At 54.7% G+C, this 115,343-nt stretch carries 90 protein-coding genes, 3 pseudogenes and 1 riboswitch (1 of these 94 only partly in view); of the genes and pseudogenes, 76 read left to right on the forward strand and 17 right to left on the reverse strand.

What is annotated here, in order from left to right; all coding sequences use genetic code 11:
* Nucleotides 1-274: 274 nt before the first annotated feature.
* The 5 genes from NNL35_RS06285 (at nucleotide 275) to NNL35_RS06305 (ending at nucleotide 5,931) form a co-directional block, all read left to right on the forward strand.
* On the forward strand, nucleotides 275-1,486 hold the full coding sequence (locus NNL35_RS06285) for an acyl-CoA dehydrogenase family protein (RefSeq protein WP_006675081.1): 1,212 nt from the start codon (nucleotides 275-277) through the stop codon (nucleotides 1,484-1,486).
* A 57-nt stretch (nucleotides 1,487-1,543) separates the two neighbouring features.
* Nucleotides 1,544-2,320 carry an SDR family oxidoreductase gene (locus NNL35_RS06290; RefSeq protein WP_006675080.1) on the forward strand — a complete coding sequence of 259 codons (777 nt, stop codon included), beginning with the start codon at nucleotides 1,544-1,546 and terminating at the stop codon, nucleotides 2,318-2,320.
* Nucleotides 2,321-2,460: 140 nt separating this feature from the next.
* Entirely contained in the window at nucleotides 2,461-3,546 is a 1,086-nt protein-coding gene (locus NNL35_RS06295; protein WP_040729889.1) for a phosphotransferase family protein, read from the forward strand.
* 68 nt (nucleotides 3,547-3,614) lie between these two features.
* Nucleotides 3,615-5,303, forward strand: a complete 1,689-nt coding sequence (locus NNL35_RS06300) for a long-chain fatty acid--CoA ligase (protein ID WP_006675078.1) — start codon at nucleotides 3,615-3,617, stop codon at nucleotides 5,301-5,303.
* A 52-nt stretch (nucleotides 5,304-5,355) separates the two neighbouring features.
* The gene (locus NNL35_RS06305) at nucleotides 5,356-5,931 is read left to right on the forward strand and encodes a TetR/AcrR family transcriptional regulator (RefSeq protein WP_040729928.1); all 576 of its coding nucleotides are present in this window, start codon (nucleotides 5,356-5,358) and stop codon (nucleotides 5,929-5,931) included.
* Between the two features lie 90 nt (nucleotides 5,932-6,021).
* On the opposite strand, the gene NNL35_RS06310 is transcribed toward NNL35_RS06305, so the two are convergent.
* Nucleotides 6,022-6,663 carry a TetR/AcrR family transcriptional regulator gene (locus NNL35_RS06310; RefSeq protein WP_006675076.1) on the reverse strand — a complete coding sequence of 214 codons (642 nt, stop codon included), beginning with the start codon at nucleotides 6,661-6,663 and terminating at the stop codon, nucleotides 6,022-6,024.
* A 214-nt stretch (nucleotides 6,664-6,877) separates the two neighbouring features.
* Between NNL35_RS06310 and NNL35_RS06315 the strand changes: the two genes are divergently transcribed.
* From NNL35_RS06315 to NNL35_RS06325, 3 genes are all read left to right on the forward strand, one after another.
* Nucleotides 6,878-9,532, forward strand: a complete 2,655-nt coding sequence (locus NNL35_RS06315) for a phosphoenolpyruvate synthase (RefSeq protein ID WP_006675075.1) — start codon at nucleotides 6,878-6,880, stop codon at nucleotides 9,530-9,532.
* Nucleotides 9,533-9,644: 112 nt separating this feature from the next.
* Nucleotides 9,645-11,102 (forward strand): aminotransferase-like domain-containing protein, encoded by a 1,458-nt coding sequence (locus NNL35_RS06320; RefSeq protein WP_006675074.1) that lies wholly within the window; start codon nucleotides 9,645-9,647, stop codon nucleotides 11,100-11,102.
* Nucleotides 11,099-12,037: a D-alanine--D-alanine ligase gene (locus NNL35_RS06325; RefSeq protein ID WP_006675073.1), complete on the forward strand. Its 939-nt coding sequence runs from the start codon at nucleotides 11,099-11,101 to the stop codon at nucleotides 12,035-12,037. Before NNL35_RS06320 ends, NNL35_RS06325 begins: the two co-directional genes overlap by 4 nt.
* 48 nt (nucleotides 12,038-12,085) lie before the next feature.
* Here the strand turns inward: NNL35_RS06325 and NNL35_RS06330 are convergent, their stop codons facing one another.
* A complete protein-coding gene (locus NNL35_RS06330; RefSeq protein ID WP_006675072.1) occupies nucleotides 12,086-13,939 on the reverse strand; it encodes a glycoside hydrolase family 30 protein in 1,854 nt (617 codons plus the stop codon).
* A gap of 256 nt (nucleotides 13,940-14,195) precedes the next feature.
* Here NNL35_RS06330 and NNL35_RS06335 point away from each other — a divergent pair, with 256 nt between their 5' ends.
* Complete coding sequence (locus NNL35_RS06335; RefSeq protein WP_006675071.1) at nucleotides 14,196-15,014, forward strand: WcbI family polysaccharide biosynthesis putative acetyltransferase; 819 nt, start codon at nucleotides 14,196-14,198, stop codon at nucleotides 15,012-15,014.
* Nucleotides 15,015-15,150: 136 nt separating this feature from the next.
* On the opposite strand, the gene NNL35_RS06340 is transcribed toward NNL35_RS06335, so the two are convergent.
* From NNL35_RS06340 to NNL35_RS06355, 4 genes are all read right to left on the reverse strand, one after another.
* Entirely contained in the window at nucleotides 15,151-16,167 is a 1,017-nt protein-coding gene (locus tag NNL35_RS06340) for an ETX/MTX2 family pore-forming toxin (RefSeq protein ID WP_006675070.1), read from the reverse strand.
* Between the two features lie 228 nt (nucleotides 16,168-16,395).
* Nucleotides 16,396-17,367 (reverse strand): beta-channel forming cytolysin, encoded by a 972-nt coding sequence (locus NNL35_RS06345; protein ID WP_006675069.1) that lies wholly within the window; start codon nucleotides 17,365-17,367, stop codon nucleotides 16,396-16,398.
* Nucleotides 17,368-17,737: 370 nt separating this feature from the next.
* A complete protein-coding gene (locus tag NNL35_RS06350; protein WP_006675068.1) occupies nucleotides 17,738-19,054 on the reverse strand; it encodes a glutamate-1-semialdehyde 2,1-aminomutase in 1,317 nt (438 codons plus the stop codon).
* Entirely contained in the window at nucleotides 19,051-20,061 is a 1,011-nt protein-coding gene (locus tag NNL35_RS06355; protein ID WP_006675067.1) for an LCP family protein, read from the reverse strand. Before NNL35_RS06355 ends, NNL35_RS06350 begins: the two co-directional genes overlap by 4 nt.
* Nucleotides 20,062-20,307: 246 nt before the next feature.
* Here NNL35_RS06355 and NNL35_RS06360 point away from each other — a divergent pair, with 246 nt between their 5' ends.
* The 7 genes from NNL35_RS06360 to bcp all read left to right on the forward strand — a co-directional run bounded on the left by NNL35_RS06360 (nucleotide 20,308) and on the right by bcp (nucleotide 24,947).
* Nucleotides 20,308-21,399 (forward strand): ABC transporter ATP-binding protein, encoded by a 1,092-nt coding sequence (locus tag NNL35_RS06360; protein WP_040729922.1) that lies wholly within the window; start codon nucleotides 20,308-20,310, stop codon nucleotides 21,397-21,399.
* Nucleotides 21,392-22,186 (forward strand): ABC transporter permease, encoded by a 795-nt coding sequence (locus NNL35_RS06365; protein ID WP_006675065.1) that lies wholly within the window; start codon nucleotides 21,392-21,394, stop codon nucleotides 22,184-22,186. Before NNL35_RS06360 ends, NNL35_RS06365 begins: the two co-directional genes overlap by 8 nt.
* 5 nt (nucleotides 22,187-22,191) lie before the next feature.
* The gene (locus NNL35_RS06370; RefSeq protein ID WP_006675064.1) at nucleotides 22,192-22,977 is read left to right on the forward strand and encodes an ABC transporter permease; all 786 of its coding nucleotides are present in this window, start codon (nucleotides 22,192-22,194) and stop codon (nucleotides 22,975-22,977) included.
* 189 nt (nucleotides 22,978-23,166) lie between these two features.
* A complete protein-coding gene (locus tag NNL35_RS06375) occupies nucleotides 23,167-23,523 on the forward strand; it encodes a DUF3139 domain-containing protein (RefSeq protein ID WP_006675063.1) in 357 nt (118 codons plus the stop codon).
* A gap of 36 nt (nucleotides 23,524-23,559) precedes the next feature.
* Nucleotides 23,560-24,006, forward strand: coding sequence for a hypothetical protein (locus NNL35_RS06380; protein WP_006675062.1), 447 nt, complete (start codon nucleotides 23,560-23,562; stop codon nucleotides 24,004-24,006).
* Nucleotides 24,007-24,057: 51 nt separating this feature from the next.
* Nucleotides 24,058-24,345: a hypothetical protein gene (locus tag NNL35_RS06385; protein WP_006675061.1), complete on the forward strand. Its 288-nt coding sequence runs from the start codon at nucleotides 24,058-24,060 to the stop codon at nucleotides 24,343-24,345.
* A gap of 122 nt (nucleotides 24,346-24,467) precedes the next feature.
* A complete protein-coding gene (gene bcp, locus NNL35_RS06390; RefSeq protein WP_006675060.1) occupies nucleotides 24,468-24,947 on the forward strand; it encodes a thioredoxin-dependent thiol peroxidase in 480 nt (159 codons plus the stop codon).
* A gap of 75 nt (nucleotides 24,948-25,022) precedes the next feature.
* Here the strand turns inward: bcp and NNL35_RS06395 are convergent, their stop codons facing one another.
* The 5 genes from NNL35_RS06395 to NNL35_RS06415 all read right to left on the reverse strand — a co-directional run bounded on the left by NNL35_RS06395 (nucleotide 25,023) and on the right by NNL35_RS06415 (nucleotide 29,744).
* The gene (locus NNL35_RS06395; protein WP_006675059.1) at nucleotides 25,023-25,730 is read right to left on the reverse strand and encodes an ABC transporter ATP-binding protein; all 708 of its coding nucleotides are present in this window, start codon (nucleotides 25,728-25,730) and stop codon (nucleotides 25,023-25,025) included.
* 15 nt (nucleotides 25,731-25,745) lie between these two features.
* On the reverse strand, nucleotides 25,746-26,954 hold the full coding sequence (locus NNL35_RS06400) for a hypothetical protein (RefSeq protein ID WP_040729885.1): 1,209 nt from the start codon (nucleotides 26,952-26,954) through the stop codon (nucleotides 25,746-25,748).
* 211 nt (nucleotides 26,955-27,165) lie between these two features.
* The gene (locus tag NNL35_RS06405; RefSeq protein WP_006675057.1) at nucleotides 27,166-28,134 is read right to left on the reverse strand and encodes an ABC transporter ATP-binding protein; all 969 of its coding nucleotides are present in this window, start codon (nucleotides 28,132-28,134) and stop codon (nucleotides 27,166-27,168) included.
* Between the two features lie 45 nt (nucleotides 28,135-28,179).
* A complete protein-coding gene (locus NNL35_RS06410) occupies nucleotides 28,180-28,971 on the reverse strand; it encodes an ABC transporter permease (RefSeq protein WP_254553031.1) in 792 nt (263 codons plus the stop codon).
* Nucleotides 28,968-29,744 carry an ABC transporter permease gene (locus NNL35_RS06415; protein WP_040729881.1) on the reverse strand — a complete coding sequence of 259 codons (777 nt, stop codon included), beginning with the start codon at nucleotides 29,742-29,744 and terminating at the stop codon, nucleotides 28,968-28,970. Before NNL35_RS06415 ends, NNL35_RS06410 begins: the two co-directional genes overlap by 4 nt.
* 371 nt (nucleotides 29,745-30,115) lie before the next feature.
* Here NNL35_RS06415 and NNL35_RS06420 point away from each other — a divergent pair.
* The 11 genes and pseudogenes from NNL35_RS06420 to NNL35_RS06470 all read left to right on the forward strand — a co-directional run.
* Nucleotides 30,116-30,259, forward strand: a pseudogene (locus NNL35_RS06420) (SDR family NAD(P)-dependent oxidoreductase); the annotation flags it as partial.
* Between the two features lie 502 nt (nucleotides 30,260-30,761).
* Complete coding sequence (locus tag NNL35_RS06425; protein ID WP_006675053.1) at nucleotides 30,762-31,970, forward strand: S-layer homology domain-containing protein; 1,209 nt, start codon at nucleotides 30,762-30,764, stop codon at nucleotides 31,968-31,970.
* A 538-nt stretch (nucleotides 31,971-32,508) separates the two neighbouring features.
* A complete protein-coding gene (locus tag NNL35_RS06430; protein ID WP_006675052.1) occupies nucleotides 32,509-35,322 on the forward strand; it encodes a DUF5704 domain-containing protein in 2,814 nt (937 codons plus the stop codon).
* Between the two features lie 645 nt (nucleotides 35,323-35,967).
* Nucleotides 35,968-36,300 (forward strand): PadR family transcriptional regulator, encoded by a 333-nt coding sequence (locus NNL35_RS06435; protein ID WP_006675051.1) that lies wholly within the window; start codon nucleotides 35,968-35,970, stop codon nucleotides 36,298-36,300.
* A 4-nt stretch (nucleotides 36,301-36,304) separates the two neighbouring features.
* Nucleotides 36,305-37,645, forward strand: coding sequence for an FtsW/RodA/SpoVE family cell cycle protein (locus tag NNL35_RS06440; protein WP_006675050.1), 1,341 nt, complete (start codon nucleotides 36,305-36,307; stop codon nucleotides 37,643-37,645).
* Nucleotides 37,646-38,073: 428 nt separating this feature from the next.
* Complete coding sequence (locus tag NNL35_RS06445; protein WP_006675049.1) at nucleotides 38,074-39,507, forward strand: polysaccharide deacetylase family protein; 1,434 nt, start codon at nucleotides 38,074-38,076, stop codon at nucleotides 39,505-39,507.
* A 197-nt stretch (nucleotides 39,508-39,704) separates the two neighbouring features.
* Nucleotides 39,705-40,859, forward strand: a complete 1,155-nt coding sequence (locus NNL35_RS06450) for an AAA family ATPase (RefSeq protein ID WP_006675048.1) — start codon at nucleotides 39,705-39,707, stop codon at nucleotides 40,857-40,859.
* Entirely contained in the window at nucleotides 40,847-42,190 is a 1,344-nt protein-coding gene (locus tag NNL35_RS06455; RefSeq protein WP_254553033.1) for a DUF58 domain-containing protein, read from the forward strand. The genes NNL35_RS06450 and NNL35_RS06455 overlap by 13 nt, the downstream gene beginning before the upstream one ends.
* Complete coding sequence (locus NNL35_RS06460) at nucleotides 42,153-44,780, forward strand: transglutaminase-like domain-containing protein (protein WP_006675046.1); 2,628 nt, start codon at nucleotides 42,153-42,155, stop codon at nucleotides 44,778-44,780. Before NNL35_RS06455 ends, NNL35_RS06460 begins: the two co-directional genes overlap by 38 nt.
* 243 nt (nucleotides 44,781-45,023) lie before the next feature.
* Entirely contained in the window at nucleotides 45,024-46,082 is a 1,059-nt protein-coding gene (locus tag NNL35_RS06465; protein ID WP_006675045.1) for a LacI family DNA-binding transcriptional regulator, read from the forward strand.
* A gap of 394 nt (nucleotides 46,083-46,476) precedes the next feature.
* Nucleotides 46,477-46,644, forward strand: a complete 168-nt coding sequence (locus NNL35_RS06470) for a hypothetical protein (RefSeq protein ID WP_254553035.1) — start codon at nucleotides 46,477-46,479, stop codon at nucleotides 46,642-46,644.
* Nucleotides 46,645-47,744: 1,100 nt separating this feature from the next.
* Here the strand turns inward: NNL35_RS06470 and NNL35_RS06475 are convergent.
* Nucleotides 47,745-48,311 (reverse strand): helix-turn-helix domain-containing protein, encoded by a 567-nt coding sequence (locus NNL35_RS06475; protein WP_006677826.1) that lies wholly within the window; start codon nucleotides 48,309-48,311, stop codon nucleotides 47,745-47,747.
* A 163-nt stretch (nucleotides 48,312-48,474) separates the two neighbouring features.
* On the opposite strand from NNL35_RS06475, the gene tdh reads away from it, so the two are divergent.
* The 10 genes from tdh (at nucleotide 48,475) to NNL35_RS06525 (ending at nucleotide 59,968) form a co-directional block, all read left to right on the forward strand.
* Nucleotides 48,475-49,518: an L-threonine 3-dehydrogenase gene (gene tdh / locus NNL35_RS06480; RefSeq protein WP_006677825.1), complete on the forward strand. Its 1,044-nt coding sequence runs from the start codon at nucleotides 48,475-48,477 to the stop codon at nucleotides 49,516-49,518.
* 30 nt (nucleotides 49,519-49,548) lie between these two features.
* A complete protein-coding gene (locus NNL35_RS06485) occupies nucleotides 49,549-50,727 on the forward strand; it encodes a glycine C-acetyltransferase (RefSeq protein WP_006677824.1) in 1,179 nt (392 codons plus the stop codon).
* Between the two features lie 202 nt (nucleotides 50,728-50,929).
* Nucleotides 50,930-51,709, forward strand: a complete 780-nt coding sequence (locus NNL35_RS06490; RefSeq protein WP_006677823.1) for a DeoR/GlpR family DNA-binding transcription regulator — start codon at nucleotides 50,930-50,932, stop codon at nucleotides 51,707-51,709.
* Complete coding sequence (locus NNL35_RS06495) at nucleotides 51,699-52,904, forward strand: MFS transporter (protein ID WP_006677822.1); 1,206 nt, start codon at nucleotides 51,699-51,701, stop codon at nucleotides 52,902-52,904. Before NNL35_RS06490 ends, NNL35_RS06495 begins: the two co-directional genes overlap by 11 nt.
* 374 nt (nucleotides 52,905-53,278) lie before the next feature.
* On the forward strand, nucleotides 53,279-53,890 hold the full coding sequence (locus tag NNL35_RS06500) for a helix-turn-helix domain-containing protein (RefSeq protein WP_006677821.1): 612 nt from the start codon (nucleotides 53,279-53,281) through the stop codon (nucleotides 53,888-53,890).
* Nucleotides 53,868-54,422, forward strand: coding sequence for a cysteine hydrolase family protein (locus NNL35_RS06505; RefSeq protein ID WP_040732006.1), 555 nt, complete (start codon nucleotides 53,868-53,870; stop codon nucleotides 54,420-54,422). The genes NNL35_RS06500 and NNL35_RS06505 overlap by 23 nt, the downstream gene beginning before the upstream one ends.
* 669 nt (nucleotides 54,423-55,091) lie before the next feature.
* Nucleotides 55,092-56,258, forward strand: a complete 1,167-nt coding sequence (locus NNL35_RS06510; protein WP_006677819.1) for a Gfo/Idh/MocA family protein — start codon at nucleotides 55,092-55,094, stop codon at nucleotides 56,256-56,258.
* 162 nt (nucleotides 56,259-56,420) lie between these two features.
* Nucleotides 56,421-57,410, forward strand: a complete 990-nt coding sequence (locus NNL35_RS06515; RefSeq protein WP_006677818.1) for an ABC transporter permease — start codon at nucleotides 56,421-56,423, stop codon at nucleotides 57,408-57,410.
* Between the two features lie 13 nt (nucleotides 57,411-57,423).
* The gene (locus tag NNL35_RS06520; protein WP_006677817.1) at nucleotides 57,424-58,308 is read left to right on the forward strand and encodes a carbohydrate ABC transporter permease; all 885 of its coding nucleotides are present in this window, start codon (nucleotides 57,424-57,426) and stop codon (nucleotides 58,306-58,308) included.
* Nucleotides 58,309-58,336: 28 nt separating this feature from the next.
* Nucleotides 58,337-59,968 carry an extracellular solute-binding protein gene (locus NNL35_RS06525; protein WP_006677816.1) on the forward strand — a complete coding sequence of 544 codons (1,632 nt, stop codon included), beginning with the start codon at nucleotides 58,337-58,339 and terminating at the stop codon, nucleotides 59,966-59,968.
* A gap of 57 nt (nucleotides 59,969-60,025) precedes the next feature.
* Here the strand turns inward: NNL35_RS06525 and NNL35_RS06530 are convergent, their stop codons facing one another.
* Nucleotides 60,026-60,937 (reverse strand): serine hydrolase domain-containing protein, encoded by a 912-nt coding sequence (locus NNL35_RS06530; RefSeq protein WP_006677815.1) that lies wholly within the window; start codon nucleotides 60,935-60,937, stop codon nucleotides 60,026-60,028.
* A gap of 450 nt (nucleotides 60,938-61,387) precedes the next feature.
* On the opposite strand from NNL35_RS06530, the gene NNL35_RS06535 reads away from it, so the two are divergent.
* The 8 genes from NNL35_RS06535 (at nucleotide 61,388) to NNL35_RS06570 (ending at nucleotide 73,172) form a co-directional block, all read left to right on the forward strand.
* Nucleotides 61,388-62,170, forward strand: a complete 783-nt coding sequence (locus NNL35_RS06535) for an alpha/beta hydrolase (protein ID WP_006677814.1) — start codon at nucleotides 61,388-61,390, stop codon at nucleotides 62,168-62,170.
* Nucleotides 62,167-63,126, forward strand: a complete 960-nt coding sequence (locus tag NNL35_RS06540) for an ABC transporter permease (RefSeq protein ID WP_006677813.1) — start codon at nucleotides 62,167-62,169, stop codon at nucleotides 63,124-63,126. The genes NNL35_RS06535 and NNL35_RS06540 overlap by 4 nt, the downstream gene beginning before the upstream one ends.
* A gap of 16 nt (nucleotides 63,127-63,142) precedes the next feature.
* Nucleotides 63,143-64,048, forward strand: a complete 906-nt coding sequence (locus tag NNL35_RS06545; protein WP_006677812.1) for a carbohydrate ABC transporter permease — start codon at nucleotides 63,143-63,145, stop codon at nucleotides 64,046-64,048.
* A gap of 116 nt (nucleotides 64,049-64,164) precedes the next feature.
* The gene (locus NNL35_RS06550; RefSeq protein ID WP_006677811.1) at nucleotides 64,165-65,757 is read left to right on the forward strand and encodes a type 2 periplasmic-binding domain-containing protein; all 1,593 of its coding nucleotides are present in this window, start codon (nucleotides 64,165-64,167) and stop codon (nucleotides 65,755-65,757) included.
* Between the two features lie 337 nt (nucleotides 65,758-66,094).
* Entirely contained in the window at nucleotides 66,095-68,266 is a 2,172-nt protein-coding gene (locus NNL35_RS06555) for a glycoside hydrolase family 3 N-terminal domain-containing protein (RefSeq protein ID WP_006677810.1), read from the forward strand.
* Between the two features lie 104 nt (nucleotides 68,267-68,370).
* Nucleotides 68,371-71,730, forward strand: coding sequence for a GH36-type glycosyl hydrolase domain-containing protein (locus tag NNL35_RS06560; RefSeq protein ID WP_006677809.1), 3,360 nt, complete (start codon nucleotides 68,371-68,373; stop codon nucleotides 71,728-71,730).
* 90 nt (nucleotides 71,731-71,820) lie between these two features.
* Nucleotides 71,821-72,786, forward strand: coding sequence for a LacI family DNA-binding transcriptional regulator (locus tag NNL35_RS06565; protein WP_006677808.1), 966 nt, complete (start codon nucleotides 71,821-71,823; stop codon nucleotides 72,784-72,786).
* Nucleotides 72,787-73,034: 248 nt separating this feature from the next.
* Nucleotides 73,035-73,172, forward strand: a complete 138-nt coding sequence (locus NNL35_RS06570) for a hypothetical protein (protein ID WP_158000458.1) — start codon at nucleotides 73,035-73,037, stop codon at nucleotides 73,170-73,172.
* Between the two features lie 159 nt (nucleotides 73,173-73,331).
* Here the strand turns inward: NNL35_RS06570 and NNL35_RS06575 are convergent, their stop codons facing one another.
* Nucleotides 73,332-73,763 carry a DUF2935 domain-containing protein gene (locus NNL35_RS06575; protein WP_006677807.1) on the reverse strand — a complete coding sequence of 144 codons (432 nt, stop codon included), beginning with the start codon at nucleotides 73,761-73,763 and terminating at the stop codon, nucleotides 73,332-73,334.
* A 254-nt stretch (nucleotides 73,764-74,017) separates the two neighbouring features.
* On the opposite strand from NNL35_RS06575, the gene NNL35_RS06580 reads away from it, so the two are divergent.
* The 21 genes and pseudogenes from NNL35_RS06580 to NNL35_RS06675 all read left to right on the forward strand — a co-directional run bounded on the left by NNL35_RS06580 (nucleotide 74,018) and on the right by NNL35_RS06675 (nucleotide 99,820).
* The gene (locus NNL35_RS06580; protein WP_006677806.1) at nucleotides 74,018-74,290 is read left to right on the forward strand and encodes a hypothetical protein; all 273 of its coding nucleotides are present in this window, start codon (nucleotides 74,018-74,020) and stop codon (nucleotides 74,288-74,290) included.
* Between the two features lie 193 nt (nucleotides 74,291-74,483).
* Entirely contained in the window at nucleotides 74,484-75,470 is a 987-nt protein-coding gene (locus NNL35_RS06585) for an ABC transporter permease (protein ID WP_006677805.1), read from the forward strand.
* A 35-nt stretch (nucleotides 75,471-75,505) separates the two neighbouring features.
* The gene (locus NNL35_RS06590) at nucleotides 75,506-76,396 is read left to right on the forward strand and encodes a carbohydrate ABC transporter permease (RefSeq protein ID WP_006677804.1); all 891 of its coding nucleotides are present in this window, start codon (nucleotides 75,506-75,508) and stop codon (nucleotides 76,394-76,396) included.
* A gap of 76 nt (nucleotides 76,397-76,472) precedes the next feature.
* A complete protein-coding gene (locus NNL35_RS06595; protein WP_006677802.1) occupies nucleotides 76,473-78,146 on the forward strand; it encodes an extracellular solute-binding protein in 1,674 nt (557 codons plus the stop codon).
* 68 nt (nucleotides 78,147-78,214) lie between these two features.
* On the forward strand, nucleotides 78,215-80,095 hold the full coding sequence (locus tag NNL35_RS06600) for a cache domain-containing sensor histidine kinase (RefSeq protein WP_006677801.1): 1,881 nt from the start codon (nucleotides 78,215-78,217) through the stop codon (nucleotides 80,093-80,095).
* A gap of 3 nt (nucleotides 80,096-80,098) precedes the next feature.
* Nucleotides 80,099-81,679: a response regulator gene (locus NNL35_RS06605; protein WP_006677800.1), complete on the forward strand. Its 1,581-nt coding sequence runs from the start codon at nucleotides 80,099-80,101 to the stop codon at nucleotides 81,677-81,679.
* A gap of 56 nt (nucleotides 81,680-81,735) precedes the next feature.
* On the forward strand, nucleotides 81,736-83,274 hold the full coding sequence (gene guaA / locus NNL35_RS06610) for a glutamine-hydrolyzing GMP synthase (protein WP_111155976.1): 1,539 nt from the start codon (nucleotides 81,736-81,738) through the stop codon (nucleotides 83,272-83,274).
* Between the two features lie 459 nt (nucleotides 83,275-83,733).
* Entirely contained in the window at nucleotides 83,734-84,228 is a 495-nt protein-coding gene (locus NNL35_RS06615) for a tyrosine-type recombinase/integrase (RefSeq protein WP_006679583.1), read from the forward strand.
* Between the two features lie 156 nt (nucleotides 84,229-84,384).
* Nucleotides 84,385-84,567 (forward strand): hypothetical protein, encoded by a 183-nt coding sequence (locus tag NNL35_RS06620; protein WP_006679582.1) that lies wholly within the window; start codon nucleotides 84,385-84,387, stop codon nucleotides 84,565-84,567.
* Between the two features lie 405 nt (nucleotides 84,568-84,972).
* Nucleotides 84,973-85,110 (forward strand): annotated as a pseudogene (locus NNL35_RS30615) (sigma-70 family RNA polymerase sigma factor); the annotation flags it as partial.
* Between the two features lie 690 nt (nucleotides 85,111-85,800).
* On the forward strand, nucleotides 85,801-87,009 hold the full coding sequence (locus tag NNL35_RS06625) for a hypothetical protein (RefSeq protein WP_006679580.1): 1,209 nt from the start codon (nucleotides 85,801-85,803) through the stop codon (nucleotides 87,007-87,009).
* A gap of 658 nt (nucleotides 87,010-87,667) precedes the next feature.
* The gene (locus tag NNL35_RS06630) at nucleotides 87,668-88,855 is read left to right on the forward strand and encodes a hypothetical protein (RefSeq protein WP_006679579.1); all 1,188 of its coding nucleotides are present in this window, start codon (nucleotides 87,668-87,670) and stop codon (nucleotides 88,853-88,855) included.
* Between the two features lie 127 nt (nucleotides 88,856-88,982).
* A pseudogene (locus tag NNL35_RS06635) lies at nucleotides 88,983-89,168 on the forward strand (GMP synthase (glutamine-hydrolyzing)); the annotation flags it as partial.
* A 276-nt stretch (nucleotides 89,169-89,444) separates the two neighbouring features.
* Nucleotides 89,445-90,125, forward strand: a complete 681-nt coding sequence (locus tag NNL35_RS06640; RefSeq protein WP_006679108.1) for a stalk domain-containing protein — start codon at nucleotides 89,445-89,447, stop codon at nucleotides 90,123-90,125.
* Nucleotides 90,126-90,327: 202 nt separating this feature from the next.
* A riboswitch (purine riboswitch) is annotated at nucleotides 90,328-90,428 on the forward strand.
* A gap of 248 nt (nucleotides 90,429-90,676) precedes the next feature.
* Nucleotides 90,677-92,074, forward strand: a complete 1,398-nt coding sequence (locus tag NNL35_RS06645; protein WP_006679109.1) for an NCS2 family permease — start codon at nucleotides 90,677-90,679, stop codon at nucleotides 92,072-92,074.
* Nucleotides 92,075-92,182: 108 nt separating this feature from the next.
* Nucleotides 92,183-93,235: an ABC transporter substrate-binding protein gene (locus tag NNL35_RS06650; RefSeq protein WP_006679110.1), complete on the forward strand. Its 1,053-nt coding sequence runs from the start codon at nucleotides 92,183-92,185 to the stop codon at nucleotides 93,233-93,235.
* A 101-nt stretch (nucleotides 93,236-93,336) separates the two neighbouring features.
* Nucleotides 93,337-94,158: an ABC transporter permease gene (locus tag NNL35_RS06655; protein WP_006679111.1), complete on the forward strand. Its 822-nt coding sequence runs from the start codon at nucleotides 93,337-93,339 to the stop codon at nucleotides 94,156-94,158.
* A gap of 5 nt (nucleotides 94,159-94,163) precedes the next feature.
* Entirely contained in the window at nucleotides 94,164-94,955 is a 792-nt protein-coding gene (locus NNL35_RS06660; protein ID WP_006679112.1) for an ABC transporter permease, read from the forward strand.
* Nucleotides 94,956-94,977: 22 nt separating this feature from the next.
* A complete protein-coding gene (locus NNL35_RS06665; protein ID WP_006679113.1) occupies nucleotides 94,978-96,141 on the forward strand; it encodes an ABC transporter ATP-binding protein in 1,164 nt (387 codons plus the stop codon).
* 88 nt (nucleotides 96,142-96,229) lie between these two features.
* Entirely contained in the window at nucleotides 96,230-97,945 is a 1,716-nt protein-coding gene (locus tag NNL35_RS06670; RefSeq protein ID WP_006679114.1) for an adenine deaminase, read from the forward strand.
* A 957-nt stretch (nucleotides 97,946-98,902) separates the two neighbouring features.
* Nucleotides 98,903-99,820, forward strand: a complete 918-nt coding sequence (locus NNL35_RS06675; protein WP_006679115.1) for a transposase — start codon at nucleotides 98,903-98,905, stop codon at nucleotides 99,818-99,820.
* Nucleotides 99,821-100,602: 782 nt separating this feature from the next.
* Here NNL35_RS06675 and NNL35_RS06680 read toward each other — a convergent pair.
* The 3 genes from NNL35_RS06680 to iolG all read right to left on the reverse strand — a co-directional run bounded on the left by NNL35_RS06680 (nucleotide 100,603) and on the right by iolG (nucleotide 103,752).
* Entirely contained in the window at nucleotides 100,603-101,607 is a 1,005-nt protein-coding gene (locus NNL35_RS06680) for a LacI family DNA-binding transcriptional regulator (protein ID WP_006679117.1), read from the reverse strand.
* Nucleotides 101,608-101,814: 207 nt separating this feature from the next.
* Nucleotides 101,815-102,618, reverse strand: a complete 804-nt coding sequence (gene iolB, locus NNL35_RS06685) for a 5-deoxy-glucuronate isomerase (protein WP_006679118.1) — start codon at nucleotides 102,616-102,618, stop codon at nucleotides 101,815-101,817.
* 111 nt (nucleotides 102,619-102,729) lie between these two features.
* Nucleotides 102,730-103,752, reverse strand: a complete 1,023-nt coding sequence (gene iolG, locus NNL35_RS06690; protein ID WP_006679119.1) for an inositol 2-dehydrogenase — start codon at nucleotides 103,750-103,752, stop codon at nucleotides 102,730-102,732.
* 361 nt (nucleotides 103,753-104,113) lie between these two features.
* On the opposite strand from iolG, the gene iolC reads away from it, so the two are divergent.
* The 10 genes from iolC to NNL35_RS06740 all read left to right on the forward strand — a co-directional run.
* The gene (iolC, locus tag NNL35_RS06695; protein ID WP_006679120.1) at nucleotides 104,114-105,106 is read left to right on the forward strand and encodes a 5-dehydro-2-deoxygluconokinase; all 993 of its coding nucleotides are present in this window, start codon (nucleotides 104,114-104,116) and stop codon (nucleotides 105,104-105,106) included.
* 17 nt (nucleotides 105,107-105,123) lie between these two features.
* On the forward strand, nucleotides 105,124-106,575 hold the full coding sequence (locus NNL35_RS06700; protein WP_006679121.1) for a CoA-acylating methylmalonate-semialdehyde dehydrogenase: 1,452 nt from the start codon (nucleotides 105,124-105,126) through the stop codon (nucleotides 106,573-106,575).
* A 14-nt stretch (nucleotides 106,576-106,589) separates the two neighbouring features.
* Nucleotides 106,590-108,524: a 3D-(3,5/4)-trihydroxycyclohexane-1,2-dione acylhydrolase (decyclizing) gene (gene iolD / locus NNL35_RS06705; protein WP_006679122.1), complete on the forward strand. Its 1,935-nt coding sequence runs from the start codon at nucleotides 106,590-106,592 to the stop codon at nucleotides 108,522-108,524.
* 104 nt (nucleotides 108,525-108,628) lie between these two features.
* Nucleotides 108,629-109,525 (forward strand): myo-inosose-2 dehydratase, encoded by an 897-nt coding sequence (gene iolE, locus NNL35_RS06710; protein WP_006679123.1) that lies wholly within the window; start codon nucleotides 108,629-108,631, stop codon nucleotides 109,523-109,525.
* 38 nt (nucleotides 109,526-109,563) lie between these two features.
* A complete protein-coding gene (locus tag NNL35_RS06715) occupies nucleotides 109,564-110,631 on the forward strand; it encodes a Gfo/Idh/MocA family oxidoreductase (RefSeq protein WP_006679124.1) in 1,068 nt (355 codons plus the stop codon).
* Between the two features lie 39 nt (nucleotides 110,632-110,670).
* Nucleotides 110,671-112,260, forward strand: a complete 1,590-nt coding sequence (locus NNL35_RS06720; protein ID WP_006679125.1) for a solute:sodium symporter family transporter — start codon at nucleotides 110,671-110,673, stop codon at nucleotides 112,258-112,260.
* 220 nt (nucleotides 112,261-112,480) lie between these two features.
* Nucleotides 112,481-113,353 carry a sugar phosphate isomerase/epimerase family protein gene (locus NNL35_RS06725; protein ID WP_006679126.1) on the forward strand — a complete coding sequence of 291 codons (873 nt, stop codon included), beginning with the start codon at nucleotides 112,481-112,483 and terminating at the stop codon, nucleotides 113,351-113,353.
* A 298-nt stretch (nucleotides 113,354-113,651) separates the two neighbouring features.
* On the forward strand, nucleotides 113,652-114,224 hold the full coding sequence (locus NNL35_RS06730) for an RNA polymerase sigma factor (protein ID WP_254553037.1): 573 nt from the start codon (nucleotides 113,652-113,654) through the stop codon (nucleotides 114,222-114,224).
* Entirely contained in the window at nucleotides 114,217-114,531 is a 315-nt protein-coding gene (locus tag NNL35_RS06735; RefSeq protein ID WP_006679128.1) for a hypothetical protein, read from the forward strand. The genes NNL35_RS06730 and NNL35_RS06735 overlap by 8 nt, the downstream gene beginning before the upstream one ends.
* A protein-coding gene (locus NNL35_RS06740) for a hypothetical protein (protein ID WP_006679129.1) crosses the window boundary here: on the forward strand, nucleotides 114,528-115,343 show its 5' portion. Its footprint extends 711 nt past the window's final position; 816 of the gene's 1,527 nt are visible here — the first part of the coding sequence; its start codon is at nucleotides 114,528-114,530; its stop codon lies beyond the right edge, outside the window. The genes NNL35_RS06735 and NNL35_RS06740 overlap by 4 nt, the downstream gene beginning before the upstream one ends.

Below are 115,343 nucleotides of genomic sequence, written 5' to 3' on the forward strand. Positions count from 1 at the left end.
GAAAGACCTAACCAGCCTCAAAAGCACATGCTCTTACCCTCAGCGTCTCCCTCCAGGAGGCGCTTTTCTCTATTTCCCCTACCATCCCCATCTCCTTTCCATAAGCCTCTTTTCCTGATTCGCCCCGACACCCCCAAATAAGTCCAAAACTCCACCTAGCAACGCCCATCACTAAAAAACAAAAATATTGAATATTTTGAGGTTTGTTTATGTAAGTATGTACCATGTCAGCATACTATCCGGTCAGTATGTTTCGGGTGAAGGGGGAAGGTCCGTGCATTTTGATTATTCCGAGAAGGTCAAGTCGCTGCAGCGTACGCTGCTGGAGTTCATGGACGAGGTCGTGTATCCGAACGAGAAGACGTATGAGGAGCAGCTTCAGCAGGCCGGCAGCAGGTGGACGGTTCCGTCGGTAATGGAGGAGATGAAGGAGCAGGCCAGACGGGCCGGGCTGTGGAATCTGTTTTTGCCGGACGAAGAGTATGGAGCGGGCCTGACGAATCTCGAGTATGCGCCGCTGTGCGAGATAATGGGCCGCTCGCTTATCGCGCCGGAGGTGTTCAATTGCTCGGCGCCGGATACGGGCAATATGGAGGTGCTCGTCCGCTACGGCACGCGGGAGCAGAAGGACAAATGGCTCCTGCCCCTGCTCGACGGGAAAATCCGCTCGTGCTTCTCGATGACGGAGCCGGATGTGGCGTCCTCGGATGCGACGAATATCGAGGCGACGATCGAGCGTGAGGGGGAAGAGTACGTCGTGACCGGGCGCAAATGGTGGTCTTCCGGGGCGGGCGATCCACGCTGCAAGGTGGCGATCGTGATGGGGAAGACCGATCCGGGCGCGCCACGCCATGAGCAGCAGTCGATGATTCTGGTGCCGATGGATGCGCCCGGCGTTCGGGTCCGCCGCATGCTTCCCGTGTTCGGCTATGATCATGCGCCGCACGGGCATGCCGAGATCGAATATGATCGCGTTCGCGTGCCGGCGGACTCGATGCTGTGGGAAGCGGGCAAAGGATTCGCGATCGCGCAGGGGCGGCTCGGCCCCGGACGCATCCATCATTGCATGCGGCTCATCGGGGCGGCAGAACGGGCGCTCGAACAGTTGTGCAAGCGCGTGCGGCGGCGCACGGCCTTCGGCAAGACGCTCGCTCGGCAGGGCGTCGTTCAGGAGTGGATTGCCGCCTCGCGAATCGAGATCGAGCAGGCGCGCCTGCTGACGCTGAAGGCGGCCTATATGATGGACACGGTCGGCAACAAGGCCGCCAAGGCGGAGATTGCGATGATCAAGGTCGTCGCGCCCAATATGGCGCTGCGGGTGCTGGACCGGGCCATTCAGGCGCTGGGCGCCGCGGGGGTCAGCGAGGACTTCCCGCTCGCCTCGCATTGGGCCAATGCGAGAACGCTGCGTCTGGCGGACGGCCCGGATGAAGTGCATCAAGCGGCTATCGCCAAGCTGGAGCTTCGCAAATACGACGATAAATGAAAACGGTCGCGAGGTAAGTGCCAATGAATTTCTGCTATCCAGAAGGGGGAGACAGGAATGAATGTCAGGCAGTTATTCGACTTGACGGGCAAGACGGCGATCATCACCGGCGGCGGCCGCGGGCTTGGGGCACAGATTGCGCAAGGGCTGGCGGAAGCCGGGGCCAATCTGGTCCTGTGCTCCCGGAAGGAGGAAGCGTGCCGGGAGACGGCTGTTCGCATCGAGCGGGATACGGGCGTGAGATGCCATGCGATGGCATGCGACGTCAGACGCCCGGACGAGGTGCGGCGGGTGGCGGAGCGAACGGCGGAGATCTATGGCCGCATCGACATTTTGGTCAACAACAGCGGGGCCTCCTGGGGTGCGCCCGCTGTTGAGATGCCGCTCGAAGCGTGGAACAAGGTGATGGATATTAACGTGACGGGGACATTCCTCATGTCGCAGGCGGTCGGCCGGATGATGATCGGGCAGGGCGGAGGCACAATCATCAACATCGCTTCCGTAGCCGGCCTGAGCGGAACCGATCCGCAGTGGCTCGATGCCGTCGGCTACAGCGCGAGCAAAGGAGCGGTCATCGCGTTGACGAGGGATCTGGCGGTCAAATGGGGCAAGCATCAGATTCGCGTCAATGCAATTGCGCCCGGATTTTTCCCGACCAAGATGACTCGGGAGGTGCTCCATCATGGAAGCGAGCAGATCCTCCGTCTTACTCCGCTCGGGCGGCTCGGCTCGGACAGCGATCTCAAGGGGAGCGCCGTATTTCTGGCGTCTGACGCTTCCAATTACATGACCGGAGCGGTGCTGGCCGTGGATGGGGGCATGTCGGCCATGTAGCGCCGAGGTCGCGCTGATTGTTAGCATGGCCTTGGGGCATGGCAGCCTTGCAGCGCCGCGGCAGTGCTGGCGAAGGAAGCAGTCATGCCCGGGAGCAGGATTGAATAGGAATGGTACGGAAAAGGGGGCTTATCAAAACGATGTCCAAGCAAAAGGCAGTGCCGAAGGACACGATTCCCGTGCGCCGGGGCGAAGAGCTGGACGTGGCCGCGCTTGACGCGTATATACGGGAGCATCTCGACCTTCCGGACGGGGGCTCGATCGAGGTCGAGCAGTTCGGGGCGGGGCATTCGAACTTGACTTATCTGATTCGCGCCGGAGATTGGGAGGCGGTCGTGCGCCGGCCTCCGCTCGGCCCGGTGGCGCCGCGGGCGCATAATATGGAGCGCGAGTTCACGCTTCTGAAGCGGCTCCATCCTTTGTTCCCGCTTGCTCCCCGTCCGTATCTGTACTGCGGGAATTCTTCGGTGATCGGCAGTCCGTTTTTTGTGATGGAGAGACGGCATGGAATCATTCTGGATCGGGAATTTCCCCCGCATGTGGAATATACGCCCGCTCTGGGCAGGGAGATCTCCGCAACGATGGTATCGACACTCGAGCAGCTCCATGAAGTGCCTTATGAAGAGGCGAATCTGCGGGCGATTAGCCAACCGGAAGGCTTTATGCGCCGTCAGGTTCAGGGCTGGGTGGAACGCTATGAACGCGCCAAGACGGAGGAGATTCGGGAGGCGGAGCGGCTTCAGAAGTGGCTGATCGATATGCTGCCCGCTTCGCAGGCGCCGGCCGTCATCCATTATGATTACAAGCTGAACAATGTGATGTTCTCCCGCAGCCATCCGAGCGAGATGACCGGCGTGTTCGACTGGGAGATGGCGACGGTCGGCGATCCGATGGCCGATGTCGGCGCGGCGCTCAGCTATTGGTTCGAGCGGGACGATCCGCCGGAGCTGCTGCGCGGGCTGGGGCATCCGCCGTTGACGGTGCAGCCGGGCTTCATGACGCGGGATGAATTCCTCGAAGCCTATGCGGCCAGGAGCGGACGGGATATGTCCGGCATTTCGTATTATTTGACGTTTGCGTATTTTAAGCTGGCCGTCATTTGTCAGCAGATCTATTACCGCTGGAAAAAAGGACAGACGAACGATGAGCGGTTTGCGCGCTTCGATGACACTGTCCGAGCGCTAATAGCACATGCTTGGCGGCAGACGGAACGAATGCAGCTTTAAGCTCATAAGCTCTGACTTTATTCGTTCCGAGAGACTGACCATTCGTATGCATGAGGAGGAGATTTTAGGTGACACGTCCCCATTTTGCGTATTGGCCTGCACGCATGCCGCTTACGCTCGCGGTCCCGGACACGACGCTGAGCGACAATCTGGAAGTGACCGCCCGCCGCTACCCGGACCGGACGGCGATCATCTATTATGATCAGGTTATCACCTACCGAACGTTGAGAGACGAAGTCAACCGCATGGCCGCTTATTTAATGCATCTGGGCGTCGATCAAGGCGACCGCGTGCTGATCTACATGCAGAACAGTCCCCAATTCATTATTTCCTACTATGCGATTATGCAGTGCGGCGGCATCGTCGTGCCGATCAATCCGATGAATCTGACGGAGGAGCTCTCCTTCTATATCACAGACGGCAGCGTAAAGGTCGGCCTGGTCAGCCAGGAGCTGTATCCGCGCATCGAGCCGCTGCTGGGGACGACCTGTCTGGAACGCATCATTCTCGCCGCTTATTCCGACTACTGTCCAAATCCGTGCGCGGATGCCCCGGATTTCGTCAAGGCTCCCCGGCTGGAACCAACCTCCCTTCGAGTCATCCCGTGGGCGGAAGCGATGGGAGCCGCTATCGAATCGCAGCCTGTCCCGGAGACGGCAGGGAGCGATCTGGCGGTCTTGCCGTACACGTCCGGGACGACCGGCCAGCCGAAAGGCTGCATGCATACCCATAAGTCGGTGCAGGCGAACGTGATTGCGACGGCTTTCTGGGGAGCGCTGACGCCGGAATCGATCGTGCTCTCCACGCTTCCCTTATTTCATGTGACCGGTATGGTGCACGGTATGCACACGCCTATCTATATGGGGGCCGCCATCGTCATGATGACGCGGTGGGAGCGCAATACGGCCGCGCGGCTCATAGAAGCTCGCAAGTGCACGCATTGGACGGGAATCAGCACGATGATTATTGATTTTCTGGCCAATCCTCAGCTTCCGCAATATGATCTGAGTTCGCTTATCGCCATTACTGGAGGCGGGGCGGGGCTGCCGGAGGCGGTCGGCGAGAAGCTGCATCAGGCCACCGGCATCCGGTTCGTGGAAGGCTACGGCTTATCGGAGACGATGGCGCAGACGCATTTCAATCCGCTCGATCGCCCGAAGCTGCAATGTCTCGGCATTCCGTCCTTTGACGTGGACGCGCGCATTATTGACCCGGTCACGCTGGAGGAGAAGGCGCCCCGCGAAGAAGGGGAAATCATCCTGAACGGCCCGCAATTATTTCAAGGCTATTGGAACAACCCGACGGAAACGAAAAACGCCTTCGTCGAGATAGAAGGCCAACCGTTTCTCCGCTCGGGGGATATCGGCTACTGCGACGAGGAAGGCTACTTCTTCATCGTCGACCGGGTGAAGCGCATGATTAACGCTTCCGGCTTCAAAGTGTGGCCGACCGAAGTAGAGTCGATTCTGTATAAGCATCCGGCGATTAAGGAAGCCTGTGTCATCGGGGTGCCGGACAAGAGAAAGGGCGAAGAGATCAAGGCATACGTCGTCCTGCAGGAAGACAAGCGCGGCACGATAACAGAGGACGATATCATTAGCTGGGCGCAGCAGCATATGGCTGCCTATAAATATCCGCGCCTGGTCGAATTCGTCGCTACGCTTCCGGTGACCGGCAGCGGCAAAATATTATGGCGCAAGCTCCAGGAGGAGGCCTGGGACAAAGCGAAGCAGCAGGCAAATGCAGGCCCCCAATAGAAGCAGGCGCCGCCATACACGCGATGAGGGGAGATCATACTTGGAGCCGTCCATGAAAGAGAAGATTATGAAGCATAGCATTGCGCTTTTTGAAGCGAAAGGGTTCAGCGAAGCCTCGATCCAGGACATTGTCGATACGCTGGGCGTGACCAAGGGGACCTTCTATTATTACTTCGCGAGCAAGGAGCAACTGCTGACGCAGATTCATCTGCAGTATATTGATTATATGCTGGAGGAGCAGCGGCGCATCATCGAGCAGCCGGATCGAACCTGGAAGGAGAAGCTGTCCGGGATCATCCTCATGATGATTCGGGCCATCGAAAGCCAAGGGAGCAGCGCACGCATCTTTTTCCGTGAACTCCTTCATATTACGGGCGATAATCTTAGCGAAATCAAACAGAAGCGGGATCGGTTCCGGTTAAATGTACAGTCTGTCATCGAGCGGGGAATGGAGAGCGGCGAGTTCCGGAATGATCTGCCGGCAGACATGATGGCGTTCAGCATCCTCGGCGCCTGCAACTGGTGCTATACGTGGTTCAAGCCCGACGGCCCGTTGTCCGACGCCGAGGTGGCGGGTGTCTATGCCGAGATGTTCTTGAACGGGATGAGCAAGTTAGAGAGCAAGTAAGCAGCTAGATGAACAGAGCCGCAGGGAGGCACGGACTCCTTGCGGCTCTTTTTTGCACCTTTATTGGCGGACATCGTTCATTTATATAGTCTATCTGTCCTCCAAAAGATGCTGATGGGCGCTCCCCGCTTGCTCTTCCTTCGCTCGCCCGGATGGATAAGCGTAATGGTAGATCGCTTCCAATTGCTTCGCCATATATTCGGGTGAATAAGGCGTGTCTTGCCCCAGCCAGTTCACCAAGACTCCCAGATGAGCGAACAGAACGTAGTGGCTTACAATCTCTTTGTTCAAGCCGTTCACGGCGCGCGGCGTCAGCTTCAACGCTTCAAAGGCCTGGCTGAACTGCTGGTATAACATTTCCGTGAAGCGATTGTTAAAATAGGTTCTCGCGTTGTCTCCGAACATGGTTTTGTAAAAATCGCGATGCAGACGGAAATGGGAGAACAAGCGGATAACTTGCTTTTCCGGGTACTTATGAGGCATGCTCCGCTTTTCATCTTCGGTGGGTCCGACCGCTTTGGCGAGCTCCTCCAGCATATCGTCCACGCTTCGTTCGAACAGATCGTATTTGTCTTGATAATGCAAATAGAATGTCCCTCGATTAATGTCCGCCCGCTCGGCAATATCCTGCACCGTGATCGCCCCGAACTCCTTTTCGTTCATCAATTCGATTAATGCGCACCGGATTCTTTTTTTCGTTCTTTTGACTCGCCGATCCGTCGTGTTGGACATCAAGCTTCACCTTCTTATTTACAAATTATTTACACATAAATCAACAATCTGGCTGCATGTGTACGGTAATGAACAGATGATAGCGAACTGCGCATTGAAGAAATAACAACACTTGGTAAAATTATAAACATCCAATTGGATGTTTTTCAACAATACGTTCATTTACTAGTACTAGTGGCTAATTTAACCTGTTCTGAAGGAGTTGAAGCCATTGATGAACTGTGTCAATTTGGACCGCGTGAATCGGACCCATTTGCCGCTCGCAGGCGGCAAGGGAGCCAATCTGGGGGAATTGCGGCAAGCCGGATTTCCCGTTCCCCCGGGATTCTGCGTTACGACTTCCGTCTATGACGCGGTAGTGGGACAATCGGATCGGATGGACTCTTTCTATGAAGAGCTCGGCCTCTTGAACGTTCAGGCTAACGAGGAGATCCGGCGCCTAAGCCAGCGGATGCAGCGGCATATCAGCAGCTTGCCAATTCCGGATGAGATGATCGAAGATATTCTTGGCGCATGGAGAGAGATGGGCGATAATCCTGTCGCCGCCGTTCGTTCCAGCGCGACGGCGGAGGATTTGCCCACAGCTTCCTTCGCCGGGCAGCAGGACACGCTCTTGAATGTCAAAGGGGAGCGGCAGCTCTTCGAGGCCATTCGGCAGTGTTGGTCTTCACTCTTTTCCGAACGAGCCATTGCCTACCGGATGAAAAACGGGTTCGATCATCGTTCCGTCCGGCTGGCCGTCATCGTCCAGCGCCTGATCGTGCCTGATGTATCAGGGGTGATGTTCACCGCCGATCCGATTACGGGGAACCGAAGCATCATCTCGATTGATGCCAGCTTCGGGCTGGGGGAAGCGCTCGTGTCGGGGCTCGTCAACCCTGATCTGTACCAGGTCAGGCAGGGCGAGATCGTGAAGAAGCAGATCTCATGCAAGAAGTCGGCTGTCTGTACGCTCGCCGAGGGAGGCACGGCAGTCGAAGAACTTCCTGAACCGAAGCAGAAGGAGCAGGCGCTGTCCGATGAGCAGATAGTGACTCTGGCCCGGATGGGAGAGCGAATTCAAGCGCATTACGGGGCGGAGCAAGATATTGAATGGTGCCTGTCCGGCGGACAGTTTTACATTGTTCAGGCCCGACCGATCACTTCCATTTTTCCACTACCGCAAGCGCCCGACGATGGGCTGCATGTTTATTTCTCGTTCGGCCATATGCAGATGATGACCGATGCGATGTCGCCCGCCGGAATTTCGGTCTGGCAAATGACAAGAGATTTCGCCGCCGCCGGGGAGGAACGCGCGGCAGCGCTGGTAGAAGCCGGCGGCAGACTGTTCATGGATGCCACGCGTTCGCTGCAGGCCGGCTTGGCCCGGAAGGTGACGCTGCAGATGATCGGCAAGATGGACGCCCTCATAGCCAGCGCGGCCAGACAAATTCTTGACCGTTTTCCGCTCAAAGAAAAATCCTCTTCCGGTTGGGAGGGGCTGGAAGAGATGCTCCCCCGGCTTGCGACGCAGGTGCTCAAGGATATGCTGGAGGGGGAGGGCCAAGCGGCCTACACGGAGGTCGAGGACGGAGCGGATCACCTTGTGGACAAATGCCGGCAGCGGTTGGACGAATGCGACGGAGCCGATAAAATTACGTATATTCATCAAAACTACGAGTCATTGGCGCGCTATTTGATGGGCGAGAGCTTTCACTACATGGTCACAGCCATGGTGGCGCAGCATCTGCTCGAGCTGCTGGCGAAATGGTGGAACTTCGATGGCGGCGAGCTGATCACGCTGAACAAGTCCCTGCCTTTCAATGTCACGAGCGAGATGGGACTGGAGCTGGGGGATGTGGCGGATACCGCCCGGCCTTATCCGGAACTGACGGCGTATTTGCGGAACGCGGCCGAGGATGGATTTATGGAGGGGCTGGACGCCATTGCCGGTGGCCCGGAATTCAAGGCGGCCTTCGCGCGGTGGCTGGAACGATACGGCGTCCGCTGCCCCGGCGAGATTGACATCATGAGAACGCGCTGGGGGGAGCGGCCTTATATGCTGATCCCATCGATTGTGGGCCATCTGGACAGCCTCCAGCACGGAGAGCACCGCGAACGCTTCCGCCAAGGGGAGCAGGAAGCCGAGAGGGCCGCCGGACGTATTCTGTCCCAAGTCCGCGGCCTGGAAGACGGAGCATTCAAGGAACGGATCGTGTCCCGGCTGATTACCGTCTACCGGAGCTTCATGGGCTTGCGGGAGCATCACAAATTCGTGCTGGTCCGTCATTTGGCGCTCTACCGGAAAGCGGTGCTGGAGCTGGGCGATGATCTAGCGGCACAGGGCGTCCTGAGCGAGCGGAACGAGATGTTCTTCCTGGCCTTGCCTGAAATGAAGGAGATTATAACCGGCACCTTCGCAGAAGACGTTCCGTCGCTGATCGCGGCCCGGAAGGAGAGCTTCAAGCACTATCAGCGCCTGCAGCCGCCGCGCGTCTTCACGAGCGAAGGGGAGATTATCGAGGGCAGACTGGACGGCGGCGATGCGCCGGAAGGCGCCTTGATTGGACTGCCGGTCTCGCCCGGCGTCGTTGAAGGCCGAGCGAGAATCGTGCTTGATCCGAGCACGGCGTCGCTGAAGGAAGGCGAGATTCTGGTGGCGCCGTTCACCGATCCGGGCTGGACGCCGCTGTTCCAGCAAGCGAGGGGGCTCATCACCGAGATTGGAGGCATGATGACGCACGGCTCGGTCGTCGCCCGCGAGTATGGCATTCCCGCCATCGTCGGGGTCGAGCGTGCGACGAAGCTCATCCGTGACGGCGAGCTGCTTCGCTTGGACGGCACTACAGGACATGTAATCGTGCTGGAAGAAGCGCATAGTTTGGCTTGATACCTTCATCTATATAAGCAGGTAAGGAACCGCGTTTTGCCGGAAAAAGGCAGAGCGCGGTTCTTTGTTTCTCCGCGGAAATATGCCAATATAGTCCTAAGGGGATGAGTGAATGTTCAACGATTTCAAGCTCGTAGATGGACGTCCCGCTTCCGTTCAAGTGAAGGACTATATCAAAGAGTTGATATATAAAGGAATTTTGCGCGCCGATCAGAAGCTCCCTTCGACCCGCGAGTTCGCCTCCTTATGGCAATTGAGCCGCAACACGGTCATGACGGCGTACCGGGAGCTGGAGGACGAAGGACTGATTCATTCCGTGGCGGGCAAAGGAAGCTACGTAACGCAAGAGGTCGTGCCGGCCGTGGACGGCGCGCGGCTGGAATGGAAGGAAAGGATTGGAGCGTGCGCCCGCACGGCCGAGGAGCTTGATCTGATGAAGCATGGCGTTCGCTGGGAGAAGGGGATGATTTCGTTCACCAGCATTGCCCCGGACGAGAAGCTGTTCGATCTGGACAATGTGAAGCGGGCCTTTCTCGATCGGATGTCGCTCGAAGGCGAGATTTTGCTGAACTATGGCTATGCGAAAGGCTACAAGCCGTTAATCGACTGCCTGCTGCGGTATATGGAGACGAAGGGTGTGGATTTAACCGGCAAAGATCTGCTCGTGACGAACGGCTTTACCGAAGGGCTCGACCTTGTCCTGTCGGCCCTGCGCAAGCCGCACGGGCGCGTGCTGTGCGAGAATCCGACCCATCATACAGCGATCAAGCTGTTCAAGATGCACGGCCTGGAGATCACCGGAATCGCCATGCAGGAGGACGGACTCCAACTGGAGGAGCTGGAGCGGGCATTGGCCCAACAGTCCTTCGACCTGGCTTACCTCATTCCGTCCTATCATAATCCGACCGGCATCGTCATGTCCCCGGAGAAGCGGATGGAGGCCTTGCGCCTGTTCGGCGATTACCGCATCCCGGTCATCGAGGACGGCTTCAACGAGGAGCTGCGCTATTCCGGATCGCACGTCGCCCCGATGATTGCCTGCGGCGGCAGCGGGAACAACGTAGTCTACATCGGCAGCTATTCGAAGGTGCTGTTCCCGGGGATTCGCGTAGGCTGGGTGCTGGCGGATCGGGAGCTTGTCGATTATTTGGAGAGCATGAAGCGGGCGCGGAGCATACATACGTCTACGCTCGATCAAGCGATTTTATATCAATATTTGCATAACGGAAATTTCGAAAAGTATATCAAGCGGGCCCGAAATGCTTACAAGCGCAAATATGAGCTGGCCGTGCAATGGTGCCGGGAGCATATTCCGTTCGCCAGGCTGAGCGGCGACGGCGGACTGCACTTATTCATTGAATTGCACGAATCATTGGCCGCGCGCGATGTGCTCAGCGCGTGCGTGCGGCAAGGCGTTGTCTTTACGCCGGGCGATATTTTTCATACCGATGGCTCCGGCGCCAATACGTTCCGGCTCGGCTTCTCGCGCGTCTCGGAAGGGGAGTTGGAGGCAGGCATCGCGACGATAGGCCAGATGGTCAGACAGCTCATGGGGGAGGTAACGGGATGAAGGCGACCAAAGTCGGCGTGATTATGGGAGGCGTCTCCTCTGAGCGCCAAGTGTCGCTCATGACGGGGAAGGAAATGATGGCGAATCTGGATGACAAATATGAAGCGGTACCCATTGAACTGAATTCCACGGAGGAGCTTATCGGCAAGGTCAAAGGGATCGATATCGCCCTGTTGGCTTTGCATGGCAAATACGGCGAGGACGGGACAGTGCAGGGCACGCTGGAGACGCTCGGCATCCCCTATACAGGATCAGGCGTCTTATCCAGCAGCCTGTGTATGGATAAAGAGCTGACGAAGAAAATCATCCGCTTCGAGGGATTGGCGACCCCGGACTGGATGCTGATTGCTTCGCTCGATGAGCTGGACACGGCGGAAGCCGGCCGCCGGCTTGGCTATCCCGTCGTCGTGAAGCCGAATACGGGCGGCTCCAGCATCGGCGTGCAGATCGCGGACGGCCCGGACCGTCTGCGTCAAGCCGTGGCGGACGCGCTGGCGTGGGACCGTGAGGTGCTGCTGGAGCAATATGTCGCCGGCGACGAAATTACGTGCGCGGTGCTGAATGGAACGCTGCTGCCTACCGTATCGATTAAGGCCAAGGCTCATTTCTTCGATTATTCGTCCAAATATTGCGACGGCGGGGCGGAGGAGGAAGTCATCGAATTGCCGGAGCCGTGCGGCACGGCGGTTCGCGAGGCGGCACTCCGAATCTATCAGGCCATGAAGTGCAGCGTGTATGCCCGCATCGACATGATGCTTGCCGATGGGATTCCCTATGTACTCGAAGTGAACACGCTTCCGGGGTTGACCAAGAACAGCTTGCTCCCGAAAAGCGCCAAAGCGGCGGGCCTTTCTTACAGCCGGCTGCTGGATGAAATCATAACGCATTCCTTGCGGGCAAGAAAGACAGAAGAAGCAGGTCTCCCTGGGCGGTAACGCCTGGAGATCTGCTTCTTTGTTGACGAAGGTTTTTCATGAACAAGCCTATGGAGCATAATGAATGACCATCTCAGACACTTGCTTTTCCCAGGAGTCGCTGCCGGACAGCTCGACCTTCAAATAGTTGGTGCCGGCGGGCAGCTCGGTTTGCGGCGTGTACACTTTTCTGTACCATTTGCTTCCCTTGTATACTCCCGGGGTGCTGACATGGACGACGGGCGTCCAGCTCTGGTTGTCGGTTGAGGTATAGAAGGCGATGCCGTCCCATACGCTGAATTGATAGAGGCTGGCGATGAAGGAGGTAATGTTCGGCAGCTCATAGATGAAGCTCTCGGTCGTGCCGCTGGTCCGCTTTACCCGTGACCTGTCTCCGTCAAAATAGGAGGGGTTGGAGGAATCGAGCGTCAATCCGTCTGTATGGGAAAAGGTGTTGGACCAGTCATCCAGGTCGTCGGTCAAGACCTGCTCTTCCGGATCGGGCGCCGAACCGTTCTGCCCGACGAAGGTGACGACGCTCTTCGGCGCGACGATCGCCTGGAACTTGCCGTTGATGAGAGGGACGTTGTGCCCCTGCGCAAGGCTCAAGCTGTTGTTCGTCACATAGGGCGTCAGTCGGCCCGCCGTGAATCCGTTCGGCACGACGTTCAGCTCGGCCGTCGCATCGCTGTCGTTCACCGCGACGATCGTGAAGCTGCCGGTGGCCGGATCTTTGTATGCCGATACATGAACGCCCGGCTTCGGATTCGCGGTCGCGCCGATGCGCACGTACCCCGGCTTGATATATTTGCTGTAGTTGCCGAACGTGTAGTAGCGCTTCGTCAATTGATACGTATTCGTATCCTTGTATACGTTGATCAGCCCCTCGTCATTGCTCCCCGGAATGGCCCCGGTCCAGTACATCCACGCATTGACCTGGGCCTTGGTCATGAAGTCATGAATCTGGCGGGCGAACTTCAGACCGGAGGTCATGCCCGGATCGTAGGAATCGACCTTGGACACCTCGGTCATCCAGACTCGCTTCCCCTTCGCTTGGGCGGTGGTGAACGGCGCGGTCGGCAGCTCGACGCCGATGACCGGCACGGGGTAGTTATGGCCGGCGACGATGTCGATCCGATCCGCGGAAGCCGGGTCGTTCAGCGCATCCTTCATCAGATCCTCCGACCACCAGGAAGGCTCGCCGACGATCACCTTCGTGTCCTGCACGCCATGGTTGATCATTTCCTGCTTCAAATAATCCTTCAAAAACACTTGAATCTGCGTCGAATTCCATTCGGCCGAGTCCCAAGGGAGGAAGGTCATCGAGTTCGGCTCGTTGGCGATGGAGATGCCATACAGATCAAGGCCGAACTGCTGCTCATATTCCTTGATGAACGTGGAGAGCAGAACCGCGAAATCGCCGTAGTTCTCTTTTTTAAGATATCCGCCGTTGGTCGTGGAGTTATTAGACTTCATCCAGGCCGGCGGGCTCCAGGTGCTGGCGATAAGCTTATGCACGCCTCTCGCCTGCGCTTGCTGCATCACCCATACCTGGTCGGGACGGGCCTGGAAGTCATATTGACCGGGAGCCGGATTGAAGGCGGGGAAGACCGCGCCCCGGAAAATCGACACGCCGATACCGGTAACTTGATCGAACAGACGATCCATCACTTCGCTGCGCACCGGCTCCGGCAAATCATAGATGGCGTCCGACCAGCCGGCCTGGGACACCCCGAACCCGTCGATCTCCTGCTTCACGTCATTCCAACCGATATAGACATCCGAAGCCGCGGCGGCCTCCGCCATGTCGGATGATTCCGCCGGGTCCGCCCATACCGTGAACGGCAGTGCCCAGACCATGGTGACCAGCATCGTTAGCGCCGTGCCGGCGCTCAACAGGGAGTGGAGGAGCTTGCTTCTCATGAACAACCACCTTTCCGTGTGCCGATATGTGATTCATTGCATGTATATCATTTTTTGCAGAGACTATTCGCGCTTTTGCAAAACTTATTGAACTCGGCCGTGAGCGCACGCCGGCAGGGAGCCTATTATGGCGATTGGGTAAGCGGAAAGGACGGAATGTCCCTGACAGATGGCATTGGAGATGCATTATATGTAAAAACCGAAAGAAGGGGCTTTGACTAATGCGCCCGTACAAGGGCTAGGGGAGTGGTGCGTGATGAAGAAATGCATTGTGTTCGCCAACTGCCATGGCATTCCGATTCGCCAATATTTGGCTTCGTCGGCGACGTTCCGCCAATTCTACGAGTTGGTAGAGGTGCCGATGATCCAGGTATGCAATCAGGCCACCGGCATCGGCGATCACCTGTTGAACCAATGCGATCTGTTCATCTATATGAGAACGAGCGATGCCTTCGGGCCTTATCTGTCCACCGACTATATATTGACCAGACTGCCGGACCGCTGCATCCGCATCAGCATCGGCAATGCTTTTTTCATGTCCTATTATCCTCAATTCATCCCGGACAATAAGGAGCCGTTGTTCGCCTATGCGGATCAGAATGTCATCCGCCTGCTGCAAGCGGGAGTAAGCAAGGAGATGATTATCGCCCTCTTGTCGGACGAGAATTTATACTCCGCTCCGTTCTTGCATCAATATCATGATGATTTCATGCTCAATTTGCGGAGCCGGGAAGCGGGAATCGATATCCCTCTGGCCGATTTCATCGAACAGAACTACCGGCACAATCATTTATTCGCCACGATATGCCATCCGCGGTTCCAGATCATACGGTACTTGGCGATGAACATTTTGGAACGGATTCATATTTCAGGTCAGGAGATTGCGCATGTCGTTCACGACACGGCCTTCCTCGAGCTGATTCACCCGATCTACCCAAGCGTCATCAAGCATCTGGGACTGAGCTTCGTGCGGCCGGAAGACCGGGTGTACACCTTGGGCGGTGAAATTCTGACCTTCCCGGAATATATTTCGCGGTATGTCGATTATCATGCGCAGGCGATGAGGGGGAGCTAGAACCGTGCCGTGCTGTAGACTGGCGAGATTCCAGCGGCTTGATCCGGGACTAGATTTTTTCCAGTCGAAAAGAGTGATAATAATAGCCGTTTCTTCCTGGACAGAAAGAAACGGCTGGAGAGCCTAGGAGAAATGATCAATCAAGGTCAATGGGAACTGTACGTTGATTTACAAGCCGGGCATTCTTCGCATCCGTCACATCATAGGTTGTGACGATTAGCTCGGCGCCAATTACGCCGGAAAAAGAACCTTTCCCGGTTACTTCAACAGAAGAATAGGCATTAGCCGCAGCTCCGTATCCGCTTGTCGTAATCTGAACTCCGGCATTTTTGATTTCTTGCTGCTGACTGGCTGTCAGGCCGGCATAATGTCTCCCCAGAAAATTGTCGTAGGTGAATTTCTTGCTATCTTGCATGCCCATCCAACCCGTATATATGCCGGTCGCGTTGATGATGCTGCGATTTGCCATCGTGCTTCCCGTCCGGCCTGTAAATACGACATCTCCGCGATACGTCCTTTGACTGAACTCCACTATCGTTTTATATGTTTTATGCGGGGGAACCTTCACGGGCTGCGACGGGACTTCCAACGTGTAGGATTCACTTGTTGTATGGGTTTCCGTACTGCCTGTGTTGTACTCCAGGTTGAGTTTGCCTGCGCCCTCCAAAATTAACGGAAGAATGAATTTATTGCCGAGATCCCCGGCTCCGCCAACCTTGAATCCGCTGGACATACTGGTTGAATTGGATTCTGTATACGTCTTGGAGTATTTCAGGGTGTTGAAGGTTTGCTCCTCATCCAAAGTATTTGGAAATGTGTTTTCTCCGATAAATACAGGCATCGTTGAATCATAGTGTATATTTTCCGTTCTCGCCTCAATCGACAGGTCGATTACAGGCGTAACGCTATCCGGATTCGCTCGAAGCGTGTATCTAAAACCGTTACTTTCCGGGTTGGCAACCGTATTTGCCAGATGATTTTTATAATAATACGTGCCTACCTTTTTAAGCACTTCATTGACATCTACGATCCCGATGCTTTTTTCCTGGGCAATCGATGCTTCGGCATAAGCCTGGGGCGGCACGGAAGCGCTTCCAAGCATAAGCGCAGAAAGCCCGATAACAAGACCATTTCTCAGAACATGTTTTCTCATTGTGTATCCCCTCCATTGAGTATGCTGCTGATTTCGCTCCCTAAGCCTCCTTTCCTTCGGGTTAAGGTTATCGTAGCACGGCTGCCGTTTCCTCATCACATAAGGATTGTTATATATTGTTTCAATCATGTTAATAGCCCGGGATAAGCAGAGAACGAGCGCCCCCTGCACAGTTCAGGGGGCGCTCGCCGCACGTTCATCCTATTAGATTGATGGTGACCATCCTCATTAGTTTTTCTCTACCAATTTATGATTTTTCCAATCTAGTATATATGTTGTAGTAAAGGTTGAATAGGAGGTGTCTTTTTCATTGCTTCCTGCCCAATAACCAAGACCAAATAGTTCACTATGCCATTGCAGCTTATAACTGTCTTGCGTTCTGCCTAAATGTACAGTTAATTCAGATAAGGAATCCGTTTTATCGGCAATGACAACGGCGACAACGGCAGGAGAAAAGCTGTAAGCCGCTAAAGCAGGCATCTGATCGCTGGAAAGAAAATTATCTTTTGCCCAGACTTGGCCGTTACGAGATTTACTAAAAAGCTCATTGCCATAAGTAACCGTAAATGAATCCCTATTATACGGTCCCCATCCTTGGTTCATCGCGGAAACAAAAGGAACTGTCCATTCCACCTTTTTATTGGTATCGGTTTTTAAAATCGTTTTGTAGTCTGCTTGTTCATAAGAAACGGAGGTTGACCAATTGTTACTGCTATTGGGGATGCTGCCTATTGTACCGCCAATGGTATATCCAATGGTAGATGATACCGTTTTTTTATCGATGGTATTCGTAGGAGCTACCTTGAAAAAATCCCCGCTTCCGTTTAATTCCATGGCTACCCGATAAGAAGATGCCCAATGCATTGTCGCTCTATAATACCCTGGATACGAATCCTGTTCAGGAAAAGAGATTTTTCTGTCCGCATCAATGTTGCTTCCTTCTGTAGTGATGACCGCAATTTGTTTATTACTGTGGGGATCGTCAATAAAGGCAGCAGAAAGAGAGGTTTTTATTTTTTCATTGCCAAACCTTGTAGACAAGTTATTGTATACCTTTGCGCCTTGTCCGATATCGATGGGAGAATTTTTCGCTACTTGCGCAGAGATGGATGCTCCATTTAAGGTTAGAGAACCTAGTAAAATGGCAACTGCAGTTATACTTTTAATAAATAGGGGTGATCTTTTTTTCTTTTTTAGCATATGCTCCACTCCATTCTTTTTCTTCGGGTTAAGATTTACTGTAGCATAGCTGCTGTCGCCTCACCGCATAAGGATTGTTATATTTTGTAGCAATCATGTTAAAACAAAAACGAGCGCCCCCTGCACAGTTCAGGGGGCGCTCGCCGTTGTATGATCAACCTAGGGGATTGATTGAGACAGTTTTTTTCAAAACAATAGACCGCCCCGGTCAAGGCTCGGTCTATTTCAACTTCCGATAGCCACCGCCTTTGAAGCGGCTGCCATGCAAGGGAAGCAGCTGCAACTGCTTCCCTTTTTAGTGTATTCCCTAATATCTAATTCCATTCTACTTGAAAAAACGTTACCTTTTTCAAGTCTTCATGCCTATGAATCAGAGCTTCATGCGGCGGAACGATTCATGCGCCGCTTCGATCGTCCGGTCGATGTCCTCGCCGGTATGCGCGGTCGTCAGGAACCAGGCCTCATACTTCGAAGGCGCGAGGCAGATGCCCTGGTCGAGCATATGGCGGAAGAAGGCGGCGAAGGCCTCGCTGTCTGTGTCCTGCGCTTCCTCGTAGTTCGTCACCGGATGATCGCAGAAATGCGTCGAGAACGATCCGCGAATCCGGTTGATCGTGAGCGGAATGCCGTAACGGTCGGCTCCTTCCTGAATGCCTTCCGTCAGGCGGATGGTCAGTTCCTCCATGCGCTCGTAGATTCCGGGCTCGGAGAGCACCTCCAGGCAAGCGATGCCTGCCGAGATCGAGGCAGGGTTGCCAGCCATCGTGCCTGCCTGATAGGCAGGGCCGAGCGGCGCGACCTGCTCCATGACCTGCTTCCGTCCGCCGTAGGCGCCGATCGGCAGCCCGCCGCCGATAATCTTGCCCATCGCGGTCAGATCCGGCTCGATGGCCGCATGTTCCGGGAAGGCGGCGTACGTCTGCGCCGAGCCGTAATGGAAGCGGAACGCGCTGATGACCTCGTCGTAGATGACGAGGGAGCCATTGGCGCGCGCGAGCCGGCAGAGCCCTTCCAGGAAGCCGGGCTTCGGCATGACCATGCCGAAGTTGCCCACGATGGGCTCGACCATGACGGCGGCCACATCGTCGCCCCAGCGCTCAAGCGCTACCTGCAGGGCCTCCAGGTCATTGAACGGCACGGTAATGACCTCTTGGGCGATGCTGGCCGGAATGCCGGCGCTGTCCGGCACGCCCAGCGTGGACGGGCCCGAGCCGGCCGCCACGAGCACGAGGTCGGAGTGGCCGTGATAGCAGCCGGCGAACTTGATGACCTTCTCGCGCTTCGTGTAGGCGCGGGCGACCCGGATCGTCGTCATGACGGCTTCGGTGCCGGAGTTGACGAAGCGGACCTTGTCCATGGAAGGGACCGCTTCCTTCAGCATGCGGGCCAGCTTGATCTCCAGCTCGGTCGGCGTACCGTAGAGCGTGCCGTTCCGGGCGGCACGCACGATCGCTTCCGTCACGTGAGGATGGGCATGCCCCGTAATAATCGGGCCGTAAGCGGCCAAATAATCGATGTACCGGTTCCCGTCCACATCCCAGAAATGAGCGCCCTGCGCGCGCTCCATGAAGACGGGAGCGCCGCCGCCGACCGCCTTGAAGGAGCGGGACGGGCTGTTCACGCCTCCGACGATATGCTGCAGCGCTTCTTCATACAATTGGGCGGAACGTTGTCGGTTCGTAGTCATGGGGATGTATCTCCTTTATTGTCGTTGTTTTCTCCCGATGCGGAGTCCTCGATCTTGTCGTTCAGAGCATCTTGAATGTACTGCTTCAGCCGGTCTTTGTCCAGGACTTGGAGCACGGCGGACTGATTGACCATCAGGTCCGCCACATTGTCCATCGGCGGAAGCTGATGGCTCGGACCGATCGTACTGTCATATCCGAGCGCGGCGAGCTTAATGAGATCATCGGCGGTCAGATTGGTCTCCACATAAGGGGAGACTTTATTGATGAGCGTCGGAAGCTGGATGATCGACCAGGCGGACTTGAGCTTGGTGGCCACCGCCGTCAGCAGCTCGCGCTGCCGCTTCGTGCGCGCGAAGTCGGACATGGCGTCATACCGGAACCGGACGTACATAAGCGCGGTCTCTCCGTTCAAGATCTGTTTTCCTTTTTTCAGATTAATATCGAATTCGTGGTTGTCCGCCTTGCTCGTATACTTCATATCCTTCTCGACATCGAATTCCACCCCGCCAATCGCATCGATCAGCTGGATGAAGCCTTGAAAATCGGTATACACGTAATACTGGACATCCAATCCGGTCAGATTGCCGACCGTCTTCATGGCGAGCTCCGGTCCGCCGTAAGCGAGAGCCGCATTGATGCGATCCTGGCCGAACCCGGGAATATCGACGTACGTATCCCGCAGAATGGAGAACAGATGCGCTTTGTTCGTGGCGGGATCGAATGAAGCGAGCAGCAGCGAATCGGAGCGAGGCACCTCATCCGGCTTCATCCCCCGCGAGTCGCCGCCCAGCAGCAAAATATTGACGCGCTCCGAGCCTTCCCACTTCGGAGGCTCGACCTCCTTCGGTTTGGGGAGCTTGTTCACGACAGGCGCGAAGCGGGACTGATCCGGCGGCTTCTGAAGGCTGTTCAGACTATTGTACATCGCCCAGATGTAGTAACCGACGCTGCCAATGAGCAGTACGAGCAATACAACGAGTGAGTGCTTCCAATACTTTTTGATCATCGATAGGTCCTTTCCGCATCCGGCGGAGCAGTAAAATGATGGAGTCGTCTCCGGTGCATTCATTCAAGTCGATATACATGCTATATTAATAGGTATGGATGTTAGCCCCGCATCTTGTCTATTCATTATAAAATCTTTACGTCGCCAAAATCAATTCGCACGCCGGGCTTGCCCGGGCGACGTGAGCATATACGCATGGTCCGCACCGTGGCGGACAACCAATCGGAAAGGGTGAGGCTGACAACGATGAATGCGATTGAAGTGCGGGATCTGCGCAAGACCTTCCGCGTGCAGAAAAATCGGGAAGGACTGAGCGGCGCCTTACTCGACTTGTTCAAGCGCGAATATAATGAAGTCATGGCCGTGAAGGACATCTCCTTCACGATACCGCAGGGGGAAATATGCGGCTATATCGGCGAGAACGGCGCAGGCAAATCGACCACCATCAAAATGCTGACCGGCATCCTCGTGCCGACGGCCGGCGACATTCGGGTGAGCGGCTTCATCCCGCATGCGGAGCGGGAGCGGTTCGTCCAGGGCATCGGCGTCGTGTTCGGACAGCGGAGCCAGCTCTGGTGGGATATCGGAGTCATTGAATCATTCCGCCTGCTGCGCAAGGTATACCGGGTGCCGGAGGCGGACTTCAAGCGGCGGCTGGACGAGCTGGTCGAGCGCCTTCAGCTTCAGGATCTGCTGAACCGGCCGGTAAGGAAGCTGAGCCTGGGCCAGCGCATGCGCTGCGAGCTGGTTGCATCTCTGCTGCACCAGCCGTCGGTCCTGTTCCTCGACGAGCCGACCATCGGACTCGATATCGTCGTGAAGACGGAGATTCGCGATTTCCTCCTGACGCTGAACCGCGAGCATGGCACGACGATTCTGCTGACGACGCATGACCTGCAGGATATTGAAGCGCTCTGCACCCGCGTCATTATGCTTGATGACGGACGCATTATCTATGACGGAAGCCTGGACATGCTGAAATCCACCTGGGGCAAAGGACGAGAGGTCCGCTTCCAGTTCGCCAAGCCGATGCGCGCGGGCGATGCCGAGGCGCTTACCTCCGGGCTCGAAGGAACCTGGACGGTGCACTCGCCATTTGAAGCGAGCATTCATGTGCCGCTGGAGACGAATATTTCCGATGTCATCGGGCGCGTTGTCGGGGGAGCTTCCATCTCCGACCTGAAGATTGTAGAGACGAACACGGATGACATCGTCCGCGAGATCTACAAGACCGGCAGCGCGGAGCTGCCGGAGGGCGCAGGCGAGGCGGCGCAGGAGGGCACGGCCGGAACTGATGCGGACGCCGAACGGGAGAAGGATGCGGTGCTTCATGGCTAGCGCATATCTCGATTTAATCCGGATCCGGTTTTTGACGATGCTGGCTTACCGGGTCAACTATTATTCCGGCATTCTCATTTATACGCTCAGCATCGGCGTCTATTATTTCACTTGGCAGGCGATCTATGGGGGCCAAGGCTCGCTGGCGGGCTTCACCGCCGGGCAGATGACGACCTACATCGCGGTCTCGTGGATGGCGCGCGCCTTCTATTTCAACAATATGGACCGCGAGATTGCGAATGAGATCCGGGATGGCAGCGTCGCGATCCAGTTCATCCGTCCTTATAATTATTTGATTGTTAAAATGATGCAAGCCTTCGGGGAAGGCATCTTCCGCCTGCTCTTGTTCATGACGCCGGGCATGATTATTGCCTGCCTGCTGTTCCCGGTGGAGCTGCCGACGGATCCGAAGCGCTGGCTCGTATTCGCTTTGATGCTCTTTTTAAGCTTCCTGATCAATTCACAGCTGAATATTCTTACGGGCTTGACTGCCTTTTTCGTGGAAAATAATGAGGGCATGATTCGGATGAAGCGGGTCGTCGTCGATCTGTTCTCCGGCGTGATCGTGCCGATCTCGTTCTTCCCGGGCTGGCTCATTGCGTTGAACGAATGGCTGCCGTTCCAGGCGATTACGTTCCTGCCGAGCTCGGTGTTCACCGGCCGCATCGAGGATGCCCAGATCCTGTCGGTGATTGGGATACAGATCGTCTGGTTCGTCGTGCTGATCGTGCCTATTCTGCTGATGTGGCGGGCCGCGCGGCATCGCCTGTTCGTGCAAGGAGGGTAGGGCGCATGTACTATTTCGGTCTCGTAGGAGAATATTTGAAGAATTACTTGAAAACCCGCCTTGCGTACCGTGCGGACTTCTGGGTCGAAGTGCTGTCGGACCTGTTCTTCCAGGCGACGAACCTCATCTTCATCTTCGTCATCTTCATGCATACGCCGACGCTGGCGGGCTGGACGCGAGACGAGATGATCTTCGTCTACGGTTACTTCATGATTCCATACGGCGTGTTCAGCTGCTTTTTCAATCTGTGGAACTTCAGCGAACGCTATATTGTCAAAGGCGAGATGGACCGCATTCTGACCCGGCCGGCCCATAACCTGTTCCAGATTCTGCTGGAAAATGTCGACCCGCCGGCGCTGATCGGTTCCTTCATCGGGGCTGTCATGATGGGCGTCTGCTGGGCCCGGCTCGGACTCGGCTTCGGCTTGATCGAGCTGCTGATGCTGCTCGTCATGCTGGCCGGCTCGGTCATGGTCTACTTCGGCGTCTATGCGGCACTGACGTCGCTGTCGTTCTACACGGATGCCCCGACCGGCATCCTGCCGCTTGTCTTCAACATTCAGAGCTATGGGCGCTATCCGCTCACGATCTACAACCGCTTCCTTCAGGTGCTGTTGACCTGGGTGCTGCCGTTCGCCTTCGTCGGCATCGTCCCAGCCTCTTATTTCGTGGAGGGCAAGGGCATGCAGCAGATGGCCTTGCTGACGCCGCTCATGGGCATCGCCTTCTTCGCGCTCGGCCTGACGCTGTGGAACGTCGGGATCAAGCGGTACCGCGGGGCGGGCTCGTAGCTTTCGACAAAGATATGTTCTATTGATTGAACAATGCCGTCGATTCTGGTTTGCATGCCGGGATCGACGGCATTTTTATTTTGGCGGTACTGGGGCGACCTAGATAGCCATTTGCATACCTATAAAAGGAAATCATGCAGATGAGGTCGAAGGGGAAATAACCAATAGTTGTTACGGGAGGGGACTCATGTGGACGCCCACTTGAAAAAAGCAGCCAAAGTGTATGGCATTATCGCCGCAATGATTGTTCTTATTCCTATCCTGGTGTTCGCCTACATTCAATATCAGCTCGCTTCCCTTGAAAAAGCAACCTATGAGCATCTGATTGACCGGCAAGGCTATGCCGACAGCGACATTCTCCGCATCGATACGAAAGTCAAATTCCTTTCCTTCTATACGGCGGAGGTGGTCTTTACCGATGAGCCCGATATTACCTATGACTACAAAAGAAATCAAAAAGGAGATATCATTCAAGTAGGCATGTCCGATCCGGAAGGAGCGGATTGGAAGAATTATAAGTATAAACATGAAGAAGCGTCGCCATAGAAAAGCGGCGGGATGAGGTACTTGGGGAGGGACGATATGTTAACGAAGGCGAAGGAATTATTGCCGCTGATGAAGCGGATTATCGAGTATAGCGGCAGCATCGATATCCTGGAAGCGAGGCAGGAGGACAGACCTGAGGGGAATCTGGAGGAGCTGGCGCAGTTGAAGCAGGAATATGCGGACCTGCTGGAAGCAGTGAATAGGGAAGAGCTATCGATCATCCGCGCGGTGGCCGACATCGGTATGTCGGAGAGAGGCCACCGTTTGACGGGCGAAGGGCAGGGGCCAACCTATCGAGAATCGACTTTTGAAATCGAGATACGTTCGACTCCCGAGGAACTGCTGGCGAACTACCATCAATATTTGGTCTACCATACGAAGGAGCAAGAGATTCGATATTTTTTTGCACGTTGTGTGGGGCTGAATTTGAGCGAAGGGATTCATATCCTTGAGCTTGAACATCCTGAGATGACGTTGCCGTGAGCAGAACAGGACAGGCGGAAGGAGGGGAGTGCTATCATTATCGAAATTATCGTGTATCACGATCAATTCACTTATATCGATTGCCCGGACGAGGTCGGCGCCAACATCCGTGCCCTGCAAGGCGAATTTGATGATTTCTTGCGGAATTTGGAGGGCAATCATCCGTTCCGGCAGTACCACGAAGTCATCGAGAACGGGCAAGTGACATTTCGCGGATATGTGAATGTATTTGGCGCGGAGCAGTTCATCGACTGGATGAACGTGGTGAAGTTCAAGCGGGAAGTCGCGAAGGTCATTCCGAAGCCGGTGGAGCCGGCCGCAGATACCATTTACTTTTAACGGGTGGAGAGACGAGGGCTCGCGCTTTTCGGATTGGTTGTTTTTTGAAAAAGACGGCGTTCAATGGTAAGCTAGAGGCATCATGCAACGGCAGTCTTGGCTGCCGGGAAGGAGTGCTGCAAATGACATCATCCGATCAAGTCCAGCTCGGACAAGCCGTGCCGGACTTTACGCTTCCGTCCTCGACGGGCGCCGATATATCGCTGCGCGATTATGCGGGTAAGAAGGTCGTGCTCTATTTCTATCCGAAAGATATGACGCCAGGCTGCACGCAGGAGGCATGCGATTTCCGCGATTATCACGGCGACTTCGAGAAATACAATGCGGTCGTGCTGGGCATCAGTCCCGATAACGTGAAGTCCCATGAGAAGTTCATTGATAAGCACGGCCTGCCGTTCCCGCTGCTGGCCGACACGGAGCATGAGGTGGCCGACCTGTTCGGCGTATGGCAGTTGAAGAAGATGTACGGCAAGGAGTATTACGGCATCGTTCGTTCGACCTTCCTGATCGACGAGGAGGGCAAGCTGGCGAAGGAATGGCGCAAGGTGAAGGTGAAAGGGCACACGGAAGAGGTGCTTGAGGCGGTGCGCGAGCTAGGTTAAGTGAATGTAAAAGGCGGCCCATGGCCCGGGAGGACATGGAGCCGCTTTTTTGCATGGGTGCCGCCGCAGCAGGGTTTACACATGCGATACATATAAGCTTTCGACATCCTCCGTCGGATTGCCGGCGTACACAATGCGCCCTTTCCGTAAAATAGCGACTTGGTGCGCGATTTTCTCTGCCAGGCCGATGATGTGAGTCGACAGCAGAATGAGAGCGCCCTTGGCGCAGTACATCTGTAGCGTATCCCGCACCGTAATGACTTGATCCGGGTCCAGACCGTTGGTAGGCTCGTCCAGGAGGAGAATATCCGGTTCGTGAAGCAGCGTTGACGCCAGCGCCACTCTTTTGGCCGTGCCCTGAGATAGGGAGCCTATCGGATAACCGCTGTACGATTGCAGCCCGAATTGCTTGAGCCAGTGCTGCATCCGCTCTTCTAGCAAATCTTTGGGGACATTGCGCAGTCGGCCGCTTAATCTCATCATTTCAAGGACGGTCAAAAACGGGTACTGGAAAGGAAACTCCATCATATATCCGACGCGCCGTTTGTAGCGCTGATCCTGCCAGCTCAGAACCTGGCCATTCAGCGTAATGCTGCCTTGCTGCGGTTGATTCATTCCGGCAATGAGATGCAGCAGCGTCGTCTTGCCCGCACCGTTCGGGCCGAGCAGTACCGTTATTTCTCCCGATTGCAGGGTCCAATCTATCTCTTGCAGGATGGGGGTGTTACCGTAGGCATAGCCGATGCGATGTAATTGCAGCGAGAGAGGCTCTGTCTTGCCCATCGCTTGCATCCCTCCTTAACCATTTGCAGGAATTTTGTCAGGAATGGTGCGGTATAACCGGATAAAACCAATCTGAATGACTGCGGTGGATAAAATAAAGAGAACAAAATGCAATTGATGCAAATACAGAAGCAGAATCATGCTTGGGGTAATCCCTAGCTGTCCAACCAAAGTGATGCGGCCGGAAGACGTAAAGCGGTACCCTGCCAACAATCCAAAAGAGGCAAGTGTAGAAGCAAGAAAGGTGCTCTTGAGGAAGAGCATCATCGAATTGGTCCAGGACCGCTCTATTCCGAACTGCCATCCAAGGTAATGAATAGCGGCGATGCTTGCACCCATTGTCCAATAAAAAAGCCATTTCGCAGACAACATCGTACGCCATGCATCCAAGGTAACCGTATACAAGGACAGCCCTCTGCCTTCATTCGCGAAGCCTCTCACCGTCCAAATCTCATTAGCCAGCCAGATGAGCAGGCCGGCGCCTATTGGAATGACCGCGGGACTGTCAGCGGCAGCATAGAAGCAGAACAGCTCCAAGGCGAAGATGCAGAAGAGAAAGGGAACAACGTCTTTGAAGCGGGTCACCAAGTAAAGCTCCTTGCGGAACAGCGGATAATGGGACAGCATGCGTGTCTTGGCGCCAGTCTCTGCAGGAAGCGTCGAGCGCATCACTTGCGGCCAGGCGTATTCCGCCGCCCGGAACGCGCACAGGAATTGGAGCGCTATGATGATTGCCGCGCCAAGCATCCGTGCCGCAAGAGCAAGGGGAAGAACTACCCCCGCCAGGTTAACGGCCAGCCACATCACAGTCAGCCATTGGAAGGCAAGGCGTCCCGACCTATAGGAATACCCGCTCACTTCCGCGTAAGAGAATCCAAGCAGCATCAGCATGAGCCAGAGCCACATGTCGGCATGTGACGGGGTCCACATGAGCTGGCCGATGATGATCCACGCGAGGAGGAGCAGGAAGGGCGTTTTTTTCCAAAGCGAATAGGCGGTCAAAAAGGAACCTCCCCGTCCCGATGACCATAGAAAGCGAGCCTCCGCCACATGGGAGCTGGCGGCAAACAAGCTGATGCCCGTTATGAAACCGATCAGCCAGCTTCCCAGTCCGATATAGACGGAAGGGAACGGACTGGATGCCAGCATGGCCGTCAGTTGAGACGCCCCGCGGGGGAGCAAAGCCAGAATCACCAGCAGCAGCACGATATCGCGCCGTGCCATCTGTTTTACGCGAGAAAGATAGACGGCCTTGTATAGTTGAAAGCTTGAGATCCCCGATCACTCCCATCCCATTGCAGTCAAGCGCGTAGATTCGATACGCAAGGTTTACTTTTCCAATTCCATTGTAGCATTTTCTGGGAAAATAGAATAAACGAGAATAACCAGCAGAATCGTCAAGCTTCTGCTGGCTAATTTCTGACTGGCGATCTATCTAATACACCCGATGGATAATATCCTCGAAATCCGGCTCCTCCATATGAACATCCTCCATCTCGCCGAACCGTTCGAGCAGGCGCAGCGCCTCCATCGCGCTCAGCTCCTCGCGGTTGCATTCCACCGTCAACGTGTCGCCGGCAAGCGAGCGGCAGCGCAGCGGGTGCGGCACCTCCTCGGATAAAGCCGCGCCCTCGCGGTACGTGACGCGAATGAGGGTCGGCAAGCCGATTCGCTTGCGCAATTGATCAAGCGAGCCATCGAAGCCGATCTGGCCATGGTTGATAACGATGACGCGCTCGCAGAGCTGCTCGATATCATCCATGTCGTGCGTCGTGAGCAGAATCGTCTTGCCCAGCTCGCGGTTAATCGTCCGCAGGAACTGGCGGATGCTCCGCTTCGCAATGACATCGAGCCCGATCGTCGGCTCGTCGAGGAACAGAATATCCGGGTCATGCAGCAGGGCGGCCGCGATATCGGCCCGCATCCGCTGGCCGAGCGACAGCTGCCGGACCGGCGTCTTCAGGAATTCATCCAGCCCGAGCAGCTCGCGGAGCATCCCGAGCCTCCGCTGCGCCGCATCCGTGTCCATGCCGTACATCGCGGTCAAAATATCGAATGAATCCGCTGTGGGCAAGTCCCACCATAGCTGGGTTCGCTGTCCGAACAGGACGCCCAGCCTGCGGGTCACCCGCCTTCGTTCCCGGTGCGGATTGCGCCCGAATATGCTTACTTCTCCCGAGGTCGGATGAAGAATGCCGGAGAGCATCTTGATGGTCGTCGATTTGCCGGCGCCGTTCGGGCCGATATAGCCGACGAACTCGCCGCTCTCAATATGGAAGCTGATGCCGCGGACGGCTTCCTTCACGACGTAGTCGCGAGAGAGAAGCGTCCGCACGCCTTTGAACCGCCCTTCCTTCGGAGCGGAACGGCGGAATTGCTTGTGTAAATCAGTCACGGTAATCACGGTTGAACCCCCTTATCATCCTTCTATGCTTGACTCTGCCTAACGCTAACTTCCCGTGCTCTGATACCGGGCCAGGCCGATTCTCCATACCCGCAAGGCGAGAGCGAACAGGCCGGCCGCGATCAGCACCGACAGTCCGATCAGCCAGATGCCATAGCTGTTCCGCAAAATATACAAAGACGGAACATAGTTGGCGAATCCGACAGGAATGATGCTGAGCAGCAGCCCCTGGAGCCATGACGGATAAATGCTCATCGGGTATTGCGCCGCGGTGCGGGCCGCATCCTCGGTAATGTTTTGCAGCTCCTCGATGCGCGTAATCCAGAACCCGAAGGACGCCGTCAGCAGGCCGATGGCGAAGAGCAGCACCGCGCCCGACAGGATGACGATCAGCGTAAGCGGCACCGCCGTCCATGTAATCTGCCCCTGCTGCATCAGCGTGCCGATGCATATGGCGAGAATGGCCGTGTCTTGAACCACTTCGCCCAGGCGGATCGAGAAATTCTGGGACATTAGCGCCAGCAGGATCGGTATCGGGCGGAGCAGCAAGCCGTCGAGCGTGCCGGTGACCAAATATTTCTCCAGGTGGTGCACATCGGAGGCGAACATTCGGTAGATGGCTTTGGACAAGGAGAGGACGGCATACAAATAGCCGGCTTCTGCCAGGGTCCAGCCCTTGATATGGCCGAATTTGAGCAGAATGACCGCAAGCATAAGAAATTCGACTACGCTGATGATGGCAGCCATAAGCGTTGAGAACCAAAAGTTGAATTTGTATTGCATCCGGCTGCGGATGCTTGCGCGCACGAGCAGCGCGTACATGCGAATCCATGTCATCCGCCTTGCACCTCCACTTTCCGTCTCATGATCCCGGTAACGGCGAGACATAGAGCGGTAAATAGAGCGCACCAGATGACGGAGCCTGTCAACGCGGCGGGCGTTTCCATTCCAAGGTAGATTCGCGTCGGCACATAGTGCAGGAACGGATAGAACGACGCTTCGCTGATGGCGGCAAGCCAAGAAGGCAGCCACTCAATCGGGATGAGGAAGCCGGACAGCAGCATGCTGAAGGCATAGTTCACCCAGTAGAGCCAACGCGATTCGGTCGTCCAGAGCGCCAGAGCTCCGATCAGGTAGTTCAGGCAAATGGAAATGTACGCGGCAAGCGTCAAAGCAACAGCGGTCCACAAGTACGTAGTCACGGATGAGGGGACGTGAAGCGGTAATACGAAGAAATAAAGCGCGTAAATCGGAAGAAACTTATACACGAACTGATAAGCGATCTGCCCCCATTCCTTGCTCATCAGATGATAGAACAGATGAACGGGTTTGACGAGATCGAGGGCAATCTGCCCGGTTCGCACGGACTGCTCCATGCCGAGTCCGTTGTTGAGAAAAGCGGCGACCCACAAGCTCGCCTGATTGAACGCGACATAGCTGATGATGCCGTTCAATCCATATTCGCCCAGCGATCGGCCTTCTGCAATCCCTGTCCACACGGACACATAGATGAGACCGAACAGAGCGCTGGCGATGTTGTGCACAAGATGCGCACTCCGGTACTGCAAATTGCTGAGGTACATTTTACGTGCTAGCGTCCAAAAAAGCATTCAACACCTCCGGCATCTTCATGATTAGCGGCGTGCCTACACTGCGATGGGAGCGAAATGCGTTTTGAGAGAGCGAGGAATATCATACCAGAGGTTGCGGAAGGATGGCAAGCGTTTTTTATTCGCTGTTCCTTGCTTTGGTTGTGCTAAGGAATTCGCCGCTTCATTCTGCTCGAGCTCACCCCGGAAGGGGAAGAGCTGCTGGAAGCGGTGAACGAGAAATATGGCCGGCTGACCGAATCGCTGTGGAAGGATAGATTTCAGCGAAGAGGAATTGGCCAATCTGCATGCATATTATGCCAGGATGATCGCGAAACTCTATCTGCAGGAAGGAACCGTCAAATAAGTCAGTCGTACCTCACTTCATATAATTCTTCAACAATGCGGGCCAGAAGCCATTCCTGTTCGCGGACATTTCTGAAGAAGAATTCGACCGCGTCGTAGCGGCCAACTTCAAGGGCGTCTTCCTCGGTATGAAATATGTATTGAAAGTGATGGAGGAGCAGGGCTTCGGCAGGCGGCTTCAATACGAACCTTGCGGCAGGCTTCCAGAGACGATCAAGATGACCGGGAACGTTCCGGAAATCGCCTTCCATCAAGTCCTCGCCTGATGCAGGCGGGGATTTTTTTGGAGCCAGTCGGAGAAAAAATAAAGACTCGCTATCCAGAAGAAAATATTGTATAATATAAGCAATTCAGGATTCAATGTGAATACGTAGGACATGATGGGAAGAACCCGATGCTAATTCTATTGGCTGAGGGTTTTTTTTGTGTTTTAGGGGCCGAACGGCATGCCATCGCCCTGGGAATTGTGGTTTTTTTTCCTAAAATACGGACGTTATTCCGTCGATAGATTACGCAATGGGTAATCAAATAAATTCCATTAATGGAGTATTTGGGGTGATGAATGCTAAAGGAGTCTAATGAGAAGACATTCTCCGCCAGTCCCTTCAAGCGGCAAAGTTGAAAGTTTTAGAATGAGGGTCAAACATTACTTTATCGTGGGAGTGATCATTCATGAAGTCAATGAAAAGAGTAATCCTGTTTCTAGTGATAGGGGCTTTTGCAATTCCTGCATTGTTCGGTACATCGCCAAAAGAGGCTAAGGCGATGAGTTTCAAGGATGTATCGGCAACCCACTGGGCCAAGGACTCCATTTATGCCGCCGTCAATGCAGGGTATTTCAAGGGTTATAGCAATGGAACGTTTAAACCGGACGCGACGATTACAAGGGCCGAATTCGCTTCCTTGCTGTCACGGGTATCGAAAACGGAACCTTCCTCAGAACTAGAAAATGTCTTTAGCGATTTGAACAATCACTGGAGCAAGAAAGAAGTCGAGAGAGCGGTTGCTTTGGGATTCATCGATCCGAACAATTACCCAAATGGCTTTAAACCCAATACAGCGCTAACCCGTGAAGAGATGGCCGTCTGGTTAAGCTCTGGCTTGGCCGCCCTGGATGAAGACTACAAGCAAGCGCTATTGGATACGAAGGAGACGCTGATTCCGGTCAAAGAATACTTCAAACCGGGCATTCCAGCGACCAAAGCCGGCCATATTGCGGTAGCGATGGGCACCAAACTGATGAGCGGCTACCCGGACGGCTCCTTCGGGATGAACAACACAACGACCCGCGCGGAGACCTCGGCCATTCTGTTGCGGTTCGTGAAGGTTGCAAACAAGAAGGCAGATTCCTTTCCAGCTCTGAATGAGCTTCGGGCAGTGGGGACGGAGAAGAACAATTTGGAGGTTGTGACGCCGTTTGAAGCATTGGGTGTGGCAAACTCATCAGGAAAGACGAGAACGTTTAAAAATAATGCTGGCAAGTTAGTTTTTCATCGGATGGTTGCAGTGAACGTAGAAAATTGGAGTGAAAAGAGTTTCTATGGTGACCTGTTTTTGGATGAAACCGACAAGAAGTTTTTTGAAAAGAACAAGGGGAGGTTTCCGCTATTTATAGAACTTACAATCTATCCAAAAACAAAGGGATTCGGTGTGGACCATTATGCTAGTGGAATAACAAACTTGATGGGGGGAATTGCAATACATAATAATCAATACAAAAAATATGGATATGAAACCCTTCCCGTTATGGAGGATATACAATTCTTTGCCCAGCATTCTTCAGGTGTAAAACTATGGGTTGTAAAATACTATAATACGGAAGAAGATAACCTCGGTAGCGCTAAATTTGATGATGGTTCATTATTGATGGTGGCAAAATAGAGGAGACAACATGAAAAAAGCAGTTACAATCATTTTAGTCCTGTCATTGTTGTTAATTTCCTTTAGCAATTATAGTCCTAACCTTGTCACAGCTTCGGATGAGCCTCCGGAAATTGAAAAGTTTATACCTTGGAAAAATGGTTATCCAGATAAAGGAATAAAAGTAATCCCAGAAGGTTTAGCTTCTAAGACTCAAAAGATTCAAGTAACTGTAACGGGTAAAGACTACCCCAATCCAAAAACAGTCTGGACCGAAGGGGATAGGGGCCAATGGGTTGCCGTTACCCAAGATGGCGAACGTGTCGAAACAGTCACAGCTATTGGCACCGATGGAACGGGAAGAAAGTTTCCCCGAGACACTGCAGTGAAAGACAGAATAAATTTGTATAACTATGCTCCAGAGAGTCTGCAGGATAGAAAAAATCATGCATTCAAAAAAGAGCATGTTAAGGAACTCGGGCTAACTAATCTGAAATATCAAGAAACACAAAGCTCTTTTACTCCGAAGGGTGAACCTGAATTCACCAAGGGGCAACTCGTGGCTGTTCTTAATACAACTACCGGTCATAGCCATCTTGTTTCAATATACCGCAAATATGAAACGGGGCATCAAGGTCAACCGAAGTATCAGGCTCATTACTTTGTCTATCTTGAAGCAGACTTTGAGGGCTATGTAACGGAGACGAAAGAGCTGCGTGTCTCGTCTGATGCAAATATGAAAATCGGAGAGACCAAGAACTTAAAGGTAGAGGTCAGGACTCAGGAATATGACATGACAGGCTTTACGAATTGGCTGGATATCACCCGTCGGACGGAACAATTGGAATGGAGTTCAGATCGATCTTCTGTGGTGACGGTAGGGCCTGATGGCAAGGTAACGGCTGTCGGCAAAGGAACTGCCAAGATAACTGCCAAATGGAAGAGTTACCCGTATTATATATATGATTCCGTAACTATTTCCGTTGAGGAAGGTCCTCCGGGTAAACCGGATCCGTCGGAGCCTTCCGGTTCATGTACGGTTCCCGAACCCGGGACGAAAATCCCCAACAAGGTAATGGATCCAAAGGCGAGTGCAGTGATCAAGGCGGATAACCGGGGAAGTGAGCAGTTCGATGTGCTGCTGGGCATCCCTACATCCGAACACCTTTACGCTAATGCCTTTGCCTATCATTACTTATTCAAGAGTTCGTTTGTGCAGATGAGCGGTAGATGTACGTTTGAAGTTCCTGTGGAAAAGATGTTTATCAAGAAATGGAAAGAGCCAGGGACAGATGATGAGGGGAAACCTACGCAAGAAGAAAAGGAAGAAGAGGAAACCGTCATCGATGTCGTGACCGTTGAGCGCCCGTATTCTTTTTGGGTAATTGATAATCTGGAAGTCTACAAGATCCAAGAAGCAAAGCTGCAGAATATAGCCTTGCCGAACGGAGGGGTCACCTTAGAGCCCCAAAATTATACGCCACCAGATTATCGTTTCAAGCAGCAAGGCGGAATCGTGAAGGAACCAGAAGCACAGAGTGTCGTTCTCCCTTCGCAGACCGTCGGCAAAGATGTACCGGACTATTCAGGCGAATTCAAAGCTGCTGCCGAGAAGGCGACTGGTAAAGTTCGCGTCCAAAATGATTCGCTTGTCTTTCAGGGAAAGACCATTATGTCAGGGCAAGCCGTGGATGAAAACGGAGCCTCTCCTGGAGCCATTCCGTCTCCAACCACGATAGGTGAAAACACCTTATATAAAAATCGGTTGTTGATACATAGAGATAAAGTGAACGCGAAAAATTTATCGAGCAGCGGTACGATTTATTATAAGCTGCTTCCCGAACAGATTAATGGCGGCACGGATCAGGAATTCCCGATTCCAGGCATCAACCCGGTCACCATACATACTCCGGTTGTGACGTATGCTTCCGTGTCGGATGACTGGGCGCATAACCAGAAGACGAAGCCGAGCCCGAACCGGGCGGCGCTTATTCTGGAGCGGCCGTTCACGGTGCGCCTGCCGACGAGCGGGCAGCATGTCTCCTATCCGGGGTACGGCAACCGGGATTATGCAAAATATGTCCGCACGAAGCAGGTGTGGTTCCCGTTCGATGCATACTCCGGGGACCGGAGCCGCTTCATTCCGAAGCGGACCTGGATTGATATTCCGGTGAACCAACTGGATACGACGTTCTTCCTGCCGGTGTGGGTCGATGAAGGGAATTATTCCGTCCTGTTCCGCACCATTGCCGAGAACGCTCCGGTGCAGCTCGATACGCAGCCGAATGCCAATACCGACCTGAAAAATCATGTCTCCACCGACGTGGTCGAGGTGGAAGTCATTGGCCGGCTTTATGATTTCCGGCTGACTGATATCGTCGATTACAATTGGGAGAAGGTGTTCCGTAAGCAGGCCGGCAGCCATGAGCTAACCGGCGCCTCCTACTGGGTCGGGGAGAAGGGGATCGATGGGGAGCGACGCGGGAACCGGGCGCCGTATACGCTGCCGATTCGGCCCGGCAGTCATCCGCTGCAGGGCTACCGCAATGTGGCGGTGAAGACGGGATATCATTTCAAATTCGATCTAAAGACGAAGGGCAATATGTTCGGTCCGAAGGACAGTATTCGCATTACGCCAAGCTTCTACTACGCGAGCAAGGATGGCAAGACCCGCTTCCCGGTTGATTTGTATTACCACAGCAATGACCGCTACTTCATCCGCATCGGATCGCAGGAGGATCAGGTCGGGCGTTATGTCATCCTGAATGAGCGGCTGCGCAACGTGCCGACGGAGCAACTGATCGATACCGCCAGCTACAAGTACGACCGTGAAGGACAAGGAACGTACTTGAGCCGTCAAGCGTATATCGACCAGTACATTGAGAAATGGACGAAGCGGAAAACGCCGGTCGGCGGCTACGGCGGGCTCCTGCTGCCGGAGGGGGTCCGCACGTTCAGCGGGCCGAAGTCGAAGCTTCCGGATTCGGTCGACGCCCAGCGGGCGAATGCATCAATCCAGCAGTGGTACGGCGAGTACAGTTTGCCTGCCGGGGTCTATATCGTCAAAGCGGGAACGGATTTCGCCGAGTATGGCCGCACGCATGGCGGACTGCATGACAAGTCGCCGATCTTTCTGCGGGACGGCTATCTGATCGTGAACTTCAATATCGAGTCAATTCGGGATGGCCGCACCGCAGCCCCGCATTTGCAATATATTCAGGCGCCGCTGATGAACCAGTGGCGGCTGGAAGGGTTCGAACGAACTATTCGGGATTCGTTCGGCCACACCTTCGTGCTGCAGGACGGGGATGTGCTGTTCTACCATGCGAACCTGTCGAGCCGGGATGATTTCGGAGCGATGGTGCCGCATTAGCCTATTAGAATTGATTGTAATACCTTGGGGGTGGAAGCGCGTTGCTTCCGCCTCTTTTTTAATTGCGCTGGAGATAGGAGTTCGGGATGAGAGGCGTCGTCTTGAGCTGGCAGCTCGAAGCCGTAACATGTGGGTCTCTGCCTCTTATGATCGATATCCCTGTCGTTCAGGAAGAACAAGTCTCCGAGCGGCTTATTTTAATATCTCCTTGGTTCAGGAATGTTGATTCTCCCGGTAACCAAGAGATGACGTGCAAATAATCGAGATTCAGTCCTCCTGACTGGGCGGGCATTCACGAAAAGAAAGCGTAGGGGAGAGGGCGGAAGCGGGAAGATGTAGTGCAAGATGACAGCGAAAACTGACTAACTGCAGAAAGTGCTCAGCGAAGAAAGTGTTCAGCTTCGATGGCAAGTGAACAGCAGCTATGGAAAATATCAAGCCTGACTGATTGGGAGAGTGATGATAAAGACAGCGAAGCATAGAAGCTAAGCAACGGGCACCCTGAGTGAAAGGGAGAGCGATCAAAAGGCTCCGAACATGAAGCAACTGGAACTAGAGATTGCATTTTCTTATACATAGATATATGATATATAGTAAATCTATGTATTAGGTTATTACTGCATTACGATTGCGAAGGAGGAAGCGATGAACCCGAAGGTAAGCAAGGAAATGTTGAAGGGCAGCACCGCGCTGCTTGTATTGTCGATGCTGGAGAAGGAGGAGTTGTACGGTTACGAGCTGACAAAGCGGCTCGAAACGGCCTCCTCCGGGTTGTTCACCTTGAAGGAAGGCACGCTTTATCCGATTCTTCACGGGCTGGAGAGCGGCGGGCAGGTGGAGGCCTACTGGAGCGAGGCGGCGGGGCGGGCGCGCAAATATTACCGCATAACTGATGCCGGTCGCAGCCTGCTGCAAGAGAAGACGGAAGAATGGCGCCTGTTCAGCGGGACGATGAACAGGGTGCTGGGGGAGGTGTAGGGGAATGGCGGATACAGAGCGAGACATCCCGTGCGGCATGCCGGAGGCAGCCGAACGGTTCGTGCAGGATGTGCTGAGACGCATCAAAGCGAAGGAGATGAAGCCCGAGATCGAGGCGGAGCTGAGGGATCATCTCCTGTCCCGAATGGAAGAGCATACGGATCGCGGGATGGATGAGGACGAAGCTGCGCGTGAAGCGGTCCGCCACATGGGGGCATCCTCCATTGTGGCCGAGCATATGAACCGGATTCATCGCCCGCATATCCCTTGGCTGCTGTGGGTCAGCCTGGTGATATGGATTGGGTTCAGCCTATTCGGCCTGTTCCTGCTGCAGAGCGAACCGGGCGGACAGAATTCGGCTGGACTAGGCACCAAATCTATCATCTATCTCCTGCTCGGCATTGTCTGCTTCGTAGCTGGGATGCTCATCCACTACCACCAGCTGCGGCGCCTCGCTCCCTGGATGTATGGGGTGATGGCGATCCTGCTTGTTTGGACGGGGTGGACCGGGGGTTACATTAACGGGATGCGCTTTCTGATGATAGGCCCAGTGTCCATTGATGTATATTTGCTAAGTCCTTTTCTGTTCCTGATTGCGATCTATGCGATGCTCAGCGACCGATCGGCACGAACCAGGAGGTATGCCAAGCTAATGCCGTATGCGTTGATCGTGCTGCCGGTGCTGTTGTATGTGAGCGACGGTTGCTACAAGGAACTGCTCATTTATGGACTTGGCATGATCGTGGTGCTTGTGCAGCTTCGCTGCCGCCCGGTTGTATGGTGGAGTCTCGCTGCTTGTGCCGCGGGAGGGGGATTGTTGCTGTGGATGACATCCGATGCGGTCCGCTTCGTATTCGGACGCCGCATGCAGGAATGGATTGCATTTCTTGGAGGCGCAGTCGAGCCTGATTCTGATGGTGGCTTTGTCATGCAGGAGATTAACAGAGCGGTGCAGCATGCGGGATGGTTCGGGCAAGGGAACGGTGAGACGCTCGCCCTGCCTTATCTTTACAGTGATTATTTGAGCATCTACCTTGTTCATACGGCGGGGTGGTTCGCGGGCCTGCTGCTGTTGGGCTCCATGGGAGTTCTCCTCTACAGCGTGTACAGGGCGGCTTTCAGCATTCGCCAAACATTTGGCCGGGGGCTTGCCCGCCTCATCGCGGTGCTGGCAGGGGCGCATTTCCTGCTGGCGCTGGGAGGCCTCTTCGGACTGGTGCCGATGAATGGCCTGGACCTGCCGCTGTTCGGCTACGGAGGCACCCGAATGCTGCTGTGGATGTCTCTCTTCGGACTCTTCTCCGGCATCTACCGGCGGAAAGACATGCTTCCGCAAACGTCATAATTCGATACTACGCTCTTCCGTTCGACGGGAGAGCTTTTTTTGTTGCCGATTCTTATTTTTCCAAGGAAAACGTTGTCAACGGTGCTGGGGCGGCGTATGATGATAGACGCGGCGGGATAGAACGGAAGGCGGGCGATTGCATGCCGGATTGGGCTAGAAGCGCAATGGATGCATGAAGCGAGCAAGAAGGAGGTGCTGCCGATCTATGGTGTCATCTTTTCTCGCAAGGCTCATATAATCTATCAGAACGATGGAGAACGCAAATGCTCTCGAGCAGGCAAAAGAATCGCGGACAGGGCGGGGCATTCTGGCTGGGCGGCGCCTGAATTCGGCGATGCTGCGGTGTAGAAGGGACAGGCTGTCATAACCCTGATCCGCGCTTGCATGGGGGCTTTCATGAATAGTAACGAAAAGAGGGGGACGTTCGGATGAAAAAGGAAGCACCGGGATTGTGGAAGGAAACCAAAGGCTGGATAGGGCGGCTGTCGACGGCCGTATGCGCCTTGCTAATGATCGCTGCGCTATGGACGGCTTGGGGAACGAAGGAAGCGTCGGAGCCCGTCGCCTACGCCGCTTCGCCTGCTTCTCATCAGGCGGTACCGATGGCATATAACGCGGAGGCGGCAGCCGCGCGTGCCGATTATAGCGAGGCCGTGTCCATGCCGGAGAGCGGAGAGAAGGAAGAAGCGGTCGCCGCTCTATCCGCTAGAGGCAATGGCTCCGTAACCGGCAAGGCCTCCATGCAATTGGCTGCGGTGAAGAAGCCGGATACCGGGAAGCCCTCACCGGGCGTGGAAGAGAAGAAGCGGGACAAGGTCGTCTACTTGACGTTCGATGACGGCCCGAGCGTACATACGAAGGATGTGCTTGATATTTTGGCCAAGGAGCAGGTGAAGGCCACCTTCTTCGTGTTGGGTCAACATGCGAAGCGCGACCAGGAGATGGTCAAGACCATTGCGGAAGCGGGACATGCCATCGGCAATCATAGCTATAATCATGAATATAAGGAGCTGTACGGCAGCTTCCGTGAATTTTGGCGCCAGATTCGCGATACCGGCAAGGTGCTGGAGGATATTTTGGGCTATGAGCCCCGGCTCGTGCGGGCGCCAGGCGGAACGGCAATGAATTTCGATAAGCAGTATTTCGAGTTGATGCAGCAAGCGGGGTACTTGGTCTATGACTGGCATGTCGACAGCGGCGATTCCAAGCGCCGGGGCGTGCCTGCGAAGGAGATTGCGTCGTCGGTAAAGCAAGGAGCGCTGCTGGAGGAGACGGTCGTGCTGATGCACGATGGATCCGGACATGGGGAGACGGTGAAGGCGCTGCCGGAGATCATTCGCTTTTATAAGGACAAAGGCTATACGTTCGGCGTGTTATCGCCGGAGGTGGAGCCGGTTCAATTCCATGTAGGTTCCACGAAGCGCTGGGCTCGGTCCCCGGTCAGCAGCGCTTGGATTGAAGGGAACGTCGAGCCGGTCAACGTATCCGGGCCTATGAAGCCCGAACCGAAGATGGTGATGGATGTGCATACCGATCAGGGCAGCCTACATTTGGAGCCGGATCAGTTCCTGAGCCATGAGGATACGACGTATGTGCCGCTGCGGATGCTGGTGCAGCAGTTGGGCGGAACGGTGCGCTGGAACGCGGAGGCGAACCGGGTGGAAGTCGATTGGAACGGGAAGGGCGCAGGCTTCGATCTGACCGTCGAGCAGATTGTATTTGCCGATGAGGACGAAGAGGCCTTGCCGTTGAAGGCGCTAACCGAGCGGTCGCTCACCTGGGTGCCGCTCCGGGACGTGCTGAATGCGTTCGGCATCAATCTGACCGCATACGAACTAACTCCTTTGCAGGAGGATGTATGACTCTTTTCTATCATCTTGGAAAAGCAGCCTCTCGCAGGTTTACAATCTAGCAGCTTGGGCGATACTGATTCATAGAACGGCCCGGGACGGTTCATCGAACGTGCATGCACGCGAGGGACTCGTTCCGGGTTTTTTGTGTCTTGTTATCGTCTTGTGGAAATAAGGGTGCTGATAGGTTAAGAGGAGGGAATCTACGAATGGAATGGAGTGGACATCAGGACCGCACTGCGGAGCAGGATGTGTGGCTGGCGTCGTTCGCGGAGCGGGGCTGGCCGGCGTTCCTGGACCGGATGGGGCAAGTCGTCGCCGGGAAAAGGGAAGTCATTCGCCTGGCCGGCTTGGCGATGCTGTCGGGCGGGCATATTTTGATGGAGGATGTGCCGGGCGTCGGCAAGACGCTGCTGGCCCGGGCGCTGGCGCGAACGGCAGGCGGAAGCTTCCGGCGCATTCAGATGACGCCGGACATGATGCCGGCCGATATTACGGGCAGCATGGTATGGGAGCCGGCCTCGGGCGGTCTGCGGTACAGCGAGGGGGCGTTATTCGGCAACGTCGTGCTGGCCGACGAACTGAACCGCGCGCCGGCACGGACCCAATCGGCGCTGCTGGAAGCGATGGAGGAAGGGACGGTGACGGTGGACGGAACGACGCGCGCCTTGCCGCAGCCCTTTTTCGTGATTGCGACGCAGAATCCGTTGGCCTTCGAAGGCACGTATCGGATTCCGGAGGCGGAGATGGACCGCTTCGCGATGCGGCTGTCGCTTGGCTATCCGGCGGCGGAGCAGGAAGCGGACATGCTCCTCCATCAGCAGGAAGAATCGCCGCTTGCGCGCGTGAAGCCGCTCTGGACGCCGGAGGAATGGCAGTTGTTGGTCCGCCGGATCCGCCAGGTGCATCTCGATGCGGCGCTATGCAAGTACATGGCGGACATCGCGCATGCGACCCGGGCGCACGCGGCGGTGAAGCTGGGCATCAGTCCGCGAGCGACGCTGTCGCTCATGCGGGTGGCCCAGGCTCACGCCTGGACCGAGGGGCGCACCTATGCGCTTCCGGAAGACGTGAAGTCGGTGGCGCATCCGGTGCTGGCGCACCGCCTTCATTTGCAGCGCGAGGCGCTGCTTGCCGGCACGACGGAAGCGGACGTCGTCGCCGAGGTGCTGCGCACAACGCCGGTTCCGGTCTTCCCGGCGGCCCAGACCGGCGGCGGCAGAGCCGCGGCGAATTCTTCCCGCCGGGAAGAGAGGCGGATCCCGGCCGCCGGTGCCGCGCCGATGGTGCAGGTGCCTCTAGCCGGTGATGGAACCGCCCAGCCGGCCGCCGGGCGGTTCCGGTTCGGCGGGTGGTTCCGGTGAAGCGCCCCGCCATCCCGGTCGGCCGCTTCCTGCTCACCGCCGCCGGCTGCGCCGTGCTGGCCGCGGCGGGCTGGGCGCGGAACAGTCCGGCTGAGCTTTTCCTGGCGGCCGTGCTGGGCGCCATGCTGCTGAACGGCGTGCGGCTGCATGTCATCGGCCGGAAGCTCGCAGGCATCCGGCTTGTTCATGAGCTGCAGCAGGCGGAGCGCGTCGTGCCGGGAGCTGCCGCCGGCAGCCTCGCCTTCCGCGTGGCGATAAGCGGCGCGAAGCGCTGGCCCGTGCGCTGGCTGACGGTGGAGGAGGCGTGGACGCGCACGGGCGGAGACGGCGGCGTCTGGCTATGCCGCCGCTTGCTGTTCCTGCGCCGGGGCGCGGAGACGCGCTACACCGTCTCCTTCGAGGGCGCGCCGCGCGGCGTATACCGCCTGACGCGGACCGAACTCGCCTATGGCGACCTGTTCGGCTGGTTTGGCGGCCGGGTGCGGCTGGACGTCCCGGGGGCGGCGGAAGCACCGCAGCCGGTGCTGGTCATTCCGCCGCCCCCGGTCCACGCCGCCGCGCTGCCGGACGCTGCGCCGGGAGCCGCGCACGAGGCTGCCCCGCCGCCGCTGGCCGGCGCCGCCGATGCGGCAGATGGAGGCGTGCCTGCCCCGTCTGCCGGAGGAGTGAGCGGCGTTGAGCTGCAGGCGTACCGGCCAGGCACGCCCTTGCGCGCCATCGATTGGCGCACGTACGCCAAGCGGCGCGTGCTGGCGGTCCGCGTGCCGGAAGCGGACGGCTGCGCCCCGGCCGACATCGCCATGGATGACGTTCCATGGCGGTCGGAGGCACAGCCCGGACAGCACGCGCCTATGGAGGCGGTGCTGTCCGCCGCTGCCGCGGCCGTCCGTGCCGCCGCAGAGGCCGGGCGGCCCGTTCGCCTGCTGCGGCTGAGCGACGGGGCCGTCGCCGCCGGAGTCCGGCAGGCGCTGGCCGCCCTGGCGGCGGAACGGCCCGGCCCGGCGGCGCCGATCGGCTGGGATGCGCCGCAGCCGCCGGACACCGGGTCGAGCGGCGTTGCATACTGGCAGGCCGCCGAGACGCCGATCCGCGCGGTGACGCTGATCAGCTACCGGGAGGATCCGGCCGTGCTCGACCGGCTGCAAGACGCGGCGGGAGAGGCGCGGATCGACGGCTGGCTGACCGCCGCGCGCTGGCCGCAATCAAGCGCCACGTCAGCGCCGGCTTCATCGGGGGCCTTCCTCTGGACGGAACATCCCGCCCCCGGCTCCAGTATAGGAAGGAGGGAGAGCGATGCGCTTCCGTTATATCGGCCGATCCGCCAAGCGTGACGGCCAAGCGACACTGCGGCGGCTGAACGGCGGCCGCAGCAGCGAGCCTGCCGGAAGGCGGACCACGGCCGAATGGGCGAAGCAGGCCGCCTTCACCGGGCTGCTGTTCGCCTTGTTCACCGAATGGTTCAATCCGTTGAAGCGGCTCGGTCCGCATATCGATATGCATGATGTCCGTCCGTTCTTGTGGGCAATCGCCATCTTTCTCGCCGTGGGGCTGCTCGTCCGGAGCCGAACCCTGTCGATCATGCTGCGCAGCGTTACGGCGATCGCGGTCACCGCGTGGATGTTCGGAGCCGCCTCCCTGCATGATGTGGCAGCGAGCGACGGCGGCCTCCTGCGCGAGATCCGCGAGTCGGTTACGGCAGGTGTCTCATTGCTCGGTGCCGCGCTGGCCGCCGATGCGGAACGGTGGATGGAGGGCGAGTGGCTTCAGACGAGCGGAGAAGTCCGCACCTTGCTGCTGCTCGCCGGTTGGGCGATGCTGACAGCCTCCATTCAAGCGCAAATGCTGACCCGGCGGACGGTGCTGTTTTTCAGCGTGGCTACGATCTGCTATCTATTCGGATTTCAATGGGGGTACGGCCTCGATGTGACGGATGCCGTCATTCGCGCGGCGGGCTGGGGGCTGCTGCTGTCCGCCTGCCTACATCTTGACCGGCGGCTGGCCGAGGATACCGAGCCGTCGAAGATACCCGGCATCCGGCCTGTGCGATGGCTGGGACAAGCGGCGATGGTGACGCTCCTTATCGTAGGCATCGGCTTCGGCCTATCCCGGATGCCCGACTGGACGCCGCCAGAGAGCCTGCCCTCGCTGCGCGAGTGGACACAATCGCTGGCCGTCTCGGCGAACGAATGGGGCGCGGCCCGTTCGACGGCAGAGAACGCGGCCGTGCGGGCGGCGAAGATAGGGACGACCGGATACAGCGCGGACGATACGGAGCTGGGCGGCGCGCTTCGCGACGATGCCCGCATCCTGTTCACGGCGGAATCGGCGGAGCCGACATATTGGCGGGGAGAGAGCAAATCGCGCTATACCGGCCGGGGCTGGGCGTCAGCGGGAACCGAACAAGAGGAAACGGTGGACGGTTCCGGGCGGCTGCAGACTCCCGATTCTCCGGTGTTGGGATGGTCCGAACCGTTGACGCAGACGGTTCGCTGGCAAGCCTATGCGCCGCATCTGCCGCTTATCCTCGGCGGCCGGCCGGAGCGGCTGACGACATGGATGCCGGACGGGGAGAGGGCGGTTCCGGCCCAAGCAGGGACGACGCTGCGCTACGACCCGCCAGGCGAACGGTATGCTCCCGGCGCGAGTGCGCAAGCCGGATCCCGGCTCGCCTATCAATACGAGACCCGCGTGCTGCGGGCGGATCCGGCGATGCTGCGGGCTGCGCAGAAGTTGTCGCCCGAAGAGAGGGCGCGATGGAGTGAGGAGCTTCAGCTCCCGGTCTCGCTCCCGCAGCGGGTGCAGGAGCTCGGCGATCGGCTGGCCGAAGGGTCGGCGGGGCCGTACGAGACCGTGCGGCGCGTGCAGGCCTTCCTGCTCCAGGAATACACCTACACCAAGAGCGATACCGAAGTGCCGCCGGCTGGCCGGGATTTCGTGGACTATTTCTTGTTCGAGGCGAGACAGGGCTATTGCAATCACTTCTCGACCGCGATGGCGGTTCTGCTGCGCACCCAGGGCATTCCGGCGCGCTGGGTGAAGGGCTTCGCGCCCGGCGAGCTGACCGGCCCCGGACAGTATACGGTCCGGGCCTCCGATGCGCATGCCTGGGTGGAGGTGTATTTCCCGACGGTCGGCTGGGTGCCGTTCGAGGCGACCCCGCCGGCGGGAATGGCCGCGGCGGCAGAGGTTCCGGCGGACGCGGTGATAGCGGCCGTACCGGGCCAGGCGGCACTTGCGGCCGATGGTGCGGCTGCACCGGATGGAGACGCCGATGCGGCATTCACTCCGTCAGCGCAGGTGCGCGAGCTGCTGGAGCGATCGCTGCAGTCCCCGGCTCCGGCGTCGGGCTGGGAACGGATGCGGCGCTGGGGGGAGACGGCGCTTCATGCCGGGAAGCAGGGGCTGAACGCTATCGGGCAGCATCTCGCTGCGGAATGGGAGGCCCTGACCCGAATCGGAACGTATCGCAGCGGTGAACAGGCGGCTGCCGGGCTGCCGGGTCTGCTTCGATATGTGGCCGTCCGCCTGCCCGTTCTGGCAATCGGTGCGTTGTGGCTGGCCCTGCTGGCGGCGTGGCTCATGCGGAAGCATTGGCAGCGCCTTGCTCCGGAGCGCAAGCTGCGGCGGCTCCTCCGGCTGCAGCAGCGCAGCTTCCAGAGCGAACGGCTGCAGGAGATGGGCCGGATCGCCTGGCAGCTGCTCGAGCGGAAATACGGGCTGCGCCCGAGCGGCATGACCTGGAGCGAGTATATTTCCGAGAAGCGCGACGATCCCGAGCTGATGCCGGCGGCTGCTGATCCGGTGCTGCAGCAGTTCATCCGCGACTGCAATGCGCTGCTGTTCGCCGGCCGGTATGCGGAGAGAGCCGTGCGGCAGCGGTTCCTGGAAGGCTGCGCATTCGTGCTGCGCCAGTGTACATGAATCAGGGATGCAGGGTTGAAATAGAGAGCGGCAGGCGGAGGGGGCGGCGAGCAGGAGTCGGCCGCCCTGTTCGCCTTGGGGCGTCTTTGCTGATATCTCGCAGCCTGGCCCCTGCGTTCCCCCCAGCGAGAGCAAGGGGTTGTATGACCAGGTCCCTTTTCAACCACCGAGACGGGCAGTATAATTTACCATATGATCCTAAGGCAGTGAACTCGAATTGAGATAGACATGGGGAGGCGGAGCATGGCTACATTAAAAGATATTGCTGAGCGGGTCGGCGTCTCCATCTCCACCGTATCACGGGTGGTGAACGGGGATGACAGCCGCCGGATTAGCGACGAGACGAAGCAGAAAATATGGCAGGCTGCCAAGCAGCTGAATTACCGCGCCAAGCCTGCCCAGAAACCAGCCGCCGGGGCGAAGCGGTCACCGAAGCATTCCGCGCCATTGACGATCGGCTGCATTTTATCCTTGCCTGACAATAAATACAATCATCCTTATTTCTCCCCCATCATCCAGGGCATCGAAGCGAAGCTGATGGAGGAAGGGATCTCGCTGGCGTTCCTTCATACCCAGGCGGAGCTGAAGAGCGGCGCGGTGCGGGAAGCGCTGCTGCATGATCGGGCGTTGAACGGCGTCATCTGCATCGAAGGGATGGAGCCCGAAATGTACCGCTGGCTCAAGGAGCGGGTGCCGGTCATCATCGGCATCGACGTGGCGGATCCGGACATTCCGATCATTTCCTATGACCGGTTGGATGCGGCCCGCATCGCCGTGCGCCATCTGCTGGAGCTTGGGCATACCGATATCGGCTTCATCGGGGGCGCGGGCCTGCTCGGGCGCATGGAGCGGGAGAAGCGGTACCGAGGCTACAAAATGGCGTTGAACGAAGCGAGTTGCTCCTTCCGTTCCGACTGGGTCATCGATGCCCAATGGGATGCCGACCAGAGCTATCAAGGCATGAAGCGCCTGCTGGAGCGGCATGAGCGGCCGACGGCGATGTTCTGCGCCAGCGACATGATGGCGATTGCAGCCATGCGCGCGGCCACGGAGCTGGGGCTGTCGATTCCCCGCGATATCGCCTTCATCGGCATCGACGACATCGAGTTTTCGAAATACAGCTCGCCGCCACTGTCCTCGGTACACATCCCGAAATACGAGATGGGCTACACGGCCGCCAAAACATTGCTGGACAGCCTGCATCAGCCTTATCCTTACCCGTTCCGGATGCTGCTGCCGTTCCATCTGCAAATCCGGGAGTCGAGCCGGCCACCGGAACGAAAAGCGCCTGCGGACGGTTAGACGGGAACGATGTCCTCATCCCCCGTCCAATCGCGCTTCCAATCCTAGAACCTTCAATGAAGGCATGCCTTTATTCAGGCTGTTGGAAAACCCCTGTTTTTTACGAAGGGGTGGAGATGTCCATTTACCTAATCAAAACTTGGCACTCAAAGCGTTTTAAGTCGATTTTTTCTACTGAGAGACGAGATCCACCATATAAAAAATGAAGTGGAGAAAATTCCCACAGACTTCTCAACGGCCTGATTTTACGGGATCCAAGAGACCACGTCGGATCCTGGGGGCATCATCGCCTCCAGGAGGTATCATCGCCTCGTTGCCTTCGGGAGGCATCGTTGCCTCTCGGGGCTTGAACGTGTCGAGGGAATTGCTGCTATTTTACAGGAATTTCGGCTCAATGAGTCCACATCCCGAGGAATTGCTGCAAATCTACATCATTTATGGCCCTTTTGCTTCAAGTCGAAGCGACACGGGTGAAATTCCTGCAGTTTTGCAGGATTCCCTTTCTGGTAAAGTCGTCCATATCGAATTGCTGTATTTGCGCAGGATTCCGCTTACCGAATAGAAGTGTCTGGAGAAATCGTGTAGTTTTGCGGATTTCGCCTACCGGATAGACGTGTCTAGGGAAATGGTGCAGTTTTCAGGTCGTTGGAAAACCCCAGTTTTTTACGAAGGGGTGGAGATTGTCCATTTTCCTACTCAAAACTTGGCACGCATAGCGTTTTAAATCGATTTTTTCTACTGAGAGACGAGATCAACCACATAAAAAATGAAGTGCCAAAAAATCCCTTGGACTTTTTCTCAACAGCCTGCTTTATTGGAGGTTTTTTGATGCGTACGATAATGCGGGATCCTTTCTTCTGACAGGAAGCCTGATAGGCAGCGTGTCCAAGACCGCGCCTTCCTTGGTGAGCGCAGCGGATCGGATAATTATCACCTCTCCCGCCTCCTTAACCTCACTCTCCCCTTCGTTCAGGAGCAGCACTGGCAGGCAAAGCGAAACGTACTTTCGGAACAGCCGATATGTCCAGGTTGCTGCTTCCCCCCTCTTTTCAGCCATATTGACGTCAACAGAGCACATTTTGGATTTATTTTTCCTGATAGAAAGGGATATTGAACCAAAGGACGGAGCCCCTGAGTGGATGGGATAATGGAGATAAGGCGAGTTGCCTGACCCGAAGGGATAATGAAGAGATAAAGGCGAGTTGCCTGATCCGAAGGGATAATGAAGATAAAGGCGATTTACCTGACCGGACGGGATAATGGAGAAGTAGGAGAGTTTTATGAGCAGACGAGTGAATGAAGGCGAAGGAGAGTTTGCTGAACGAACGGAAGAGGGGGAGCTAGGGAGCGCATGAGCCACGCGAGAGTATGTAGACAGCAGGAACTTCCCTGACCCAATGGGATATTGCATGAAAGGAAGGAAGAAGGCAGAGGCGTGTAGAATGCCGTTACCAATCAGGTGACAATAAAGATGCCGGGTGATGGCATGGCTGAGCTGTCTGGCAAGCCGAAGGAAGGCAGACCTGTTTATCGCAGAGAGCGGATGCCTCGAGATCGAGCCCGTCCACAGGTATCTGGCTTGACGCGGGACCGCAGGCAACGCCACTGAGGCGCTCCACTAACTGGAGCGCCTTCTCTATTGTTCGAAGAACGGACAGTATGTTATCTGTTCGCGGACGGGTAGTGCAGCAGGGTCATGTAGCGTATGGTGCGGTCGGTGCGGTTCGTGTATGTATGAACCTGGTCGGCGGTGAAGCGCATCGTCGTCTTCGGCTCCAGCACGTATTCGTCGCCGCCCAGCGAGACGTGAAGCACGCCATCAATCACCATGATGAACTCCTCGACACCGTCGTAGTGGGCTTCCGACACATGGGAGCAGCCCGGGTCCACCTCTACGCTGTACACCTCGAACCCCTTGTCCTGTTCAAAAGGAAAAATAGGAAACGTGCGGTATGCCCCTTCTTCCTCCACCAGCGGGGTAATATCCTCTATCTTAACGATCGACACGCTCGGCGTCGATTCTTCCATCAGGGTCGCGAAGGAGATGCGCAGACCATTCACAATTTTCCATAATACTGAAATGGTCGGATTCGATTCCCCTCGCTCGATTTGCCCGAGCATGCCTTTGCTGACGCCGGACATGTCCGAGACCTGGTCCAGGCTCAGTCCCCGCGATTTGCGGATCTCTTGAAGGTTTTTCCCGATTTTTTTGTGGATCGGTTCTTGCATGGCGGTTCTCCTCTCCCACTCTGTACCGGATATCTCAAAACAATACAAAAGACCATGTACAATATAATGCACATTTGTGTAGTATATTGTACAACAGCATGAAGTACTTGGTATCCGTTTTCTTTCTATTGTATGTAAAAAATATGGGAGGAGCAATCCGTAAATGACAGCGACGATGATCGGTTTGGTCAAGGCAGAACGCAAGCCTGGAGCCGTCTTGAAGGAAGTACCGGTTCCGGCGTACGGCCCGGATGAAGTGTTGGTTCGCGTCAAGGCGTCCTCCATCTGCGGAACGGACGTTCATATTTATAAATGGGATGATTGGGCGGCCCGTACGGTCGTCACTCCGAATGTGTTCGGGCACGAATTTGCCGGCATCGTGGAGGCTGTCGGCGACCGGGTGACGAACGTGAAGGTCGGCGATCATGTATCGGGGGAAGGCCATGTCGTCTGCGGCGTATGCAAATCGTGCCGCACCGGCAACGCCCATGTCTGCCCGCATACCCGGAGCTTCGGGATTACGCTGCCCGGCTGCTTCGGCGAATACGCCGTCCTGCGGGCCAGCAATGTCATCCAGAACGACCCTAAGCTTCCGTTTGAAATCGCTTGCTTGCAGGATCCGCTCGGCAATGCCGTGCAGACGGTGCTGGCCGGAGACATTGTCGGCAAGAGCGTCGCGGTCGTCGGCGTCGGCCCGATCGGGCTGATGGCGATTGCGGTCGCGAAGGCTTGCGGCAGCGGAACGATTATTGCGGTGGATATCAATCCGTACCGGCTGGAGATGGCGAAGACGATGGGGGCGGATGTCATCGTCAACAGCAAGGAAGTGAATTCGGTGCAGGCGATCCGGGAGGCGACGAACGGGGAAGGCGCGGAAGTGGTGCTGGAGATGTCCGGCCATCCCGATGCGATTCGCGACGCGTTGAAGGCGGCGGCCCAAGCCGGCCGCGTCTCGCTTCTGGGCATTCCGAGCAAGGAGGTAGCCTTCGATCTCGCGGAGGATGTCATTTTCAAAGGGCTGCAACTGGTAGGCATTACCGGACGCCGCATGTATGATACGTGGTATCAGCTCAAAGGTCTGCTCGAACGGGGCCGAATCGATCTGACGCCGATCATTACGCACCGGCTTACGCTCGACCGGTATGAGGAAGCGTTCGACTTGATGTCTTCGGGCAATTGCGGCAAAATTGTATTTATTCACCAGTAATAATAATTCAAGAGACGGAGGTGCGGCAGCATGGCCGGATTTGATGTGATTGAGCAGCAATTGAAGGAATTGAAGGAGTCGGGCCGCTATCGTCCGCTTACCGTATGGGAAGGCGGATCGGATTCCTGGATGACACTGCAGGGAGGCAAGCGCGTCCTGCAAATGTCGTCGAACAACTATTTGGGGTTGACGCAGCATCCCGCATTGAAGCAGGCGGCCGCGGACGCGATTGCGAAGTACGGCGTCGGCGCCGGTTCCGTACGGACGATTACGGGCACGCTCGATATCCATGACGAGCTGGAGCGCCGGCTGGCCGAATTCAAGGGTACGGAGGCGACGCTGGTATTCCAGTCGGGCTTCACGACGAACCAGGGGGTGCTGGCCTCGATTCTTGGTCCGGACGATGTCGTCATCAGCGATGAATTGAACCATGCCAGCATCATCGACGGGATTCGCCTGACGAAGACGAACAAGCGCATCTATGCGCACAAGGACATGGATCAGCTCGAAGCGGCGCTCAAGGAGAGCGGCGGCTTCCGGCAGCGGGTCGTCGTCACCGACGGGGTCTTCAGCATGGACGGCGATATCGCTCCGCTGCCGCATATCGTTGAGCTGGCGGAACGGTATGACGCGATCGTCTATGTCGATGACGCGCATGCCAGCGGCGTGCTCGGGAAGCATGGCAAAGGCTCCACCGATCACTTCGGCCTGCATGGCCGGGTGCATATTCAGGTCGGCACGCTGTCGAAGGCGATCGGCGCCGTTGGCGGCTATGTGGCCAGCTCGCATTCATTGAAGGACTACTTGACCAATGTGGCGCGTTCGTTCCTGTTCAGCACGTCGCTGCCGCCGTCGGTAGCGGCGACCTGCCTCGCTGCGATCCAGGTGCTCAAGACGGAGCCGGAATTGACCGAGCGGCTGTGGCGCAACGCGAATTCGTTCCGCAGCATGCTGCTGGCGGAAGGCTTCAACACCGGCGTGAGCGAGACGCCGATCATTCCGATTATCGTGGGCGATCCGGCCCGCACGAATCAATTCTCCCGCCGCCTGATGGAGGAGGGGATCTGCGCGCAGGGCATCGTCTATCCGACGGTCGCCATGGACAAAGGCCGCGTCCGCCTCATTGTAACGGCGCAGCATACCGATCAGGACCTCGCATTTGCCCGGGAAGTGCTGACGAAGGTCGGCAAAGAGTTCGGACTGATTTAATTTTCTTTTTTCTTTGCAAGTTGAGATGCTCCATGTTGGCCACTCGCTTTCTCTTTTGAAAGCAGAGTGGCTTTTTTGCGTTCATATGAGAAATAGGTTTGATTTGCTTCTTGACACCATCTGGAACTTTCTTATAATCATTAATATCACTTATTATTACTTACTATTACTTAACTTCACTTAAATGATGGGAGAGAAAAGCATGTTTCAAGAGGAACGGCTTGCCGCTATTATGGAACATCTGCGGCTCAATAAGCGCATCGAAGTCGAAGAAATATGCGATTTGCTGAATGTGTCGCGCGATACAGCAAGGCGAGACATCATCAAGCTGGAAGAGCGGGGCTGCATTATCCGCACGCGCGGCGGCGCCATTCTGCCCACGTTATCGAAGGAGATGCCGACTTACGAACAGCGTCTGCAGAAGGAGACAGCGTCCAAGCAAGGGATCGGACGCTTGGCCGCCTCGCTGCTGCGCGATGAAGATTACTTGTATGTCGATTCTTCCACGACCGTGCGTTATTTGGGGGAATTTATGACCACGAAGCGGAACGTCGTCGTCACCAACTCCATTGACATGGCCGGCATGCTGGCGGCGAAGGATGAAGCTCGGATTCATCTGCTCGGCGGTCTGTTATACAACGGACAGCGTATGATATACGGCCCGCGCGCCATTGAGATGATGGGAGATTATCACCTGGATAAGGCCTTTATTGGCACTTGCGGCTTATCGCCGGAAGGCTTGACGACGGATTTCGAGGAAGAAAGCTATCTCATCCGTCAAGTTCTGCGCAGGGCCGATCAAGTGATTGTGCTGGCCGATCATTCCAAGTTCGACAAGCAGATGTTCCACCGTGTAGCGGGTCTGGAGGACATCGACATCATCATTACAGATCGGGAGCTGGGTGAAGCGTGGTCAAGGCAGCTGGCCGAGGCAGGCGTGGAACTGCTCGTGGCGGACGGGGGAGTACAGCGTGATTCATAGGCTCATCTGGATGGGATGTCTCTCGTATGTCGTGACCGGCGTGACGCTGGTCATTATGGGCGCCGTGCTCCCCGAACTGCTAGCTAACTACGGCCTGAACTATACTGATGGCGGACTGCTCATTTTCGTGCAATTTCTTGGCATGCTTACCGGCGTGCTCAGCATGCCGGCGATTTCACGCCGGTTAAGCCGCAAGCGGGGCGTCATTCTCGGACTGTTATTCATCAGCTCCGAGCTGCTTCTGTTTTTCCTTCCGCCCTGGCCTGTTGTCATCGCATTGGCGGGGTTGGCCGGCGCCGGCGCAGGGCTGCTGGAATCTTGCATCGGCACGATTATACTTGTCGCCGTGAAGGAGAAGCAGGCGATCGCCATGAGCAAGCTGGAAGTCACCTTCGGCATTGGGGCTCTGGCGATTCCGTTCGTAGCCAGCTTCCTGATCGCGCGCGGCATATGGACGTATTCGTTCTTGCTGCTGGGGATAAGCGCGCTGATCACGGCCCTGGCCTGGCACAAATTATCATTCGGCAGCACCGATGCGATGCTGACCCGCACAGTGAAGCGGGACGGCCGGGCAGCGCCATCAGCTTCTTATTCCGGCAAGGCGCTGCCGTTCCTCGTGCTGTGCGCGTTTTTTTTCATGCTGTATGGGGGCAGCGAAGTATCGGTAGTTCACTTTTTCCCGTCGATGTTCATTGAAAAATGGGGCATCACCAGTTCCCAGGCGACCTTGACCGTAACCACCTACTGGACGGCGATGGTGATCGGACGGGCGCTCTGTGGCGTGCTCGCGGAGAAGCTGACCTACTATCGCTTCATGTGGCTGACCACTTCAGGAAGCGTAATCGTGCTGCTGCTGTTGCCCTTCAGTCCGCAGGCATGGGCGGGCTTCGTGATCAGCTTCCTGCTCGGACTCGGGATGGCCGGCATGTTCGCGATTATGCTCATCTATGCGAATCAGGCGCTGCCCGGCATGACGGAGCGCACGACAAGCATTTTGCTGGCTGCCAACGGACTCGGCGGCTCGCTGATGCCGATTGCTGTGGGCAGGATGATGGACATCTTCCCGGTTCAGGCGGTCATGTGGCTGTTCTTCGGGGTCATGCTGACGATGCTGCTGCTCGTATTCGCGTCCCGACGCCGGAAGGGCCTGATGATAGCGGAAACCCGGCATACGGTTGCCGTTTGTGAGGAGTAAGGCTTGCTGCGGTTTTCTTGCCGGAGGGAGGGGGATAACATCGTCACGGTTAAATGAGCTGCGAGGAGAGAATGGATCTATTGCAAGCGTCAAACAGGTTATTAAAAAGCGAGTCTCGGCATGTCCGGCGGCTCGTTTTTTTGATTTTTCTGAATTTAATCTCATGGGGCTGACCCAATATTGGGGGACGAAACGGAGACCACCTCGCATAACTCATATTCACCTCTCTACGACAAACAAAAATTGAGCATTGTGTAACAACCAAAAAGGGTTAAGGCCCGGATGAGTAACAAACATGATAGTGACACTCTACGGAGCGTTTATTGAGTAAGATAGGCATAACCGATATTCTTGAATTACGGGAGGTGGACAATATGGATTGCAATAAAGTGGGAAAGCTCATTCTGAGTCTTCGTAAAGAGAAAAGCATGACGCAGAAGGATTTAGCCCATCTTATGAATATAAGCGACAAGTCGATTTCAAAATGGGAACGTGGTTTAGGGTGTCCGGATGTGTCCTTGCTTGGTGAGCTATCCAAAATATTAGGGGTAAATATTGAGAAGATTTTATCGGGGGAGTTAAATCCGAATGAAAAAGATAGAGGGAACATGAGGCACATTAAATTTTACGCATGTCAATGCTGTGACAATGTCATGACCAGTACGGGGGCAATAAACGTTTCATGTTGCGGTAGGGTATTGGAACCATTGCTTTCAAAGCCAGAGGACGATGAGCACGAAATAATCGTTCATGAGATTGAAGATGATTACTTCGTTACAATTCAACATGAGATGGACAGAGAGCATTATATAGCCTTTGTTGCTTATATCTCTTATGACAGGTTACTGTTCATAAAATTGTACCCGGAACAAAACGCAGAATTGCGTTTCCCCAAAATGCACGGCGGAACGTTATATGCATATTGCAACCGACACGGATTGTGGAAAACTGACAAAATGAAGCATGGAACAAGGAGGGTTATCTGAGGTGGGAAAGGCACTACTTATTATTGATATGCAGGTTATGCCTTTTGTATGGAAGAATTACGGTGGAAAACCTCTCTATCAAGAAGAAAAACTGCTTGAAAATACAAAGTGCTTGATTAATAAAGCTCGAAAGAGAAATTCACCCGTTTTCTATATCATGTATACGGAGCCGGAGGGTTCCCCAAGATCTGAGAATCAACCGCTATGGCAAGTACATGAACAGATCGCTCCTGCTGCACATGATCATGTTATTATTAAACATTATGCGGACTCATTTCTTGAATCCGAGCTCAATACCCAATTGCAAGATTACGGTATTGACACATTAGTAATGTGCGGAATTCAAACCGATTATTGCGTCGATACGACTGTGAAAAGTGGTTATTCGCGCGGCTACAAAGTAGAATTGGTAAAAGACTGTCACAGCACCTATGATTCCGATGGATTAACAGCAGTACAAATCATAAACCATCATAATAGCATTCTTGCTCAATTTGCTGCAATTGTTCACTCAAGTGAAGTCCAGTTTTAGAATCCAGACTGATTAAAAAAGATGAGAGGGATAACTCCTGGTCCTTACGTTGAACGACAATTTGTCAGATATTTGTTATTACTCTATCGTGAATGTTACTTGAATGCGTCCTAACAATAAACCGGATTCCTTTGTAAAATGATGAGTCCGGTTTTAGTCGATCACTACCCGATTGTTCCGTAGCCTCCGTGGATACTTGCCTGTTTTTTCACGTTGTTTTTGAAAATACCTAGCTCTTTACAAAGCCGAAGACATTGGGCTAGGAGTTTGTATCCATACACATTTTGATCTATTCGTCACTTACTTTCTCGCCCCGTTTTTGCACATCTAGTTAGCGTGTTTAAGTCATAACACAACACACAATAATTTGCCCCAAATTACGAAAGAAATTTTTACGTTTTTTTGAACAATACAGGTTGACGTTGGCGAATAACCCGATATATAATGTCCACAAGCCTAAAAGAAAACCCTTACATGGACGGGTGCCGGACGTTGGTAACCTGTTCGTACGCAATTATTTGCGCAAATTTGCGCACGTAGATTATTGCGCAAACGTGATGAGAACGCTGCCTCGAGTTATTGCCTGTCATTGATCAGCTTCACTGCGCTTATGCGCGTAATCGTATGTTCCAGAGGTTGAATACTCCAAGGTGAAAAGGGGACAGAATCATGCAGCAAGTACGCATAGGGATGATTGGAGCCCGCGGGCGGGGCGGGATTGCGAAGTATTGGCACAAGCCGGACGGCCGTTCCGTCGTCGTCGGCGCGGCGGATATTTATCCGGAGAAGCTGGAGGAATTCCAGCAGGAGATTAACCCGGATGCCTTCGTGACGACCGATTACCGCGAGCTCATCGCGCGGGAGGATATTGACGCCATCGCGGTCACTTCGCCCGATTTTTGCCATGAAGAGCATGCCGTGGCTGCGCTGAAGGCCGGCAAGCATGTCTTTTGCGAGAAGCCCCTCGCGATTACCGTCGACGGCTGCGATAACATCCTCAAGGCGTGGCAGGAATCCGGCAAGAAGCTGATGGTCGGCTTCAATATGCGGTATATGAATATGTACCGGACGATGAAGGAGATTGTCGATTCCGGTGTCATCGGCGAGATTAAGGCCGTATGGGTGCGCCACTTCGTCGGTTGGGGAGGCTACTTCTACTTCCATGACTGGCACGCGAACTCCGCCAATTCGACCGGGCTGCTCCTGCAAAAGGGCTCTCATGATATCGACATCATTCATTGGATTACCGGGCGCTATGCGACGAAGGTGTCGGCGTTCGGCGGTCTCGATTTCTACGGCGGCGACAAGCCGAACGATCTGACTTGTCCGGCATGCGACGAACGGGAGACATGCACCGAGGTCAGCCCGGGCCGCCTGATCGAATGCGCCTTCCGCGAGGAAGTGAATGTGGAAGATAATAATATGGTCATTATGGAGCTGGAAGGCGGCATTAAGGCATCGTATTTGCAATGCCATTTCACGCCGGACTATCAGCGCAATTATACATTTATCGGGACCGAAGGACGGATGGAGAACAACGAGCTGGAGAACAAGGTCTATGTATGGACCCGCCGCTCGAACAATCCGCGCGAGCTGTCCAACCGGGTGTATGAGATTAAGGAAGCGAAGGGCTCCCACGGCGGTGCCGATCCGAATATTTGCAAGGACTTCGTGGACATGATTCTCGATGGCAAGATGCCGGTCGCGACGCCGCTGGCGGGCCGCATGAGCGTGGCTGTAGGCTGTGCGGCGACGGAATCGCTGCGCAGCGGCGGAGGCGTCGTGCAGGTCTCTCCGGCACCGGATGCGGCTGTGCTCCAGGGCAGCGGCAACTGACACACAAGAAGGAAGCAGGTTCTCGCAGCTCGTGCGGCGAATGTTCGCAACATGGAGAGGCGGGAACCAACAACCTATCTTTGATCTTGTTAAAAATTAACAAAATGTATAATTGATGTATTTTAATTGAAAATAAGCCGGTATCGAGCAGGCCTATTGTCAATGCAGAAAGAAAGGAGAGTGGATGAAAAGTTGACCAAAACGGGAATTACGACGGAGAGCTTCCCGGTGGTTCGGGCGCGCAGATCCTCCCGGGTCTGGCGCTCGATCAAGCGCAACTGGCAGCTCTATGCGCTCATTGCGCCGGTCGTTGTCTACTATATCATTTTTCATTATTTGCCGATGTACGGCGTGCAGATCGCGTTCAAGGACTTCATCGCTTCCAAAGGAATCTGGGACAGTCCTTGGGTGGGCTTCAAGCACTTCGAACGGTTTTTCAGCAGCTATTTCTTTGAACGGCTTATTGTGAATACGCTTACAATCAGTCTGTACACGCTGCTGGTCAGCTTTCCGATTCCGATACTGTTGGCCTTGATGCTGAATGAAGCGAAGGCGCAATGGTTCAAGAAGACTGTGCAGACGATTACGTATGCGCCGCATTTTCTGTCCGTCGTCGTCGTGGTCGGCATGCTGTTTATTTTCCTGAACCCGAGCACGGGCATCGTCAACCATCTGATTGTCGCCTTGGGCGGGGAGCCGATCGCCTTCATGACAGATGCGAATTGGTTCAAGACGCTGTATGTGCTGTCGGATGTATGGCAGACGATGGGCTGGAGCTCGATCATTTATTTGGCGGCTTTGTCGGGCGTCGATCACCAGCTGCATGAAGCAGCGACGATTGACGGCGCGAGCAAGCTGCAGCGCATCTGGCATATCAACATTCCGACGATTGCCCCGACGATTATTATTTTGCTGATCCTCAATCTCGGGACGGTCATGGCGGTGGGCTTCGAGAAAATTTTCCTGATGCAGAACAATCTGAATCTCGCCAGCTCGGATGTCATCTCCACCTATGTGTACCGCAGCGGGATACTGGATGCGCAGTACAGCTTCTCCGCCGCTGTCGGATTATTCAATTCGGTTGTGAACTTCGCGCTCTTGATTATCGTGAACTCGATCGCCAGACGCGTAAGCACGACGAGCCTATGGTAAGGAGGGGGTTGCCATGATCGATCGCTCCATCGGAGACCGTATCTTCGATGTTGTCAATTACGTCCTGTTAACGCTGGTCATGCTCATTGTGCTCTATCCGCTTCTCTTTGTCCTGAGCGCATCCGTCAGCAACCCGGAGACGGTGCTGCGCGGCGAGATGTGGCTGATTCCGAAGCAAATCAACTTCGACGCATACGCCAAAATTTTTCAAAATAAAGATATTCTCCTTGGTTACGGCAACACGATTCTATATACCCTTCTCGGCACGGCCATCAATCTCATCATGACGATATGCGCGGCGTATCCGCTCGCCCGCAAAGACTTCCTCGGCCGGGGGCTGATTACCGGCATGATCGTATTCACCATGTTCTTCGGCGGCGGGCTCATTCCTACGTACTTGCTCATCAAAAACTTGAATATGCTCGACACGCTGTGGGTGATGGTGATTCCGAACGCCGTCGCGGTCTGGAACATCATCATTATGCGCACCTTCTTCCAGCAAACGATACCGGGCGAGATTCAGGAGGCGGCCATGATTGACGGATGCAGCCATATGCAGACGCTGCTGCGCATCGTCCTGCCCCTGTCGATGCCGATTATCGCCGTTATGGTGCTGTTCTATGCGGTAGGGCACTGGAATTCCTATTTCAACGCGCTGATTTACTTGTCCAGCAAGGACAAATTCCCGCTGCAGCTCATTCTGCGCGAGATTCTGATTCAGAGCGATTCGGGCGACATGATCAAGCTGACGTCGGAATCGGCCGTGAAGATGAAGATGAGTGTAGAGGGATTGAAGTATGCGGTGCTGGTGGTGGCGAATTTGCCGATGCTCGTCCTGTATCCGTTCCTCCAGCGCTATTTTGTCAAAGGCATCATGATTGGAGCTCTGAAGGGGTAACCGACCACAAGCAAAAGGGGGAAATGTTGTGAGATCAAAAAAATGGCTGATGACGACGATGAGCGTGCTGCTGAGCTTCTCGCTGCTGATTACGGCATGCGGGGGAAGCGGCGGCGGAGGGGGAGCCGATGCCGGCAGCAGCGATGAACGGCTCGCCAAGATGAACAAGGAAGGGATGCCGATCGCCAAGGAAAAGATGACGATGTCCGGCTTCGCCGCGAAGTTCTATGCTTCGGCGGACTGGAGCAAGCTGATGCTCTGGGAAGAATACGAGAAGATGACCAATATTCATATCGATTGGGAGACCGTGCAGGTCGACAGCTTGAAGGAGAAGCGCAACATCAAGCTGGCCGGCGGCGATTATCCCGAGATTTTCTTCGCCTCCGCCTTCGCCAAGAGCGATCTGATCAAGTACGGAAGCCAGGGCACCTTCCTGCGGCTGAACGAGCTGATCGACGAGCATGCTCCGAATTTCAAGGCGTTGATGGACAAATACCCGATCGTGAAGCAGGGCATTACGATGCCGGACGGCAGCATTTACGGACTGCCGACCGTGTTCGACCCGGACTTCAAGTCGCTGTTCTACGGGACGCCGTGGATGAAGAAGGAATGGCTCGACAAGCTGGGGCTGAAGCCGCCGACCAATCTGGAGGAGCTGCATACGGTGCTGAAGGCGATCAAGGACGGCGACCCGAACGGCAACGGGAAGAAGGATGAGATCCCGTGGGGTTCCAGGGGCGTCTGGATTATGATCAACTTCCTGAAGGGCTCATTCGGGCTGAACAAGAACGGGACAGCGAATCCGAACGTCGACCTCGATCCGGATACCGGCAAGCTCCGGTTCGTGCCGGCGACGAAGCAGTACAAGGAGCTGCTGCAATATGTCGAGAAGCTGCACGCGGACGGGCTGTTCGACCCGGAGACGTTCACGATGAAGGACACCGACTTGACGTCCAAGGCGACGGCCGGCGTGTACGGCTTCCTGGACGGCGTCAATCCGGAGGCGGTCTACAATCAGGAGGGCTATGTCGGCATGCCGGTGCTGGAAGGCCCGTACGGCGACAAGATCGCGACCAACATCGGATCGCCGCTCGGCAATATCGGCATGTTCGTGCTGACGGACAAGGCGAAAAACCCGGAAGCCGCCATTCGCTGGATGGACCATTTCTACAGCGATGAAGGGGTCAAAATGTTCTTCATGGGCTTCGAAGGCGTAACGTACCAAGTGAATGACAAGGGCGAATATGAGTATCTGGACGCGATTACGAACCATCCGGACGGCTTGAACCTGGATCAGGCGGTAAGCCAGTATCTTACCTGGCCGGGCGGATATTATCCGGGCATGGTGATGCAGAAGTACTTCAAGGGGGCGGAAGGCTTGCCGTCCTCGGTCAAGAATGCCGAAGATGCGCAGCCGCATTCGATTCCGATGAGCGAGGTCTGGCCGGCCTTCAACTTCACGCCGGAGGAGCAGGATGAGCTGACGACCATTCAGACGGATATCCATACGTATGTCGATGAGATGCGCGACAAGTTCGCTTCGGGCGCGGTCGGATTCGATCAATGGGACAATTATGTGCAGCAGCTGGAGAAGATGAATCTGAAGCGTTATCTGGAAATTTACCAAGCGGCGTATGAGCGTTATCTGAAATCGAAATAAACGCCAGCAGCCCCGCGCCGAGTAGTCGGCCGCGGGGCTTGCTGCGTCTGGCCGCGATTACAGCAACGGCAGAATCTCGTCCCAGACCGCATCGAGGATGCTCTGCATATCTCCCTCGTTGCTGTTGATGGCGATCGCCGCGTCCCGGCCGGGGATCACGATGCAGAACTGCCCGTGCGCGCCGTCGGCACGATAGGCCTCATGCGTGCACATCCAGAACTGGCAGCCATAGCCCTGGCTCCAGTCGATGCTGCCCTCATTGTCGATGTGCTTGCGTGTGGCGAACGCAATCCACTCCGCGGGGATGAGCTGTTCGCCTTCCCAAGCACCCTGCTGCAGCAGCAGCTGTCCGAATCGGCTCAGCTCCTCGTTGCTGATTCGGAGCCCCGCGCATCCGAGCGTGACGCCGAGCGGGGATGTGTCCCATTCGACGCGTTCCATCCCGAGCGGCTCGAACAAGCGCGGAGTCAAATATTGATGGACCGTCTCGCCGACGGCGGCTTGTACCATCGCCGAAATCATGAAGGTGTCGCCGCTGCTATAGGTGAACCGCTCGCCGGGAGGACGGTCCAGAGGCAGCGACATATAGTATTTGGCCCAGTCCTTCTCCTGGAGCGACTTCCTCTCGTCGGCCCACAGCGGCGGAGCGTCATGGCCGGAGGACATCCGCAGCAGATCGTACAAGCGGATGCGGCCGGGCTCAAGGGCGGGATCGTCTGCCATTCCTTCCCGCACGTGCTGCGGAAACACATCCCCCAGCGTCGTATCCAATGTTAGCTTTCCTTCCTCGATTGCCAGTCCGACCGCCATGCAGGTGAACGATTTGCTGACCGAGTGCTGCACGCGGCGGATATCTTCGCCCGCATCCCATTGCGCCGCCAGACGGCCGCCTTGCCGTATCCGCGCGGAGAGGACCTTTAATTTTTTCTCGGTTACCCGCTGGACAAAACCGGTTAATACATGAGACATCATCCAGTCCTTCTTTCCAATTGAATTTCGAAATGATGCTGAGAGGAACGCTGGCAGGAAGAGCGGTGTCTCCCTATGTAAATCGTAATAGAAACGTTTCCGCGATAAAGCGCTAAGCTGTTATTTATCATATTACAATCGCTCTCATATCATGTCAACGCACGATAAGCAAGCGCTTTCCCGTGTCCTGTTACATCAATTTAAGGATATAAATAGATAAAATGGGACAAAAGTGATTTTGTTTCAACATTTCTCGAGCTTATTTTTCGAAAAATCATTGACAGGCTCGGGGTCCGAGATCTATGATTTATTCGAAACGATTCGATAAATCGCTTTCACAGGAAAAAAGCGACTCCAAGGCAGTTTGGATTCCCAGGTGCGAGTCCGTTACGAAAGTGGCGAATCGGCGAATCTATGATTTTAAACTTTTGAAAATGAAAGGGATTACATATGGCGCATGTAACGATAGACACCGGCTCAACGACATTGCGAATGACAACGAGCATCCACGTCGTCTTTCCCCTGGAATCTCCGCATCCGTCAGGCAGCACGCTGTATCTGCTGCACGGCGCGGGAGACAATGCGAGCACGTGGCAGCGGCTGACGACGATCGAGCTGTATGCGGCCAAGTACGGCTGCACGGTCATCATGCCAGAGGCGAACCGCAGCTACTACACGGATATGGAGTACGGGTTGGATTATTTTTATTACATTACCGAGGAACTGCCGGAGCTATGTAAGCGCATGCTTCGCATGAATACCGATCCGGAGAGGACATTCGTAGCCGGATTGTCCATGGGCGGATATGGCGCGTTGAAGTGTGCGCTGACCTATCCCGAGCGGTATGCCAAGGCCGTATCCTTGTCCGGAGTGACCGATATGCAGAGGCGTCTTCAAGACCCGGAGATGCCCCCGGGCATGGTCAAGGAGATGCAGGCGGTGTTCGGCCCCGAACTGAAAATTCGGCCGGAACAGGATCTGTACGCCTTGACGGCCAGGAGATTGGAGGAGAAGGGAGCGCTTCCGTCCATCCTGTGCTGCTGCGGCTCCAGCGACCCGTTCATCGAGATGAACCGCGACTTTGCCGGTTATATGCAGGGCAATCCATTGGACTTCCGGTACGTGGAAGGACCGGGAACGCATGATTGGCTCTTCTGGGAAGAGCATTTGAAGACAGCATTTGACTTCCTGTTTGAGGACAAGAACAAGGGAGAGAGAGGAGATGCAATTTGAAAGCCACCGCTTTAGATCCAGACGGACCTGTGAAAGGACATTCGAAGTTCGGAAGCCTGCTTACGCAAATATGGAAGAACAGAATGGTATATACGCTCCTTCTTCCCGGATTGATATGGCTGCTGCTGTTCGCCTACTTGCCGATGGGCGGCCTCTCGCTCGCCTTCAAGGATTATAAGGCCAATCTCGGAATCTGGGGCAGCCCGTGGGTCGGATTCGAAAATTTCAAGTACGTGTTTCGCGATCCGGCGTTCATCGATGCCTTATGGAGAACGCTGTACATCAATATCATTAAGCTGGTCATTCAGTTCCCGTTCCCGATTCTGCTTGCTCTGATGCTGAACGAGCTCCGGATGCGGCGGACGAAAAAACTCTTCCAGACGGTCTTTACGTTCCCTCATTTCCTGTCCTGGATTATCGTATCCGGCGTCGTCATCAATGTGCTGGCGTATGACGGGCTCGTGAACAGCGCCTTGGCGCTGCTCGGCTTGCCGACGATCAACTTCCTCGGCTCGGAGGAGATGTTCGTTCCGATGCTGCTGCTCACGGACATTTGGAAATCGACCGGATGGGGCGCGATCATCTATTTGGCGGCGATATCCGGGATCGACCAGGATCAATACGAGTCGGCCCAGATCGACGGCGCCTCGCGCATGCAGCAGATGTTCCGGATTACGCTGCCGAACATTTTGCCTACCGTTACCATCATGTTCATTTTGTCGGTGGGCGGCCTGATGTCATCGGGCTTCGATCAGATTTTCAACCTGGCGAACGCGGCGACGAAGAACGTGTCGGAAGTATTGGATGTGTATATTTACCGCATTACGTTCCAGTCTTCGACGGACTTCTCGTTTTCCACCGCGGTCAGCCTGTTCCGTTCTCTCATTAATATGATTCTGCTGCTGCTGGCGGACAGGGTTGCCAAAATGCTGGGCGGAGACGGTCTGTTCCGATAAGAGAGGGGTGCAAGGGATGAGCAATACAGCTGCCAAGAAGCAGCATAAGTTCCGCATAGGAAAAATGACGGTACTCGATTACGTTATTTTCTTCCTGCTGCTGATATTCGCCTTATTGATTCTGATTCCGTTTTGGAATGTCATCATGATTTCGTTCTCGACATCGAAGGAATATGCCGATAATCCGCTGATGATGTTCCCGAGAAATCCGACCTTGGCTTCCTACAAGGCCTTGTTCGAGGATGGAAGCATTTTGACGGGCTACTGGAATACGTTCAAGCTGCTTATCGTAGGCTTGCCGCTCAGCCTGTTCCTGACGAGCAGCATGGCTTACGCGCTCAGCAGAAGCAAGTTCCCGGGCAAGAAGATCATCTTCTTCCTCGTGCTGTTCACGATGATCTTCAACGGCGGCATCGTGCCTCTCTACCTGATTATGAAATCGCTCCATCTGACAGGCACGCTGTGGTCCGTCATCCTGGCCGGCAGCTTCAGCGCCTTCAACATGATATTGATGATGAACTACTTCCAGAGTCTGCCTGAATCGCTGATGGAATCCGCAAGGCTGGACGGAGCGGGCGAATGGAGAATCATGTTCTCCGTCGTACTGCCGCTGGCGGCGCCGATTATGGCGACCATTACGCTCTTCTATGGCGTCGCCTACTGGAACAGCTGGTACGACGCGATGATTTTCCTGCGCAAGGCGGATCAACTGCCGCTGCAGAACGTATTGCGAACGATCATTGTCGAGTCGCAAACCAACGCCTCGAACGCTTCCAGCGTCGATGCGGTCGGCAAGCAAGCTTTTTCAACGGGGATGAAAATGGCTGCGGTCTTCGTGACGATGGTGCCGATTATGTGCTTCTTCCCGATGTTGCAAAAGCATTTCGCTAAAGGGGTGTTAACAGGGGCTATCAAGACCTGATTAATACGCATAGAGGTCGTTCAAAAAGTCCGCTTTTGATCACGAAGCCGAACGGTTTGAACACTCATTAGTTAGATTTTTGCAATAAAAATCTAAAATCACGGGGGAGACATCCAATGGAAACGAAGAAAAAGCTGTCGGTAAAATCTGTACTGGCCATCGCCTTATGCGCGGTCATGCTGATGGTGACTGCTTGCTCCAAGCAGGAAGCGCAAGGCGGCAATGAGAAGGACGGCGAAGGAAGCTCCAAGGACAAGCTGACCATTTCCGTGGCGAGCACGATTCAGCTCAAAGACGGCCAGATCGACAATGAGTTCCACAAGTTCTGGATGGACAAGTTCAACATCGATTGGGACTACAACTTCATCGAATGGGATTCCTGGGGCGAGAAGCTGCGGCTCTGGATCAACTCCGGCGACCTGCCTGACGTCGCGACCTGGAACTACATTCACGGCGATGCGATGAACTATATCGACCAAGGGCTTCTCTACAAGTTCCCGGATGACTGGAAGGAACGCTGGCCGAACGTGGCCGCGGCTTACAAGCTGACGGGCCTGGGCGAGAAGCTGGAAGAGCTGACGGGCGGCACCTATATCCTGCCGCGGCCGGTCTACTACGAGAATAAGCCTGCCGATCCGCTCGTCAACCAAATCGGCGTCATCGCGATGCGCAAAGACTGGGCGGAAGCGGTCGGCTTCGAATTGAAGGACGTATACACGACCAGCGAGCTGATGGAATTCGCCAAGCTGGTGAAGGAGAAGGATCCGGGCAAGGTCGGATCGAACCTGGTGCCGATCTCTTATAACGCCGGCGACGCGCTGACGAATATCATCATGCCGAACAGCGAGCATTCCCGCGTCGAGTCCGCGTTCTACAAAGGCGAGGACGGCAAATACCATTGGGGGCCTGCCGATCCGGCAACGCTGACCGGTCTGAAGCTGATGCAGAAGGCATACAAAGAAGGACTGCTTAATCCGGAATTCTACACCTGGAAGAACAGCGAAGGCAGCGACAATTTCCGGGTGAAGGGCACCGCCGCGATTACAAGCCTTGGCGGTCTGGCATCGTACAGACAAGACGTGGATAAGGCGATGAAGAAAAATCTGGGCGTAGAGAGCGACGAAGTCGTTCACACCGCGATCGTGCTTGGCGATGACGGCAAGTACCGCAACCTGGAGCAAGTCAATTTCTGGTCCGCGCTTATTTTCTCGCCGAACATTAGCGAGGAGAAATTCGAGCGCATCATGGACCTGCTCGACTATTCGACGTCCAAAGAAGGACAAATGCTGCTCAACATGGGCTTCGAAGGCAAGGATTGGAAGTACGGCGACAACCAAGAACTCGTCAGCCTGCTGCCGGAAGGCACGTCTCTGGAAGACAAGTACCCAAGCCGCTTCGAAGGGCTGTACCTCCTGGGCGACGACTTCAGCATGATCAACCCGGCGATCAAGAAGGAATATCGCGACAGAGCGATTCTCCACTACCAGAACAAAGCCAAGCTCGGCAAAGAAGGCGGGAAGCTGGCCGAGTATGACTGGACGGTTCAACTGTATGATTCCAAAGCGAAAAATCAGGCGACCTTCAACTATGAGTCGGAATATACGAACCTGATTCTGCAAAACGGCGATCTGGAAGCGAACTGGAAGAAATGGGTGGACAGCAAAATGCCGCTTGTCCAACCGGTTCTGGATGAACTGAACAAACAATAAGAAATACGCATGCAGCTGCAAGTGAAGTTGGCCTGAGGCGTTCGCCAGCGGTCCGAGTCGATGGAACCCGGTATGCAGGATAGTCCCATGCAACCGGGTTCTTCGCTTCACCGTCCAGCTCTTCTGAATGAGGAATGTGCATAACTGCCGCAGCGGAGGACTTCCCTCCCTGCATGACCTGGGGATGCTGGGCGCCGATGATTGTGCTTCTATCATTCCGGTTATGCATGTTCCTGAGAAAGGAGAAGGAATCTGGCAGTGATTCAATTTTGAAAACCGATTACTCCCTAGAAGAAACTATGAACCCCCTTATAAATGAAGCAATGGAGGAACGAATATGGACAATCAGCAATTAACCGCCCTGCTGCGGCAAATGACGTTGGAAGAGAAAGTCGCGCAATTGCTGCAGCTTACGGCTCATTTTCATGAAGGCGCAGCGAGTGAAGGACAAGTGACCGGTCCAATGGAAGAAATGGGGATCACCGAATCGATGGTGACCGCCAGCGGCTCCGTGCTCGGACTGTCGGGCGCGCAGGCTGTCATTGACGTGCAGAGATCCTATTTAAGCAAAAGCCGGCTCGGCATTCCGCTGCTGTTCATGGCGGATGTCGTGCACGGGTTCAAGACGATATTTCCGATTCCGCTCGCGATCGGCTGCTCCTGGGACGTGGACCTGGCGGAGAAGAGCGCGGCGGTGGCCGCCAAAGAATCGGCGGTGGCGGGCATCCATGTCACCTTCGCGCCGATGGTGGATCTCGTGCGCGATCCGCGCTGGGGAAGAGTGATGGAGACGACCGGGGAAGACCCGTATCTGAACAGCCTCTTCGCGCGCGCATTCGTTCGCGGCTACCAGGGCGGCAATCTGAAGGAGGATACCGATCGCCTCGCGGCCTGCGTCAAGCATTTCGCCGCTTACGGCGCGCCGGAAGGCGGACGCGACTACAATACGGTCGACATGTCGGAGCGCCAGCTGCGCGAAAGCTATTTGCCGGCATACAAGGCGGCGCTGGACGAGGGCTGCGCAATGGTGATGACCTCCTTCAATACGGTCGACGGCATTCCGGCCACCGGCAATGAGAAGCTGACGCGCGGCATCCTGCGCGAGGAATGGGGCTTCGACGGCGTCGTCATCTCCGACTGGGCGTCGATTCGGGAAATGATCGCCCACGGCGCGGCCGAGGATGATCGCGAAGCGGCGTACCGGGCGATTCGCGCGGGCGTCGATATCGAAATGATGACCCCGTGCTATGTCCGGCATCTGCCGGAGCTCGTTCAGAGCGGTCTGGTTGACGAAGCGCTCATTGACGAAGCCGTGCTGCGCATTCTGCGGTTGAAGGAGAAGCTGGGGCTGTTCGACAATCCGCTGCGCGGGGCGGATCCAGATCGTGAGCGCGAGCTGCTCTTCTGCGAGGAGCATCGCCACGTCTCCTATGAGCTGGCGGCCAAATCATGCGTCCTGCTCAAAAACGACGGCGTGCTTCCGCTCCAGCCGGGGGCCAAGGTGGCGCTCATCGGGCCGTTCGCGGACAGCGAAGATATTCTGGGCTGGTGGTCCTGCATCGGCGTGAAGGAAGACGCCGTCAAGCTGGGCGACGCGCTGGCCGAGCGGATGCAGGACGGGCTGCTGGAGATCGTGCCCGGCTGCGGCATCGGCAGCATGACGCCGGAGCAATGCGAGGCGGCGCTGGCCGCGGCCCGGGGCGCCGATATCATCGTGCTGGCTCTCGGCGAGGAATCGGCGATGAGCGGGGAAGGCGGCTCCCGGACGGACATCCGCCTGCCGGAAGCGCAGCTTGAGCTGGTGAAGCGGGTGAAATCATTGGGCAAGCCGATGGCTTCGGTTCTGTTCAACGGCCGGCCGCTCGATCTGCATGGCGTATACGATGAAGCCGATGCGGTGCTGGAGGCCTGGTTCCCGGGCAGCGAGGGCGGCGCGGCGATTGCCGATATTTTGCTCGGCCGCGTCAATCCGTCCGGGCGGCTGACGATGTCGTTCCCGCAATCGGCAGGCCAGGTGCCGGTCTATTACAACCATTTCAATACCGGACGGCCTCTCGATCCGGCCAAGACGGAAGAACGCTATGTGTCGAAGTATATCGACAGCCCGAACGAGCCGCTGCTTCCGTTCGGCCTCGGCTTGTCCTATACGACGTTCGAATACGGCGAGCTAACGCTGTCCGGCAGCGAGATGACGCCGGAGCAGCCGCTGATCTTCAGCGTCCGGGTGACGAACACGGGCACAAGAGCCGGGGTGGAGACGGTGCAGCTCTATATCCGCGATGTCGCCGGCGACGTCGTTCGTCCGGTTCGCGAGCTGAAGGGCTATGCGCAGGTGGAGCTGGCGCCGGGAGAGAGCGAGACCGTGACGTTTACCGTGACCGAGGAGCAGCTCCGGTACCATCATTCCGATCTTCGCTGCGCCAGCGATCCGGGAACGTTCCGCGTCTATGTCGGGCCGAACAGCCGGGATACGGCGGAGCAAACGTTCAAGCTGGTCCGGTCTAACTGACGGAAGCTGCCGTCCGCTTTCCTTATTAATGAAGAAATTAGATATTTTTTCGCAATAGAAGAAACGCAATTGACGATGCAAGAGCTGGGAGGAATGACACACATATGGCAACGATAGCGACATCCATGACATCCAAGCTTGACGTTCAAGCCGGCGATCTGCGCTTTACCTTTTGGGAGAGCGGGGATCTGTACCAGGCCGTAAGCGGCCGGACGATGATCAATCAACTGATGACAAGCCCGCTTGACGGGTCCTTGAACAATCTGTATCTCCGGATTCATGGCGATTCCGGGATCCGGTCCTACCCGCTGCTCGGCGTTCATTCCGGGAGCGCGGTTCGCGCTGGCGAAGGCCGTCTCGTCTGGGAGGGCGCGGCCGAAGGCGTCGCGTACCGGGTGACATTCGCGCCAATGAAGCAGGGGGTCTGGTTCTGGGACGTCGAGGCGCGCGGAGACGGCGTGGAGATTGACGTCATCTACGGCCAGGATATCGGCGTCGCCGATCCCGGTGCCGTGCGCAACAATGAAGCGTATCTGTCGCAGTATATTGACCACGCCGTATTCAAGGACGAGGCGAAGGGCTATGTCGTCTGCTCGCGTCAGAACCAGCCGCAGGGCGGGGCGTTCCCGTACGTACAGCAGGGCGCGCTGACCGGCGCGGCTGGATTTTCGACCGACGGGTTCCAATTTTTCGGCCGCTCCTACAAGGAGACGAATGTCCCGGCAGCCTTAAGCGAAGCCAGCCTGGCCAATGAAATCTATCAGTACGAATTCGCTTATACGGCGCTTCAATCGCAGCCGGTGGCGCTCAGCGACGAAGCCCGCTTCGTATTCTACGGCCTCTTCAAGCCGGATCATGCGGCTGCCGTGACGGAGCTGGAATACGCCGATGAGGTGCAAGCGGCCTGGGAGGCGTATCTGTCCACAGACGCGGGCGCGCCGCTGCGCGAGCTGTCCCCGGTATGCCTGAAGCCGGCAATCGGCGAGCCGCTTCGTACTTTCTCTCTGAAGGAGGAGGAAGTGAAGGCGCGGTTCTCCCGCATTCACCAGGAGGAGCGCGACGGGCAAGGGCAGCTGCTGGCCTTTTTCACGGATACGTATGAGCATGTCGTGCTGAAGGAGAAGGAACTGCTTGTCGAGCGCCCGCACGGGCATATTCTGATGAGCGGCCGCAGCGTGAAGCTGGGCGCCGACGTCCTGACGACCACTTCCTATATGTACGGGCTGTTCAATTCCCATGTGGTGGTCGGGAACACGAATTTCAACAAAATGATGAGCAACGCCCGCAATCCGCTCAATGTGCCGAAGACGGCCGGGCAGCGCATTTACGTGGAACGGGAAGGCAAGTACCGGCTGCTGGCGATGCCATCGCTGTTCGAGCTCGGTTTCAACTATGCACGGTGGTATTACAAGACGGAAGACGACATGCTGATCATTACGAACTTCACGGCGGCGGATTCGCCGGAGGTGCGCCTGCATGTCCGTGCGGAGAGCGGCAAGGCGTACCGCTATCTGGTGACGAATCAAGTCACGATGCATGTCAATGAATATGAACTGCCGGTGCAGATGACCAATGACCAGGGCACGCTGATCTTCTCCGCGGATCCAGCTTCGCTTAGCGCGGGCATCTACCCGAAGCTGCAGTACCGCATGCGGGTGGAAGGCGCGGACGCCGCTATCGGCGACGAGACGGCGCTGGCCGATGGCATCCGTCCTGGCGACGCTTCGCTCGTGACGCTGCAGCTGGATGCCAGCCCGGAGTGGACGCTGACGATGCAAGGGCGGCTGGACGGAGAGGAGCCTGCCCAGGCTTCGCGCAGCATGGAGGAAGAGATTGCGGACTACCGCGAATTTTTCAGAGAGACGATGAACGGCTTTCGGCTGTCGCGCGGCGGCGAGAGCGCGGAGGAGCTTTTCAAGGTGAACGCCCTCGCTTGGTGGTACACGCATAACATGCTTGTCCACTATGCGGTTCCGCATGGGTTGGAGCAGTATGGCGGCGCAGCCTGGGGAACCCGGGACGTATGCCAGGGACCGGTCGAATACTTCATGGCGACGCAAAAATACGAGCAGGTGCGGGATATTTTGAAGATGGTCTACTCCCACCAATATGAAGACGACGGCAACTGGCCGCAATGGTTCATGTTCGACAAGTATTTCGCCATCCAGCAGGAAGAGAGCCACGGCGATATTATTGTCTGGCCGCTGAAAGTTTTGGGAGATTATTTGACGGCTACCCGGGATTACAGTATTTTGGAGGAAAAGGTTCCCTATACCATCAAGCACCGCTTTGATTTCACCGAGCGGACGGCGACGATACTGGATCATGCGGCGAAGGAAATCGATTATATCCGCACTCATTTCTTGCATGATACGTTCCTGTCCTCGTATGGAGACGGGGACTGGGACGACACGCTCCAGCCGGCAAATGCGCAGCTGAAGAAGTATATGGTCAGCAGCTGGACCGTCGCGCTGACGTACCAGGCGCTGAATCAGCTCTCCCGAGCGCTGCTTCCGGCGGATGCAGCGCTTGCGGCCGAGCTGGGGGAGATGGCGTCCGGCATCGCGCGGGACTACCAGCGCTATATGCTGGACACGAAGATTATTCCGGGCTTCCTCTATATGGAGGATCCGGAACATGTGAAGCGGATGCTGCATCCGACGGATACGGATACCGGCATTCAATTCCGGCTGCTGCCGATGACGCGCAGCATTATCGCGGAGCTCGTCGCTCCGGAGCAGGCCGAGGCCAACTACCGCCTCATTAAGGACAAGCTGTTCTTCCCGGACGGCGTCCGCCTGATGAACCGTCCGGCCCAATACGCCGGCGGCGTCAGCACGCATTTCAAGCGGGCGGAACAGGCGGCCAACTTCGGACGCGAGGTCGGGCTTCAATATGTGCATGCGCATATCCGCTATGTGGAAGCGATGGCGAAGCTGGGGCATGCGGACGATGTATGGAACGGATTGGAGATCATCAATCCGGTCGGCATTCATGACGTCGTGCCGAACGCGGAGCTCCGCCAGAGCAACGCCTACTTCAGCAGCTCCGACGGCAAATTCAATACAAGATACGAGGCACAGGCCCATATCGACGCGCTTCGTGGCGGGGAGGTTCCAGTGAAGGGAGGCTGGAGAATCTACTCCAGCGGACCGGGAATCTATATGAACCAGCTCATCTCCAATGCGCTTGGAATCCGGCAGGACAACGGCGATCTGGTGATCGATCCGGTCCTTCCGGCCGGCCTGGACGGGATGCAGTTCGACTTCCAATTCGCCGGGGCGAAGGTGACCTTTATCTATCATATTACGGATGGAACGGTCAGCCGCGTCGTGATGAACGGGAAGCCGCTGCATGCGGATCGCGTGTCTAATCCGTATCGCCAGGGCGGTCTGCGCGTAGCGAAGGATGTCTTTGAACGCGAGATGAAGCCGGAGCGGAACGCAGTTGAGATCTTTATGTAGTGGCGCTGCCGGATGTTACAATAGGGTTAACATTATCATTCATGATTAATGCATTGAAGGACTGGTGAACCAACGGAGGAGCGAGGACTAGTGGTTAGTATCAAGGATATCGCTAAAAAAGCCGGAGTTTCGATTTCAACGGTATCTTATGCTCTTAACGGCAGCAGCAAAGTGACGGACGAGACAAGCGCTAAAATTTTGGCGATTGCCAGAGAACTGAACTATGTGCCCAATGCTGCGGCAAGAACATTGAAGAAGAGGGAGTCCAAGATCGTAGGCGTGTTCTTAACAGACTTCAAGGGAGATGTATACGGAGAGCTTCTCGACGGAATGAAGGAAGTCTGCAATGCACAGGGCTATGATCTGATCGTGTGCAGCGGCAAGCAGTCCCATCGCATGCTCCCCGAGCGGATGATCGATGGCGCCATTATTTTGGACCAGACATTTTCAAGCGAAGAACTGATTCAATACGCGGACCGCAATCATCGCATCGTCGTGCTGGACCGGGAGCTGGATCATCCGAATATTAATCAGGTGCTGCTGGACAACAAGGCGGGAGCGACACTGGCGACGGAATATTTGGTCGAGCGGGGTCATAAGAAAATTTACGTCGTGACGGGTCCTGACGGCTCGTATGATTCCAATCAGCGGATGAAGGCTGTGAAGCTGGTCGCGAACCGGGCCGAGGATGTGGAATGGATCGAGATTCCGGGCAATTTCAAAAAGAGCGGCGGGGAGCGTGCCGCAGAGCAGATTATACAGGAGTATACAGAGCCGGCAGCTGTCTTCTGCCTCAATGACGATATGGCGATCGGACTGTGCGACCGGCTGGCCGATACCGAATACCGGATTGGCGAGCATATCCATGTTATCGGCTTCGACAACATTGAGCTTACCCGTTACATGCAGCCGCGTCTCGCCACGATCGATTATTCCAAGCAGAAATGGGGCGCGCTGGCCTCGGAGCAGCTCATCAAAATTATTTCCGGGGAAAAGGTGGAGCATGAACGGATTTACGTTACGCTCGTGGAGGGGGAGTCCGTCGGCTGGGGATGATAGGGTTCTCTGAGTGTTAAGTTTGAACCAATTCAAGTAGGGAGAAACGAGGAAGCGCCTCGCGATAAGCTTTTGGCTTATCATGAGGTGCTTCTTTTTTATGTTGTACCAAAGGGAGGAACCGCGAAAATGAATCGTGAGAAAATTGAAGCGCTCATTGACGAACTGACCCCATGTTTTTTTCACAGGGAAACTGGCAAGTGCGGCCCAAAATTGGTAAACCAATACTTCGGGCAGGGGGATTCATAATGACCAGTGATAGCAAAGAAATGGTGGATGCTTTTGAAAAACTGTCTGAGGCGGGAAATGGAGTTCTCGCAATCCCCCCGCAAAACAAAGAGGAGCGTACAGAGCGCGATCGACTCATGCAAGAGTATCTTTCGTAGACGGATTTCGGACAAAGTCATAGCCCAGCGGAAGTAGTCACTTTTGATCAGATAAAAAATATTCTCTCTACTGGTGAGAAGGTGGGTAAGATATCATAAGCGTATTACATATGAAGAGTATGTAAAAGCGAGGGATCCAACCTTTTGAGTCAGTAGTCTTTAGCCCTGAGCGTTGCCGTATAGAATGACTCGCGCAATGCCGATAAAGTATTCTGATTCCCTAATGATATGATCGAGTATAGTTTGGGCTATCGGCTTATTCTTAGCAGCTGAACTATGAGTTTTAATCTGACGGCACAGTTCAATAAATTTCATGCTTTCATCTAGGCAGTATGTCACAAGCTGGATCACCTGTTGATGAAGTTGAGCAGGGACATATTGACTGCGAATCACCGATTCTACGTAACTCACGACTTTTTGATGAGTTCTCGTCAGGGCTTGCTCCCATTGTTTTAGAGCCTCCACATAATGGTTCTCCAAATTTGTTAGAGCCTCTCGAATGACAACTGTGTGCTCGCTCTCTTGCATTTTCCAGAATTCCGCTTCATCCAAAACCCGCAGTGGCATTTGCTGACCATAATAAAATTGCATATCTATCCTCCTCTGTTTTAGAATGCTCTCTTCTCACAATATGGGGCAAACGCTAGGGTTATGACTTGGCAAATTTATAGTAGTCCTCCTGATTCCTGCCTTGATTCGACATCTCCATCGTCGGGAAGCAATTCCCTTCAAGCCAACTTTAGAATTCCCTGCCTTTAGGCATGGGGAGGATCAAATTTGGTATCATTGTAAATGACTGTTCCAACTGTCCGTTGAAGAGTTTGAATCAGGGAGGAGGCAGGATCTTGCCTGCTGCGCGAAATAGATATGTCATTGTCAAATATCTGATTATTGTCGGGGTTATTCTCTTAGGAGGGGCAGCGATTGTTAGTAAAGAGAACAAATCGATGTATATGGGCATGATGCTGCTCTGCATCTCTTTCGGCGTTATCAATGAGGGAATGATTCTGCGGCTCAAGAAAGAAAACAAAGCAAGGGAAATCTCATGTTACATTGCTGGCACATTTGCATTTGTTGTTGCATGGCTTATTTTGCTCGACCTCTTACAAGGGCTTTGATTATGCCCCAGCGGCAGGTTGCGATTCGTTCGCGGCCTGCTTTTTTCTTTTCCCCACCCCAGATCCGAAAAACCAGCCCCCCAATACGAAATATGAGCCCTTATGGACGAAAGTGATCCGATTTACAATAGCAAGAGAGTGATGAAAGTGCTTACAAAAATGGGCTGGAGGCCAAAGAGAGGAGGTTGACAACATGGAGACGCGCGCTTCCATTGAACCCGCCCCTTCGCGGACGGAACGGCATCTCGTGCCCGAAGTTCCTCCTTCCCGTTGGCGCCAATGGCTGAAGAAGATCGGGGCCCAGAAGACGCTGCAGCTGATGGCGCTCCTGGGCGTGGCCTGGATGATTGTGTTCAACTATATTCCGATGTACGGCATTATCATTGCCTTCCAAAATTTCAACATCGTCCGCCCGATTGCCGAAGCGCCTTGGGTCGGACTGGATCATTTCCGGGAGTTCCTGGAGAACGACGATCTGTGGAACGTCCTGACCAACACGCTGGGCATCAGCTTGTTGAAGCTGCTGATCGGTTTTCCGGTGCCGATTCTATTCGCCTTGTTCCTGAACGAGCTTCGTTCGTTCCGCTTCAAGCGGGCCGTGCAGACGATCTCTTATTTGCCCCATTTCCTGTCGTGGGTCATTCTGGGGGGCATCCTGGCGACCTGGCTGTCCGATGTCGGGGTTATCAACAATATCCTGCTCGGGTTGAAGTTGATCCGGGAGCCGACGAACTTCCTGGCGGAGCCAGATTATTTCTGGTCGATTATTATCGCGTCCGACATCTGGAAGGAGCTCGGCTGGTCCGCGATTATTTACTTGGCGGCCATCTCCGGCGTCTCGCCGGAATTGTATGAAGCCGCGACCATCGACGGCGCGGGACGCTTCCAGAAGATGTGGTACGTCACTCTGCCGAGCATCAAAGCCACGATTGCGATCCTGCTCATTCTCGCCGTCAGCGGCGTGCTCAATTCCAACTTCGAGCAGATCCTGGTGCTGCGCAACTCGCTGAACGAGAGCGCCAGCAATGTCATCGACATTTTCGTCTACCAGACCGGCATCGTGTCCGGCAGGTATTCCTATGCGACGGCAGTCAATCTGATGAAGTCGGTCATTGCCTTCTTCCTGCTGCTGCTGGCGAACTATGCTTCGCGCAAGATCAATGACACTTCCTTATTCTAGCGACACATTCCAATGACAGAAGGCGGTGGAAATCCATGTCATCCTCACGCGCGCCGCGGCTGGCCGGCGAGAAGGCGTTCGACGCGGTCAATACCGTCATGATGCTGTTCATCTGCTTCCTGACGCTGTACCCGATATGGTATGTGCTCGTCAATTCGTTCAATGACGGCACCGATGCGATGCGGGGCGGCATCTATTGGTGGCCGCGCCAATTCAGCATCTCGAACTATGCCGCCGTCTTCTCGAATCCCGGCATTATGCAGGCGATGCTCATTACGGTAGCCAAGACCGTCATCGGCACGGCCACGCATGTGTTTTTCACGGCGATGGTGGCTTATGCGTTTTCCCGTAAAGATCTGATCGGCGGCAAGCTCTATATTTTGATCGGCACGTTCACCATGTTTTTCAGCAGCGGGCTGATTCCTTACTACTTATGGATTCGCGACATCGGGCTGCTGGATAACTTCCTGGTCTATATCATTCCGGCGATGTTCAATTTTTTTCATCTGATTATCTTCATGACGTTCTTCCGGGAGATTCCCGCCGGGCTACAGGAGGCGGCCAAGATTGACGGCGCCGGCGATTTCTCGATCTTCGTTCGCGTCGTCATCCCGGTATCGATGCCGGTCATCGCGACGATCGCGCTCTTCCAGGGCGTCTATCAATGGAATGATTACTTCACCGGCATGATCTACATGAACAATACCGACCTGCAGCCGATTCAGACCTTCCTGTACCGCGTCGTCGCCCAAGCCTCCTCGAACCAGATGCTGGCGGCGGCCCCGAGCGGCATTACGAAGACGGTCACCTCGCAATCGCTGAAGCTGGCGACGATGGTCGTGACGACGCTGCCGATTGTCATCGTGTATCCGTTCCTGCAGAAGTATTTCGTCAAGGGCTTCATGATCGGCTCGATCAAGGGCTGAACCAACCAATAGATAGAGATCGTGCAGCACCAGACTTTGAACATGTACGATATTTTGAAAAAAAGGGGTAGATACAATGCGCAAGCGCGGCAGTCGACTTCTGTTATGGGTGAGCATCCTGGCGATGGCGCTGACGGTTCTGGGCGGTTGCGCCTCCAAGGGGGCGGACACGGTCAATCCGGGCAGTGACGCGCCGAAGGACGGGGAGGCAGCTCAGCAGAAGCTGTCTCCGGATGAACCGGGCTGGAAGGCGGACACTTCGCCGATTACGTTCGATTGGTATTTGAACTTCTCCTGGTTCCCGAACAAATGGGGAGTTGATCCGACATCCCAATATATTACGACAAAAACCGGGGTCGATATCAACTTCATCGTGCCGGCGGGCAATGAGAACGAGAAGCTGAACACGATGATCGCCTCCGGCAAGCTTCCCGACTTCATCACGCTCGGCTGGTGGGAGGATGCCGTCAAGCTGATGGTGGATGGCGGCCTCGTCCTGCCGCTGGACGAATTGGCGGAGCAGTATGATCCGTACTTCGTGAAGGCGGCCGACCCGGCGAAGCTGTCCTGGTACCGCCAGCCGGACGGCAAGACGTACGTCTACCCGAACGCGTCCTCCTCGCCGAAGGACTTCCAGAAGTTCGGGGATCAATATGTATCGAACCAGACCTTCGTCGTACGCAAAGATATGTATGAAGCGCTCGGCAAGCCGGACATGCGGACGCCGGAGGGCTTCCTGAACGCCCTGAAGGCGGCGAAGGAGAAGTTCCCGGAAGTGAACGGACAGCAGCTGATTCCGATCGGGGTTCATGAGTTTACGGAATTCGGCAATTACACGTTCGAAGGGTATCTGCAGAACTTCCTGGCCATTCCGATGGAGAAGGACGGCAAGCTGTACGACCGCACCTCCGATCCGGAATATACGGCCTGGCTGAAGACGTTCCGCCAGGCGAACGAGATGGGACTGCTCGCGAAGGATATCTTCATCGACAAGCGGCCGCAGATGGAAGAGAAGATCGCGCAGGGCCGGTACTTCGCGATGATGTATCAGCGTTCCGACTTCGCGGCCCAGGAAGCCGCCTTGTACGAGAAGGATCCGGACTCGGTCTATATCGCGATCGACGGCCCGGCCAATTCCAAGCTGGATCCGCCGACATTGTCCGGCCCGGCCATCTCCGGCTGGACGGTGACGCTCATCTCGAAGGATGTGAAGGATAAGGCTCGCGCCATCCGCTTCCTCAGTTATCTCATCAGCGAGGAAGGGCAGAAGGATATGTTCCTGGGCGAGAAGGGCGTCACTTACGATACGATCGACGGCAAGGATCAGTTCAAGCCGGAGGTGCTGGAGCTGCTGAACAAGGACCGCACGGCCTTCGACAAGCAGTACGGCGCGTCGCATACGTTCTGGATGCTGATGGATACAAATATGCAGATACAGTGGAATCCGCCAGCCGTCGAGCCTTTCAAGCAGATGGAGGATTGGACCCGAGGCAAGACGGTCGGATTCTCGCAATACGATCTGCTCGACCCGACGGGCAATTCGGAGGAAGGCATCGCGAACAACAAGCTGAAGCTGCTGTGGGGCAAGGCTCTCCCGAAAATGCTGCTGGCCCAGTCCGATGAGGAATTCGATCAAATCTTTCAGGAATATATCGAAAAGCGGGCTGCCAGCGGTTATGATAAGGTAGAAGCTTACAGGCAGGCCCGTTTTGAAGAAAATGTGAAGCGGCTGGAAGAGTTCTTGAAATAACAGCAAACATTCCCCCAATGCTCGCCTGGCGGGCGGAGGGGGAATTTTGTCATGGCGGGAGTGAGGTTATGTTCCGGCGCATCCGGGCCAGGCTTCCCTGGCTTATCGTCTGGCTGGAGCGGCGGACGCTACAGCAGCGTCTGGTGGCCGCCTATGTCGTCATTATATTGATACCGAGCATATTCGTATCGACCTTTATTTTGAACGGCTGGTATGACCGTTACCTGGAGGAAGCGCTCCGTAATGCGGAATTCCTGCTTGAGATGGAGCATGTCCATATCGAGAACCAGATCGAGACGATGGGGCGCGCCGCGCAGCTGTCGATTTCGGACAAAGAAGTGATCTACTATCTGCAGGAGACGGACGAGCCGCCTACGGAGGAATTGATTGAATTCAACACGAACGCGTTTGCCAATCTGATGCGCATCCAGTTCAACAATCCGAACATTGAGCATCTGCGGCTGTTCGCCACCAACCCGAAGACTCATGAAATCTGGCCGATTATCCTGCATGAGCGCCGGATCCAGGCCCAGCCCTGGTATCCGACGGTGATGGCCAGGCAAGGGATGGAATGGTGGAACTTCGAGCGGACCGATCCCGACGTCATCCAGCGCTACAAGGAGGAGCCGGATTCAAGGCAGCCGAAGGTATCGCTGCTGCGCGAGATCGAGATTCCGAAGGGCCATCATGTCGGCATCGTGCAGGTAGATATGCTGTTGAGCAAGTTCCTGCCGAAGATGTACGGCTCGTTCCAGGACGAGCATTCCCAGTTGTTCCTGTTCGATCGGACGGCGGAGCTGTACACGAAGCAGGGACATCCGTTCCTGCTGCATTACGGCATGCAGGAAGACGTCATCGCCGCGCAGTACAAGCGGCTGGCTGCGGCGGGCCAGGAGCAGCACCTGCAGTTCACGTATAAGGATACCCCGTTCCTGATGGTGTATAAGGACATCCCGCGGCTGGATGCCAGACTGGTGAACGTCATCTCGTTGGAGAAGGTATTCTCGGACATTCGCGGAATGCGCAATATGATGATTATCGTCAATGTCGTCACGCTGCTGGCCTTGTCCGTCACGACGGCCTTCATCCATTCTTTTATTTTGAAGAAGCTGCATCAATTGACCGATTCGTTGAAAAAGATGCGCCAAGGCCGCTTCGACGTCAATCTCGATATTCGCGGCGGCGGAGAGGTCGGGGAGCTGGCCCATCATGTCCGCAAAATGGCGCAGAAGATTAATGAGCTCGTCGCTGACGCGGTGAACAAGCAGGCAATGACGAAGGAGGCGGAGCTGAAGTCGCTGCGCAACCAGATCGACTCCCATTTCCTGTACAACACGCTCGAAAATATCAAAATGCTGGCCGAGATCGAGAACCAGCTCGCCATCTCCGATTCGCTCACCTCGCTGGGCGCCCTTATCCGCTATAATCTGCGCTGGCCGAGCGAATATGTGACGCTCGGCGAAGAGATCGAACATGTCCGCAACTATGTCGCTTTGATGAATCTCCGCTTCGATGAGCCGGTGCATCTGCATGTCGATGTGCCTCCCGGGCTGGAAGGGCGGGAGGTGCTGAAAATGATGCTGCAGCCCATCGTGGAGAATTCGCTCAAATATGCCTGGCTGAGCCTGGATGACGAGCGGGAGAAGCGGATCCGCCTGGCGGCGTGGAGCGAGCTGGACATTCTGCATCTGGAAGTGACGGACAACGGATGCGGCCTGACGGAGGCGGAGGCGGACGATCTGAACCGGATGATCCGCCGCGAAGTGCCGGAGGAGGCGCACGCGGAGCCGGCGGCCGGCAATCAGGGAGGAATCGGCCTCCGCAATGTCCATCAGCGGCTGGAGCTGTATTATGGCAAGGAGTATGGAATCCATATCTCGGGCATGCCCGGCAGGGGGACGAGCGTCAGCCTCGCCTTGCCGTCTTGCGGGAGGAGAAAGGAATCGTGAGCGATGCGCAGACTGCTGATCGTCGATGACGAGAAAAATATCCGCATCGGGCTGAAGGCGATGATTGAACGCCAATATCCCGATGCGTATCGTATCGGGCTGGCCCGGCATGGCCGCGAGGCGCTCCAGGAGCTGGAACGCTTCCCGTACGATCTGATCATTACCGATATCCGGATGCCGATGATGGACGGCCTCCAGCTGTTGGAGCATCTGTCCCGGGAGCCGAATCCGCCGCAGGTCATCATGCTGAGCGGGCATGACGATTTCCATTACTGCAAGGAGGCGCTGCGGAACGGGGCGGCCGACTACCTGCTGAAGCCGATTCAGCGGGAGGAGCTGTTCCGTGCCTTGGACAAGGCCGGAGAGGCGCTCGAGCGGCAGGCCGAGAACCGCTCGATGCTCGACTCGGCGGAGCGGCTGTTCGCCGAGTATCGCGTCAGTCAGCTGCACTATGTGCTGCTGCATCCCGATATGCCGCTCCCGGAGCTGAAGCGGGTGGAGGCGGCGATCCGCTTCGCCGACGTCGGCTCTCCCTACCGGGTGCTCGTCTTCAAGCCGGCAGGGTCCGCCGGCCGGAGCTGGAGCGGCGAAGAGCTGGCTTCCGCGGTGAAGCATCTGTGGAGCGGCGGGACGCCGGCCGGAGATGAGGTCGGCTTCATCGGCAAGGAAGGGCACTATGTGTTGATTACCGCGCACGAGGAGCGGGTGCAGGCGATCGCGGAGGCGCTGCGGCGCGAGCGGAGGATGCCGCTGGCGGCAGGGATCAGCCGTCCGGCAGTGGGGCTGGAGAGCCTGCGGCTGGCGCATGCCCAAGCGGTAGAGGCATGGACAGGAATCTTCATTGAGCCGAAGCATGCGGTAATGTTTCACGAGGAACCTGCCGGCCTGCACCGGGAGTACACGCCCCCGCTGGAAGAAGTGCATAAGCTGGCGAACATGCTGGGCACCGATCGCGATAAGGAATTGCGCGCTTTGCTATATGATTTGTTCGATCAGGATAAGCTGATCGGGTACGGCATCGCCTATCTGGAGGAGCTGCGAAGCCTGATTAACGAGCGGGTCGTCGACGGCGTGTTCCGCGTGCACGGGGCTGCCCCGGCGGAATTGCTGGCCAGCTCGCGCGATGTATGCGACATGTTCCGGTTCAGCGACGCGCAGACTTACGTGAAGGCGCTGGAGCAGTTCCTGCTCAATCTGAGCCGCTATGTGTCCGAAGTGCGCCAGGCCCATTCGGAGCGGGAAGAGATGAAGGAAGCGATTCGCTATATTCGGGAACACTACGGCAAGCCGCTGACGATGGCGATGGTGTCGAATCATGTCTCGCTCAGCTACACGTATTTCAGCGAGGCGTTCAAGCAGTACACCGGAGACAGCTTCGTGAACTATGTCAAAAAGGTGCGGCTGGAGGAAGCGAAGCGGATGCTGGCGGAGACGAATGACAAAATTGCGGACATCAGCCGCACGGTAGGATACGAGCATGTCAAGCAATTTAACCGTGTTTTTAAGGAGTTGGAAGGAATTACTCCGCACGAATATCGCAGGAAACAAAAAAGTGAGCGCTTTCGCGGAAGCTTTGCGGATTGACTCGGCTTTTGTCGGTTCGTTATAATTATGAGCAATATGGTTTGGGAGGCTCGGTAATGACACAGCCACATGAAATGATCGTCGTCCTTGATTTCGGAGGACAATACAACCAGCTAATCGCGCGCCGAATTCGGGACTTGGGGGTATATAGCGAGCTGATTCCGTATAACACCCCCGTGGACAAGATCAAGGAACTGAACCCGAAAGGGATCGTGTTCTCCGGCGGGCCTGCCAGCGTGTACGAGGAGAACTCGCCGCTGGTGGATGAGGGCATCTATGAATTGGGCATTCCGATTCTCGGCATTTGCTACGGCATGCAGATGATGTCCCATCAATTGAAAGGCAAGGTAGAACGGGCAGGCAAGCGGGAATACGGCAAGGCCGAAGTCGTCTTCCAGCCGGAATGCGGTCTTGCGGCCAATCTGGAGCCGAACCAGACGGTATGGATGAGCCATACGGACCTGGTCGTCGAGCTGCCGGAAGGCTTCCGCATCGATGCCGGCACGGAGCATGCGCCGATTGCGGCCATGAGCCACCCGGAGAAGCGCTTCTATGCGGTGCAGTTCCATCCGGAAGTGCGCCATTCCGTACACGGCAACGAGATGATCAAAAACTTCCTGTATGAGGTATGCGGCTGTCACGGCGACTGGACGATGGAATCGTTCATCGAGGATAAGGTTCGCGAGATTCGCGAGACGGTCGGCGACAAGAAGGTGCTGTGCGCCTTGAGCGGCGGGGTCGATTCCTCTGTCGTCGCAGCTCTGATTCACCGCGCCATCGGCGATCAGCTGACATGCATGTTCATCGATCACGGCCTGCTGCGCAAGGATGAAGCCGAAGGCGTCATGGAGACGTTCGTCGGCAAGTTCGACATGCATGTGGTCAAGATCGACGCGCGCGAGCGCTTCTTGGGCAAGCTGGCCGGCGTGTCCGATCCGGAGCGGAAGCGGAAGATTATCGGCAATGAGTTCATCTATTGCTTCGATGAAGAGTCGGCGAAGTTGGGCGAGTTCGATTTCCTGGCGCAAGGCACGCTGTATACGGATATTGTAGAGAGCGGAACGGCAACCGCGCAGACGATCAAGTCTCACCACAATGTGGGAGGTTTGCCGGAAGATATGAAGTTCAAGCTGATCGAGCCGTTGAACGCGCTGTTCAAGGACGAAGTGCGGAAGGTCGGCGAAGAGCTGGGTCTGCCGCGCGCCATCGTATGGCGCCAGCCGTTCCCGGGACCGGGGCTCGCGATTCGCGTGCTTGGCGAAGTGACGGAGGATAAGCTGAAGATCGTTCGCGAATCGGATGCGATTCTGCGTGAGGAGATTGCCAAGGCAGGACTCGATAACGAGATTTGGCAATATTTCACCGCGCTGCCGGATATGAAGAGCGTCGGCGTCATGGGTGATGCCCGCACGTATTCATACACGGTCGGCATCCGTGCGGTTACGTCCATTGACGGCATGACCGCCGATTGGGCGCGCATTCCGTGGGATATTCTCGAGAAGATCTCGGTCCGGATCGTGAACGAGGTCGACAACGTCAACCGGATCGTCTACGACATTACGTCGAAGCCGCCGGCGACGATTGAGTGGGAGTGAATTTGACTCCATTCATGCTATTGATGCTCGGAATCCTTGCTACATAAGGGTTTCTAGCATCGCTGGTATGGGGATTTCCAATTGACCCAACAACTATAGAGTGCAAAAAATTACTCTCTTTTATCTGCATTGTTTAGCAAATAGAAGGGAGTATTTTTTATGACCAAAATCAAGGAACTGATTCAGGACTTCAAGCTTAATCAGGAAATTTTGGGGGTGCGAGAAAAGGTACGTAGATTTATGCACGTTTTGCCTGTACAGATGGGAGAGCTTCACTGAGAAGGAATTAGGTATTAAAGAAATAGAGGAAGTAAATCAGCTTCACATTAAAAAATATATTCAGGAGCGACAACGCATAGTTCGTAGGTCAACAGGACACTGAATAACAATATTGCCACCCTGAAAGTTTTCTTCCATTACCTTGTTGACGAAGAATTTATTGACGAGCAAAGAAACCCAATGCGGCGTATTAAAAATCTCAAGGAGGCGAAGACGATTATTGTCACATTCAATGACGAGGAAGTGTCGCGGATTATCAATGACATCAAAGATGAAACGTTCTCTAACGTCAGAGATAAGTTGATACTCATTATGCTTTTCGACACAGGGGTACGGGTATCTGAGTTGTGCAATATCAAAAACGATGATGTGGCAAGAAGACATATCCTTATTCATTGTAAAGGCTCAAAGCAGAGGTTAGTTTACATTAGCAATATCATGCGAAAGTACATGAGAAAGTATGAAGCATTAAGGCAGGAGCGTTTGAGGAAAAGAGAGCAGGACGAAATTGAGGACTATTACTTCCTAGATCAGTCGGCTGTCAGGCTTTCCCGCTCCCGCATAAACAAAATTTTGAAAGAGATTTGCAGAAATGCTGGGGTCAGGAAGGAGGTCAGATCCTCTCCCATGATTTCCACCACTACTTTGCTCAGAAGCAGTTTAGAAATGGCATAGATGTTTACAGCTTGAGCCGACTAATGGGGCATTTCGACACTCAGATCACTTCAAATATTTGAGAGGTCCGGAGCCGGATGACATCCTGCACATTGGTCGATTGCATAGTCCGTTGAATGGTTTGAAAATCAATCAAGGTTCGAAGGAGGGGAGGAAATGAAAAGACTACTTAACATTGAACTGGATGACGTGACTACCCAAAAGCTTCTGGATATCGCTACAAGGCATTGTAAGCTTGCTCTTGGGCATACCTCTCCTGAGCGCCGCGAAGCCATAAAAGCGGAAATTGTGGCTCTCATAGAGGAAAGATCACAAATACTCGCTTCTTATACTTTGTGAACAAATGGAGGGTGTAACTTAACATGCAGATTTCAATTTCTAATTTTGATTTCCTTAAACCCATTTTGACTTCGAGTTGTTCAAAGTCCGCCCACAGGATAAAGAGGATGTAAAGTAAACTGCTCTCCTTCGTATCTTGGAGTCGTTGAAGAATTACATGAGCAAAGAATTGCCTGAAAATAAGCTGTTCTCGTTCTGTCAGGTAATTGTCAAGCCAACTGTGGTTGATTACTACCGCAGATCAAGCCGTATGATTGAACAAAACAGTACATCCGTGGTGGAATACTTGCAATAGAGAAGGCAAAATTTCAAGGGGGCATTAAGGCTTGCTTCCGAAAATTATTCTTATGATATTGCACTTATTCGCCATGATTTCATGAAACATAAACATCTTTTACTCCCCAAGAAAGAGAAGTTCTAGAGCATTTACTATTCAATGAAGATGGTATTGGAGAGAACATGGCAGATATTTGTTCTGAACTCAACATAAATAAATCCCATGCTTCGAGAGCATATAAAAAGCTTCGTGAAGTTTGCAGTTGAGCTTTCTGGTGCAACTAATTAGGCTTTAACCTTGATGTTTAAAAGTGTAAGACACTTCAAAAAGAGGTAATCAAATGCCAACACCACAGGTATCTTGGTTCAAAACTGACAACGTAACCCCACTTCCAAAGTGGGAAATCGGTACGATTGACGCAGGTTCTAGCTTCGCCATCTCTAGGTGTCATGATTTGGAACAACCGGGGGGGACAGGAGACTTGTCTACCATGACCAACTGTACCATCACCACAAAGGACGGCAGGTGACGACACGGGCGAACTGGTACTGAACACGTGGATTGAAGTACGTGTTGACAGTATGGGTGAGACAGGGTTCACCAAAATCGGTGGGACAGTAACCAAGGCAATCCAAACAGATGGAAATAGCACCCACACAAACGGAACGTTCTCTCCAAACGCGAAGGAGATTTTAGGTGTCATTAATGACGGCTCAGAAGCAAACTTCAAAGGTAACCTCGCTCAGGTAGGGCTGTACTTGAGCAATTGAAGGCAGAAAATCAAGCCTTGAAGAAAAATACATATTTATGATGTGCCACCATGCTAAAGGTGGTTTTTTTTTATGTTAAATTGGATTAGTAATACTTTTGCCCTTTTCAGCTTAATTTAACTTAGCGATAATTATATTACTATCACTTTGTCTGTAATTCCGGTTAATAAAGGCGGGGATTTAAAGATGAACTTTGAAGAAACTTATATCAATTTTAAAGAGCAAGAACATATTCAACCTATGGAACTACATAACAAAAAGAAGTATTATACAGACCTTTCTAACCTTGAGGATAGCTGGACAGGCAGAATGGATGCTAAACTTGCAAATACATTTATTCATGAGTCAGTTCGTTTGGTTATAAACGCAATTGTTTTGTTTGAGAAAGGGTATATTGATTGTGCATATTATTCATTGAGACAATCTTTGGAAATTTCTACTACAATGGTTTATTTGACGGAACTTGACCCTGACAAGAAGAAAGAAGAATTAAATAAGTGGAAGAGTCAAAGTAACTTTCCAATGTACAGTCAAATGCTGAGGTTCCTAAAAAATAACGGAAATGCATTTTCTGATATAAAGCTTAAAATGGATAAGTATTTCGAGAAGCTTCAAAAGGTAAAGAAATATATGAACAAATATGTTCATAAGCAAGGATTTAATACATTTTATATTGCAAGAAATTGTATTTCTTCAAGAAAAGATGAAAGTTCTCGCGTTACTAAAGATTTTGAAGGTTGCCTTGTTAGTTGCATTGGAGCTATTGCTGTGTTTCGGCTTGCTATTGACCCTTTTCCTGTTCTTTTGATGGATTACGAGATATATTCCAGAACCATTGATCTGGTGACAGAACCCTATACGCATGAGTTTGTGGAAGAATATATCGGAGAAGAAGCGTTTGAAGCTTACAAACGTACAGATATATACCAAGGATATTACGAGTATTTAATGAATGAAGAAAAACGACAACTTTCAGTCCTCGATGTGACTAAAAATAAGCATATAGATAAAGAAAAAATTGATGAGATTCTTAATCAAGCACATTTGTTAACCAAAACCGATTTTATAGCTGTTGCAATCGCTGGCTTGTCAGAGAAGGTAGCTAAAATTTATTGTTTTAATGGATGGCCTTTCTATACAACTAGTACCCGTTCGGTTCGGAGCGACCTAAGCTTTCATAGTGGGACACTGAAAAATATCAGAGACTCCAACAATCATTTGAATGTTCCATATGATGAAGCATTCTTAACTTACCTTGTTGTTGAATCAGAAAGCTTTTTCTTAGAGCATAATGAAAAATTTGAACTTGATGAGTATAAGTCACTAGAGGTTCAGATAAGTATACTACTTTTGATGAATAGTAAAAACTATGAGGAACAATGTGAAACTTCTTGAATAGAATGGGGTGCCGATACGAGTTAAGGGCAAAGAATCTTTTTCAAATGGTCTGATTCTGGATTGCTGGCTGAAACAATATTCATAGAGACGTGTATAGGGAGCATGAGCAGATGCAAAATGCAGAGCAAAAAACGATGCTTAGTTATAAAACAATAAAAAGGGTTATGATATAATATAGAAGAGGGAACGTTTGTTTTGTAGCTGAGACGCTCTAAAATCGTTTCTAAGCCATTGTGGTAATATAGGCAACCACAAACTCAAAGTTTCTCTTAGAAACGCAAATTAGGCCATTTCTGTTGATTTGAGAGGGAACACAAAAACAAAACCTTGACAAAAACCAATAAGCCATGCTAACTTAGTAGCAGGGCAAAATATGGTGCACATAGCAAATGATGACCATTCATATCTGCCATAACTGATGTTCCAGCATCAATTATGAACTCATAATTTGATTTTGATTTAAGCAACCTTTTTCAACCACGTCTTGAATATTATCAAATAAGGGTACTAAAATCAAGATTTTTTTGCTAGATAGGCAAAAAGACCTTCATTTTTGGTGCAGAAGTTATATGAAAATGTCAGGCAACAAGAAGGAGTAGAGGATAGAGTTGCTGCTATAGGTACTATCAAAATACCAAACCTATAGGAGAAATATATGAAAAATCACCTGCACTATATTCCACTTCAGAAAGTGAATCCAGAGACCGTTAAATTGAAAGATTTGTCTGAGTTAATAAGAGTTGAAATGGATGTAGACAAGACGGTCTCAGAAAACTTCCCTATAAATGCTTTTGGTAAGGATGATGATGACTTAAAAGTATTAGGGGCTAAAGCTTTACTTCAAGCGTTTTATAAAATTGACAATGTTAAGTATGATCTGGTTTATGAGTACGGGAATATTGAGTTTTTGGGATTGTCTGAGGATAAAGATATCATTTTCAATTTTAAAGAAGATAATGTGAATGCTTCGGGAATATATGAATTCACAAGTCAGTTTTACGATTTGTTTAAAATGGGCAAATATGCAAACTGGCTAGTAAGTCGTAATTATGAGGATTTGCTCTCAGAAAATTTAACTAAGTTATTGGAGAAACAAAAGGATACCAAAAAGCAATTCCGTTTTATTAGGGAAGGGAAGAATGAATTTCTAAGAGGATTTACTTCGACTTCCTATAAGAATTATGACAATAACCTGTGTATTTATCTTATTTTCTTAGCTCTCCATGAGCAATCTAAAAAGCATAACATCAATTTCAGTATAGACAGAGCATATTTATCGGATTCAGCATTTAAAATTTATTTTGAACAGGAACAACCTATATCAATTGATGGATTGGGTGATGTGTACTTTGGTGCATATGCTACTAATAACGAAATAAGAGAAACACAATTTTCTTTTGAAATTCGTTACAGGATTGTTGACCCAGAAGATCCAAATGTATATTTTTCCGCTATGCCACAGCTTAGAGATTCAGTTTTTGAAATAAGGAAAAACTATGGCTTGGAAAAAATTAAAGAGCGGTTCAGTAATATTAATCGAATTAAAGAGATACAAGAGAGCATGATAGAATATATTGAGGCGCTTAAAAGCGTAAAGGAAATAACTCCTGACGAATTAAGGAGATTGTATGGAAAGATCACTGATTCAAGGGATTTTACTTCGGGAACAAAGAGCAAAATGACGGATTTGTACAATAAAAACTTGGTTAGAAACACTTATACTATCTTACAATTACTCAATAAAATTAATACTATCACTGTCGATTTGGATGAATTGCAATATTTAGAACGAATTTATAATGATTTTATTTCTGAGCTTATCGAGAATCAGAAACGTAAATAAGTGGCGCAAGTGAATGGTTGTGGGCTGTTCTGAGCTACGCCACATTTTTATTTTATTTAAGTTGAAAATTCTACATTTACCCACTACAATTGATGTAAAAACAAGTGGATAATTGAACAGTAATTGCACGTATTCATACACGGTCGGCATCCGTGCGGTAACGTCCATTGACGGCATGACCGCCGATTGGGCGCGCATTCCGTGGGATATTCTCGAGAAGATCTCGGTCCGGATCGTGAACGAGGTCGACAACGTCAACCGGATCGTCTACGACATTACGTCGAATCCGCCGGCGACGATTGAGTGGGAGTAAGAGCCCGGCAAGTCACTGCTGAACGCCTTCGTTCCATGTGGAACGAAGGCTTTTTTTCCATATCTGGACCGAATAGGGATGCGTCCCGGTTCGAGGCGAATGATTCAGAGGTCTGAAGCGGGGAAGGCGTTTACCGCCATTGGCGCATTTTTCTAAGACCATGGAACCAGATTATTAGCGAAGAATTGAAGGAAATTGCGCCCAACGATATACTGTGTAGAATATGGAGTGAATTGGGTATTTCGGATAGCGAATAGGTAAGGGAGGCCTCATGTTATGAAAAAGAAGGCAGTCGTAACGATTACAGCGGCAGCGATGGCATTCGGCATTGTCGCGGGCGTCAGCGCCGCTCCGGTATTAGAGAAGATTAGCGCGCAGCTGAACTGGTCCATCAAGTTCCAGGTGGACGGGAAGGAATGGAAGGCGCAGGACAGCGCTGGCAACAAGCTGGCGCCGATTACATACGGCGGAACCACCTACCTGCCGGTGCGGGCGGTAGCCGATGCGCTGGGCACGGCCGTCGAGTATGACTCCAGGAACCAGACGATTTATTTGGGGGAAAAATCAAGTACGACACCGATTACTTCTGAAAAAATAAAGCTCAGCTACTCCTCAATGTCGACAAAAGACAAGCAATATACGGTTCAGGGGGGCGTCGATTACGGCTCGGGCATCGTGCTTGATGATCTGAACTCGGCGGCGAAGTCTTTCGAGCTCCAGCCGGAGAATAAATATCAGAAGCTGGACTTGAAAGTGTTCGTGCTTGATGTCGAAGGCGAAATCGACGTCAAAGTATACGACGACAGCGACATCGTGCTCAAGCATGTCAAGCTGTCGGCACAGGACAAAATCCAGGATATCTCCGTGGATATTGGCGGAAGCAAGAGCATCCGGATCGAGGGCAAGACCCCTGTATTCGACAAAGGCAAAATTTTTGTAACCGGAAATTATCGGTAAGCTTATCAACAGACGGTGCCTTGCGGCTCATTGCCCAGGGGCGGTACTCTAGCGGAAGCAGACGTTCTTGTCGCAGCGGCGGCAAGGGCGTTTTTTTATTTACAGTCGCTAACAGAAAACACGAACGAATTATAACTTTGGTATATTAATGTTCGGATTTATCGTTGACAAAATTCGAGTGTACGCTATACAATGAGTACGTAACCTCATACGTGCTCTTTTTCGTATAATCCCGGGAATTGGCCCGGGAGTTTCTACGAGATCACCGTAAATGATCTGGCTACGAAGGATTTTGGCACCGGACTGCGCATACGTCTGTCCGAACGCTTTGCCCTGCCTGCTGCAGCGCGCTTTCCCATTGACAAGTGATGGGGCGCAGTGCTGAGGCGAATGGCGGGTGCAGCTTGCCGACCTTATTAGCCGGAACTCGGGAGAATCTCCTGAGTTCTTTTTTTGTCCCTTGTAAGGGGAAGGTGCTGCGGAAGCGGGAAGTGCGGGATTAGGTTGCTCGGAACAGAGAGATTATCAGTTCATGGGGAGGATGTAAACGCATGGATCGCTTCTTCAAAATTAAGGAGCAAGGGTCGACTGTAAGAACGGAAATAATGGCAGGGATTACGACCTTCATGACGATGGCATATATTTTGGCCGTCAATCCGAACATTTTGACCGCTTTCGGCAAGACGGGCATGGAATGGTATCCAGTCTTTCTCGCGACTGCGATTGCCGCTGGGATTTTTACGATTGCGATGGGGATTTTCGTCAACTTCCCGGTCGCGTTGGCGCCGGGGATGGGACTTAACGCATATTTCGCTACGGTCATCGTATCGACGGCCGGCTCGGATCACCCGATTACTTGGCAGATGGCCTTGACGGCCGTATTCATTTCCGGGATTGTGTTCTTCCTGCTGACCGTCACGCATATTCGGCAGAAGCTGCTGGAAGCCGTGCCTGACGCGTTGAAGCATGCAATTACCGTTGGTATCGGATTGTTCATTACGATTGTCGGCTTGAAGAACAGCGGCCTGCTGTCGGTATCCGTCGAAGCGGTGAACGACGTGCCGAAGGGCGTATTTACGCCGCTGCAAGGCTTCGAGACCGTCTTCGGACTCGGAAGCTTCACCGACCCGAACGTGCTGCTCACGATTATCGGATTGGCGCTCATTTCGGTATTGATGATTTTGAACGTGCCGGGCGCGATTTTGTTCGGCATCCTCGGAACGGCTCTGATTGCCATTCCAATGGGATTGATTGATTTCAGCTCGCTGCAGGGCGCTCAATGGGTGCCTGACTTGACGCAAATGACGGTGTTCGAATTCGACTTCGCCGGTATTATGGGCGTCGGCATCGTGTCGATTATTTTGACCTTCACCTTCGTCGAATTGTTCGACACCTTCGGAACGCTGGTCGGCACGGCCAACCGCGCCGGCTTCATGAAGAACCGCGAAGAAGGCAACAAGCGCGTCGGCAAGGCCATGTTCGTCGATTCTATCGCGGTCGGCGGCGGCGCCGTGCTCGGCACAAGCACCGTGACGGCCTTCGTCGAGAGCTCGGCCGGGGTAGCCGCCGGCGGACGCACCGGGTTAACCTCGGTCACGACGGGTATCTGCTTCCTGCTTGCCTTGTTCCTGGCGCCAGTGATTGCCCTGATTCCGGGACCGGCTACGGCGGCGGCGCTGATTGTCGTCGGCGTTCTGATGATGCAAGCCGTGCGCGAGATCAACTTCAATGACCTGGTCATCGGCATTCCGGCGTTCATGACGATTACGTTCATGCCATTCACGTACAGCATTGCGAACGGAATCTCCTTCGGTATTCTCGGCTATGTGCTGCTGGCCTTCGTCGCGAACGTATTCGGCAAAGGCGAGCAGAAATATAAAATTCATTGGCTGATGTGGATTTTGTTCGTCCTCGTCATTCTCCGCTACGTGTTCATGGGCGGACATTAATAGATTTAGCGCACCGTCGGCATGCATATGGCATCGTCCGTGCAGCAGAAGTTATATCAGCCGTTCATCGGCTTCATCCAAGACTCGCTTCCAGGAGGAACTCACTTCATGAAAAAACTCGCAACGACTCTCGCTATGATACTTGCCCTGGGCACGCTGCTCGCAGCCTGCTCCGGCGGCAACAATGCCGAAGGAGGCAAGGACAAGCCGACGGAATTGGTTATCTCGACATGGGGATTTGCCGAAGATGCAATGAAGAAGAACCTGTATGAGCCGTTCGAGAAGCAATACAATGTCAAGATCGTCACCGAGATTGGCAACAACACCGACCGCCTCAACAAAATCCGCCAGGGCAGCTCGAAGGTCGACCTGATCTACTTGTCCGACTATTACGCGCTGCAGGGCATCGAGGAAGGACTGTTCGAGAAGATCGATCGCAAGAACATCCCGAATATCGACAACCTGTACGATATCGCCAAGGCCCCGCTTGGCCAAGACTACGGTCCGGCGCATACGGTCGCGCAGCTCGGCCTTGTCTACAACGCGGATGAGGTGAAGGAGCCGGTGGAATCCTGGGAGGATCTGTGGAAGCCGGCCTTCCAGAACAAGCTCGCGCTGCCGAATATTACGATTACGACCGGCCCGATGCTGATCGACATGGCGGCCAAGCATGGGGGCAGCATGGATATGGCCACCGACGCGGCCTTCAAGGCGCTGCAAGAGATCAATCCGGGCGTCGTCAAATATTACTCCAAGTCCGCCGATCTCGTGAACATGTTCGCACAGGGCGAGGTCGTCATCGCGCCGATGCAGGACACGTTCTATGGCAGTGTGTCTGAGGCGGTGCCGTCGGCCCAGTTCGTTACGCCGAAGGAAGGCGCGTATGCGCTGCTGAACACGGTCAACGTCGTCAAAGGATCGAAGAACAAGGAATTGGCTGAGAAATTCATCAACTGGCATCTGAGCCAGGAGGTGCAGCAAGCCAATGCGCTCGATCGGGTCGATTCCCCGACCAACAAGCTCGTCACCTTGACGGAAGAGCAAGCCACAGGCATGACCTACGGTGCAGACGTCGTCGAGAACCTGAAGACATTGGATTTGCGCAAGGTGAATCAAGAGATGGCAGACTGGATCGACCGCTGGAACCGGGAGATCGAGTAGGCCGGGATGTATAGAAGGTAGGGAGGGCTGCTGGAATACGCACCCTCTTTTTTATTCCACCCTAGCGGATTACAAGCCAAGACAACAGGAGAACACAACCTATGAAAAAACGATTTTTGTGGCTGCTGCTGCTGCCGGGACTTCTGTTCCTTACCGTTTTTATGATTATTCCGATCTTTTTGACGATCGGGTCCACCTTTTTTAATGAAGGGCAGTTCACGATTCAAGGCTATGTCAAGCTGCTCGGTGATCCGTATATTTTAAAAATTTTGCTGACGACCCTGGAAGTCAGCCTTGTGACGACCGCCGTCTGCATCCTTATCGGCTTCCCGACGGCCTATTACATTTCCAAAAAGAAGGCCCGGGTCAAAGGCATCCTGCTGGCCCTGGCGCTGTTCCCGATGCTGACGAGCGCGATTGTCCGTTCGTTCAGCTGGATGGTCATTCTCGGCAAAAACGGGATTGTCAACAACCTGCTTACCGGCATCGGCCTTGTTGACGAGCCCTTGAAAATATTGTACACCCCGACGGCCATGATGATTGGCCTGATCCATCTGTTCCTGCCGCTCATGATCATCTCGCTCGTCGGGGTGATGGAGAACATCGACGGCGATCTGCTTCGCGCCTCCGAGAGTCTGGGCGCCTCGCGCCTCAAAGGCTTCATGAGCATCATCGTGCCGCTGTGCGTGCCCGGGCTCATCGTCGGCAGCATCCTCGTCTTCGTCGGCAGCCTGACGGCCTATACGACGCCGCAGCTGCTCGGCGGGAAGCAGCGCGTCATCGCCACGTTCCTCTATCAGAACGCGATGACGCTCAATGATTGGACGATGGCATCCATTATCGCCACAGTGATGATTGTCGTCACGTTCATCATCATCGGATTGATGAACCAGCTGGCGCGCAAATTGAATCCGAAGGGGTAACGAACATGAAGGACACACATCGCGGACTCGCCCTGTTTACGGCTCTCGTCTTTCTCTTTTTGCTTGGGCCGCTGCTTATCATTATGGCTACGTCATTCGGAGACAGCTCCGTGCTCAAATTTCCGCCGGAAGGCTTCTCCTTCCGCTGGTACAGCAATATTTTCGACGTCGAGATGTTCATGACGACGTTCAAGGTGACGATTGTCGTCGCGCTGGCGGGGAACCTGATCGCGCTTCTTATCGGCGTTCCCGCCGCTTATGCCCTCAGCCGCTTCCATTTCCGGGGCAAAGGGCTGCTCAATTCGATTTTCATCTCGCCCATCCTGATACCGGGCGTCGTGCTCGGCTTCACGATGCTGAAATATTTGGTCGTTCAGTTCCAATTGCCGATCTACACCAGCCTGTTAATCGGGCATATCGTTCTGATGCTGCCGTTCATCATTCGCGTCATCGCATCGAGCTTGTCGAACTTCGACTATGCGGTCGAGGAAGCGTCCATGAGTCTGGGCGCCAGCCGCCTGAAGACCTTCTTCACGGTCGTGCTGCCGAATATCCGATCGGGACTGATTGCGGGCGTGCTGCTCGCGTTCCTCGAATCGTTCAACAACGTCGACATCTCGGTGTTCATGACCGGACCGGGGGTCAGCACGCTGCCGATTCAGATGCTGACCTATGTCGAGAACTATTTCGACCCGACCATTGCAGCTATCTCGGTGCTGCTGATGGTCGTGACGGCCCTGCTGATGTTCTTGATCGAGCGCCTGATGGGACTCTCCTACTTCACGAAAAATAACTAGCATAAACGGAGGCCTGACGACCATGGAATACCTATCGTTGCAAAATATATCAGTAGCTTATGAAAAAAATACGATCTTGAAAGATTTCTCGCTAAATATTCAGGAAGGGGAGCTTATCTCCCTGCTTGGCCCTTCGGGCTGCGGCAAGACGACGACGCTCCGCCTTATCGCGGGCTTCCTGGAGGCGAAGGACGGCAAGTTCATGTTCAAGGGCAAGGATTACACGAAGATGCCGGTGAACAAGCGGAACTTCGGCTTCGTCTTCCAGAGCTATGCGCTGTTCCCGCATATGACCGTGTTCGACAATGTCGCTTACGGCCTGCGCCTGCGGAAGGTCGACAAGGCGGAGATCGGGAAGCGCGTGCTCGCCATGCTGGAGATCGTCAATCTGAATGGCTTCGAGAAGCGCTTCCCGGGCGAGCTGTCCGGCGGCCAGCGCCAGCGCGTCGCGATTGCCCGCGCCCTCGTCATCGAGCCGGATCTGCTGCTGTTCGATGAGCCGCTCAGCAACCTGGACGCCAATCTGCGTGTCAACATGCGCGTCGAGATCCGCCGTATTCAGAAGCAGCTTGGCATTACGACCGTCTATGTATCGCATGATCAGGAGGAATGCTTCTCGATCTCGGACAAGGTAGCGATTATGAATAAAGGCATCATCGAGCAATTGGACGCGCCGGCAAACATCTACAAATACCCGGCCACCGAATTCGTTGCCCGCTTCATCGGGTTCAACAACTTCATCGAATTCGGAAGCATGAAGCAGGACGGCAACGTCATCACCCTCGAAGGGAAAGGGGATGTGCGGCTGAAGGTGATTCACCGCTCCGGACATCCGATTACCGATGCGATGAAAGGCGCCATCCGGCCGGATGATCTGATCGTACTGGCCGAGGGCGAGCTGAACGGCTTCGCTGACAGCAGAACTGGCGGACTGAATGGCACTGGCGACAAGGAAGCCGGAGTTATAGGGGGACTGACCTCCGAGGAGCTGGCCGCAGGCTGGAACACGATTCCGGGCCGTATCAAAATCAGCACCTTCCTGGGTCGAAGCTATCAATATGTCGTGGAGACGGCTTTGGGCGACTTCACCGTCAACCGGGAAATGGAACAGCCATTCGAACGCGGCACGGCGGTCAAGCTGGTGATGCCAAAAGAAAAGGTGGTTCTGGTTCGCGCCGAAGCGTAAGTGCGCGACAGAACATATGCGAACATCGCATTTGGACCTAAGCCTTGGCGAGTGATGACAGAACGAGGACAACAAGGAGAGTGCAGCCATGAAGATCGATTTGCTGATAAAAGAAGTGCAAGTGTTCAACGTATATTTGAAGCGGTTCGTGCCGGGCAATGTCGCGGTGCTCGACGGGCGCTGTCTGTATGTTGGCCAGCGCGGAGAAGAGACATTCGAGGCGGCGCAGACGGTGGAAGGCCGCGGCCGTTATCTGATTCCGGGCCTGGTCGATATCCATCTGCATATCGAGAGCACGATGGTGACGCCGCATACGTTCTCCCACGGCATTATTCGCAACGGCGTGACGACCATCGTATCCGAGCCGCATGAGATGGCCAATGTGTTCGGCCTGGAGGGCGTGCAGGAAATGATCCGGGCCAGTGAAGGCTGCGCCGCCGATATTTTGTACGCCATTCCGAGCTCGGTCCCGTCCACGCCGCTGGAGACGGCAGGCGGCGAGATCGATATCAAGCATATCGATGCGCTGCTGCAGGAAGAGAGCGTCGTCTGCCTCGGGGAAATCATGAACTCGGTCGACGTGCTGCGTGATCCGGACTGCAAGACGAACCGCATCCTCAATCATGTCCGCTCGCACTATCCGAAGCTGGTCATCGAGGGGCATACGCCGAAGAAGCTGGTCGATCTGGAACTGGCCCGCTTCATGTTCGCGGGCGTCGATTCCGACCATACGGAACAGGCGCCGGCCAGCATGCGCGACCGGTTGGCGAACGGCATGTTCCTGGAGATTCAGGAGAAATCGATGACGCCGGATATCATGAAGATGTTGATCGAGGAAGACGTGGCGGAACTGTTCTGCTTCGTCACGGACGACGTCATGGCCGATTCCTTCGTTCAGGACGGCCACCTGAACCATATCGTGCGCAAGGCGATCGCGATGGGGATGACGCCGGAGCGGGCAATCTACGCAGCGACCTACACGCCGGCCCGGCGCATGCAGCTGCATGACCGCGGCGCTATCGCTCCGAACAAGGCGGCGGACTTCGTCCTGCTCAGCGACCTGGAGCAGTTCACGATCGACGCCGTATATAAGAACGGGCGGCTGGCATATGAAGCCGGAGCGCCTTACGAGCAAGCGGAAGCCGTTCGTCGCTTCCCGGCCCATTTCTACCGCAGCGTGCAGCTTGCCGAGATGACCGCGGCCGACTTCGAGGTCCGGATCGAGGCCGAGGACGGAACCCATCCATGCCGCGTGATGGAAGTCGTGAACGGCACGACGAATACGAACGAACTGCACAAGCCCGTCGAGGTGAAGGACGGCCGTCTCCATTGGGAGGCTGGACCGTACGGGCTCATCGCGACATTCGAACGCTATGGCAAAAACGGCAACCGCGCGTACGGCCTGATTACCGGTAATACGATCAAGCGCGGCGCCATCGCGACGACATATTCGCATGACAACCACAACCTGCTCGTCGTCGGCCACTCCGCCGAGGATATGGCGCTGGCCGCCAACACGGTCATTGCCGATCAAGGCGGCTTCTGCGTCGTGGACGGCGGCAAGGTTATCGCCCATGTGCCCCTTCCGGTCGGCGGCATTCTGTCGGAGCAGCCGCTCGACGAATTCGGGCCGGCGGTGAAGCGGCTGCGCGAAGCGATGGAGTCCCTCGGCTACGAGCACTATAACCCGATTATGTCTCTCAGCACGCATTCACTTCCGGTCAGCCCTTCGCTCAAAATTACCGATCTCGGACTGATCGACGTCGAAGCGGGCGCCGTCGTTCCGCTGCTGGTCGAGAAATAGGCCGACGGCCCCCTATGCGGGCCCGTTTTACTCAGACTGCTGGATAGGAAGGAAGCACACGCCGGCTGACATTTTATGTCGGCCGGCATTTTTGTTCGGGTTGGCGCTTTGAGCAAGCTGACGCTTTAAGTCGTTTGATGGTGTACGTCGAGTGGTGTTTCTTGCCGCCAGCGCTATATGTTGTATTGCTTTGTCCAAGTAACGCTATTACCTTGTGATGATTCCGCCCTCCTTCAAAGTCCCACTACCTGTTCCAGCCTTATGGCCAGAATCCCACTCGCTCAGGGTACCTTCGTATCCGTTCACAATGCTTCTCTCGACTTCTTATGCTGATTATCCCAGCCACTCAGGCAGCTCAGAAGATCATCCCGGGATATCTCCTACCGTTCAGTGATCCGTACGACCTTGCAAATGAATGACTCAAATGTCCAGTCCAGGTACTCCCTACGACCCTACGATGAATCACAGAACATCCAAAGTCTTCCAATGACTTTGCGATGAATCCCCCAACGATTAAGGAACTCCTTGCGTCCTTATGATGAATCCCCCAACGATTAAGGAACTCCTTGCGTCCTTATGATGAATCCCCCAACGATTAAGGAACTCCTTGCGTCCTTATGATGAATCCCCCAACGATTAAGGAACTCCTTGCGTCCTTACGATGAATCCCCCAACGATTAAGGAACTCCTTACGTCCTTACGATGAATCCCCCAACGGTTCAGGTACTCCCTACGGCCTTATGATGAATATCCCAACCCCTCAGGGACTTTTAGACTCAAGACAAGACATTTCATTTGTTCAGCGGGCAAAGGCTGCAAATCTTCTGTTTCCTGGTGACATTACCCCAAAAAGATAAGTCTTATTCCATTAATACACTTGACATGGAAACATATGTTTGGTATCTTAAATATGAGAACATACGTTTGTCATTGTTCGATATCAAGGGGGTTGCTGGGATGAAAGGCTGGTTGGGCGTCGGCACTTTGGAGGATGTGGTAAATCGTTTTCCGACGGAAGCATCTTGTGTTCCTGTCCTGTTCTCGTTCAAATGGCCTCATGGCTTCCGCTGCCCGAACTGCCGGCATCACCATGCCTACGTTATCCGAACAAGGCGGCTTCCTCTGTATGAATGCGGCTCTTGCCGCCATCAGACTTCCTTGACTGCAGGGACGATCTTCGAGGGCAGCCGAACCTCTTTGCGGAAGTGGATTGTCGCAATTTGGCTCGTCTCTAATCCAAAGGAAGGCATTAGTGCGGTCAGACTACGCTCGATTATTAATGTCACTTACAAGACCGCATGGTCGATGCTGCATAAAATTCGTACCGCGATTAGCTGTGCTGATGAAGAGGAGCGGCTTGAAGATTATGTGCATGGCTTTATTGCCTTCAATGGCCCTAAACTATATCCCAGTGTCGATCTTGCGCCGCGGGAGCAACCGATAATTGTGGCGGCTTCACTGGCTCCGAATGGGGAGGAACGGCACTATAAAATGAAGCAGGTGAACCGGCAGTACATGTCCGGGAAGCTGCTGCTTCCTTGCGGCTGCGATCGTTTTATCGAAGACCATATCTCTGCGCCGGAGTCGAATGTTTCTATTATCCGCCAGCGCTTTCGGGTCAAGCATAACAGTCCATTGTATGCTGTATTTCGGCGAGCACAGCGTTGGTTATGCGATACGTTCCGCGGGATAAGTGGGAAGTATCTGCAGTATTATTTGGATGAATTTTGCTACCGGGAAAATAGCAGGGCCCGCGAAACGGCAGGATGGGAACCCTTGGCCTCGATATGCTGTGCAGACAACGGGGCAAGACGGCGGTACTTATGGCGGGCATCTACCTCACGGAGCTGTGACCGCTTCCTTGCGGCGGCCTGAATAAATATGGGGGAGTGCAGCGGTCCATATAGGTACTCCAGTGGCTACCGGGTATGTACAGGTTATTTCGTACGACCGATTTATTATTTTAATTTTTCTGATTTTTACCTGGAATGCGGGATGGCAATTCTTGTAGAGCATATCGACTTGCCGTTCCTGAGCTACGGGGATATCGGCTATAAGAGGTCGAAGGGGATGGGAATGCAGAGGTAACGGCAAGGTAATGGAAAGTAACTGCAACGTAATGGCGCAATAGAAGTAAGGCAATCACAAAGTTAAAGCAAAATAATAGCACAGAGGCAGCAAAGTAATAACAAAGTAGTAGCAAAGTAGTAGCAAAGTAGTAGCAAAGTAGTAGCGAAGTAATAGCTAAGTAATAGCTTTCCTTGCTACTTACATTTATCCAGGGGGACGTCATTCTTTTCTCCTGGTGGATCGGGCGATGCATCCTGAGTCTTTGGGATATTGGCCATAAGAGGCATACCCCCCCTATTCACAATGGATATGGAATACGGGGGATTGGAGAAGACAGGGATACCGAGAATCCGGAATGCGGAATACGGAATGCGGACGGAGGTAGGACACGGTGGTAGAACACGGGGCTGGGGAATTATAGGGCCAGGATACGGAGAAATACGGGGAATTCACAAGAAAGACAAGATATACAGCAAATTCGGGTAGACCAAAAATACGAGAAATACGAGAATTACGAGATGTCCCGGGTTATACGGGGAAGCAGGATACGGGGAGAGCCGGACGGTGGCCCGGCCCTGCCTGTATTTTTATTGCTCCTGCACCGCGGTAGTGGAGTGGCCCTCCACGAGTTGGGGCTGGAACATGATTTTTTGCTTCGGCATATCTGGGGTGTAGGATTGGCGCAGCAGCAGTTGAATCGTCTCCTTGGCCATCTCCGGAATCGGCTGCAGTATTGTCGTAAGGCGAGGGACGACGATTCGGGACAGAATCGTGTCGTCGAAGCCGATGATCGACAGGTCGTCCGGAATGCGCAGCCCGAGCTGCTGGGCTGATTGCATGGAACCGACGGCGAGCAGGTCGTTGCAGGTGAACAATGCCGTGGGACGGGTCTCCGTTCCGAGCACGCGGGTGGCGCCCGCCAAGCCGTCCTCTAACGATGAGTTCACTTTCACAATCCAATCCTCATTGACGGCAATACCGGCGTCGCTCATCGCCTGCTTCGCGCCGCGCACCCGGTACTCGCCGCTGGGGCTGTCCTCCGTGACGATGCCGATGCGCCGGTGCCCCAAGGCAATCAGGTGCTGGATCGCCACGTAGCCTCCTTTATAGTCATCCACGGTAATGGTATGCATGGATAAGGAAGGAATATCTTTGGAGAAGAGCACAACAGGGAAGCCCTCGGGAATGCTCTCCTGCAGCAGCGGCCAACGCGAAAATTCGCAGGCGACGATTAGGCCGTCGATCTGCTTGCGCTGCAGCAGGGAAATATAGTTAAGGCCTTTGTCGTCCTTGTTATCGGTGCTGCACATAACGATGCTGTAGCCTTCCGCCTGAGCCTGATCCTCCAAATTGCGGGCGACCTCGGCGAAGAAGGGGTTGGCCAGATCGGAGATGAGCAGGCCGAAGGTAGACGTCTTTTTGCCCGTGAGCGCCGATGCGACGACGCTCGGCTGGTACTGCAGCTCCTTCATAATATGGATGACTCTCTCCCGCGTCTTCCCGCTGATGTTGCCGGTCTGATTGACCACCTTGGACACCGTAGCGATGGAGACGCCGGCAGCTTTTGCGACATCATAAATGGTTGCTTTCATAAACAAACCTCTCTAACTGGCTTACCACGTAAACCTATCATGCATGCTCCTAGCTATCTCAATTATAGACAACAAATGGTGAATGGACTACATCTATAGACAACAAAAGGAGAATGGACTACATCTATAGACAACAAAAGGAGAATGGACGACATCCATTCTCCTCGACCTTGCCGAATCGTTTTGATGTGGAACAACGAAAGAAGACTACTTGGCGAACAGCCATTCGTGAGCCGGATCGTTATGGAATTTCCAGGTCCGCTTCGGGCCTGCCATGACGTTCAAATAATAGGAGTCGTAGCCCGGAGGCGCCGAGACGGGATGATACCCTTCCGGAACCAGTACGACATGCCGGTGTGGGACCGCCATGTTCTCGTCGAGTGTGCGATCGTCGTTGTAGACCCGCTGCATGACGAAGCCCTGTGCGGGATTCACCTCGTGGTAGTAGGTCTCCTCCAAATACGACTCCCGCGGCAAATCGTCCTGGTCATGCTTGTGCGGCGGATAGCTCGACCAATGTCCTGCGGGCGTAAAGACCTCCACGACGAGCAGGCTGTCCGCCTCCTTCTGCTCCGGCAAAATATTATGGATATGCCGCTCCATGCTGCCTGAACCGCGCGTCTCTACGCCGACATCTTCAGGCGCGATGACGCGGGCTGGGTACGTTCCCTTGCCAGGCGCTGAGCAGACGGCCAATTCCAGCGCCGTCTCTGCCTGAACGGAGTAGCGGTCATCATTCGGCACATAGACAGAGAAGGGAGGGATGCGATCGAAGACGCTCATGCGATGGCCAAGCGTGCCGAACGATTGCTTGGCGGTCTCGATCTTCGCCTTACCGCTCAACAGAACGAGGCAGACCTCACGGTCGTTCGTTGCCCGTTCCAAGACCTCGCCCGGGCGCAAGGAATATACTTCGAAGCCGACATACTCCCAGCCGGCGGAATCCGGCGTGACGGATAAAATTTGGCCGTGCTCGTCTCTCGGTACAGGTGCCACAATTAATTTTGACATGAAAGAATCTCCTCCCGAGCCAATAGTAGAAATGCATAAGGCGGATTGATGGGACAGAAAACCCTGGCTGCTCAGCGGAACTCAGCCGGAAGGTCCTATCCTGGCTTGCTGTTACCGCCCGTGCACAGATACGGATTCATGTTCCAGCTTGACGGGGCGTCCGCTGTGCAGCGACTCTTTCGCCGCGCGGGCGATTCGCTCCGCCTGCAGTCCGTCGTTCGCGTCGCACGCGATAGGCCGATCGTCAAGAACGGCGCGAACGAATTCTTCGACCTCGCGAATATAGGCTTGTGTATACCGCTCCAAAAAGAAATATAACGGCTTGTCCATATGCACCCCGTCCGCCGTAGAGACTAGCGCGGTGGATGCGCGGTCATTGTCCGTCGTGACGCTGCCCGCTGAACCGAACGCTTCCAGACGCTGATCGTAACCGTAAACGGCCTTGCGGCTGTTCTCAATGATGCCGAGGGCGCCGTTCGCGAAGCGGAGACTGACGATGGCGGTATCGATATCGCCCAATTCGCCGATGCGCGGATCGATCAGATTGGCCCCTTGGGCATACACCTCGATCACTTCGCTCTGCATGACATAGCGCGCCATGTCGAAATCGTGAATCGTCATGTCCATGAACAAGCCGCCTGATGTGGCAATATATTCGGCCGATGGCGGCTCCGGATCGCGGGACGTGATGCGCAGCAGATGTGGGGTCCCGATCTTGCCCGTTTGCACGATATCACGCGCTTTTTGGAAATTATGGTCAAAACGGCGGTTGAACCCAACCTGCATCTTCACGCCTGCTGCTTTCACCGCAGCCACAGCCTGCTCCGTAGTGTTCACGGAGAAGCTGACCGGCTTCTCGCAGAAAATATGCTTGCCCGCTTGGGCTGCCTCCTCAATGATCGCGGCGTGCGTGCTCGTAGGCGAGCAAATGAACACGGCCTGAATGTCCGGATCATTCAGCAAATCGCGGTAATCGCTTGTCACCACCGGAATTCCAAGCCCGGAAGCCCAAGCGTCCAGTCCTTCAATGCATACGTCCGATATGGCGCGAACTTGCGCATCGCGCATCTGTTGAATATGGCCGGCGTGCAGCTTGCCGATGCGCCCGGCACCGATGATTCCCACTTGAAGCATGAATATCCCCGCTTTCTCGGTAGCATAAAATCTAGGTAAAGCAAGGGAAAGCGCTTAACTCACAATCAACTATACGCGATAAATAAAGCGTTATCAAGGTGAAAATCTTTAGGAGTGCGATAAAGCCGCGTCAATACTCAATCTAACGCGCTATATTTTCAATATGATAAAAGGAGACATTGTGAAAAAAAGAACTTAAAATTTGCAGAAAAAAGCGTTTACATCGCCGAAAAGGTGTGACTATAATTAGCCGTAAGGTAAGCGCTTAACTCAAATGCATGGATGCAGTAATTACATCATCGCGTTGCTTCAGCCTGCCTGCCATGGCTTGAAGCAGACCGCACGGAGGTGCTGACTGGGCATGAATGCATTGGTATTTCCAGCGAATCGCCCGTTTGATCTGATTGCGATCGGGAGATTGTGCATTGATCTGAATGCGAACGAGATTCATCGGCCAATGGAGGAGACGAGGACATTCACGAAATACGTCGGGGGATCTCCGGCCAATATTGCGATTGGCGCGGCCCGTCTCGGGATGAAGAGCGGCTTCATCGGCAAGCTGGCCGATGACCAAATGGGCCGTTACATCGAGCAGTATTTAAAAGAGAAATCGATAGATACGTCACAGCTGTCTGTAGACAAGACGGGCGCCGTGACTGGCCTGACTTTTACGGAAATCAAAAGTCCAACCGACTGCAGCATTCTTATGTACCGGGACAATGCGGCCGATCTGCTGCTGAAGCCGGAGGAAGTGTCGGAGTCGTATATTAAGCAGACGAAGGCGCTGCTTGTGTCGGGAACTGCGCTGGCCGCCAGCCCGTCGCGCGAGGCGGTGTTTGTCGCTTTGGACTTTGCGCGCAAGCATGGGGTATTCGTGTTCTTTGATTTGGATTACCGTCCGTACACGTGGAAAAACACGGCCGAGACGTCGATCTACTACCAGCTCGCGGCCGAGAAGTGCGATTTTATTATCGGCACTCGTGAAGAGTTCGACATGATGGAGAAGTTCGCTGGCCATCAGGCGGATGATCGGCTGACGGCGGAGAAATGGTTCGGGCATCATGCGCAAGTGGTGCTCATCAAGCATGGGGGAGACGGCTCAATCGCTTACACGAAGGAGGGCGGATCCTATAAAGGCGGCATTTTCAAGACGAAGGTGCTGAAAACGTTCGGTGCCGGCGATTCCTACGCGTCCGCCATGATTTACGGCTTGATGCAGGGATGGGAACTGCCGCGAGCGATGGAATACGGCAGCGCGTCGGCGGCCATCGTCATATCCCGCCACAGCTGCTCCGAGGCGATGCCGACGGTGGAAGAGCTGAACGCGTTCATCGACAGCGCGGAGCGAACATGATGGGAGGAGAATCGAGCATGGCTGAAGCAACAACCATTCGCAACTATGTCGGAGGGGAATGGAAGGCGTCGACATCAGGCAAGACGGAGCCGGTCTACAATCCGGCGACAGGAGAAATTATCGCGCACGTGCCGCTTTCAAGCCGGGAAGAGCTGAATGAGGCGGCCGAGGCGGCCGCAGAGTCGTTCAAAACGTGGTCCCGCACCGCCGTGCCGCGCCGGGCGCGCATTATGTTCAAATACCAGCAGCTCTTGATCGAGCATTGGGATGAGCTGGCGAAGCTCATTACGATGGAGAATGGAAAAAACTACAAGGAAGCATACGGCGAGGTGCAGCGCGGCATCGAATGCGTCGAATTTGCCGCCGGCGCCCCGACGCTCATGATGGGCAAGCAGCTGCCCGACATCGCGACGAACATCGAATCCGGCATGTATCGTTATCCGCTCGGCGTCGTCGGAGGCATTACGCCATTCAATTTCCCGATGATGGTGCCGTGCTGGATGTTCCCGCTTGCGATCGCCTGCGGCAACACGTTCGTGCTGAAGCCGTCCGAGCGCACGCCGCTGCTGGCTTGCCGCTTGGCGGAGCTGATGGAGGAAGCGGGCCTGCCTCGCGGCGTGCTCAACATCGTGCATGGCGCGCATGACGTCGTGAACGGCCTGCTCGATCATCCGTTGGTCAAGGCGATTTCCTTCGTTGGCTCCCAGCCTGTCGGCGAGTACGTCTATAAGCGCGGAACGGCGAACCTGAAGCGTGTGCAAGCGTTGACCGGAGCCAAAAACCATTCGATTGTCATGGAGGACGCCGATTTGGAGCTTGCCGCGACGCAGATCATCAATGCCGCCTTCGGCTCCGCCGGAGAGCGCTGCATGGCTTGCGCGGTTGTTCTTGTGCAGGAATCGGTCGCGGATGAGCTTGTATCGCGTCTGGCCAAAGCTTCCGACGAGCTTATTATCGGCAATGGAGCACGGGAGGACGTCTTCCTCGGGCCGGTTATCCGCGAAGCGCATAAGGAACGCGCGCTTGGTTATATCGACTCCGGCGTCCAGGAAGGGGCACGGCTTGTCCGCGACGGCCGCCGAGATGCGGAAGCGAGCGGCGAGGGCTACTTTATGGGGCCGACGATTTTTGATAATGTGACGCAGGAAATGAAAATTTGGCAGGATGAGATTTTCGCGCCGGTGCTGTCGGTTGTGCGCGTGAAAGATCTGGATGAAGCCATCGCGTGGGCGAATGCATCCCGGTTCGCGAATGGCGCCTGCCTCTTTACCGGAAGCGGCGCTTATATGCGCCAGTTCCGCGAGCATATCGATGCGGGCATGCTCGGCGTGAACGTGGGCGTTCCGGCGCCAATGGCGTTCTTCCCGTTCTCGGGCTGGAAGGATTCCTTTTATGGCGACCTGCATGCGAACGGAACGGATGGGGTGGAATTTTATACGCGCAAAAAGATGATTACTACGCGCTGGTAAGGACGGTGTTCGGAATGGAAACGATTCGCTTGACGACGGCCCAAGCGCTCGTCAAATTTCTCGATCAGCAGTATATCGAGTTTGACGGAGAGGAGCAGCGCTTTGTCAAAGGGATTTTTACGATATTCGGCCATGGCAATGTGCTCGGCTTAGGCCAGGCGCTGGAGGAAGACTGCGGCGGCCTGGAAGTATACCAAGGGCGCAACGAGCAAGGAATGGCCCATGCCGCGGTGGCGTTCGCGAAGCAGATGCGGCGCAGGCAGATCTGTGCCTGCACGTCGTCGGTCGGGCCTGGCGCCGCCAATATGGTGACGGCCGCAGCCACGGCGACGGCCAATCAGATTCCGGTATTGCTGCTGCCGGGGGACACGTTCGCCTCGCGCCAGCCCGATCCGGTGCTGCAGCAGATCGAACAGCCGCATGACCTGACGGTATCGACGAATGACGCGTTCCGTCCGGTCAGCAAATATTGGGACCGCATCATGCGGCCGGAGCAGTTGATGACCGCGCTTCTTCATGCGATGCGCGTACTGACGAATCCGGCCGATACGGGAGCGGTCACGATCGCGCTGCCGCAGGATGTGCAGGGGGAAGCGTATGATTACCCTGCATCGTTTTTCGCGAAGCGCATGCATCGGATAGACCGCCGCCCGGCGTCGGAAGCGGCGCTCGAAGATGCGGTCCGGCTCATGATGAGCAAGCGCAAGCCGCTGATCATCTGCGGGGGCGGCGTTCGTTACTCCGAGGCCGGAGCGGAGCTGCAAGCCTTTGCGGAAGCTTTGCACATTCCGCTGGCAGAGACGCAGGCGGGCAAGAGCGCGGTGCCGGGTTCGCACCCGCTCAATCTCGGCGGCGTCGGGGTAACTGGCAACGGAGCGGCGAACGCGATCGCCAAGGAGGCCGATCTCATTATCGGCGTCGGCACGCGTTTCACCGACTTCACGACCGGCTCGAAGGAGCTGTTCAGCGGCCCCGGCACGGACATCCTGACGGTGAACGTGTCCGAGTTCCATGCGCTCAAGCTGGAGGCGACACCGGTCGTGGCCGATGCGAAGGCCGCGCTGATTGCGCTGCGGCAGCGGCTGGAGGCGGCCGGGTACCGCTCGGGCTATACGACCGAGATTGAAGCGGCGCGCGCCGCCTGGAGCGAGGAGTGGAAGCGCCTGGCCGGCATCCAGTACGCGGCCGGCGCGTTCACGCCCGAAGTCTCGGGGCATTTGGATGAGGCGCTGCCGGAATATGCCGAGGCGCTCGGCAGCTGCCTGACGCAGACCCGGGTGCTGGCGGCATTGAACCGGCTGCTCGGAGACGACGCCGTCGTCGTAGGCGCCTCGGGGAGCTTGCCTGGCGACCTGCAGCGGATGTGGGTGGCCGAAGCGCCCCATTCGTACCATATGGAATACGGATATTCCTGCATGGGCTATGAAATTTCGGGGGCGCTTGGCGTGAAGATGGCGGAGCCGGATCGCGAAGTGTATGCGTTCGCGGGGGATGGAAGCTACCTGATGCTTCACTCCGAGCTCGTCACGAGCATTCAGGAAGGACAAAAGATTAATGTGCTGCTGTTCGACAACAATGGCTTCGGCTGCATTAACAACCTGCAAATGGGACACGGCATGGGCAGCTTCGGAACGGAATTCCGCGCCCGCAATACATCCACCGGCAAGCTGGACGGCCCGCTTGTCGGCATTGATTTCGCCCGCAGCGCCGCAGGCTACGGCGTGATAACCTATACGGCTCGCACGCTGGAGGAGCTGGAGCAGGCCGTCGCGGACGCGAAGCGGCAGACGGTCTCCACGCTCATTGATATCAAAGTGCTGCCGAAGACGATGACGAACGGTTACGGCGCTTGGTGGAACGTCGGCGTCGCAGAAGTGTCCGGGAAGCCGGACATTGCGCGCGCGAGCGAGGAGCGGCGGCGGTTTTTGCAGCAAGCAAGACCTTATTAATACGAAGACGACAACGAAGATCGCGCCTCGGCGGAGCGGGCGTGCAGACGCGGCACCCGCCCGGCATTCTGCCGAGGGCGCGATGACATCAGGGAGGAATGGATATGTTTGCAGCAGGCAGCGTAAAAATAGGGATTGCACCCATCGGCTGGACGAATGACGATATGCCGGAGCTGGGCGGAGAGAATACGTTCGAGCAATGTGTAAGCGAGATGGCGCTCGCAGGATATGCGGGCACGGAGGTCGGCAACAAGTACCCGCGGGATACCGGCGCGCTGCAAAAGGCGCTCCGTCTGCGCAAGCTGGAGGTGGCCAGCGCCTGGTTCAGCGCCTACCTTACCGTTAAGCCGCTGGAAGAGACGACAGCGGCATTTGTTCAACACCGCGACTTCCTGCACGCCATGGGGGCGAAGGTGATTGTCGTATCCGAGCAGGGGCACAGCGTTCAAGGCATGATGGATACCCCGCTGTTCGAGCGCAAGCCGGTGTTCGGAGAGCAAGATTGGAAGCGCTTAACCGAGGGTCTGCATGTGCTTGGCGAGTTGGCTAAGGACAAGGATATGGACATCGTGTACCATCATCATATGGGCACAGGCGTGCAGACGGAAGAGGAGATCGCCCGTCTCATGGAGGGGACGAATCCGGAACTGGTGTCTTTGCTCTACGATACCGGCCATCTTGTGTTCTCGGGCGAAGAGCCGCTGAGCATATTGAACCGCTATATGGACCGGATTAAGCATGTCCATTTGAAGGACGTCCGAGCCGACGTGGCGCGCCGCGTGCGCGAGGAGGGGCTCAGCTTCCTGCAGGCGGTGAAGGAAGGCGTATTTACCGTTCCCGGAGACGGCTGCATCGACTTCGCGCCGCTATTCCGGGCCTTGTCCGCGGCCGGATACCGCGGCTGGATGCTCGTGGAAGCGGAGCAGGACCCCGCCAAAGCGAATCCGTTCGAGTACGCGTTGTTAGCGCGAGACTATATTCAGCGCCAAGCTGGCGTATAAGTTGCGAGTTCAGTCAGACGAAGGGGAGAGATGGATCTATGGGAGACAACAGAGTCGTATCGGTAGGACTCGTCGGCTTGGGGCGGCTCGGACGGCAGCATGCCGAGAACTTGGCGTATCGCATTCCGAACTGCAGACTGACGGCGGTATGCAGCATCAAGGCGGAGGAGGTTGAAGAAGCGCAGGCGCAGTTAGGTGTTCCTTACGGTTATACCGACTATGAGGACATGCTGCGGAATAAGGAGCTGGACGCGATTTTCATCGCTTCGCCGTCCTCCTATCATTGCGATCAGATTGAAAAGGCATTGGCGGCAGGCTTTCACGTCTTCAGCGAAAAGCCGCTCGGACTTTATATGGAAGAAGCGCTTCGCGTGCAGGAGGCGGTGCGCAGCCATCCGAATCAGGTATTCATGCTCGGCTTTATGCGGAGATATGATCGCTCCTACGTCTATGCCAAGCGGAAAATCGAAGCGGGAGCGATCGGCGAGCCCGTGCTGATTCGCTGTTATGGGCTCGATCCGGCCCAAGCGATGCCCGGTTTTTTGCAGTTCGCCAAGAGCAACTACAGCGGAGGCTTGTTCCTCGATATGGCGATACACGACCTGGATTTGGCGCGGTGGTATTTGGGCGTGGAAGCGGAGCGGGTATGGGCCATCGGCGGCTCTCACCGCTATACGGAGCTGGCGCAGCTGCAAGACGCTGAGACGGGCGCGGCCCTGGTCCAATTTGCCGGGAATAAAATGGGGGTATTCGTAGCGGGACGCAATTGCGCGCATGGCTATCATATCGAGACGGAGATTATCGGGACGCTCGGAACGCTGCGCATTGGAACCGTCCCCGAGAAAAATCAGGTGGCGATCATGGACGACCGCGGCGTGGTGCGCGAATGTGCGCAAGGCTTCCTGGAGCGGTTCGAGCAGGCTTATTTGGATGAGGCGATTGAATTTGTGGAGGCCATTCTTGAGGGAAGACAACCGGGAGTCAGGGTGGAAGACGGGGTGCTGTCGACCGCGCTTGGGTATGCATGCAAGGAATCGTATGACACCGGCCGATTGGTTGAGGTGTGTGCGCCTGCAGCCTTAAGCGGCTCGCACGATACGAGGTAGACTTACAGATCTCTCTACGCGTGGAGAAGGAGGGCACTCATGACCTACATTACTGTCATTACCTTTTTATTGTACACCGGAATTGTCGCCTGGTACTCCTGGTACAAAACGCGCAGCATTAACCTCAACAGCTCGGATGGATATTTTCTCGGCGGACGCAGCTTGACTGGTGTTGTAATCGCTTTCTCTCTTCTGTTGACCAATCTGTCGACGGAGCAAATGGTCGGCTTGAACGGACAAAGCTATGCGACGTCCATGGTCGTCATGGCCTGGGAAGTGACATCCCCGATTGCGCTGATTTTCATGGCGTTTGTGTTTTTGCCCCGTTATTTGAAGACGGGCATTACGACCATCCCGGATTTTCTGGAGCAGCGCTACGATCTGCGGACGCGCCAGATTATTTCCGTTCTCTTTTTGCTGGGGTACGCGGTGGCTTACTTGCCGACGGTCCTGTATTCCGGAGCACTTGTGCTGGATACGATATTCAATATTTCCGACCTGTTCGGCTTGAGTGACTTCAACATCATTTTGATCGTGTCGCTTGCGATTGGAATTACGGGGATTGCTTATGTCGTACTTGGCGGATTGCGCGCATGCGCGCTCTCGGATACGCTGAACGGCGTCGGGCTTATTGTCGGCGGGCTGCTGATTACATTTCTTGGCCTGTTCGCGCTTGGCGGGGGCAGCCTGGTCGAAGGCGTGAACACCTTGCTGCACAAAGAGCCCGCAAAATTAAACTCGATAGGAGACAGTTCCTCTCCCGTGCCATGGGTTACCATCTTCGCAGGGCTGCTGTTCAACAACCTGTTCTACTGGTGTACGAATCAAGCCATCGTCCAGCGTACACTCGGTGCGAAGAACTTGAAGGAAGGACAGAAGGGCGTGCTGTATGCCGGGATGTTCAAAATTTTCGGCGCCTTCTATCTGGTGCTGCCGGGCATCATCGCGTATCATCTGTTCAACAATTCGTTAAGCAATGCCGATCTGGCTTATCCGTCGCTTGTTATTGAAGTGCTGCCGACGCTGCTGTCCGGATTTTTCGCAGCCGTTCTGTTCGGCGCGATCTTAAGCTCCTTTAACGGGGCTTTGAACAGCTCGTTGACCTTGTTTACACTCGATATTTATAAGCCGATATTCAAGCCGGATGCGACGGAGCAACAATTGGTGAAGGCCGGCAGAAGGTTTGCGATTGCGCTGGGCCTCGTTGCCGTTATCGTAGCGCCATTCATTTTGTATGCGCCTTCCGGATTGTATTACTACTTGCAGGAGATGTTCGGGTTTTATAATATCCCGATCATTGCTGCGGTCGTCGTCGGTTTTTTCAGCAAAAAAGTGCCGGCCATCGCACCCAAGATTGCATTGTGCGTACACGTCGTGCTGTACACCTTATCGAAGTTTTTCATGGGCACGATCAATTTCTTGTACATTTTAAGCGTATTATTCCCGGTATGTGTACTCGTCATGCTTCTTATCGGAAAATGGAAGCCGCGCGAGCAGGATTTCGAGCTGTTCGAATCGGGGAAAGTCGATTTGACGCCATGGAAACATGCAAAAGTCTTTACGATCGTCATGGTGCTGTTGATGGTGGCCGTATATGTTTTATTCTCTCCTTGGGGCATCGCCGCATAATTACGGACAGATTCTTACTTCCAGAGCGGTTCATCTTCTTCAGCACAAAAGCTGCCGAACGCGTCGGCAGCTTTTTTCTTGGGCTGTCACATGATTCTTCCTTCGAAGTATGATATAGTGTAACTCAGAGGTAAGCGATTACATCTGGAGGTTTGTGTTATCGGTATCCCCAAGGGGTTGTCTCCAGAGACTATATCATTTTAATGAAGAGGTGGATGCGATGAAAGCAGGTCTCAGCACGTACAGTCTGCTGCAAGCGATCAGAGCGGGCGAGATGACGGTATTGGACGTTATTGACTGGATTGCCGACAACGGCGGGGAGCATATGGAGATTGTTCCTTACGGCTTTACTTTGGTCGACAATCCGGAATTGGCGGATGCCGTTCGCGATAAGGCGAAGGAGCGCGGCATTGAACTCTCGAACTACTCGATGCCGGCCAACTTCGTTCAGGAGACAGAGGAAGCCTTCGAGGCGGAAGTCGAACGCGTCAAGCAGCATGTCGATCTCCTGCATCGGATGAGGATCAAGCATATGCGCCATGATGTCACGGCGTTCACCCTGCCGAAGGAGCAAATGACGATCGAATGGTTCGAGGCGAATCTGCATCTGATGGTGGAAGGAAGCCGCCGGATTGCGGATTATGCGGCACAGTTCGGCATTACGACGACCTTGGAAAACCACGGCTTCTCTGCTCAAGCAAGCGACCGCGTGCAGCGTATATTGTTATCGGTAAACCGTCCGAATTTCAAAACGACGCTCGATGTCGGGAACTTCCTGTGCGTCGATGAGAATCCGCTTGTCGGCGTGAAGAAAAACTTGCCGTATGCTTCGCTGGTCCATGTGAAGGATTTTTATGTGCGTCCATTCTATGAGCATCCGGGCGAGGGAGACTGGTTCCTGACGGCGAACGATAATTATTTGCGTGGAGCGATTCTGGGCCAGGGCGACTTGCCGATGCGGGAGATCATCAAGCTTATCAAGCAATCCGGTTATGACGGATATATTACGCTTGAGTTCGAGGGTATGGAAGATTGCCGGGTCGGCTCATCGATCGGATTGAAAAATTTGAAGCGTTTCTGGGATGAAGCCTAAGCGTTAGTACGGGGCATTTTTTCATAAAAATAACATGCAGGGAAAGGCCGTTCTCGCCATTAGCGGGAAACGGTCTTTCTTCATTAGAAGGGGGGATGGGGGCTGCGCTTCTTTCAACCACTATCCCATTGACTCAGAATGAGCGGCCCTCTGCTCAGTTAATGGTGTGATTGATGGCTTGAGTGGGTGCTAGTAACGGGGAGGGGATCCTGAGCGAGGGGGAGAGTGTGCATAAGGTCCGGCAACAACCTTTTTTGGTATGTTGGAAATGCAACCTTGCAGCCGCTTGATCGCATCTATGTATATAGAGAGCCAATGGGGGGAGAAGATGAACGCCGAACAGGAATGGGTGACAAGGCTGCGCGGCGGCGACCGCGAAGCGCTGCGTTCGCTCATGGATGCATACGGTCATGACGTCATGCGGATGGCTGCCTTGCTGCTTGGCGATCGGCATGGCGCTGAGGACATCAGCCAGGAAGTGTTCTGGACCGTGTTCCGCCGAATTCATCAGAAGTCGGAAAACGGCAGCTTACGGGCATGGATCATGAAGATTACGGTGAATCTGTGCCGGGCCCAGATGCGGAAGGCGTCATGGAAGCGGCTCTTCTTCACGGAGCAGCCGTGGCGGAATGAGATCTCCTCCATCGGAACCACGGAAGCGGTGGCGCTGCGCCTCACGTTGGGGGAATGCATTCAGAAGCTGTCTTATCCAGATCGGGAGATCATCGTGCTTCATTATTTTCAAGATTGGGCCATTGCCGACATAAGCGCCGTACTAGGACAGCCCGAAGGTACGGTGAAGAGCAGACTGTCGCGTGCGCGGAGCAAGCTTGAACGAATCTTGAAGGAAAGCGGGTGGGAGCATGAGTGAGCGTTGGCGCGAGGCGCTGCAGGAAGAGATGACGCAGGTGGCATTTACCGAGAAAATGAAGCAAGAGGTGATCGCGCATGCGAAGCCTTCCCTGTGGGAGCGTGAAATCCGGATTCCGCTGCGCTTGGCGATTCCGGGCTTATTCCTGTCGCTGCTCCTCGCACTCTCCCCGCTGCTCCTGCCTGGGGGGACAGGCGAGTCGGATCGGATGGCTAAGGATGAGACGGCCGCATCGGAAGACAGCTTCGTCTACGTGGGCGGCATCTATATTCGGGCTTCGCTGCTGGAGAAGGAGGGAAGAGATTGATACGGTTAAAAGTTCGGCATCTCGCCATCCTATTGGCCGTGCTGGCCGCTTTGTCGGGATTGTCCTGGATCCTGCCGAAGATAGCGGCACAGCCACATGAATTTTGGTTGTCATTTCTTGGGCGGGGGGAGGATACGGCCAATGAAAGGTACTTTGCGCTAATGAACAGCCATCTTCCCGCACGTGAGAACATGCTGTATATCGGTAAGAATAGTTCCTCCTTCTCGACGCAAGGATCGGAAAACACGGAGCTATCCGTGGAGGCGATGGAACAGCAGGCCGAGCAATTCCTTCGCGACTACCCCGATCATCCGAATGCCTCTCTCGCTCGGAGCCGGCTCGCCAATATCTATATGCTGGACAAAAGATGGGAGAAAGCAGAGCGGCTGTACAAGGAATTGATGCGAAGCGATTCGTTGCATAATTTTGAATACCGCGATCAAGTGAAGCTGCTGGAATCAAGAGCGCCCAAGCCAGGAGAGAAGCCGATGCTGAGCGGCACCGTTATGCGAGGGCAACAACCGCTCGAAGGAGCTGTCGTCGTGCTGCGTAAGACGGACGCGAACTCGTGGCACTCTCCACCCCGCCCGGATATTTATCCAATGGCAATGACGGATGAGAACGGGGAATTCCGTTTTTATCAGGTGCCGGAACAGACCTATGATATCGAAATCGGAGCTCCGCTGCGGGAACTGGATTCCTATACGTACGCAGAGACTTCGCCGGATAGCATCGTGTTGAAGAAAGGGCAATCGGTGGAAGGGATTGTTATGCAGTTGAATCCGAATCTCACCGTCCTTGAGCCGCAAGGT

The organism is Paenibacillus dendritiformis (assembly GCF_945605565.1).
Lineage (GTDB): Bacteria > Bacillota > Bacilli > Paenibacillales > Paenibacillaceae > Paenibacillus_B > Paenibacillus_B dendritiformis_A.

Bases quoted from the DNA above. Each gene is read 5' to 3' on its own strand.
- NNL35_RS06290 (WP_006675080.1), top strand. From the start codon at position 1,544: ATGAATGTCAGGCAGTTATTCGACTTGACGGGCAAGACGGCGATCATC.
- NNL35_RS06295 (WP_040729889.1), top strand. From the start codon at position 2,461: ATGTCCAAGCAAAAGGCAGTGCCGAAGGACACGATTCCCGTGCGCCGG.
- NNL35_RS06305 (WP_040729928.1), top strand. From the start codon at position 5,356: ATGAAAGAGAAGATTATGAAGCATAGCATTGCGCTTTTTGAAGCGAAA.
- NNL35_RS06310 (WP_006675076.1), bottom strand. From the start codon at position 6,663: ATGTCCAACACGACGGATCGGCGAGTCAAAAGAACGAAAAAAAGAATC.
- NNL35_RS06315 (WP_006675075.1), top strand. From the start codon at position 6,878: ATGAACTGTGTCAATTTGGACCGCGTGAATCGGACCCATTTGCCGCTC.
- NNL35_RS06320 (WP_006675074.1), top strand. From the start codon at position 9,645: ATGTTCAACGATTTCAAGCTCGTAGATGGACGTCCCGCTTCCGTTCAA.
- NNL35_RS06325 (WP_006675073.1), top strand. From the start codon at position 11,099: ATGAAGGCGACCAAAGTCGGCGTGATTATGGGAGGCGTCTCCTCTGAG.
- NNL35_RS06330 (WP_006675072.1), bottom strand. From the start codon at position 13,939: ATGAGAAGCAAGCTCCTCCACTCCCTGTTGAGCGCCGGCACGGCGCTA.
- NNL35_RS06335 (WP_006675071.1), top strand. From the start codon at position 14,196: ATGAAGAAATGCATTGTGTTCGCCAACTGCCATGGCATTCCGATTCGC.
- NNL35_RS06340 (WP_006675070.1), bottom strand. From the start codon at position 16,167: ATGAGAAAACATGTTCTGAGAAATGGTCTTGTTATCGGGCTTTCTGCG.
- NNL35_RS06345 (WP_006675069.1), bottom strand. From the start codon at position 17,367: ATGCTAAAAAAGAAAAAAAGATCACCCCTATTTATTAAAAGTATAACT.
- NNL35_RS06350 (WP_006675068.1), bottom strand. From the start codon at position 19,054: ATGACTACGAACCGACAACGTTCCGCCCAATTGTATGAAGAAGCGCTG.
- NNL35_RS06355 (WP_006675067.1), bottom strand. From the start codon at position 20,061: ATGATCAAAAAGTATTGGAAGCACTCACTCGTTGTATTGCTCGTACTG.
- NNL35_RS06360 (WP_040729922.1), top strand. From the start codon at position 20,308: ATGAATGCGATTGAAGTGCGGGATCTGCGCAAGACCTTCCGCGTGCAG.
- NNL35_RS06365 (WP_006675065.1), top strand. From the start codon at position 21,392: ATGGCTAGCGCATATCTCGATTTAATCCGGATCCGGTTTTTGACGATG.
- NNL35_RS06370 (WP_006675064.1), top strand. From the start codon at position 22,192: ATGTACTATTTCGGTCTCGTAGGAGAATATTTGAAGAATTACTTGAAA.
- NNL35_RS06380 (WP_006675062.1), top strand. From the start codon at position 23,560: ATGTTAACGAAGGCGAAGGAATTATTGCCGCTGATGAAGCGGATTATC.
- bcp (WP_006675060.1), top strand. From the start codon at position 24,468: ATGACATCATCCGATCAAGTCCAGCTCGGACAAGCCGTGCCGGACTTT.
- NNL35_RS06395 (WP_006675059.1), bottom strand. From the start codon at position 25,730: ATGGGCAAGACAGAGCCTCTCTCGCTGCAATTACATCGCATCGGCTAT.
- NNL35_RS06400 (WP_040729885.1), bottom strand. From the start codon at position 26,954: ATGGCACGGCGCGATATCGTGCTGCTGCTGGTGATTCTGGCTTTGCTC.
- NNL35_RS06410 (WP_254553031.1), bottom strand. From the start codon at position 28,971: ATGACATGGATTCGCATGTACGCGCTGCTCGTGCGCGCAAGCATCCGC.
- NNL35_RS06415 (WP_040729881.1), bottom strand. From the start codon at position 29,744: ATGCTTTTTTGGACGCTAGCACGTAAAATGTACCTCAGCAATTTGCAG.
- NNL35_RS06425 (WP_006675053.1), top strand. From the start codon at position 30,762: ATGAAGTCAATGAAAAGAGTAATCCTGTTTCTAGTGATAGGGGCTTTT.
- NNL35_RS06435 (WP_006675051.1), top strand. From the start codon at position 35,968: ATGAACCCGAAGGTAAGCAAGGAAATGTTGAAGGGCAGCACCGCGCTG.
- NNL35_RS06440 (WP_006675050.1), top strand. From the start codon at position 36,305: ATGGCGGATACAGAGCGAGACATCCCGTGCGGCATGCCGGAGGCAGCC.
- NNL35_RS06445 (WP_006675049.1), top strand. From the start codon at position 38,074: ATGAAAAAGGAAGCACCGGGATTGTGGAAGGAAACCAAAGGCTGGATA.
- NNL35_RS06450 (WP_006675048.1), top strand. From the start codon at position 39,705: ATGGAATGGAGTGGACATCAGGACCGCACTGCGGAGCAGGATGTGTGG.
- NNL35_RS06460 (WP_006675046.1), top strand. From the start codon at position 42,153: ATGCGCTTCCGTTATATCGGCCGATCCGCCAAGCGTGACGGCCAAGCG.
- NNL35_RS06465 (WP_006675045.1), top strand. From the start codon at position 45,024: ATGGCTACATTAAAAGATATTGCTGAGCGGGTCGGCGTCTCCATCTCC.
- NNL35_RS06470 (WP_254553035.1), top strand. From the start codon at position 46,477: ATGAGTCCACATCCCGAGGAATTGCTGCAAATCTACATCATTTATGGC.
- NNL35_RS06475 (WP_006677826.1), bottom strand. From the start codon at position 48,311: ATGCAAGAACCGATCCACAAAAAAATCGGGAAAAACCTTCAAGAGATC.
- tdh (WP_006677825.1), top strand. From the start codon at position 48,475: ATGACAGCGACGATGATCGGTTTGGTCAAGGCAGAACGCAAGCCTGGA.
- NNL35_RS06485 (WP_006677824.1), top strand. From the start codon at position 49,549: ATGGCCGGATTTGATGTGATTGAGCAGCAATTGAAGGAATTGAAGGAG.
- NNL35_RS06490 (WP_006677823.1), top strand. From the start codon at position 50,930: ATGTTTCAAGAGGAACGGCTTGCCGCTATTATGGAACATCTGCGGCTC.
- NNL35_RS06500 (WP_006677821.1), top strand. From the start codon at position 53,279: ATGGATTGCAATAAAGTGGGAAAGCTCATTCTGAGTCTTCGTAAAGAG.
- NNL35_RS06505 (WP_040732006.1), top strand. From the start codon at position 53,868: ATGGAACAAGGAGGGTTATCTGAGGTGGGAAAGGCACTACTTATTATT.
- NNL35_RS06510 (WP_006677819.1), top strand. From the start codon at position 55,092: ATGCAGCAAGTACGCATAGGGATGATTGGAGCCCGCGGGCGGGGCGGG.
- NNL35_RS06515 (WP_006677818.1), top strand. From the start codon at position 56,421: ATGCAGAAAGAAAGGAGAGTGGATGAAAAGTTGACCAAAACGGGAATT.
- NNL35_RS06520 (WP_006677817.1), top strand. From the start codon at position 57,424: ATGATCGATCGCTCCATCGGAGACCGTATCTTCGATGTTGTCAATTAC.
- NNL35_RS06530 (WP_006677815.1), bottom strand. From the start codon at position 60,937: ATGTCTCATGTATTAACCGGTTTTGTCCAGCGGGTAACCGAGAAAAAA.
- NNL35_RS06535 (WP_006677814.1), top strand. From the start codon at position 61,388: ATGGCGCATGTAACGATAGACACCGGCTCAACGACATTGCGAATGACA.
- NNL35_RS06545 (WP_006677812.1), top strand. From the start codon at position 63,143: ATGAGCAATACAGCTGCCAAGAAGCAGCATAAGTTCCGCATAGGAAAA.
- NNL35_RS06550 (WP_006677811.1), top strand. From the start codon at position 64,165: ATGGAAACGAAGAAAAAGCTGTCGGTAAAATCTGTACTGGCCATCGCC.
- NNL35_RS06555 (WP_006677810.1), top strand. From the start codon at position 66,095: ATGGACAATCAGCAATTAACCGCCCTGCTGCGGCAAATGACGTTGGAA.
- NNL35_RS06560 (WP_006677809.1), top strand. From the start codon at position 68,371: ATGGCAACGATAGCGACATCCATGACATCCAAGCTTGACGTTCAAGCC.
- NNL35_RS06570 (WP_158000458.1), top strand. From the start codon at position 73,035: ATGACCAGTGATAGCAAAGAAATGGTGGATGCTTTTGAAAAACTGTCT.
- NNL35_RS06575 (WP_006677807.1), bottom strand. From the start codon at position 73,763: ATGCAATTTTATTATGGTCAGCAAATGCCACTGCGGGTTTTGGATGAA.
- NNL35_RS06585 (WP_006677805.1), top strand. From the start codon at position 74,484: ATGGAGACGCGCGCTTCCATTGAACCCGCCCCTTCGCGGACGGAACGG.
- NNL35_RS06590 (WP_006677804.1), top strand. From the start codon at position 75,506: ATGTCATCCTCACGCGCGCCGCGGCTGGCCGGCGAGAAGGCGTTCGAC.
- NNL35_RS06595 (WP_006677802.1), top strand. From the start codon at position 76,473: ATGCGCAAGCGCGGCAGTCGACTTCTGTTATGGGTGAGCATCCTGGCG.
- NNL35_RS06600 (WP_006677801.1), top strand. From the start codon at position 78,215: ATGTTCCGGCGCATCCGGGCCAGGCTTCCCTGGCTTATCGTCTGGCTG.
- NNL35_RS06605 (WP_006677800.1), top strand. From the start codon at position 80,099: ATGCGCAGACTGCTGATCGTCGATGACGAGAAAAATATCCGCATCGGG.
- guaA (WP_111155976.1), top strand. From the start codon at position 81,736: ATGACACAGCCACATGAAATGATCGTCGTCCTTGATTTCGGAGGACAA.
- NNL35_RS06615 (WP_006679583.1), top strand. From the start codon at position 83,734: ATGCGGCGTATTAAAAATCTCAAGGAGGCGAAGACGATTATTGTCACA.
- NNL35_RS06620 (WP_006679582.1), top strand. From the start codon at position 84,385: ATGAAAAGACTACTTAACATTGAACTGGATGACGTGACTACCCAAAAG.
- NNL35_RS06625 (WP_006679580.1), top strand. From the start codon at position 85,801: ATGAACTTTGAAGAAACTTATATCAATTTTAAAGAGCAAGAACATATT.
- NNL35_RS06630 (WP_006679579.1), top strand. From the start codon at position 87,668: ATGAAAAATCACCTGCACTATATTCCACTTCAGAAAGTGAATCCAGAG.
- NNL35_RS06640 (WP_006679108.1), top strand. From the start codon at position 89,445: ATGAAAAAGAAGGCAGTCGTAACGATTACAGCGGCAGCGATGGCATTC.
- NNL35_RS06645 (WP_006679109.1), top strand. From the start codon at position 90,677: ATGGATCGCTTCTTCAAAATTAAGGAGCAAGGGTCGACTGTAAGAACG.
- NNL35_RS06650 (WP_006679110.1), top strand. From the start codon at position 92,183: ATGAAAAAACTCGCAACGACTCTCGCTATGATACTTGCCCTGGGCACG.
- NNL35_RS06655 (WP_006679111.1), top strand. From the start codon at position 93,337: ATGAAAAAACGATTTTTGTGGCTGCTGCTGCTGCCGGGACTTCTGTTC.
- NNL35_RS06660 (WP_006679112.1), top strand. From the start codon at position 94,164: ATGAAGGACACACATCGCGGACTCGCCCTGTTTACGGCTCTCGTCTTT.
- NNL35_RS06665 (WP_006679113.1), top strand. From the start codon at position 94,978: ATGGAATACCTATCGTTGCAAAATATATCAGTAGCTTATGAAAAAAAT.
- NNL35_RS06670 (WP_006679114.1), top strand. From the start codon at position 96,230: ATGAAGATCGATTTGCTGATAAAAGAAGTGCAAGTGTTCAACGTATAT.
- NNL35_RS06675 (WP_006679115.1), top strand. From the start codon at position 98,903: ATGAAAGGCTGGTTGGGCGTCGGCACTTTGGAGGATGTGGTAAATCGT.
- NNL35_RS06680 (WP_006679117.1), bottom strand. From the start codon at position 101,607: ATGAAAGCAACCATTTATGATGTCGCAAAAGCTGCCGGCGTCTCCATC.
- iolB (WP_006679118.1), bottom strand. From the start codon at position 102,618: ATGTCAAAATTAATTGTGGCACCTGTACCGAGAGACGAGCACGGCCAA.
- iolG (WP_006679119.1), bottom strand. From the start codon at position 103,752: ATGCTTCAAGTGGGAATCATCGGTGCCGGGCGCATCGGCAAGCTGCAC.
- iolC (WP_006679120.1), top strand. From the start codon at position 104,114: ATGAATGCATTGGTATTTCCAGCGAATCGCCCGTTTGATCTGATTGCG.
- NNL35_RS06700 (WP_006679121.1), top strand. From the start codon at position 105,124: ATGGCTGAAGCAACAACCATTCGCAACTATGTCGGAGGGGAATGGAAG.
- iolD (WP_006679122.1), top strand. From the start codon at position 106,590: ATGGAAACGATTCGCTTGACGACGGCCCAAGCGCTCGTCAAATTTCTC.
- iolE (WP_006679123.1), top strand. From the start codon at position 108,629: ATGTTTGCAGCAGGCAGCGTAAAAATAGGGATTGCACCCATCGGCTGG.
- NNL35_RS06715 (WP_006679124.1), top strand. From the start codon at position 109,564: ATGGGAGACAACAGAGTCGTATCGGTAGGACTCGTCGGCTTGGGGCGG.
- NNL35_RS06720 (WP_006679125.1), top strand. From the start codon at position 110,671: ATGACCTACATTACTGTCATTACCTTTTTATTGTACACCGGAATTGTC.
- NNL35_RS06725 (WP_006679126.1), top strand. From the start codon at position 112,481: ATGAAAGCAGGTCTCAGCACGTACAGTCTGCTGCAAGCGATCAGAGCG.
- NNL35_RS06730 (WP_254553037.1), top strand. From the start codon at position 113,652: ATGTATATAGAGAGCCAATGGGGGGAGAAGATGAACGCCGAACAGGAA.
- NNL35_RS06735 (WP_006679128.1), top strand. From the start codon at position 114,217: ATGAGTGAGCGTTGGCGCGAGGCGCTGCAGGAAGAGATGACGCAGGTG.